The organism is Bacillus sp. N1(2025), from assembly GCF_053470005.1.
In genome coordinates this window covers 1-114870 of record NZ_JBLTJB010000006.1, presented here as the reverse complement: position 1 = coordinate 114870, position 114870 = coordinate 1, and the positions used below count along the sequence as shown (strand labels likewise).

Genomic DNA, 114870 nt, shown 5'->3' with positions numbered 1-114870 from the left:
GACAGCAAGCCTTTCCGGCATGGCTTCACGCCCTTCAAGAAGGGTATACGCAATATCAGAAAGGTGAAGCGGCTTGTTTGTTCCCGCTTGCTGCAAAAACTCGCCCTGTTGTTGACGGACCTTTTGAAGATATTCCACCAGCTGTTTTGCCGATTCCCGTAAACTCAGTGAATGCTTGGCTGAGAGTACGATAAGTTCCTCACTTTCCTCACAATCCGTATAACAGTCAGCAGCAGACTCATACTCTTCCACAAGAATATGAGCATTCGCCCCGCCCGCTCCGAAAGAACTTAATCCCGCGCGCCGCGGATATTTGCTGTCAGAATGTTTTTCATTCGCGGGTTTTATCCAGTCGGCGGTTTCCTGCTGAAGACAAAAAGGTGTCTCTTCCAGATAAAGATCCGGATGTACCCGTTCAGAGTGCAGTGTTGCGGCTATTTTTTTATACTTCATTTGTAAGATAATCTTTGTCAGGCCGGCAATACCCGCAGCCGCTTCCAGGTGGCCGATGTTAGATTTAATCGATCCGAGAGAGCAATATGAAACATCTTCGGTATAAGCTCTAAACGCCTTGGTCAGGCCTCGGACTTCAATCGGGTCACCCAGCGGCGTTCCCGTGCCGTGGGCTTCAATAAAGCTGACACTTCTGGCGCTCCAACCGGCCGCTTTAAGAGCTCCTTGGATTAAATCCGCCTGTGCGGCAGGATTAGGCACCGTATAGCCATTCGTCTTTCCGCCATGATTAATTGCCGTTCCTTTAATGACGGCGTACACAGTATCATTATCACGTATGGCATCTTTAAGCTGTTTAAGAATAACGGCCCCGACACCTTCCCCGGGTACGAAACCGTCGCCGCCTTCTCCAAAACTTCTGCATTTTCCCGATTTTGAAAGCATCCCCATCTGACATCGGTATAAATAGTCAGAAGGATGAAGATACAAATTTACTCCTCCCGCAACCGCAACCGAGCACTCACCTTTTTTTAAACTTTGGCAAGCCATGTGAATTGCCGTTAAGGATGAAGAGCAAGCCGTATCTACAGGGACACTGGGACCTGTAAAGTCAAATGTGTAAGACACTCTGTTCGCGAGAGACCATGGGAACGAATTTGGAAGTACATCGTTTTTGTCCGTCGGTATTCTTTCGCCGAGCAGCTTGTAAGAATTGGTCGTCACTCCCGCAAATACACCGACATGTTTTTCGGTCTGCTTTCTCAACCCTTCAATGGTATATCCCGAATCTTCAAATGCTTTCCACACGGTTTCGAGAAATATTCGTTCCTGAGGATCCATCGCTTCTGCTTCTCTCGGCGATATTTGGAAAAACAAAGAATCAAATGATTCAGCGTTCTTTAAAAATCCGCCCCATTTGCAATAAATTTTCCCCTCATGCGCTTTAGCGGGGTCTGGATCATAGTAGGTCTCATAATTCCAACGTTCTTTCGGAATTTCTGTGATTGCGGTTCTCTCTTTTGATAGAAGTTCCCACAATTCTTCGATATTTTCAGCCCCGGGATAACGGCCGCTGATACCGATTACCGCTATCCCGTCAAGATGTTCTTTTTCCTCCGCCACAGGTGCAGTGATGTTTTGTTCCGGCCTGGCAGGGGTAATGCTCTGAATCTGTTTTCCTTTTTCCTCCCGTGAAAATAAACGCCCCAGCCGATCCGGATATTCCTTTACAAGATGATCTGCTAAATCTCTGATTGTATGAAATTCAAATAAAAGCGTTTTCGAAATTGCTCCCAGTGACTGCTCCAGCTTTGTGTTGCATTGATGAATCATAACCGAATCCATTCCATATTCAGCCAGATGCACATCTTGATCGATCTCTTCCCGTTCTGCACCGACCTCAGAGGAGATGATATTGGTTAAAAACAAAACTGTCTGATCCAAAATATCGCCTTGAGCCAAAGGAATGGCACTGCCTGTCTCTGTTTCGTCCGTCAAAAATCTCTGCCGCATAAATTGTTCAAAGCGCTCATGATCACCGCAGACTGCAATATTATGCAGCTGCCCCGAAGTTACAATCCGCGAAAACCATTGCGTTCCGTCTTCAGCAGGAAGTTCTTCGAGCCCGGAACCATGAAAAAGAGACGTCCGCCCTTGACCTGACAGGTTCGCCCCCATTCCGATGTCTTTCCATAAAGGCCAATTGATTGTCAGCGTGCGGCCGCTGCGCAGAGAATTTTGCCGTTTCCATTCCCGATATTCTGCAAAATGATCTAAAAAGCCGTTCGCATATGCATAATCACACTGGCCTTCGTTCCCTGCAATAGAGACGACTGAAGAAAAAACGGCGAAAAAATCCAATTCCAGCGACTTCGTTGCATGATCAAGATTCAATGCACCATGAACTTTTGGAGCAATCACCTCTGAAAGTTCCTGCTTTGTTTTTTGAAAAAGCAGCGAGTCTCTGATAACTCCTGCGCAATGAATGACGCCATGAAGACCTGCATGCTGATCGGTAATACCGTCAATCATTTTTTTTACCGCTTCTTTATCGGATATATTCGCCTGTATATAATAAATCTTGGCTTTAAAGCTGTTCAGGTATTCTAAATGTTTCTGCTTATCTCCGGTTAAAGCAGATCGCCCCGATAGAATAATGGTGGATCTTTCAGTTTTCGCGCAATATTCAGCGACTTTACTGCCAATCCCCCCAAGTCCCCCTGTAATTAAATATACTTTATCTTTTTCAGGGTATTGAATGGTCTTTGTGTATGTTTCTCTCTGCTTCTCTAACATCCGTGCATATCTTACGCAGTCTCTGTAAGTGATATGAATATGCCGATCAGGTGCTGTGTTTATTTCTTTATAAAGAATGGCAGCCTTCTCTGAAAATGAAACGGTTGCAGAATCATGTTCAAAGCAAACCGTCTTACAATGCAGCTGCGGATATTCTTGTTTTACCGATTTTAAAAAACCGTTCACACCTTCAAAATACGGCAATTTTTCTTTTTGATCTGCGCTGAATGTATAAATGAACGTTACTTTGTTTATAAGGTTCTCGCTGATTAAAGCCTTAGTTAGATAAAACACGGAATAAATTCCTGAATCGAGTGTTTCTTCCAGTTCAGGCTGTTTTTCAGACCACGTATGCAAAATTGCATCGGGCGCTGCGCCTTTTTCTTTTAACAGACGAATGACACTTTGATAATCTTCGGGACGCTGCCTGTTGATCGTGAAAACACTGTCGCTTATCAGCTCTAAACGGTCACCGGGCATAATAAGATATGCGGACGTATTCTCTCTTTTTTTCATCTCTTCAAAATAGTCTTTATTCTCAGAGAACAACAAAATAGTGCAGGCTTGTCCGCTGTCCGCTTCATTCTCAAGTGCGGTTTCTTTCCATACCGGCGTATAAAGTGCCTGATTCTTCTTTGCTGAAAAAGCCGCGTCTGATTTTACCTGCTGAGGGTTTAAAGAAAATTGACAACGCTCAAACGGATAAGGCGGAAGCGGGGCTTTTCTTTTATGATAGTCACCTAGTTTCGCCCATTCAATCTCTTCTCCTGAAAGCCACAGTTGCATAAATGAATGATAAAGAGCCTCATCAGCTGCTTTGTCCGCTTCAAAAACAGCCGCTTTGTTTAGTTTTGCTGATGGAGGGAGCGATCCGAATTGAAAAACTGAAAAATCAGAAATATCCACATCCGGCTCCGTTCCCTTTTCTTCCGTGTGAAGCGGCATATGATCAGCTATCTCCTGAGACACGGCATCCATTTGATTGTATTCTGTCATCAACGGAAAACGATCCTTATCATAAAAATCTGCCGGCTGCTCATTAATACAAGCAACAGCCTGTTTAATTCCGTCTTGCTTTTTCAATAACATGCTCAGAAAAAGTTCTTTAGACAAGATTCCTTCATCAAGTAAATTTAATATTTCCAGAACATAATCATTATTAAAGAATCCATCATAATCTGTTAAATCCCATCTCTTATACAGTCTCCTCATAGAGGCAAGGATAGCCATGATCGCCGCTTCCTCATCAGCCGGCAATGCGTTTCTTTTATCCGCCGTGCGATTCACAATATAAGATAAAATCTCGATTTCCTGAGTCTTTCCCGCTTTATCCCACTCTTCTAAAAACCCTTTAAACGTATATTGGTGCTCAAGAAGCAGCCGTGTTTTCCCGTACAGGCGGTCTGCAAAATCAGCCGGGAAGCTCAGACCGTTCAGCAGCATCCTTACATATTCTTCATTTAATCGAACCGGCGGGTACGTTTTTGAAGTGTACGGATTAACAAATGGAATGGACGGCGGCTCACAGAATAATTGCGAAGGTTTTTCAGCGCCTGTGATGACAGAAATGGCCTTTTCAATTTTGATGATATCCGCTGCTGCAAGAGCAACGTAATATCCGTCTCCGGCGCCTGTTATGAGGCTTGGCTTAAAACCGGATGCCAGGATACTTTTTATGATTTCCGTATTGATAACTAAAGAATACAAACGGATTTTCTCAGGCGTCCATTTTCTTTTAAATGAACTGTGCAATGTCGGTATACCCTTCAGCACCGGCCTTACGTTCTTTTCTAAATCAGGGAACACCCGTTTCAAAACGGCAAATTGTTTATAACTTTCCCATTTGAAGTCACCGATGGCAAGCGCCCATTCAGAATCTTGTTTCCTCCGAAAACTCAATCCCTCTTTAAGCTGATTTTTAAATTCCTCCTTGCTGCCTGCCAATAAACCAGCCCTGTAATCAAACGATGTCCTCCCTGTTAAAAGGGTGCTGCTGATCACTTCATTTGATATTTTGCAAAATTCCTCAGAATCGTCAGCAAAGGTTCTCCAATGATGTATCATTTGTTTCATGCTTTCTTCACTTTTAGCGGAAAAAAGGAAGGGTACCCTTCCTTTTCTGTCAGATTCGTCTTTTGTATGTATAAATTCTTCGATGATGACGTGAGAGTTGACACCCCCAAAACCGAAGGAGCTGATTCCCGCCCTGAGCGGAGCTCCGTCTGCCGCTTTCCAATCACTTGAATCAAGCGCCGGCCTAAACGGTGTTTTTTCAAACTGTATAATTGGATTTACCGTATGTACATTCAGGCTTTTCGGCACCCTACGGTGTTTCATCATCATTAGAACTTTTATCAATCCGGCCATTCCCGCCGCTGCTTCTGTATGACCGATATTTGTTTTCACACTTCCGATCCTGCAATATTGAGTATCCTCAGTATATTGCCGATACGCTTTTGTCAATGCTTCTATTTCTATCGGATCGCCCAGAGATGTACCTGTGCCATGTGCTTCTACATAAGAAACCGTCGCAGCATCGACAGCAGCGTTGTGTAAAGCTTCCGAGATGACCCGGCTCTGCGCTTCTGCTCTGGGAGCGGTTATGGAACGGGATTTACCGCCATGATTAACAGCTGTCCCTTTTATGATCCCGTATATATGGTGACCGGCTTTTACTGCATCACCAAGGCGCTGCAGCAATACAACGCCTGCCCCTTCTCCGGGAACGTACCCGTTCGCCGCTGCGTCAAAGGTTTTACATTTGCCGTCAGGACTCAGCATTCTGGCTTTAGAAAAAGAAATATATTTTCCGGGTTGGAAATTCAAGTTTACTCCCGATGCGATTGCATACTCGCTTTCTTTTGTCCGCAATGACTTAACCGCTTCATGTAAAGCAACAAGCGATGATGCACAAGCGGCATTTACAGACATGCTTTTTCCGGTCAAACCGAATGTGTATGAAAGCCGGTTGGAAAGCATAGCTTCGAAACTTCCTAAACAGGCGTAACTGTCGATTTCCGATTCAGCATGACCTGTCTGCCGGTAGTCAGAATTCATAATACCCGCAAAAACAGAAGTGGTTTTACGCTGGAGATCCTGCAAAGAAACCCCGGAATCTTCGATGCACCGCCAAGTTTCTTCTAAAAGGATTCTTTGCTCAGGGTCCATGTTTTTCGCTTCCCGGGGAGAGATATTAAAAAACTTATGGTCGAAATGGTCAGCTTTATGAATAAAACCTCCCCACTTGCTGATTGTTTTATTCGGTATACTGATATCAGCTGAATAATAAAGATCGGGATCCCACCGTTCAATCGGCACTTCCCGGATGGAATCTTTGCCGCTATTTATGTTTTCCCAGAATTCATGATAATGATCTGCATCGGGGAATCTGCAAGCAACCCCGATTATCGCGATATCCGCACTCTGTTTATTCAAATGAACCATTGGCCTCCACCCGCCCCTTCTTTAGTGTAGAAATAACATATCCAATCTGCGCCTCAGCAGACTTTCGGTCTCATTCATCAATTTTTCACCAATGTCATCGACATGTCTGTTTCTCCATGATTCCAAATCCGTGCCCTTTACCCAATGATTAAAAGCGCCTAAAGACGGGCCGCAATGAACTTGGAAATTCACCTTTTGTTCTTCCTGCCCTTCCAAAGCAAGCAGACATCCTCTCTGCAAATACCACTTAAATAGTAACAGCATCTTATATTTTTGATTGCGCTCAGCTTTTTGGGCCAGGTTCGGCTGTTTTTCTATTATGCTTTCGTAGATTTCATCAAAAGTCTTGTTAAAATAATCATTTTCGAGCTGAATCTTTGTCTTTTCATCTATCTCATTCAAAGACTCGTATTGTTGGTAGATTTGAAATAATTTATTTGCCCTGACCGGAAACAGCGTGCCCTTTTTCAGCACCTGAACCTTTGTTCCGAACTCAAACAGAGTCTCCGAAGGCGCATAAGCAGTATCGCATATTCCTGTCTCACTCAGCATTTCTTTAACAAAACCGCTTGTTTCGGCTTCAACTGTACATTGATTAATGGATCCCGTCATAATAAAATCAGCGCCCATTAAAAAAGCAGACGCGGCAGACTCGGGAGTCCCGATTCCTCCCGCAGCCCCGATCCTTATCTTCCTTGCGTATTTGTGTGTTTCCATCATTTCATCCCGCAGGTTAACAAAAAACGGCAGCATCGCCGTCAATGAGCCCTGTTCGGTATTACTTCCGCAATCTGCTTCAATAATGATATCGTCTGCTAACGGAATACGGCTGAGCCACTCCGCCTGCTCTTCCGTCAGCATACCGTTCTGACACATTCTCTTTACGATACTTTGAGGAGGCGGACTCAGAAATGCGGCCGCAACTTCCGGCCGTGAAACTTTGGCAATGATCCGATTATGAGGTATGACGCTGCCGCTTTTGTCTATCTTCAACTGATGCGCTTTGTAATAAATTAATGGCGCGCTGACGGAAAGATACGAAGACGCTTCTATTACTCGTACGTCATGCTTGATATATAAATCTATCAATTCCTTTTCTCTATCTTGATGATCCGGCTCAAATCGCAGATTCATTCCGTAGGGCTGGCCATTTTTGAGTGTCTTCTTAATAGAAATAAGGGCCTGTTCAATTTCCCTTATCGTTAAACCCGCTGTGCCAAAGAACCCCAGCATTCCTTTCTTCCCGAGGCGGATCAGCATTTCAGCGGAAGAGATCCCTCTATGCATCGCACCTGCCAAATACGCGTATGTCAAACCGTAATCTTCTTTGAAAGATTGATCACCCAATCGGGACACCGGTGAAGCTGCACCGCTCTCTATATTTTCGGCCAAGAGGCTATGCTCTTTCCCGCTTTCCGAATTGTCCTTGTTCCCTTCAGAAAAGAAGAGACTGTCTTCCGGCGCACTGATAGTAAGCGGTTCCTCATCTCTTTGTATGGTTTGAATTAATTTAGTCAGAATGTTTCCGGGACCGATCTCTTCAAACACAGTGACGCCTTGTCCCATTAGATACCTGATGCTTTCAGTCCATTTTACCGAGTTTGTTATTTGTTCAATTAAATTCCGTTTGATATCTTCTTGTTTATAAGGTCTTGCCGTATAGTTAGAAATGACCGGGAAATTCAATTCAGAAAAATGAAACCCCTCGATAAATTCCGCAAATTCACGCTGTGCACTTTCCATGAAACGAGAATGAAAAGCCCCGCCGACCTGCAATACGATATAAGCTTTCGCCCCTTCTTTTTCAAAAAAAGAGGCTGCCCGCTTTATCTCTTCTGCAGCCCCTGCTATCACAATTTGTGAAGATGTATTGTAATTGGCGATATCTATTTGGCCGAATTCATACTTTTGAAGTATTTTTTTTATGTGGTGCTCATCCAGTCCGATCACGGCAGCCATTCCGCCCTCGGAAGCCTCACTCATTAACTCGCCTCTTTTAGCAACCAGCCGGAGACCTGTTTCAAAATTAAAAACACCGGCCGCAAAAAGCGCAGTATATTCACCCAGACTATGTCCTGCAACAGCATCAGGACGTGTATGACCTTCTTTTAAACCCTTTAAATATTGCAGTGCGCTCACTGTATAAATTGCAGGTTGTGTATACTTCGTATCAGTCAGCCTCTCTTTTTCGTCTGAAAGGCATAAATCCTTTATGGAGTATCCTAAAATATGATCTGCCTTTTTAATGAGCTCACCGAATTCATCGAATAAGTCTCTGCCCATTCCTTTAAACTGCGCTCCCTGTCCGGGAAAGACGTAAGCAAGCATTTGTTTTCCTCCTGTTCCGTATTTCTGCCGTTTCTTTTCGTTACGATTTTGATAAACGTTTTTCACTTCAATTTTAAAATTGTCGTTTACTTTCAGCACCCTTACTTAATAAGCATTACTAAGCAAAATAAAAAAACCTTTATGCCGGATAAAGGTTTAAAAGCAAAAAGCATGTACAAATATCATATTGCCGTAAATATAAATAGATAGAATTTTCTGATAATTAAAATCACATTTTCATTCTGTTTTATATATATATATATATATCAATATAATAAAAACATTCCAACGTGCCGAAACAACGATTGGTTTTATGTGAATATTTCCCTAAATAAATACTATACTATGATTTACTTGTTGTCAATGGGAAACACACGTATTTACCAATTCTTCAGCCGCCTTTTTACAGGCGGCTGAACTCGGTTGTTATCAGTTCATCAGCCCATGCCGATATGCCTTCACTATACTATTTGCGGAATAATAGTTCTTTCTCTTTGTTGTAGTCTTTAGTAAATTGATTGAACTCATCTGCTTGTTTATGCACCTTTTCGTAAACTGAGTTTACTTTGCTGATTTGCTCTTCCAGCTGCGCTAATGTGAGCTTTTTATCTTTAATCAGTTTATAAAGGTCCTTATCAAGTGAAATGGCTTTTTCGTACTTTTTGTACAAAAGGTCATAAGATGCATACCTTTTCTCCATTAAAGCGACCGCATGCCCGGCTTTTTCTTTTACTTTCTTATCCTTTATTTCTTGAGAAGTTTTTTTTGCGGATTCAAACGCTTGTTTTGAATCATCAATACTGTCTTTTTCTGCTTTCAGATGTTTTTTTCGCTGATTTGCATTGCTCAGAGCCTGATCAGACAGTGTGACAATTTTCTGGTAATCATCCATATTCAGTTTAACCGCGCTGTCGTATAGCTGATGCTCTTTTTTCTCCAATTTTTCTAATGTTTTCTGCTCTTTTTGAAACGGTTTTTCCGCTTGAACGGCTTTTTCCATCGAGTCATGAAGCGATTCAACCGGATCTTTTCCCCCGCAGCCGGCAAGCAGCATACTTGCGGCGCCGAGCGCTCCGATTCCTGCTAATAACTTTTTTTGAATCATATTCACTTAAAATCCCCCAATCTTGACAATTTCCACTATAGAAGCCCGAACGCTTTTTGACAATAGCTGAGCTGTAATTGGCATGACCGGGTAAAGACGCTTACGGTGCTTTCAAAGAATACTTGCGTAAAAAATTGAGAAAACAGGGCGGATGACCATACATCTTTTTGGCTTTTACATAGTTTATAGTAGACGCCGGCCCTGCTGACAGAGGGTCAGCGTAATTAAAAGAGGAGGTTTTTTTATGTACGGATATGGATTTGGCGGCGGATTTGGCGGCGGTTGTTGCGGCGGCGGATATGGTTATGGCGGCGGTTACGGTTACGGCTGCGGCGGCGGATACGGCCGCACATTCGCATTAATCGTCGTATTGTTTATCTTATTAATCATCGTCGGTGCCGCTTATTTAGGCTGCGGCTGCTGACCTTATACACCATGAACATCGGCCGGCCTGCTATGGCCGGCCAATTGTTTCGTTGCGCCGCGATAAAGAAATTCGCTATAATTTACATATTAAGCTTTAGGAGTGAAGTTTCTTGATTACTATGGAAAATATTGTACGCGACGGACATCCCGCGCTCAGAGAGATCGCTGAAGAGGTTCAGCTTCCCGCTTCTGACGAAGAAAAACAGCATCTTGCTGATATGATTGAGTTTGTGAAAAACAGCCAAAATCCTGAATTAGCCGAGAAATACAAGCTTCGTCCGGGCGTCGGTCTTGCCGCTCCGCAAACAGACGTAAAAAAACGGATGATCGCCGTCCATGCAGAAGATGCGAAAGGCACTTTATACAGCTATGCTCTTTTTAACCCTAAGATCGTCAGCCACTCAGTGGAAAAAAGCTACTTGACGAGCGGAGAAGGCTGCCTGTCGGTAGACGAACCCATTCCCGGCTATGTGCCGCGCTACGCCCGCATCCGCGTAAAGGCGGTGACGCTTGAAGGAGAACAGATTGACATCCGTCTCAAAGGTTTTCCGGCCATCGTGTTTCAGCACGAAATCGATCATCTGAACGGCGTGATGTTTTACGACCATATCGACAAAGAAAATCCGTTCAAAGAACCTGAAAACGCCATTGCCATTGACCGTTAAAAATAACCGGCACTTCCCAAAGTGCCGGTTTTCTCTATTTCAAAAGGCCCAGTTCTTTGACGGCCCAGCTGATTCCCTCTTCATCCACCGGCTTTGTGACGAAATCGGCGGCAGCTTTTAATTCCGGAACCGCATTTCCCATCGCCACCCCGGTGCCGACAAAACGGATCATCTCAAGGTCATTTAGTCCGTCGCCGAATGCATAAGTGTCACTTACCCCGTACGGAAGCCGCTCAAGCACTCTTTTAATGCCTTCCGCTTTTGAACCGCCTTTCGGAAGCACATCCGTTGACAATTCATGCCAGCGGACATAATCAAACTCCGGAAAAGCGGCATATGCTTTTTCTTCATGACCGCGGCAGAATAAAAGCAGCTGATAAATTTCTTTTCCTTTATAAAATGTTTCATCAACTTCGGGATAAGGCGCTTTCAGACTGCCGATTCCTTCCGAGACGTGCGGATGTCCGGGGACGGTCGTTTTCATCGTGTCTTCCGCCATAAATACGACGGGGTGCTCCCCTTCTGCCGCCTGCTTTAATAAACGCGCAACTGCATCTTCAGGAAGCGGATTTTTATAAATGACCTCACCTTCAAATACGACATACTGGCCGTTGTATGAAATAAATGATTCAATCTCAAGCTCTTCCAGAATCGGTTTTACCATAAACGGGGACCTTCCGCTGGCGATAAAAACGTGATGGCCAGCCTCTTTAAGCGCCGTCACGGCGTTTCTTGCGCTATCGGGAATATGTTTATCATGGTCATAGATCGTGCCGTCAATATCAAAAAAAATCAATTTTGGTTTCATGTCAATTTCTCCTTTTTCCCGTTTATCAGTCGTGTCTTTTTCAATATCATCATACAGAAAGTTTTTCTTCCGGAAAACCGCCTTGATGAAATTCCAGTTTTACCCACGAAAACAAATTCAGTTTTTCCGCATACTACTGCTATAAAGGGCTTCAAAGGAGGTATACGATGCTGCGCCGATTACGGAAGAAACTCAGAAGACAGTGGGGCGGAATGCTCCGGAAAAAAGTCATCGCGTAGAAGGGATCTTTCGGTTTTTGAAAGTCCCTTTTTTGCTCGAGACTTTCCTTATAATCCGTTTTCGAATATAATAGAATAAGCGAGTCTAACATACGGCATTTAAGGAGAGATTTGGATGATTTATAAGGTATTTTATCAAGAGAAGGCTGACGAAGTACCTGTTCGGGAAAAAACAGATTCACTTTACATTGAGGGCGTTTCAGAACGGGACGTCAGAACGAAACTGAAAGATCAGAAATACAACATTGAATTTGTTCAGCCTGTGGACGGTGCTTTTTTAGAATATGAGAAGCAGAGCGAAAATTTTAAAGTATTGGAGTTATGAGCGGAATGAAATTTGTAAAAAATGACCAGACTGCCGTTTTCGCCCTCGGCGGATTGGGCGAGATCGGGAAAAATACGTACGGGGTGCAGTTTCAGGATGAAATTGTACTGATTGATGCGGGAATCAAGTTCCCGGAAGATGAACTTCTCGGCATTGATTACGTAATCCCCGATTACACGTATTTAGTAAAAAATGAAGATAAAATTAAAGGTCTGTTTATCACCCACGGTCACGAAGACCATATCGGCGGTATTCCGTACCTGCTCAGACAAGTAAATATTCCCGTTTACGGCGGTAAACTCGCGATCGGCTTACTTCGGAATAAACTTGAAGAGCACGGGCTGTTAAGACAGACCAAATTAAACATCATCGGTGAAGACGACATCGTGAAGTTCCGCAAGACGTCTGTATCCTTCTTCAGAACGACACACAGCATTCCGGATTCATACGGAATCGTCGTCAAAACACCGCCGGGCAATATCGTACATACCGGGGACTTTAAGTTCGATTTCACACCGGTAGGCGAACCGGCAAACTTGACTAAGATGGCTGAAATCGGGAAAGAAGGCGTTCTGTGCCTGCTTTCTGACAGTACAAACAGTGAGGTTCCTGATTTCACCATGTCAGAACGCCGCGTAGGCGAAAGCATTCACGATATTTTCCGAAAAGTGGACGGCAGAATTATATTTGCGACATTCGCTTCGAATATACACCGTCTTCAGCAGGTGATTGAAGCAGCCGTTTTAAACGGCAGAAAAGTTGCCGTATTCGGACGCAGTATGGAATCGGCTATTGAAATCGGACAAAATCTCGGTTACATTACCTGTCCTAAAAATACGTTTATTGAGCATAACGAAATCAATCGTATGCCTGCCAATAAGGTAACGATTTTATGTACGGGAAGCCAAGGTGAACCGATGGCGGCGTTATCACGCATCGCTAACGGGACGCACCGGCAGATTTCCATTAATCCCGGAGATACGGTCGTCTTTTCTTCCTCTCCGATTCCCGGAAACACAATCAGCGTAAGCCGCACCATCAACCAGCTGTACCGTGCGGGCGCAGAAGTCATTCACGGTTCATTGAATGACATTCATACATCCGGACACGGCGGACAGGAAGAGCAGAAATTAATGCTCCGCCTGATCAAACCGAAGTTCTTTATGCCGATTCACGGTGAGTACAGAATGCAGAAAATGCACGTCAAACTCGCGACTGATTGCGGCATACCCGAAGAAAACTGCTTTATCATGGATAATGGCGAAGTGCTGGCCCTCAAAGGCGAAGAAGCCGCTGTGGCAGGCAAAATTCCGTCCGGCTCCGTTTACATTGACGGAAGCGGAATCGGTGATATCGGCAATATCGTGCTCCGCGACCGCCGCATTCTTTCAGAAGAAGGCCTTGTTATCGTTGTTGTCAGCATCAATATGGACGACTTTAAGGTTTCAGCGGGACCTGATTTAATCTCAAGAGGTTTTGTATACATGAGAGAATCCGGTGATTTGATCAATGACGCGCAGCAGCTCATTTCGAACCATCTGGAGAAAGTAATGGATCGGAAAACAACGCAGTGGTCCGAAATTAAAAACGAAATTACCGATACGCTTGCTCCGTTCCTATACGAAAAAACAAAACGCCGCCCGATGATCCTTCCGATCATTATGGAGGTCTAAAAAAACTGCACTCATTACGAGTGCAGTTTTTTTATTGCAGCGGAATATGCTGAAAGGCTTTGACATCAAACAGACCGGCTGCTGTCATTTTAATATCCGGAATCACCGGAAGCGCTAAAAACGATAATGTGAGAAACGGATTGAAATCACCGGTGAATCCGAGCAGCGGAAGCTTTTCATGAAGCACGCCCAAGCTGTCATTGACCCATTCCGCCGACTTATCAGACAAAAGCCCGGCGATCGGAAGCGGAACGGAGTGAAGCAATTCTCCGTTTTTCACGGCTGTTAATCCTCCTCCGGTGTCACGGAGCCTGTTGATTGCTTTTGCCAAATCGGCATCGTTTGTACCGACGGCGATGATATTATGGGAATCGTGAGAAATGGTTGTGGCGATGGCGCCTTCTTTTAACCCGAACCCTTGTACAATCCCGAGTCCTATCATTTTTTCGCCGCTGTGCCGCTCTGCGACGGCGATTTTTAATAAATCATTTTCTGTATCAGGACGAAACGCGTCAACAGACGGTGCAGGCACTTCTTTTTTTCTCGTCTCCAAATGATTCGGTATCATTTCGATTACATTCATTGTCTTGCCCTCTTGAATCGGTATATGAAAATCCGATTCAGTCAGCGGCGCTTTCAGCCGCACTGTATCCAACAGCGCCTGGTCCGGCGAATAGGAACCGGCAGACTGTTCATAAACCGTGCGTCCATTCTCGGCAACGGTCCGGCCGGCGACCATGGTCTTCGTGACGGCAGCCTCCCGTACATCTGAAATGAACAGCAGATCTGCGTCAAAACCCGGCGCTACCGCCCCTTTTGTTTCAAGACCGTAGCACTCAGCCGCATTTAAGCTGGCAAGCTGATACGCAAGGAATGGATCAAGTCCCGCCTTCATCGCCATTTTGACTTGGTGGTTCACACTTCCTTCTGAAAGCAGATCATCTACATGCTTATCATCCGTGCAAAAGAAAAAGCGCCGCGCGTTTTTTTCATTCACCGCCGGCAGCACATTGAGCGTATTTTTTGCCACCGATCCTTCGCGCAGCATGACATACATTCCCCGTCTGATTCTGTCCAGCGCTTCTTCTTTTGTCGTCACTTCATGATCATTTGACACCATTGCGGTTCTATATATATTGATGATATCTGAAGAGAGTCCGGCTAAATGCCCGTCGATCCGTTTTCCGTGACGCTTGGCATCAAGCAGTTTCTGAAGCATATCCTCTTCACCTTCCGCAACAGACACATAATCCATTACTTCCGCAAGTCCGAGCACCTCTTTCTCCTGATAAAAAGGCTTTAAATCCTCGGCTTTTAATACGGCTCCTGAGCGTTCAAAGCTAGCGGCGGGAACACAGGAAGGAAGCATGAAACGGATGTTCAGCGGCGCCTTTTTCGCCTGCTCTATCATAAAAGAAATGCCTTTTGCTCCGGAAACGTTCGCAATTTCGTGAGGATCAGTAACGACAGTAGTCACTCCGTGTGGGAGGACAGCTTTAGCAAATTCAATCGGAGTAACCATAGAGGACTCGATATGAACATGTCCGTCAATAAAGCCCGGAACGATCATTTGGCCTTCTGCATCAATAACTTCTTCCCCTTCATATTCGCCCAGCCCGACGATCACTCCGTCCGTAATGGCGATATCTGCAGAAATCCATTCCTGGTTAAATACATCCATGATTTTTCCGTTTTTAATGACGGTATCGGCTTTTTGTCTGCCGGCTGATGCATTCAGCCGTTCAGCCAGTGTTTCTTTGTTCAAAATGAGGCCTCCTCTTTTTCTTTATATGGTACAATATGCTATCGGATCGCTTGATCATAGTCAATAAAAATCGCAGAAAATACCGCTTACACGATAAATGTCTTACTATTCTGACATAATAAAAGACCGTCCTTTTACGGACGGCTTTTCACTTTGTATGAAGCACTCTTTTTTCAAATCGGGAAATGTCCGTAAGAGAGCCGATAACGATGAGAATATCTTCTTTTTGGATCATTTCAGTCGCCAGCGGAGATACGATCACTTCTTTTTCTCTCTTGATGGCCACGATATTAATGCCGTACTTCGCCCGGATGTCCAGGTCAAGCAGTGTGTTGCCCGCAAGCCTGCTGTTGGCCACGATCTCCACAATGCTGTGTTCGTCGGACAGCTCCAAATAATCAAGCACATTATTTGATACGATGTTGTGGGCGATGCGTTTTGCCATGTCACGTTCAGGGTGGACGATGTGGTCGGCCCCGATTTTCGCAAGCACTTTCTCATGATAATCGTTCTGCGCTTTAACCGTGATCGTGTTCACGCCGAGTTCCTTTAAGATCAGCGTCGTTAAAATGCTCGCCTGTATATTTTCGCCGATTGCCACAATGACGTGGTCAAAGTTGCGCAGCCCTAAGTTTTTCAGCACCGATTCATCGGTTGAATCGCCGATGACCGCGTGTGATGCGATTTTGGCGTATTCATTTACTTTATCTTCATCAATATCCATTGCCATGACCTCAAGGCCTTCTTCACTTAATGCTTTGCAAATACTTCCGCCGAAGCGTCCGAGACCGATAACGGCAAACTCTTTTCTCATAACAGTACTCCTTTAAACAATATCTCTAATAGGAATAGTATCACATTTTCGGCAATGAGTTCATATAGCGTTTAAGCTTTTCTGAAAAGGCGGGCGATAAATACAGGTCCGCTCCGCGTTCGATTTCTTCCTGATAGTGACCCGGAGGCGCAATTTCCTCAGCTTTATCAAGAACGAGAAACGTCAGGACGCCTCTGTATACACGGCCGCCGGCACACACTTCTATGAATGCTGGACGGTATGTGTGGTTATCAACACCTTCTCTTTTGTACAGATAGGTTGCCGCTTCAAACGGGAGCTTGTACAGCACGCCTTCAGTTCGTCCCCCGTCTTCAACAAGATCGGCTCTGGAACCGTCAGGACGCCTTAACGTGAATCTGGTCGAATACCCTTCAACAACCGCCCCTCCGACCGGCTCGGCAAAAAAGTGGTCGACCCCCGCCTGTTTAAACCGGGCATTGTCCATACAGGAGCCGTAAGCGAAATAATAAACCGGACTGTCATCCTCCCGTTTCATAAAACGGTATTCTTTCCAGTCTCCGCTTTTGATACGGCTGAATGAGGCACACTGGCCGGGCTTTACGACATATGCGAAGGCGGTTTTATTCCCGGCATCCGTCGTCACGGCAACCTCTTTCCGATCAAAATCAGCATAATACGCATCCAGCTTACGGATCATCTGATGATCTGTTTCATACAATTCCCCGTACACAAAAGCTGTTTCTGCTAAAGACGCCGCAGGCTGACCTTTATCCGTTTCGTACAGCACACCGTTTATCGCGGCCTGCTCGCACACACACGGAGCGCCTTTCAGCAGTTCATGGTTTTCTTCACGCTTCCGTAACAAACCGTATACAAAAAGAAGCAAGTTATTTTTCCTCCTTTTGGACAGCAGCCGCTTCTAACGGCAGAATCACCTGAAACGTACTGCCTTCTCCATTTTTGCTCTTAATGTTAAGTTTACCATTATGCTCCTTCAGAATTCGTAAACAAATCGGAAGACCGAGACCCGTTCCCTGATCTTTTGTTGAGAAAAACGGTTTCCCGATGTTTTCAAGCTTTTCTTTCGACATGCCGTTCCCTTCATCCTGTATGCTGATCACCGCGTATTCTTCATCCCGTTTTGTATAAATATGAATATTCCCGCCGTCAGGCATCGCTTCAATCGCATTTTTAATAATATTGATAAATACCTGTTTCAGCTGGTTTTCGTCACCGTTGACCATACAGGACTCAGTCTGCCTGAAATCCTTCTCAATCACAGTGTTCGACAGCACCGCGTTCGTGTCAAGAAGCGTCGCCACCTGCCTTAAAATATGGTTGAGATGATGAGCGGTAAACGTCACGGTCTGCGGCTTGGCGAGCAGAAGCAGCTCCCCCAGCACGAGATCAATCCTTTTAATCTCCGAAAAAATAATATCAAAATAATCCGTTCTTTCCGGATACTGGGCTTTCATCAGCTGGAGAAAGCCGCTGACTGACGTTAAAGGATTTCTTACTTCATGGGCGATTCCTGCCGCAAGCTCCCCGGCAATGGCCAGCTTTTGAGATTGCATGGCAAGGCGTTCGTTCGTCTCCAGAAGCTCGTCAACCGCTTTTTTCCGTTCACTGATATCAGACATCGTCCCCAGGCTTCCGACAAATTTCTGTCTGCGGTCATAATACAGCTTATAATGGACTTCTCCCCAAAAGATCGAGCCGTCTCTTTTAATATATTTGGCCGTAAACATTCCTGACGGGGACTGCTGCTTGATTTGGGAGATAATATAATCAATGATATGTTTTTCTTTTATAAAATAATCATTATACATCGTGCCCATACATTCGCTGATGGAGTGGCCCGTAATCGCCGTCCAGGCTTGATTCAAATATGTAATATTCCCTTGTGCATCCGTCTGAAAAACGATTTCCTGCAGATTGTCCATGATCCGGTTTTTCTCATCTGAAAGCGCCTTTGCTTTCTGCTCGCTGTCCTTCAGCTCCGCCAGCAGCTGCTTTTTATTATCCACATAATAAGCCAGCAGCCAGACGCCGATTAATGTGACGGCGGTAAAGGTGATGTCAACTGGCCAGTTAATCGGATTCCGTTCAATCATATAAAATAAATAATCCCAAAACATAATAAAAATCATTGCCAAGATTAAGGAAATGATACGCGCTTGATATTTTCCCATAGTCCCACCTGCCGCTAGCATTTCTACATATATTGTAACATTGTTGACTGCATTATTGACTAAAAAATGATAACTATTCCCAATTAATTGAGCAGGTTCGCTTACTTTTCCCGTGAGTTTTTGCACAAGTTCATAATAAAAGGACGGAATGATGCTCCGCCCTTTTTGCTGATTATGATCTATCTTTTAACGCTTCCTCGATTTCCTCAAGCAGCATTTTCGCTCCTTCAGGACTTAAAATAATTTTGCCGTTGCCGTACTCCTGATTTTCGGAGGTAATTTCCCCCGTCATTAAGCAAATGCCGTGCGGCTTGTATTTTTTTAAGACAATTTTGTCTCCGTCAACGAAAAATTCAATACTATCTTTAATAGCGATATCCAATGCTCTTCTCAATTCAATCGGCATGACAATACGCCCGAGTTCGTCTACTTTTCTTACTACACCAATTGATTTCATAGAAATCCCCTACTTCCTTTAATGTCTCTTCTTTATGTCCAAGGAAAATCCTTCATAAACGTAGACGAAAGGAACGGAGCAAAAGTTTCTCAGCATCCGGAACTGAATGTTTTTTTACAGAAGAAAATCCTTTTGAAATATGGGATACAGACTTTCCCTCCTTTTTTACAAAAACATTTCATTCCCGGCGGAAACCCCCAAAAATCGTGGTTTTTCTCAGAAACTTTAAATGTAGAATCAATTAAATCAGGATAGGGATTGGGTGAAAACATGTTTCAATCAACTGAGATCGGAATCGACTTAGGAACCGCTAATATACTTGTTTACAGTAAAAATAAAGGAATTATTTTAAACGAACCTTCCGTTGTCGCTGTAGATACAACAACGAAAGCGGTGCTTGCCATCGGAACGGATGCCAAAAGCATGATCGGAAAGACGCCGGGGAAAATCGTCGCCGTACGGCCGATGAAAGACGGTGTCATTGCTGATTATGATATGACAACTGACTTATTAAAACACATTATGAAAAAAGCCGGAAAAAAAATCGGAATGACTTTCCGCAAACCGAATGTCGTCGTCTGCACGCCTTCAGGCTCAACAGCCGTTGAACGCCGCGCCATCAGTGACGCTGTCAAAAACTGCGGAGCGAAAAACGTTCACTTGATTGAAGAACCCGTAGCCGCTGCAATCGGGGCCGACCTCCCTGTTGACGAGCCGGTCGCAAACGTCGTCGTAGATATCGGCGGCGGTACGACTGAAGTCGCCATTATCTCATTCGGGGGCGTCGTATCCTGCCATTCGATCAGAATCGGCGGCGACCAGCTTGATGAAGATATCGCCTCGTTCGTCAGAAAAAAATACAACCTGCTGATCGGGGAACGTACGGCAGAACAAGTGAAAATGGAAATCGGTTTTGCATTGATTGAACATGTGCCGGAAACGATGGAAATCCGCGGCCGTGACCTTGTAACCGGTCTGCCGAAGACAATCAGACTGCAGTCTAATGAAATTCAGCACGCGATGCGTGAGTCGCTCTTACATATTCTTGAAGCGATCAGAGCGACACTTGAAGATTGCCCGCCGGAGCTCAGCGGTGATATTGTTGACCGCGGCGTCGTGTTAACAGGCGGAGGCTCCCTTTTAAACGGGATGAAAGAATGGCTGACAGAAGAAATCGTCGTTCCCGTTCATTTGGCGGCAAATCCGCTTGAATCAGTGGCTATCGGCACGGGGCGTTCATTAGACGTCATCGACAAGCTGCAAAAAGCGATTAAATAATAAGATTGTGCTTCTTTTTTCTCCGGCCGGCTCATATTGTGAGAACTGGAGAAACATTAAGGAGGAAGCATATGCTTAGAGATGTGGGAAGACGCGTAGCAGTAGCCGTCATTTTAAGCGGAATTATTTTGGGGGGTATGAGCATTTCACTGGCCAATATGCCCCATTCTCCGGCCGGCGGCGCCGTAAAACTGAATCACCCGTAAAGACGCAGCAAAAGCTGTGTCTTTTTCGTTTGTGCTCCTTTCTTTCCTTTATGAGGCGATATTTGATATGATGAGAAAAACCGATGAGGAGGAATGAACGATGAGTTCGTTTACTGAAAAGTTACATACATATGCTCAGCTGGCGGTAGAAGTCGGCGTCAATGTCCAAAAAGGACAGCATGTCGTAATCAATGCCTCAACTGATGTCCGGGAACTTGTCAGACTGCTTGCCAAACATTCTTATGAAAAAGGCGCAAAAAACGTCACCGTAAATTGGCAGGACGATGAACTGTCCAGATTAAAATACGAGATGGCACCGTTTGAAGCGTTTGAAGAGTATCCTGAATGGGAAGCAAAAGGCAAAGAAGAGCTCGCGAAAAAAGGGGCTGCGTTTATTTCTGTCGTCTCATCCGACCCCGACCTGTTAAAAGGCACTGACGGCAAACGGATTGCAGCGTTCCAAAAAGCCGCCGGAAAAGCATTGCATACATACAGACAATATATTCAATCAGATAAGGTCAGCTGGACGGTGATCGGAGCGGCTTCAACAGGCTGGGCGAAAAAAGTGTTCCCGGATCAGCCGGAAGAAACAGCCGTTCAGCTTTTATGGGAAGAAATTTTCAAAACGACCCGAGTAAATGAAGAAAACCCTGTGGAAGCATGGAAAAAACATGATCAAAATCTTCATGAAAAAGTGGAACACCTGAACAAAAAACATTACAGCGCCCTGCATTATCAGGCTGAAGGAACAGACTTAACCATTGAACTGCCGAAAAAACATGTATGGGCAGGCGCGGGAAGCGTGAATGAGAGCGGGCACGAATTCATGGCCAACATGCCGACAGAAGAGGTTTTCACCCTCCCGCAGCGTGACGGGGTGAACGGCACGGTTTCCAGCACGAAACCGCTGAGCTACGGCGGCAACATTATTGATAACTTCACTCTTACCTTTGAAAACGGCCGCATTGTCGATGTGAAAGCTGAAAAAGGCGAGGAGATTTTAAAAGGCATCGTCGAAACCGATGAAGGCTCACACTATCTCGGAGAAGTGGCCTTAGTGCCGTACGATTCACCGATTTCACAATCAAATATTTTATTTTACAACACACTGTACGATGAAAACGCCTCTAACCACTTGGCGATCGGCAGTGCGTATGCCTTTAATATTGAGGGCGGTAAACAAATGACACGGGAAGAGCTTGTCAAAGAGGGCTTAAATGAAAGCATTACACACGTAGATTTTATGGTCGGTTCCAAAGATATGAATATCGACGGCATTACGGCGGACGGCAAAAGAGAACCGATCTTCAGAAACGGAAACTGGGCATTTTAATAAAAAAGGAGGCGATCAGGCCTCCTTTTTATTTCGCTTCATACATTTGCAAGTTGGCGCAGACGGTTTCCAAAACAGGTGTATCAATTGACAAGCCTTTCGCTTTCTCAAGCAAAAATCCGTGTAAATGATCACCTTCCGTCACCCTGCCCTTTTCCATATCTCTCAGCATCGACGATTTCATATGGTAAGACATGCTTGTCAATGTGCGATAACTCTCTTCTTCCAGACCAGGATCTTTCGGAATGCCGGCAGCCTTAAAAATGGCTCCGATTTCAGCAAAGAGGCGCTTTGCGGTGTTACGGCCGCCTTCTGTTTCTAAAATCGGTCCGACCGGCTGTTGAAACAGAGTGGTCACTCCCGCCTGCGCGGCAATAAACATATATTTTTTCCAAATGTCCTTTTCAATATCCCCGCTGATGATGACATCCGCTTTCACACCTGCAAATGCGTTTTCCAGCTCGTTCATACGTTCTGTGCGTTCCCCGTTCCATTCACCGAAAACAAAGCGGTGGGCAGCGCTCGTATGAAGAATTTCCCCTTTGTCGTTAAGGGCGCTCTCAATAAAGCAGAGGCCGCCCAGCACCTGCCGTTTTGAAAAAGCTTCAAACAGCTGGTTATAGTGCCTGTATCCGTTTAAAAAAGGAATAATGACAGACGAAGGTTTGACAAACGGTTTGACATCCCGAATAACGTCCTGCAAAGAATACGCTTTTGAAGCGATAATAACGGCGTCAAATGCTCCTTCTTCGCCCGCCATCATTAATTTCGGCTTGATTGAAACATCACCTTTTGCACTTTTGACGGTCAAACCCGTTTCTTGTAATTGTTCCGCCCGTTTCTTGCGGACGAGAAACGTAACGTCATTTCCCTTTTCTGCAAGACGCGCGCCGATATATCCGCCCACTCCTCCAGCTCCGACAATTAAAAACTTCATGATGCATTCCTCCGTATCTTTTCAAGTTATGTATTCATTTATTGTAACGGGAAGTCAGAAGATTGAAAACTTTTTTCATAAATAAAAAAGCAGAGTCTCCCCTGCTTCTTTATTACGCGTATAGCTCTTCAAGCTTTTTCTGTACATCCGCGTTTTCAAGAAATTCGTCATAAGACATTTGTTTGTCAACAATGCCTTTAGGCGTTAATTCAATGATGCGGTTGGCAATTGTCTGTACAAACTGATGGTCATGAGATGAAAACAGCATAGCGCCTTTAAAGCTGATTAAGCCGTTGTTAAGCGCCGTAATGGATTCCAAATCTAAGTGGTTGGTCGGTTCATCCAGAATTAAGATATTCGCGCCGGAAAGCATCGCTTTTGAAAGCATGCAGCGCACTTTTTCTCCTCCGGAAAGGACGTTTGATTTTTTGTTGACTTCTTCTCCTGAGAACAGCATGCGTCCTAAGAAACCGCGCAGAAAGCTTTCGCTTTGGTCATGCGGCGAGTATTGGCGGAGCCAGTCAACAAGGTTCGCATCGCTGCCGTCAAAATACTCGCTGTTGTCTTTAGGGAAGTACGCCTGAGAAGTGGTCACGCCCCATTTAAATGTGCCGCTGTCTGCTTCCATTTCCCCGGAAATGATTTTAAACAATGTCGTAACGGCAAGTTCGTTGCGGCCCGTAAAAGCGATTTTATCTTCTCTGTTCATAATAAAGCTGACGTTATCAAGCACTTTTACCCCGTCAATCGTTTTTGTTAAGCCTTCAACCCGCAGCACGTCATTTCCGATCTCGCGTTCCGGCGTGAAATTGACATAAGGATAACGGCGTGATGACGGTTTGATATCATCAAGCGTGATTTTATCAAGGAGTTTCTTTCTTGATGTCGCCTGCTTTGATTTAGAAGCGTTGGCGCTGAATCTGGCCACGAACTCCTGAAGCTGTTTAATCTGCTCTTCTTTTTTCTTGTTGGCTTCCTGAGAAAGCTTTAAAGCAAGCTGGCTGGATTCATACCAGAAATCATAGTTGCCGACGTACACTTGAATTTTATTAAAATCAAGATCGGCGATGTGCGTGCACACTTTATTTAAAAAGTGACGGTCATGGGATACGACGATGACTGTGTTCTCAAAGTTGATTAAAAACTCTTCCAGCCACTGAATCGCTTTCAGATCCAAGTGGTTGGTCGGTTCATCAAGCAGCAGAACGTCCGGCTTGCCGAAAAGCGCCTGTGCCAAAAGCACTTTCACCTTTTCTGAACCGCCTAAGTCCGCCATTTTCTTCGTATGCAGGTCTTCAGAGATGCCCAGGCCCTTTAACAAAATAGCGGCTTCACTTTCAGCTTCCCATCCGTTTAATTCCGCAAACTCTCCTTCAAGCTCAGCGGCGCGGATGCCGTCTTCATCTGAAAAATCAGGCTTCATATAAATCGCGTCTTTTTCCTGCATGACTTCGTATAAACGTTTATGTCCCATAATGACGACTTTCAGCACTTCGAAGTCTTCATATTCAAAGTGGTTCTGCTTCAGAATGGCAAGACGTTCACCCGGGCTCATATGGACATCGCCGGTCTGCGGCTCCAGCTCACCGGATAAAATTTTCAAAAATGTTGATTTTCCGGCACCGTTTGCGCCTATTAATCCGTAGCAGTTGCCCGGCGTAAATTTAATATTGACATCTTCAAATAACTTGCGATCCGCAAAACGCAAGCTCACATTATTTACAGCAATCATTTAGAATCCTCCATCGTGTCTATCATCATTAAAAGTATACCATGAATAAAGGGGAAGAGAAATGTTTCCCTGCGAATATACGGGTTTGAAAAGATGCAGGCGTCAAACCCGGAGCGCTGTGATACAATAGATATATATACATATTCATCACGGAGGAACAAGTTGAAGCTTTTAACACTCACAGAATACTGTCTTATGATTTTCTTCACCGGGGTTTTTCTGGCCGTCACAGGCTTTACGGCACGTGACATCGGCTTGTACGTCGGAATCGCCCTCATTTATACGTTTTCGCATCTCTTTTCAAAACGGATGCTTGAAAAACGCGGCAAAGAGAAGAAGCAGGTGAACCTTTTTTTCAGCGTTCTGGCCATTGTCGGATCAGTGCTGGCCACGGTATTGTTCATCGCCGTCGCCGCCTCGTTTGCCAAATAAAAAACGCCTGCTGTCCAAATCGGGCAGCGCGGCGTTTTTATTTTGTCTGACGCATATCATGAAATGGGAAGAACACAAACTTCGAGGTGCCGACGATCCGGTTTTCGGCAATTAAACCGAGTCCGTTCCGGCTGTCCATTGAGTTCAGCCGATTGTCGCCCATGACGAAGTATTTGCCTTTCGGAACCTTTACGGGGCCGAAATCTCCCGTCAGGTTGACTCCCAGTTTTTTCGCTTCTTTTTTATTGCTCGCGAGGTACGGTTCTGCGATTTTTTTGCCGTTTATATAAAGCGTGTCATTTTTCATTTCCACCGTTTCTCCCGGTTTTCCGATGAGCCGCTTTACATAATGGACTTTCGATGTATCGCCGTTAATAATGACGATGTCCCCCCGCTCGATTTCTCCGATATAATTGACGCTTTTGTTGACAAACAGCCTTTCACCGTCATGTAATGTCGGGTACATTGATGATCCTTCCACTAAGTATGGTTCGAACAGGAAATGGCGGATTAACAGCGCAAGTGCGACCGCTATAATGATGGCCTTTCCCCATTCCCAATACGTGTTGGATTTTCTTTTTACCGATTTTTCAGAAGTAGGTTTTTGTTCTTCAGTCAACGTGGTTCCTCCTAGACGATCACTGTTTCAGTTCATGTACCATCTTTACTTTATCATAACTCATCACAAAATACATAACGCTTCTATGCGTACATGATTGAAAAAAGCGCCCGTAAAGGACGCTTTTTGCTTATTTCTCTACAACCGGTTTTTTGACGATTCCCAAGATAACAGCCGTTACAATCGCTCCGATCACGATGCTCATTAAATAAAGCAGCGGATGGTTCGTAATGAATGCAACGAATATTCCTCCGTGCGGTGCAGGAAGCGTTACACGGAAAAACTCTGTCAACCCGCCAGCTACCGCAGAACCGACAACAGCTGCAGGGATGACGCGAAGCGGATCAGCCGCTGCAAACGGGATGGCGCCTTCTGTAACGAAAGCTGCTCCCATAAAGTAGCACGTAATACCGGCTTCACGGTCACGTTTAGAGAATTTGTGTTTAAAGAATGTTGTCGCCAGTGCGATTCCAAGCGGCGGAGCCATTCCGCCCGCCATGATGGCCGCATGCGGCGCATAGTTTCCGGCATCGATCATCGCGATACCGAAAGTGAAGGCCGCTTTATTGAGCGGGCCGCCCATGTCGATAGCCATCATACCGCCTAAAATAATACCCATTAAGACAAGGTTTCCAGTTCCAAGGCTTTCAAGCCAATTTGTTAAGAAATTCATGAACGCTGCTACAGGAGTGTTTATGACAAATTGCATCAGAACTCCTGTGATAAAAATACCGAGCAGCGGATAAATCAATACAGGTTTTAATCCGTCAAGAGATTGAGGGATAAAGACAAACAGCTTTTTCAGCAGGATTACGACATAACCGGCTAAGAATCCGGCAATCAGTCCGCCCAAGAATCCGGCATTCGCCTGCGTAGCCATAAATCCGCCGACCATACCCGGCGCAAATCCCGGACGGTCCGCAATACTCATTGCGATGAATCCGGCAAGAACGGCAACGATCAGTTTTAACGCATTATCGCTGCCGATAAAGTTCAGCGCTGCGGCAAACGTGTTGTATGTCGGGTCTTTCGGATCAGCTGAATGAATTCCCCAGAAGAATGAGATCGCAACGAGAATTCCGCCGCCGACGACAAATGGCAGCATGTTGCTGACACCGCTCATTAAGTGTTTATAGAAAGTGCTTCCGATACTTGTGCCTGATTTCTGTTTCGGGCCGTCTTCATTTGAAGCGGAAGATCCTCCGCCGCTGCCCTCGTAAATCGGCGCATCTTGGTTAACGGCTTTTTCAATCAGTTCCTGAGGACGTCTGATACCAGCCGTTACAGGTACTTGAAGAACATGTTTGCCTTTAAAGCGTTCCATTTCAACCTGTTTATCAGCCGCCACGATGATCGCAGGCGCGTCTTCAATTTCTTGAGCCGTCAGCTTATGTTTGATACCGCTTGAGCCGTTTGTCTCGACTTTAATGTCAACGCCGAGCTCTTTCGCTTTTTCCTTCAGTGCGTCAGCTGCCATGAACGTATGGGCGATACCTGTCGGACATGCCGTAACGGCAAGGATTTTGCCTTTTCCTGACGGCGCTGCCTGTTCTTCCTGCTCTTCTTCTTCCTCATCGTCATCTTTGTCATGCTGATTGATGATGTCAATGATCGCGTCTTCTGATTCAGCTTCAAGAAGCTGTTTGCGGATTTCCTCACGCATAAGAAGCGTTGAAAGTCTTGATAATGCCTCAAGGTGCGTATTATTCGCTCCTTCGGTTGCCGCAATCATAAAGACCAGGTGTGCCGGCTGACCGTCTAATGATTCATAATCCACACCATCTTTTGAACGGCCGAATGCGATGGCCGGGTTAATGACGCTCGCCGTCTTCGCATGAGGAATGGCAATGCCTTCGCCGATTCCCGTCGAGCTTTGGCTTTCACGATTTAAAATGGCTGCTTTGTAAGCCTCTCTGTCATTTAATCTGCCGGCTTTGTCAAGCACTGTCACCATTTCATCGATAACGTTTTCTTTCTCTTTGCTTTCTATATTGAGATGAATTGTATCTCTTGTTAACAGCTCAGTTATCTTCACTTTTCTTTCCTCCTCTATAGACGTGTGACTTTAACTTCAGGAAGAAGCTGCTGTACAAACTCTTCAGTTCCGAGTTCTTCAGAAAATGCCGTCGCGCTTCCGGAAGCAACTCCTAAACGGAACGCATCTTCCAAAGGCAGCTGTTTTGAAATTCCCGCAAGGAATCCCGCGACGACGGAATCACCCGCGCCTACCGAATTGACAAGCTTTCCTTTAGGAACATTGGCGAGGAAAACCGCCTCTTTCGTAAATAAAAGCGCACCGTCGCCAGCCATCGAAACAATCGCGTGTTCAGCGCCTTGTTCAATTAATTTTTTACCGTAAGGAACGGCAGCTTCGGCTGAATCAATGACCGTATTGAACATTTCCCCAAGCTCATGATGATTCGGCTTCATCAAAAACGGTTTCATTTCTGTCGCTTTCATCAGCGCTTCACCGGAGATGTCCACCACTACCCGGGCATTCTGCTTTCTGCATGCCTCAGCAATTTTTTCATATGTGTTATGCGGCAGGGAAGAAGGAATGCTTCCCGCTAAAACGACGATGTCTCCCTCTTCCAGAGCGGAGAACTGTTCTAAAAAGGCATTGAACACTTCGTCTGAAATCGTCGGGCCCTGTCCGTTAATTTCCGTTTCATCGCCCGTTTTCAGTTTTACATTTATACGCGTGTCTTCATCTACCTCAGAAAAAGCCGTTTCCAGACCTTCCTGCTGCAAAAATGACGTGATATAATTTCCGGTAAATCCGCCGACAAACCCCAATGCTTTTGACGGCACATGGTGTCTTTTCAGTAATCTCGAAACGTTGATGCCTTTTCCGCCGGGATACTTCGTGTCATAGCTGGAACGGTTTAAACCGCCTACGGCAAAATCTTCAACGTGAACGATATAGTCAACAGACGGATTGAGGGTTACAGTGTAAATCATGGTTTCACTACCTTTACGACAGTTTTTTCTTGGTAATTATCGAATGCAAGTTCTTCAGCTTCAGTGGTAATGATAGCGGCATCGCCCAAGGCGGCGAACGCTGCGAAAGAAATCTCGCCGAATTTAGAAGGATCGGCTAAAACATACGCATTTTTCGCCTGTCTCACAGCCTTTGTCTTCAGAAGAGCCTCATCCGGATCGGGTGTTGTAAAGCCGGCTTCAATGTGCACGCCGTTCACCCCGAGAAAGCTTTTGTCAAAACGGTACTGGCTGACCGCCGTTAATGAGGCGCCGCCGATCATCGCACCTGTTCTATGCTTCACATATCCTCCGAGAAGATAAAAAGGAATCCCTTTCCTTATTAAAGCGTCGATATGCATAACTCCGTTTGTGACAACCACAATGTCCTTTGTATGATCTATAAAATCAATCATGTGCAATGTAGTTGTTCCCGCATCGAGGTAAATACAGTCACCTTCTTCTAATAAAGATGCCGCTTCTTCAGCGATCTTCAGTTTATCTTGAAGGTTTTTGGAGGATTTTTCAAGCATATCGGGTTCTTGCCTGCTGTTGGAAAGTTTAGACGCCCCGCCGTGAACGCGCTTTAAAAACCCGCGCTCTTCAAGTGTTGATAAATCTCTTCTGATCGTTGATTCAGAAGCGTTTGTCATGCTTATCAGCTCTTGAATCTTCACCACATCTCGCTTTTCAATCTGATCCATAATCAGCTGATACCTTTCAGGAGTAAGCATATTCCGCCTCCTTTGAAAACGTATTCATTTCGGCTGCAAGATAATTGTAAACGCTTTTTTTACTTCAAGCAACTAAAATCACTCAAATTCATTCAATAACTATCAAAATCTTTCACATTTGTTCATATTAACGTATGTACATAGGGTTTGTAAACTGTAAATTCGACAAAAAGGGGGACAATTGTATGACATTTTCTTTTTATCATAAATGAAAAAAGTCTATTATATTCATTCAATCATTAAAACACAAAAAACCCCATGCAGACTGCATGGGGCGCAGGTTATTCATACCTTAATGCTTCAATCGGATCTAAGCGTGATGCTTTGTTGGCGGGCAGCATGCCGAAAATGACACCGATCAGCATACTGAACAGCACACCGATACTAACCACCTGCCAGGAAACGAGCGACGGCCAGCCTGCGATAAGGGAAACGAGTGATGCTCCCCCGTAGCCGAGACCGATTCCGATTAAGCCGCCGATTAATGTAAGCACAACAGATTCAATTAAGAATTGTGTCAGAATCTGTCCTCTCGTGGCACCGAGCGATTTGCGGATGCCGATTTCTCTTGTCCGTTCCGTCACTGATACGAGCATGATATTCATGACCCCGATCCCGCCGACAATGAGAGAAATACCGGCGATCGAACCGATGATCGTCGTCATGACGGTCGTGACCTGACCGATTCCCGCCGCGATTTCTTCCATATTCATGACTTGATAGGCCTCTTTTGTACCGTGATTGTCATTTAAGAGACGGGCCGCTTCTTTTCCTGTTGTTTTGATTTGATCAGCGGACTCCGTCTGAACGGAAACGTTGCTGTAGTCGTTAGTACCGAAAGACGTTTTCAGCATGTTGAACGGCACATACATTTCACTGAGTCCTAACGATAAAAAACCGCTCTCTTCTTTCAGTACGCCGATTACTTCAACGGGCTGTCCGCCGGCCCAGACGATTTTTCCGAGCGGAGACGTTTTCCCGAACAGCTTTTCAGCCATTTTTTTCGAGATGATTCCTGCTCTTTTCCCGGAAAGAAAATCATTGTCCGTAAATGTCCGTCCATCTTGAACGTCCAGCTTTTTTACGTCCATGTAGCCGCTGTTAATGCCGTTCAGCGTAATATCCGTGTCTTCTTCATGGTAACGGGCCGTCATGGATTTTACCGCGGAAGCGACAACCTGCTTTACGCCGTCCACTCCTTTTAATCCATTAATATCTTCTTCTGTAAAACTCGCTTCCTGTAAGGCGTTCGGATTGGCTGTTAATTCTTCATCACTCGGAAGGTAAAACAATTCAATCGTATTGCCCGGCCCGCTGATGGATTGCTTCAGCATTTGCTCTCCGCCCTGGCCGACAGCCACAACAACAATTACTGAACCGACGCCGATAATGATTCCGAGCATCGTCAGAATCGATCTCAGCTTGTGAGCTCTTACGGAACTGAGGGCCATCCGGAGATTTTCTAACAGGCTCATTCTCCCACTCTCCTCTGCTCAGCATCGCGGGAAACGATCATGCCGTCACGGACGAAAATCACTCTGTTTGTACAGTCCGCCACTTCAGGCTCATGAGTGACAAGCACCACGGTCACGCCCTCTGCATTAAGCTCTGTGAACTGCTCCATAATGGAAATGCTTGTTTTCGTATCCAGCGCGCCGGTCGGTTCATCAGCTAAAATGAGCTTCGGTTCGTTCACGATGGCTCTTGCAATCGCGACACGCTGCTTCTGGCCGCCTGACAGCTCATTCGGCATGTGACGCATCCGATCCGCCAAACCGACTTTTTCCAGCGCATGCTCAGCCCGTTCCTCACGCTCTTTTTTGCCGATACCGGCGTAGATCATGGGGAGTTCGACATTTTTTCTTGCATTCAATCGCGGCAGCAGCTGAAACTGCTGAAAAACAAATCCGATTGATTTGTTCCGGACCGCCGCAAGCTCTTTTTCAGTGCATGAAGAAACATCTTCGCCCGCAAGCCTGTAACTGCCGGACGTCGGTCTGTCCAGACAGCCGATGATATTCATGATCGTAGATTTCCCCGATCCCGACGGTCCCATAATTGACACATATTCTCCTTCTTCAATCGTCAGGTCGATTGAACGGAGAACATCAAACGTCTCCTTGCCGATCTGATAGCTTTTTTTCACCTTTGAAAGCTGAATCATCTATGCTTTCACATCCGTTCCGTCAGTCAAACCGTCAGCCGGATTCAGAATGACTTTATCATCCTTTGAAAGCCCCTCTTTTATCTCCGTAAGCTGATTTGCGGTATCGCCGACTTTAACTTTCACGCGTTTGGCCTTCCCGTCTTTTACCGTAAAGACCCAGTGCTCATCTCCGTCTTTTTTGACCGCGGAGGACGGCAGCGTATCGGCTTTCCGTTTGTCGGTTTCAATGTTCATAATTAATTTAAACCCCGGCTTGCCCTCCGGAAGGTTTCCGATCAGCTTAACCTGGAACGGATACTGCACGGCCTGTTCCGTGCTTTCCCCCGAAGCAGCGCTTGACTTTTGATCAGGAACGAGGCCGACAGCCGCCACTCTCCCTTTCCACGTTTTACCGGGAATGGCGTCTGAGGTAATCGTAACGCTTTGTCCATTTTTCACTTTCAGCGTGTCGTATTCGGACAAATTGCCGGCAACGATCAGGTGTTCCGGGTCTCCTATATGTATAACCGGTTCTTGAATATCCGATTTTTTAGAAGCCGCTTCTTGATTTACCGAGATTACCGTCCCGTCCATCTCACTCTTAACATTGAGATTCGCCACTTGATTTTCAAGAGACTGCTTTTGCAAATCAGATTGCTTTAATTCGATTTCCGCCGTTTTTTGCTGAAGCTGCAGATCAGTCCGTTCGGATTCAATTTGTTTTTTGGCTTCCGCTTCCCCCACTTGTTTTGCCAGATCTTGTTCCTTGCTGTTTAATGCTCTGAGTTTTTCTTCAACTTGTTCGATTTGCATCCGTTTTGATTGTTCTGTCAACTCATTTTGTTCTTTATCAAGATTGAGCTGCTCATTTGTATACGTGACTAACGACGACCCTTTTTTTACTTTGTCGCCTTCTTTTACTTTCACTTTATCAAGAGTTCCTTTATCCGCTTCATAAAAAACATACTGTTCTTTAGAGAATTTAAGTGTTCCCGGAACCATGACCGTAGAGGAGATTTCTCTGTTTTCCATGGTTCCGGTTTCGATTTTTTTCCCGGCGCTGCCGCCCGCGGGAGCGGCAGACTTATAAATATTGATACCGATGAATACTGCAACAATTACGGCGATGCCGATTCCGATCCAAATTTTTTTCATGTTATACACCTGCTGTCACTGAACTTAACAGTCCTCCGACTGCCGAAACCAAAAGCATAATAACAAACAGGACAATCGCGGAAGTCCAGGCCGCTTTTTTTGAAATGCCGCCTGTATAGCGAAGTCCCAAAGCGAGCAGAATATAGCTCCAGATGCTGAAAATGTCGAACGCGCTTAAAAAGACCGCGACGCCGTCTCCGGCCGGTATGACACTCGCCAAAGATGTAACGGCGTACAGTGAGCCCGCACCGGTAAAATAAGTGACAAGACCGTTAATGACTAAGCCGATATTGGTAATGAATGCCGTAAACAGGCTGAGTGAGAGCATTTTTTTGTAAGTTGTCACGCCGCCTGAAATTTTGACGCACAGCCAGTAAATGAGCGGAACGATAAACAGAGCGATAATGCCCCCGAAGATTCCTCCGAACATCGAGCCGAATTTAGCAATGGTTTTGGTCATTTCAATCTGATCATCCGACAATCCGTCAAGAGATGTGCTGTTCAGCACTTCTTCATAATTCATCCCCAGTCCGCGCAAAATACTGCCGGCCGCGATGAGAATGATGACAATCAGGAGAGGAATGCCGATGACCGGCTTTTCTTTTAATCTTTTAAACTGCACAACAGGACTTGTAATGACGCCGAAAATTGACGGCTTTTCCGTTACTGCCGTATTGCTTTTTTCCAGGTTTGGTTCCATATTGCTGATGCCTCCTATGTATTATTCTGTTTATACGTACGCTTTAGGCTGAGAGAAGTTTCAATTTTTTTGCCGTTTGCGTATTTATGCTAAATTGTAACACAAATTCTTAGCTTTACGTTCCATAAATATGTAAAAAAAAGTATTGTCAGACCGGTATGACGGGAGGCTCAAAGCCTTGTAAAGGCACTGTCTTCAGCCTATTCATCTAATCAAAACCGTCTCAATCACAAATCCCTTTAAATCCCATTTAGATATTCTCTGTAATTCAGCTCCTATATACAAAAAAGCCGGATGGCAATGATGCACATCCGGCTCTTTTTTCACCCTCCGCTTACAGGAGGGATAAAGGCAATAGTATCACCTTCTGTTACGATGCTGTTGTCTTTTACATATGTTTCATTGATTGCGATCATGGCATTGTCAATCGTCTGAAGGCCGTACCGTTCCTTTAACAGCGTTTTCACAGCAGACACCGCCGTCTCTTTTTCGTCAAGTTCAATGACCGGTGTTCCCGCCTGCTCCGCAAGCCCGGCAAACAATAGTACTTTAATCATCGCGATTCCCCTTTATCCAAATCCGGTTTTCCGTTCGGATAGGGCGTTGTTTCCAGCTGATCGCCTATCCATTCTTCTCCGTCTTCCCAGATTTCTTTTTTCCATATCGGCACAATCTGTTTTATCCGTTCAATTGCATATTCATTCGCCTCATATGCCGCCTTTCTGTGCGGTGAAGACACGGCGATTACGACCGCTGCTTCTCCGATATCAAGGACGCCGACACGGTGTGTGATTGCAGCTTCGGCTCCTTCCCATTTCGCACTGATTTCATCGCCGATTTGAGAAAGCATTTGAACAGCCATCGGTTCATACGCTTCATATTCGAGCCGTACCGTCCGCCGTCCTGCAGTCCACTCTCTGACCGTGCCGATAAACGTTGTGATGGCGCCGGCTTCACGCTTTTCAACTTTTTTTACGATATTTTCCGCAATGATAGGTTCCCTTGTAATTTGAAAACGTTCCATTTATGCAGATTCCCCTTTCAGCTGCGAAAGCACAAACATAATGGCAGCCGGATCATCCGCATGGAATACGGGCATACCTGCATCTGCCGGCATATGCTCCGTATTTCTGCTGACAACCGCGATCACGTGCTCCAAATGCTTCAGCTTTTGCCAATCTTCGCTGTCTTTGATCATAATGATTTTCGGATGCGGCGCATGTTTAAATCCCTCTATGAGAAGACCGTCAATTCCCAGACATTCATACAGACTGATCAAACCCGCCAGATCCCATTTTTTTCGCGCCGTAAGCTGCAGGACGCCGTCCCCTTCTACTGCCGTAACCGCGGCTCCGGCTTTTGAAAAACGCTCCGAGTCTTTTCCGTCAGAAAAAGGTTCCGGTTCTCCGCCATGTCCGTGATGTTTTAAACATCCAATATCGCACTCTTTCAGCGCCGCTTTCAGCACACGTTCAATAAACGTTGTTTTACCGCTGTTTTGAAAACCTACGATCTGGACGATCGGGAAAGAATTGACCACGGCCATTCACTTCCATTCTCATCACGGATGAGGAGCACGTGAACCGTCCGGCCCGCTTCATACCCCCTCGTTCCTCCCGGCAGAAGGATAAACGCGTTTGCTTCGGCTAGAGATGTGACTGAGCTTGATTTGTCGAGACCGACTGGTGACGCCATCATCTTTCCGTCCTTATGATAAACAAATGCCCTCACAAATCTCGTAAACGGATTCGGCTTCGGAAAGTCGTTTGTTAACACGGCTTCCGCCCATCCGGAATGAGGTTTTTCATTCAGAAGCCACGTCTGAATCATCGGTTTGACAAACAGGGTGAATCCGACATAACATGCGGACGGATTGCCTGAAAGGCCGAACAGCAGCATGTCATCGGCCCGGGCGACAGTTGTCACGCTCCCCGGGCGCATTGCCACTTTGTTAAAAAGAACTTCCGCTCCGAGCTTATTATAAATGTCTGGAAGAAAATCAAAATCGCCGACTGACACGCCGCCGGTCGTGATCAGAAAATCAACTTTTTTCATAGCTTCCTTCACCGCAGCATAGCTGTCATCAAAATCATCGGAAATTTTCCCTAAGTTCAGCGGTACCGCGCCCGCTTCAATGACCTGGGCATACACCATGGCAGCGTTGCTGTTGCGGATTTTCCCCGGCTCAAGCGGATCGCTGACATGAAGAAGCTCGGTTCCCGTTGCGATAATGCCGACAACCGGCTTTCTGACCACGGGAACGGAAGCATAGCCGAAGGTTGCTAAAAGAGCGGTTACGCCCGGCGTGATTTTCGTCCCTTTTTTTAATAGCGAGCTGCCCTTTTTCGCATCTTCTCCTTGATATGAAATATTATCACCCGCATGAAAAGGGCGTTTCACTGACATGTAATTCGTCCCGTTTTCAGAAAACGTTTTTGTCAGTTCAAGCATCACTACGGCATCCGCGCCTTTTGGAATCTGCGCACCCGTCATAATGCGGACCGCTTCATAAGGCCCGAGTTCTTTTTCTGACACGGCGCCGGCTCCGATATGGTCAATGACTTCAAAGGTGACGGCATTGTCACGGGAAGCCGTTTTTGAATCGCTCGCCCTGATGGCAAACCCGTCATACGGGGAACGGTTAAAGGCCGGCACATCATGATCCGCCTTAACATCCTCCGCCAAATAGCGGTGGAGACTGTCCTCAAGCGCCACCCATTCGGTATCCCCCTGTTTTTTATACCGGCTCACCCGGCGGACTGCTTCGTCCACCTGAATCGGCGTTCTTTTTTCAAGCATAGCAATATCTCCCCTTCCTACAGTCCGATCACTCTGGCCAGAACTGAATTTGCTTCTTTTATATCGTTTGTACCGTGAATCAAAGCCCGTCCGTCCTGAAAAATAACGATTCTGAAGCGCTCATACGCCATGTGCAGCAGAAATTCATTTGCTTCCACTTTACCGATCTGCTTCAGACGTTTGACAAGCTCTTCTTTATCCAGCCTCTTTAAGGCTTCCGATCTGATTTGAACGGTGTCTCTTCCGCACAGCACGCTTGCTTTCGGCCTGTTTTCAGGCTGCAGATACGGATATACGGGCTCCGCGCCGCAGGAAGGGCAATGATCCCGTTTGATCTGATCCACATTTATGCTCATATTGGTGTTATTCCACACGTCAAACGTGAAAAAGCGCCGATTTACCGCCGCATGATTTCCTGTCAGCAATTTCAGCGCCTCAGCCTGCTGATAAGCGGAAACGATATGAACCGCCGGAGGTATGATGCCTGCTGTATCACATGTCGCTCCGCCCACGGGCATTTGCTCAAACAGGCAGGATAAACACGGCGTAACCCCCGGAATAATCGTCATGCACATTCCCTGACTGCTGACACAGGCACCATAAATCCAAGGTGTTTTCGTTTTCAGCGCCAGATCATTGATGACCATTCTCGTTTCAAAATTATCTGTCGCATCCACGATGCAATCCGCTTGTTCGATCAGCGGTTCGAGCGTTTCCGCCGTACCTTCCGCCGCGTAAGCATCGATATGTATATCACTGTTTACCGCCAAAAGACGCGCCTTGGCCGCCATTGCTTTCGGCAGGCGCTGTCTCGCGTCTTCTTCTGTATACAGCTGCTGTCTTTGTAAATTGCTCCATTCCACATAATCCCGGTCAATAATCGCCATACGGCCCGCTCCGGCTCTTGCCAAACCCTCTGCCGCGGCTGTTCCGAGGGCTCCGGCTCCGACAATCAGGACACTGCTGTCAGCCAGCGCCTGCTGCCCTTTTTCCCCTATCGGCTTAAATCTTGTCTGCCGCGAATAGCGCTCTTCCATCTGTGTTGTCCCCTTGCATTTTTATTTCCATCATACCATGTTTCTTCCCGATCAGTCCTGATTTGAAGACTCGACATGCGCCAAAAGTCTGGTGTAATCGTCCCGTGTGTTGATATTAGCGAACTCCTCCGGCCCGGCGCCGATGTCTTCAGCCTGCACATAACAGACAGACAGCCGTTTCAGCGTGTCTGTCATTTTCAGTTTGTTTTGTGTCAGCTGATCAAAAAGCACATCCTGCACCCGTTTATGGTAAACCGCCAAGAGGGGATGCTCTCTGTTTTCACAAACCGGTATGACAGCGTCCAGATTTCCGGTCAGCTTCATTTCTAGTGCAGCCATCGTCTTTCTTGTCACGAGCGGCGTGTCACAGGATATGACCGTGTATGTTTCGCCTTCCGTTTGTTTCATTGCCGTATATATGCCGGCCAGCGGGCCCATTCCCCGAAACCGCGGCTCATCGGCAAAAACATGCCGCTCCCTGTTTGATAAGAACTTTTTTATATACTCAGGGCGGCTGATAATTACCGTTTCTCCGCCGCCGAAGGCTTTTTTCGCCTGTTCATAAAACATGCCGCCCTTCCACTTTGCAAAAGCTTTCGGTTCTCCGAATCTTCGGGAAGCTCCCCCCGCTAATATTACATTCACCCGTTTCATGTCATCTCTCTCCCATTCTATATAAAAGCATAGCAAACGCCTCAGCCGAAATACAATATTACGGTGCTTGTCTGTTTAATTAAGAGGAATAGCCGTTGATCCTTTCCCATATTGTAGTGTTAACATCATGAGGGAGATGGTTCTTATGAAAATATCCGGTCCGTTTTTCCACGACACTTCTCAAGAGAACCTTTACTTGAAATCCGAACTTTCCAGATGCAGAAAATTAATTTCAGAATTTGAAGCAAGCTACTTCCATCAGAAAAATAATAAGCTTCAGGAGGAAAACGCCAATATTAAAGAGCGGCTTCACAAGCTTTCTGACGAATTGGAAGCCATGGCTCAAAAACACAAACAGACAAGTGACACGGAACGTTCTTTGCATGAAATCAGAGCCGGGCTGCTCGATAAAATCGTCATTCTGCAAGAACTGCTTCAGCAGGAAACGTTTCGGCGGAAAAATGAGATGGAAGAAAAGCACCGTCTGCATCTTACAAATGTAAAATTTGAAGAAGAAAATAAAAACTTACATACCCGCATCCGCTCACTTGAGACCGCCATTCAAACTGAACGGACTTCTCACGAAGATATGAAACAGCGTTATCATGCCGCTGCAGACGAAAATACCCGGCTCCAAACACAAATGATAGAAAAAGAATACCAGCTCAAACATATTAAAATAGAAATTAATCATATGAGAGATCGAATACTAGAAACAAAAGAACGGCTTGTAGAAATAGAAAAAACGAAAGAAAAGTTATTTCAAGAAACCATTCTTTCGTATAAACGGCAGCTGGACGAAAGTGATGCTTGGATTGCCGGCCATTTTGCTGATATTGACAGCCGCACGGCGGAACCGGCGGAACAAGCTCTGGAAATCCCTTCTGTTTCCAAAGAGACTGTTCAGGCAGAAGACTTGCTTAAAGCCGTTACCGAACAAGTCATCTCCCTGCAAAAACAATTTGTACAATCAGAGTCCCGCGATCAGTCGTTTGATGAAAAACTGGATGCGTTGAAAGAACGTGCTGACGGCGAAAAGCCTTTCCAAAAATATGTCGTCAAGCTTGAAAAAAAGCCTGGAAAAGATGCGTCACTTCCGCAGAATAAGCGGGAAAACGCAAAAAAACTGCTTGAGTAACGCAAGCAGTTTTTACTGTTTTATTCAGCAGCCGTATCATTTGCCGTTTCTGCTGTTTCCTGAGAAATTTCTCCCTCAAGAATATATTGGCCGCGGTATGGTTTTTTCACTTCCGGATACATTTTAATTAAGCTTTGCATAAATGTTGTCATATTAGGAATTTCAAGGCCGCTTTCCTTTTCAATTTCCTTTTGCAGTTCGGAACTTTTGATCGCTGCATTGTGGCGTTTCAACGTTTTAATCGCTGCTTCGCGCAGTTTTGCCGCTTTTGATCCCGGTCTCGCCGTCCCTCTTCTTCTTCTTGTAGAACCGTCCGGAATGCCGGCGGGAAGAGACGTAATAGACTGCATCTGCGGCTGGGAGGATTGAGGCTGTGTCTGCGGCTTTTGATAGCTTCTCATTTCCTGTGCTGCAAGCTCTGCAAGCACCGGGAGAGAGTCACTTTTTTTCTCCGGACGAAACTCTTTTTTTGTATCGGACAGGCTGCCTGTATTGTCTAATTCTCTCAGTTTTGCATATATTTTATCACGTTCTATTTGATATTCACGAATGACTTTTACCTCTGCTTCGTTTAATTGTTCTAAACGTAAGCGCAGCGCTTCTCTTTCATTAAACATGTGTAAAACCCCCTGTCAAAAATTTAAACGCTTTTATTAAGATATTAGATTACAAAAGTAATTTTATCAACTATTATTTTATCATTTTACTATTTTATTTACTCTATGAAAAATTGCTTATTTTCTGAAAATGGTACTTTATATACAAAAATCCTTATCATATAGGGGATTCTGGACAAAGTTCCAATTTATTCAACCATTTCAAAATATAACTTGAAATTACTTGTTTAATGAAAATTAGCGTGATATCTACAATTTTCGACTATAATATGTAAAAGATAATGATACGGATAAAACAAGCGGTACAGCGTGTTTACGGCTGTTTCTCTTATTTTTTAAGCCACACATGTCATATTGGAATTTTTTATCCAATAGGCACAAAAAAACCCTGTTACCTAAACGGCAAAGGGTTTGCGGAACCGAGACAATAGTCCGACGGAGATTGTCCCGATTACTCAGAAGCCTGCTCCGTTTCTGAAAGTACTCGGCTGACGCGTTTTTCAAGCATTTTCATCCCGCTTCCTCCCGCTTGAAAATGGCGGAGCTGTCCGCTTTTATCAAAAACGTAATAAGCCGGCACATATTCATTTTCAAATGCTTCAGTCAGCGTATGATCGCTGTCGACGTAAATCGGCTGAGAGATATCATGTTCAGCCGCTGTTTTCTTGATTTTCTCAAGATCAAGATCGTCTTCGGAACGGGGCATGTGAACGGCCACCACATTCAGCTGATCTTTATATTTATCACGAAACCCGTTCACCTCAGGCATCGCTTCTTTACACATGCGGCAGCTGGCGGACCAGAAGTGAATCAGTGCCGGCTTTCCGCCGACCAGCTGTTCCTTCGAGACTTCTCTGTTAATCCATGCTTTAGCGCCTGTCAATTCAGGCATTTGCTGACGTAATTTCATCTTATTTCCCTCCTTACGAAAAAGGTTTTTTGCCGGGGCTTTCAGTCCGCCGGGCAACGTTCTCCTGTTTTCCCTCCAAAGGATATGATTTGGCTGAATCACCATGTTAAAATGAGTGTGGCGATTCCTTAGTTCATATCTTCACAAAAATGATGATATTGAAACCGGGCAATATGAACAAATCATAAATGAAATAACTGATTTCTATTAAAAGGTTTATTTTATTTTAAAAACGGGTATATCACTTTTAGCTTTTTCCGCAATAGACTTGAAAGTAAGACATCACTATGATTGATCTAAAACACTTTGATTGGGCCGGGCTTCTCACATCTGCCGGGATTTTCATCATAAAGCTGGCTCTCATTATTTTAGCGTATTTTATTTTCCGGACGGCAGGAAAAAAGCTGATCAAGCATCTGTTTCAGAAATTCGAGCAACAAAACAACCTCTCTACAGGCCGCGCTTATACTTTGCGAAGCCTCGCGCTTAATGTATATGGATACATCCTGATTTTCGTTTTTATCGTAATGATTTTGGATTTATTTCACTACAATCCGAGCGCTCTCATTGCCGGCGCCGGCGTGGTCGGTCTCGCAGTCGGCTTCGGGGCTCAGGGGCTTGTCAGTGACATCGTCACCGGATTTTTTATCCTTTTGGAAAAACAGATCGACGTCGGTGATTATATTACGGTTGCCGGCTACAGCGGCATTGTCGAGCAGGTCGGTCTCCGTACGACGCAAATCCGGAGCTTTGACGGCACGCTTCACTATCTTCCCAACCGGGGCATTACGAATGTGAGCAACCATTCCCGCGGAACGATGCAGGCGCTTGTCGATATTAAAGTGCCGCTTGAAAAAAATCTTGATGAAACCATTCAAATCCTGCAAACCGCGTGTGACAAAGCAGCCGCTGAGCTCCCGCAGATTAAGGAAGGGCCGGACGTCATCGGGGTTCAGGATTTAAGCTCGTCAGAAATGGTGCTCAGAATCATTGCCAAAACAGAAAATATGGAGCAATGGCGGGTTGAACGCGTACTGCGGAGAGAAATGAAAATCGCGCTCGACCGTTTTAAAAACGCCGCTTCCGCCGAATAGAAAAACCGAAGCGTAAGCTTCGGTTTTTTCTTTTTAATGAAATTTTTTTTCCACTTCGCTGCAGATTTCGTCGGCGGTCATTCCGGAAGCCGTAATGACGGGAGCCTGAGTTGACGTATCGGCAATTCCTTGGACATTGCTGTCAAGTCCGGTTACGACACAGCAGTCACAATTCTTCGCATCCTCAGGAGTCTTCATCATCACTACGTCATATCCTTTTTGTTTTAACGCCTGTTCTACATCCGATAAAGATTGTTCAATTCCAATTTTTTTCGTCATATTGAACACCTCCGTTATGTAGAATGCTCAATTTTTGTTAGATTATTCTTCTTTTCGGATTTAATTGGCATACTTCGAAAAATATCCGACCATGACATTTACCGCGGTTTCCATCGCATCTTCATCCGGGTTCAGCTTTGCGTGATGAAGCCCGTGGGATGAATCGGCCCCCAGCCAGAACATAAAGCCGGGATATTTTTTCAGCATGTACCCGAAATCTTCTCCGGTCATCGCTTCTTTCGCCGTTTTCACGTCAGCAAGCTGATGATCGCTGACAAATTGCATAAATTCTTCGGTCAGGCCGCTTGTATTATAAACTTGATGATAAACGGACGGATACGTGACTTTTCCTTTGCATCGGAAGCCGATTTCAATTCCTTTGACAAGCTCTTCAATCCGCTTTTTCACCATACGCATTGATTCCTCGGAAAGCGTCCGGATGGTTCCCTCCAGATGAGCATGCTCTGCGATGATATTTTGCGCCGTGCCCCCGGTAATCGTTCCGACAGTTATCACAGCGCTGTCAAGCGGATCCGTATTTCTGGATATGACCGTTTGCAGCTGCGTGACAAGCGTGCTCGCGGCAACGACCATGTCGTCTGCTGTATGCGGATATGCCGCATGCCCGCCTTTCCCCTCAAGATCGATGACGAGTTCGCTCGTATTGGCAAACAGCAATCCGCTTTTGGTGGAGATTGTGCCTACAGGAAGCTCAGGTGCTATATGGAGAGCGGTAATCAAATCCGGCGTCCATTTTTTTAGCACATCGCTTTCAAGCATCGGTTCCGCTCCGCCCGGTCCTTCTTCAGCCGGCTGGAATAAAAAGAGCAGATCATGTTTGACGGGATGATGGACAAAATGATCAATAATGCCGAGCGCGATGGTCATGTGCATATCGTGGCCGCATGCGTGCATAAAACCGGGGTGTTCAGATGCAAACGGAAGTCCCGTCTGCTCTTCAATCGACAGAGCGTCTATATCCGCTCTGTAGGCGAGCATTTTTTCCGGAGCCGTGCCGTTGACTTTGACAAAGATGCCGGTTCTCCAAGTTTCAATTTCAATTCTTTCCTCCGGATATTGGTTCAATAGATTCAGCAGGTACTGCTGGGTTTTATATTCCTGAAAGCCGATCTCCGGAATGCGGTGCAGATCTCTTCGGATGGCAATGAGCCGCTCTTTTTCCATATGTATTCCTCCTTGAGATAAGAATAAGGCGTGGATTTTATCATCCACGCCCATTCTATCAAACCATTCCTTACAGCTGGCGTAATTCCTGTTTGATTTCTGTTTTGCCTTTTGTTTTTTCATCGATATCTTTGATTTTTTTCGCAGGTGTTCCCGCTACAACGGTATATGGTTCGACATCGTTCACAACGATGGCTCCCGCAGCGACAACCGCGCCTTTACCGATTGTTACGCCTTCAAGCACAACCGCATTTGCGCCGATCACAACGTCGTCTTCCACGACAACAGGCTTAGCGCTAGGCGGCTCAATAACGCCCGCTAATACAGAACCCGCTCCGATGTGGCAGTTTTTGCCGACAGTCGCGCGCCCACCGAGAACAACGTTCATATCAATCATCGTACCTTCGCCGATGACTGAACCGATATTAATAGACGCACCCATCATGATAACGGCATTGTCGCCGATTTCGACTTGGTCGCGGATAATAGCGCCGGGCTCGATTCTCGCTTTAACATCTTTTAAATCAAGCATCGGGATCGCAGAGTTGCGGCGGTCATTCTCAATGACGTAATCCTCAATTTTGTCTTTGTTTTCTTCGATTGCGCTTTTAATTTCAGCCCACTCGCCAAAAACGACGCCGGATTGGCCGTTCAGGAATGTTTTAGCGGAATCGCCAAAGCTGATTCCTTCGAGATCGCCTTTTACATACACTTTTACAGGCGTTGATTTTGTACTATTTTGAATAAATGAAATAATTTCATTTGCATCCATCATTTTCATATGTATTGTCCTCCTCTGATTTTCTACCTCATTACTGTAACAAAGGAAGGATACAAAGACAAGAAAAAAAGGAACAAGCCTTTATTCTGCCGGCTGGCTGCACAGCGCGGCAAACTGTCTTCCGAATTCCCGGAGCTCTTCTTCCTCACTGCCCTCAGGGTTGTTTTCAATTTTGACCGACGGCAGCACCACCCGCCCGCCGCGGGCCGTGATTACTTTTTCCAATTCGTCAACCGCTCCGCAAAAAAACTCATAGGACGTATCTCCGGAACCGAACAAAGCAAATGTTTTTCCCGTAAACTCCAGGTTTTCCATATCTTCAGCAATATCGAGCATTTCATCAGGAAGATCCCCGTCTCCCCACGTATATGTGCCTAATAAAATATACTCGTAATCATTAAAAAGTTCGGCATGAATATCCATCGCTTCATATCTGTCTACGGATGCTTGTGCTTGGATCAGCCCTTTTTCAATTAAATCCGCCATCGCCTCGGTGTTTCCTGACATTGTAGCGTAAACAAGCAGTACATTCCCCATCTTCGTCTCTCCTTTATGCATAAAAACTAATGTGCGAGCCGAACCGCCTCATACGGTCTGACAAACTTACTTTCGTAAAGGCCCGCGCAAAAAAAGTTTTCTTCCCGGTTTGCCACCCGCCATCCGTGACCGCGGATCGTATCAAACCACTTTAATTCACCGGCGGCGAGATCAGCTTGATAAATACGCGAAAATCCGTTTTCGTCCTGTGACGATGTGACATAAATAATCCCGTTATCCTCAGAAACGTCGAGAAATGATTTTTCCCGTACGGCGGGCCCGGCTGTAATGGCAAACTCCTCTTGCGTCCGCACGTTTCGGACGGCAACCTCCCCCCGTTCTCCCTTTGCCGCGCCCTTTGCTGCAATGAGCCAGTCATTCTGATACATCATCATTGAAGCCGTCATGCGCTGCCTTTCGCGGCTTATACGCCGGATGCGGTCTTCCGTCAGATCATACGCCCAAATGCCGCCATGATTCATATGAATCCGGGTGCCGATATAAATCGTCTGACCGTGTAAACAAAGCGAACGGATGACAGGCGGCTCCTTTAATTGTGAAAAGGGCTTAGCCACATGCCAAGTGACGCCGAAATCATCAGATAAGTAGAGGCAATATGTGCCGTGCGCACAGACAAACCCGTCATTCCGCCCGGCAACGGCCCATACGGAGGCGCTGGTCGGAAATCGGGAGGCCGTCCAAGTCTTTCCCTGATCGGCTGATCTGAGAACGGCGCCTTTTTCTCCAGCCGCGAATATGTAGGGCCCTATGTAAGTCAGCACATGAATTCTGCTTTTCACTCGGAATAGTCTTTTCCAGCCTTCTTCCGCCGAAAAATGAAAAATACCTTCGTCTTTCACCGCGACAAAATATCCTGAGGTCACTGATGCCATGACAGCCGTCGCGCCTTTATGAAACATGGCACCGGTCTCCGTGGTGAGCGGCCCATGCAAGAAAACCGCGGACAAATTCTTTGCAGCATTCCTGATCCTCAGCCGTCTCGGGCGCCAGCTCGATTTTCAGCGTTTCCGGATATAAATTGGCTCCGGCCTGTTCAAACGCATCGCAAAACAGCGTGACCGCTTCGCAAAACTTCGGGTAGGCGTGATCGCCTGAACCGAAACAGGCCGTTTTCAGTCCGTTGAGCTGGCTGTGCAGAATATCTTCGTAAAAATCTTCCGCTTCGTAAGGAAGATCACCATCCCCCCATGTGTACGTGCCGACAAAAACATAATCATATGCTTCGAGAGAATCCGCATCTGCCTCATCCATGTCGAGACAGTCAACTGCTATCTGATGCCCGCTCAGTGTTTCTTTTATAATGCCGGCAATATCCTCTGTATTCCCCGACATGCTTGCGTATATCATTAATGCTTTCTGCATATGATCACCTCGTAATTGATAATGATTTTCATTAACATATATAACACTTTAAATGATAATGATTTTCATTGTCAATAAAAAATAAAAAAAAGACAGCATGATTGCTGTCTTTCTAAAATGGGCGTTCCTGCTTCAGCATATCTTTAATGACAGAAACAAAAGCCTGCACCTGTTTTAATTCAAATGCCGGCTCATAACCGAGCAGCCATGTGTCACGACCGATCGGATGATCTTTTGTATCAAGCAGGGGCATTTTATTTACTTTGTCTTCCTCTTCTAAAGTGACTGACGGCAGAATGGCATAACCGATCCCATGCAGCGCCATCTGCTTGCACGTTTCAATCTGATCGACGAGGATGGTCTGTTTCGGCGAGGTTTTGAATTTTTGATGCCACCAATGCTGAATTTCCTGAAAATATGTACTGTCACTTTTGAATTGGATAAACGGCCGATCGGTATGGGCAATATCATCAATACAGGAAATTTCCGTATCAACCAAATATAAATGATCGGTCATTAAATAATCTTTCCGGCCTTTCCATTCCGGATTTCCCCGGATAATGCCGATATGTACCTGATCTTCATACAGACTTTTCAGCATTTCGCTGCTCCACCCTGTAATGAGAGAGACCTTTGCATTCGGATATCGTTCCACATATGCTTTTAACACTTTCGGAAGCCAGTGCTGCCCGATAATGGAGGCGACGGCAAGCTTTAATGTGCCGTGAATCTCACCCTCAAGTTCATCAATGTTTTCTCTGATTCTTTCTTGCCGATCCGTGACGTCATTTGCAAATTGTATGATTTTTTCTCCTGCCGGCGTTACCGTAAGTCCTTTTTGAGATCTTAGAAAGATCTTTGTTCCCCAGGCTTTTTCAATGGTCTGCAATCGCTGGGACAGAGCCGGCTGTGACACGAATAACCGTTCGGCAGCCTTCCTCATGTTTAATTCCTCAGCCAAAACTACGAGCATATGAAGCTCTTGAAGCTGCATGTCGTCCTCCTTTTCAATGCCTTTCGTATTTCTTATCTACCATTCTAATAAAATAAAGGCTGCCGAGGCAAGCGCCACTCATATGTATGCGTTTTCTTTTTCCGGCATGCAAAAGAACAAATAGGCTGATCGTGCGAGCCTACTTATTCAATGATCTGATATGGCTGCTCAACTGTTTTAACACGACTCTCCTCGTGAAAATGCCTTCAAAGACGCCTTCATCATTTTCAACGCAGACAAAGCCGTTGTTAATGACCATGCTGAACCCTTTGATAATCGGATCATTGATGTGGAGACGGGGAATGTCTTTCAGCATGACTTCCTCAACCGTAATTTGATCCAGTTTCTCAAACTCGATCCGTTCAAGTCCGAAAATGCTGTTCATAATCATATTTGTCCCGATCAAACCGTGCAGACGGTACGAAGCGTCGAGGACGGGAATGGCGGTATAGCCGGTTTTGGTCAGCACTAATAGAGCATGCTCAAGGTTGTTTCCGACTTGAACGTGCGCCACTTTATCCGCCTCGATCATAAATTGTCCGACTGTTGCATCAAGAAGCTGATCTGATTGTAAGCTAATCATGTCACTTCGACCCCTTTACATTTTTCATCAAAGCATGTATTCCCTATATTGCAATAATATAAACATTATCATTTTTTGTCGAAAAGTTTCCGTCAATAAAAAAGATACTCTTTGCAATCGAGTATCAATTTATAGGCCGCTGATTAATTTTCATTCCGAAAACGGTCATAGAGCGTTACGAGTTTTTTATAAGTGGTTCCATCAACGCTTTTTGACCCCGCTTCTATATCGTTGATTTCGCTGGTCAAAAGCTCAATGGCATATTCTTGATTGATCAGGATATTCAGCAGAAGTTTCTGTTCTTCTTCCGTAAATCGTTCACCGATAAGACTCATACGTAATCAGGCCCCCTATTTTTAACTGAATACCTCCGAAAGCAAGGTGAAATTTGCTTTCAGCTCTACCGCTAGAATAAGTAAACAGAAAAAAATCGTCAACCGCATAATTCGACATTTTGCGGATTCTGTATGAAATATTATTTTGTGTAACGATTGGCATAACTGAATGCTGTGCAGGAATCGGGCTTGATTTTCGCTTCAATGCCCATCGAGGTAATGCGGCCGGTCATTTCTTGTATCAATTCTTTTGTCAGCCCTTTTTGACCGATATCCAGATGCACTTCAAATGAAAGATCCGCCCCTTCATCCGCAAAAGGCAAGAGCAAATCTGTCAGTTCCATAAGACGGCCGTCGAGGATATGCGCAGCCATCTCCTGGCTGAACGCGGTTTCCAGCGAAATTTTTTCGCGAAGGCTATGTATCGGTCTTGCAAGATCGTGATTTTTCAAACAGCCCCAAGCTCCCTTGCCTGTACGGTGCAAGTGTATAGCCGTAATAAACTTTGTGAAGTCGCGGTAAACTTGTGAATCAGTCCCTACAGACAGCACGTATGCTGAACGGGGGTCTTTATTGACAAAGCGTTTCAGCCGCTCCGTCACGTCTTGAAAGGTCATCTGTGCCTCAGAAAGATTATAAAACAGAAAAGAATCAGCCATGTACGGACACTCCTCTTTCCAGAGTCTACAACCAAACGAACAAGCACGTTCCTTTGCATAATTTAATAAAGCTCCGCTTGCGGAAGACCGGAAGCTTGGTCAGCCTGAAAAATCAAATCAAATTACTGAAGGAGCTCAAAAATTTCAATAGAAATCATGTCAATGTTATCAAACGGATATGTGTTAGGTTTTTCACCTTTTTGGAAAACCGTCAGTTCAAACGTTTGATTTTTTTCGAAATATTTAACACTGCAAATTTTTTCGCCGTTAACTTCAAAATAACGCTGCATCGGCTCGTTAGCCGCTTCCGCTGTTTCTTGCAGACTTTGCAGCCGCGTGATGATACCCATTAATTGTGACATTCTAAAAAAAGACTCCTTTCAAAAAACAACTTCAAATCAACAAGTATTTATTATAATACAAGTTCTACAGAGCATCATACCATAAAGTAGACCGGGATGGCATTTTCCCGCTGGATTTTCAAAAAGAAATAAACGGGAAAACCGTGTTTTCGAATAGTTTGAAGCTTTTTTCGGAATGTCATACACCTTTCAAAAATAATTTTTCGCTTTTTGAGCCGCCATTATCAGATGTATGTAAGGAGAAGCCCTTTTATGAGGAGACAGCATAAAAAAACTTGGCGGGGGTAGCGCCAAGTTTTTTCGGATCTTGATCTGATAGAGGGGTTGGGGAACAGAGAGTAACTTCTCTCTATAACTAAATGATAATGATTATCAGTATCATTGTCAATCGTTTTTTAAAACTTTTTCACACTTATAAAAAAAGCGGCATACAGCAGCCGCTTTAAAGTAATCCGTCCTGTTCATATAAATAAGAGTAAGGCAGATCGATAAATAAATACATATTGTCATCCATCGGGTATGAAAAGGTTCTGATCATCTCACCCGTCTCAATATCACTGTACAGGTCACTGAAAAAGCCTTTTCTTGAATTCCGCATCTTCATGATGTTTTCTAAAAAGTACGGACGCCAGCTCCAGTTTTTCTCCATGTATTCAGGCTGATAAAGCCATTCGCCGGACTGCTTGAACACATTTCCCGTCAGCTGATAGCCTTCTTCATCACACATATAAATTCTGAAGCAGCAGTCGGTCAGGTTTTCCGCCAGTTTTTTAATAAACTCATCGTCCGCCTGATGGGTTTTCTTCAGCTCGGAAACTGCCTGATTGACCCGCTTATAAAAATTCTCAGAGTGTTCATATACCGTTTCCAGCTTCTTTTTTTCTCTCGTAATAAATTGCTGAAACTCCGTTTTCAAGCGTGCTTTTAACAGGCTCCGGTCTATAAAATCGCCGCTCGGCGCCTGCAGATAATAGCCTTGAAAAAATCGGCCTCCGTTTCTCCATGCGTACTGGAGCTGGAAATCAGCTTCTATATCTTCATACAGCAGCGCGGCGCCGATTTTTCTCGCCAGCAATGAAATGCTGTACAGCACATGCTCATATGATGGTGACGGCTGAGATACCTTCAGCGCCTGCAAATCTATTTTCAGAAGGTCCGGTGAAAGGAGCGCGATTCTGTCCAGGTTGCTGCTCTCCTTACCTATATTGTCCACCGCGATTTTAATGCCGTATGTACGATAATAGGCAAGCATATGGTACAGCTGTTCAATGTCGCCTTCGAAATTGTGCTCGGTGATCTCAAGCACAATACGGTTCAATTCAATGCCCTGCTCTTCGTATTCTTTCAAAAGCTCAAGAAAGCTTTCGCCGTGGTCAAGCATCAATACATTCGCATCCTGATTGATAAAAATCAACAGATCACGGTCAGCTTCTTTAAACCGCTCCAGCGCCTGCCTGATGACTCTGTCATCGACCTCAAGCTTATATTCTTCCGGAATGCCGGAATCTAAGAAAAACGACCCGAGGCTCTCAATCTCCGCATCTGCCAAAATACGCCCAAGCACCTCATAGCCTACGACTCTTTGTTCTTCAGCGTTAAAAATCGCTTGGTAATACGGAATGACATCATCAATATTCGTCAGTATATCAAGTGGGTCCAACATGTTATCACCTGCTTCTCTATCTTTGTCTGATTATACACAATTATATCAGCACCACAAATGTTTAGATTAGGGGAAAAGGAGGCAGTATGGCAGCAGCTTAAAATAAAAGGGGGATATTTTTAAGATCACTCTTCAGACCGGTTAATTAAGGACGTTATTCATTTGTTTCACAATCACAAATAAAAGGATAAATATAAGAGCATTATAACCGGCAGCTGTCCAAAAATAATGGCTCCAATCAGTGCTGTTAAATATCCAATCATCATCATGTTTCAACTGAAAGAAAGTTCCTTTTTTATCTAAAGTGCCAAATGTAAGAGTTGTTAACCCGCCAACACTCTCGGAAACGTCAACTCCATACATTGAACCGGCATGATCAGTATGATTTATTGGCATATACGTATAATCAGATAAAATTGTTTCCGCCAGCTTGGTTGGCAGAGACACATATAATACAGCCGATGTATCGCCTCCGAGCCCACTCAAATACTCCCTGGCTTTAATACATTTCGTTTCATCAGGAAAATCTATGTGATATAGCTTTTCAAATCTGATTATTTCATCAGATGTAAGATTGGTATTTTGATAATACTCCGGAGTAAAAGCACAAATAATAAAGTACCAAATATTAAAGATGATAGCTAAACTGCTTACAAATAGTACAACGAACCATTTTAATAATTTCTTCAATTAACCGCCCCTTAATCTTTCAAAATTATATCATAATTTCGAATAGAAAATAAAACAAGCGAACGGCGGCTTTAACGTTCGCTTGTTTTGCAAAATAATCGATATATGAAAAATTAAAACGGATAAGGATTCAGCCATTGCCCCCCGTCCATTGTGATACAATCCCCGTTTATATAGGACGCTTCATCAGATAGCAAAAACGCTGCCAACGCGGCGATTTCTTCCGGTGTGCCCAGCCGGCCGAGCGGCACACTGTTCATAGTGCGGGACACCGCTTTTTCCGATTCAAACAGCTTCTCCGCACCGCCTGTCCGTTCAATCGGGCCGGGGGCTATCGCGTTTGTGCGGATGCCGTATTTGCTCCCCCATTCAACGGCCAGCGTTCTTGTCAGTGACAATACCCCCGCTTTGGCTGCAGCGGAATGAACGACACCCGCTCCCGCTCCCCATGCGTATGTAGCGGCCATATTTAAGATGACGCCCTTCTGCTCCTGCTCGATCCAATGCCTTGCCGCGGCTTGGCTGCAGAAAAATGTGCCGTTTAAAACAATCTCAATAACAGCTTTCCATCCATTGGGCGTCAGCTTCTCTGCCGGGCAAATAAAGTTGCCGGCCGCATTGTTAATCAGCGCATCGAGCCGGCCAAAGACTTTTTTCGCTTCTGTAATCATGTCTGAAGCGGCGGAATCAGAACGGACATCCATTTGAAAACAGGCGACCTGCCCCTCAAAGGTCTCAATTTCTTTTTTTGTTTCCTCAAGTGCTTCATGGTTCCTCCCTGTCACCATGACGTGCCATCCTAATTCAGCCTGTTTTTTCGCCATTGCTTTTCCCATGCCGCTTGAACCGCCTGTAATGATTACCGCTTTCTTATCCATAACAAACCCACCCCTTTTATTGAATGAATAATCATTCATAATTTTATCACAGATGTCTTTCCGCGTCATTACATGCTGAGAAGGGATTTTTCAGCCAAGCTGATGATATAATAGAACAACTCTGACAAAGGTTGGTTTTACATATGGAGAAAATGACCAGAAGAACATTTTTAAAAAGAGGATTCGGTGTTTTGGGTGCAGCTCTTGCAACGGCTTGCGGAGGCTACGGCTATGCCCGGTATATTGAACCGCGCATGATTGAAATCACCCGGCATACAATCACCAACCGCCTGATCCCCCGCGGCTTTGACAATTTTAAAATCGTTCAATTCAGCGATACGCATCTCAGTGATGTGTTTACATCCGGTGACTTGAATAAAGCAGCGGAAAAGATCAATCAGCTGAAACCCGATCTGCTCATCTTTACGGGAGATTTAATTGATAAGCCGCATTTATTTAATGATCACCAGCATGCACTCGCCGTGCTGCAAAATCTTGAAGCTCCCTTCGGCAAACTTTGTGTTTACGGAAACCATGACCACGGAGGCTACGGTACGAACACGTACAAGGCTCTGATGGAAGCTGCTGATTTTCAAGTGTTTCGAAACGGCTATCGTCAGGTGCAGCTGACAGACGGAAGCCGGATTGAACTCGCGTTTTTGGATGATGTAATGCTCGGAAAACCCGATTATGAAGGCACCCTGTCCCGCCTTTCCGAAGATGCGTTTTCCATTTTAATCGTCCACGAGCCTGATGCCGCTCTCGAGATAGGCGGATATCCCGTAAACTTCCAGCTGTCGGGACACACCCACGGCGGCCAGGTCCAGCTCCCGTTTTTCGGCCCTCTCATTACGCCTCCTTACGGAAAAACGTATACCGACGGCATGTATACGCTTCATGACACAGCCGTTTACGTCAATCGCGGGCTCGGTACGACAAGACTGCCGTATCGATTTTTAGCCAGACCGGAAATCACGCTGTTCACATTGAAAACCGAGCAAAAATAAGACTTTTATCCTGATACACAGACACCCCCTCCGTAATATGTATATGGAAAAGAGCAAAAAGGAGGGTGATGAAACTGCTGACATATCAAGTGAAACAAGGAGAAACCATCTCCAGCATTGCGCAAGACTTCAGAATAAGCGCTGCTGCTCTCCTTCAGGCAAATCCCTCAATCCAATCGGTCATATACGCGGGACAGCACATTATCATACCGAATCTTCCTGACCCATCCACCATTCCCTACTCCATCATCGTCTATATCGGAGCGAAGAAACTGGAGTTATACCGCCTTGGCAGGCTCATCCGTACGTACCCCATCGCAGTCGGAAAAATATTGACGACCACGCCGACCGGAGAATTTTACATCGTGAACCGCCAGCCTAAGCCCGGAGGCCCGTTCGGCGCTTATTGGCTCAGCCTCTCTAAAATTCATTACGGCATTCACGGAACAAATAATCCTTCCTCCATCGGCAAAGCGGTATCAAAAGGATGCATCCGGATGTATAATCAGGACGTCACTAAACTTGCCGCTGCCGTTCCTAATGGAACAAGGGTGACTATTATAAGATAGAAAGATCTTATTTGTTAATGGAACGAGCTGATGATAATATATTACAGTGGGACCTTTAGGGTAAGGAGCGTGTTTATGGATATATTTAAAAATCGCAATTTTGTCCGTCTCTTTTTCGCAGCACTCGCTTCTCAAATGGGAACGACTGTAGGTAATATGGCTTTCGCTTTTTACTTGCTGGACCATTTTTCAAATCAGCCGGCATACACGACTTTGGCTGAGCTGATGTATTCACTGCCGACAGTTTTCGTATTTCTGATTGTCGGTGTCGCAGCTGACCGGCTTGACAGGAAAAAGGTCGCAGAGAATTGTGACTGGATCAGAGCCGGACTGACGATCGTATTGTTTGCCGCATTATACACCGGGAGCATCCCTCTCGTGTTCTGTATTTTGTTCATCAGAAGCGCCGTGACCAAGTTCTTTTTCCCGGCGGAAGCCAGCCTTGTACAAGCTATTCTGCCTAAGGAGCATTACGCGAAAGCGGCGGGACTTAACCAGATCCTGTTCAGCATCTTCATGGTATTCGGCGTCGGTATAGGCGCGTTTATGTATAAAACGATCGGTATTCACGGAGCCATTATCCTTGATTTTGTCAGCTTTATTGTATCAGGCTTTCTGATCCGCGCCTGCCGCATTCCGAAAGAAGCCCGTCAGCCGAACGGCCCTTTTAAATGGGGAGATTCGTTTCTGAAAGACTCGGTCGCTGATTTTAAGGAAGGGATCGTATATATTGTTAAAAACAAATTGCTTGCTTCCCTTATTTTCGGCTTTTTTATCTTTGGTTTTGTCAACGGCGGCTTTGCCGTACTGCCGATGTTTACGATGAAATACGGACTTGCGCCTGATCATTACGAATCACATACTTCCATCTTCACCGTCGCACTCGGCTTCGGCCTGCTTGCAGGAAGTGTGATCGGAACGATGATCGCGAAAAAAGTCAAACCGCATCATTTGATGTCGATTCCTATTTTGGCAGCCGGACTGCTCATTTTTGTCCTCGGCTATACGGATAAGCTGTGGATTTATTATGCGGCGGCTTTCGTCCTCGGCATGTGCATCGGCCCTGTCAATATCGCCATCGGCGGCTGGATGCCGAAAATTGTTCATCCGAAAATAATGGGCCGGGTCAGCGGCTGGCAGGATCCTTTTATGATGTTTGCCCAATCGATTACACTCGGACTGGTTGCCCTGTTATTTCCGAAATTCGTTTCCAATATTGATTACCTTTATTACGGCATGGGAATCGTGATTTTAGCGGTATTTGTGTTCTATTTTATCGCTCTTCCGAAATACAGCGCCGAGGCAGCAGAGGTCGATGTGCAGCAATCATTAAAGGCTGATTCCGAAAAACATGCGAATCCTGTCTAATAAAGGAAAAAGATGCGCCCTTTTCATCAGAAAAAGGCGTATTTTTATAATCAATATTTGCATTTCAACGCTAAAAAAGTATAATCTATATATGAACTTGATCAATGCAAAGGAGAGAAATAATGGACGACCACGCTTATTCGAAAGAGCTGCAGCCAACCATCGAGAATCTTTCAAAAGCTGTTTATACTGTGAACCGCCATGCAAAAACCGCCCCCAACCCTAAATACCTTTATCTGCTGAAAAAACGGGCATTACAAAAGCTTGTGAAAGAAGGCAAAGGGAAAAAAATAGGGCTTCACTTTTCAAATAATCCCAGGTTTAGCCAACAGCAGTCAGACGTACTTATCTCTATCGGAGACTACTATTTTCACATGCCTCCAACAAAAGAAGACTTCCAGCATCTTCCGCATTTAGGTACGTTAAATCAATCGTACCGCAATCCTAAAGCACAAATGTCTTTGACAAAAGCGAAAAACGTATTGCAAAAATATGTGGGCTTAAAGGAAAAACCGCTTGCCGCCAACAGGCAGCAGCCTGCTTATCATAAACCCGTATTTAAAAAACTTGGTGAGAGTTATTTTTAATTCCGCCGCAAAAAAGCCGATGCGTCATGCATCGGCTTTTTTCTATTCAATCACGTACGTATCCACTTTTTTAATGAGCTCGCTGATTTCAGGCTTGCTGATCTGTTCATCCGCTCCGACTACTTCGCCCCGGTGGCGCAGGTCGTCCGTAATCAGGGACGAGAAAATCATAATCGGCACATCAGAGCTTTGCGGGTTATCCTTAAGGAGCTTCGTCAAACGATGCCCGTCCATTTTCGGCATCTCAATGTCACTGATAATCATGTCAATATGGTCTGACAGGTTTTCTCCGTTATCCGTCAGTTCCACGACGTAATCATACGCTTCTTTTCCGTTTTCAAACGTAACGATTTCACTGTACCCCGCCTCAGTCAGCTCATCCGTCAAAAGACGCATCAGAAGCGGCGAATCTTCAACGATGATCAGTTTTTTACCCGCCCGTCTTTCATCAAATCCTTCCTGATGGACATGGTAAGTCTCAACTCCGGATGCCGATTCAATATCGTAAATGATCTTTTCATAATCAGGCAGAAAGATCATCGTGTCTTCCAGTTTGATGATTCCCGTTAAATGCCGCTCCATGCCCTGGTTCAGGGAAGTCGGCTTTTCAATCGCCTCCCAGGACACCCTGTGGATTTGTGAAACGGAACCGACGTGAAAGACGATTTTCCGTTTGTTGAATTCCGTTACGATATATTTATCGTCTTTTGCTCCTTCGGCATCAACGCCGAAAAAGGAATACAGACTGATGACGGGAAGAATTTCGCCTCTCAGCTTAATCATCCCTTCTACGTCTTTATGAGACTGAGGCACAGATGTGACATCTACCGGCTGAATGATTTCCCGGACTTTCATCACATTTATGCCAAATGTATTGACGCCTACTTCAAATTTGACGATTTCTAATTCGTTTGTGCCTGAATCCAATAAAATATCGTATTGTTGTAAAGACAATTCAATCCCTCGCTATCCGCATTCAGTATTGTACTGTATATATCGGCTGGAAACGGAAAAAGTGAATGTATTCGGTCCAACTGGCCATGAACTCTTTATAAAAAAATGCTTTTTTCTGATATCCCATTGACTTTTTGACATCGAGTGGTAAAATAGTCAAGGATTTTTCAGGAAGAAGGGTGTAATAAATGGGTACAGTAGTCATATTCGACCAAGATCAAATGACGGTGTTAGAAGATATCAGCAAAACGGCTTACCTGCAAATGAAAAAAGAGGCGAAAGAGCGTCCCGACAAGCCCGCTCCATACATCTTATGGCGGGAAGACGTCAGCTTTGAATACGGGTATTAATGACATTCGCCACATATCACAATAGATAGATCATGATACAATGAAGACAATCATTTCAGCTGGTTGTCTTATTTTTTTCTGAAAGAAGGTATGTTTTCACATATCGGACATATACTCGGGATAGTTCAATAAAAAGATGACAAATGCTCAGCTAGTGGTAAAATAGGATAAACTCAATATATAGTATAAGGTGATGAATTATGGAACATTTGCTTAATCCGAATGTAAAAGAAATTGAAATTTCAGGAATTCGCAAATTCTCAAATCTTGTAGCTCAGCACGACAATGTCATTTCGCTTACGATCGGTCAGCCGGATTTCTTCACGCCGCACCATGTCAAAGCGGCTGCCAAAAAGGCAATCGACGAGAACGCCACGGCATATACTCCGAATGCGGGCGGACTTGAGCTGAGACAGGCCGTACAGCTTTATATGAAGAAAAAAGCTGATTTGAATTATGAAGCTGAAACTGAAATCATCGTCACAACCGGGGCAAGCCAAGCGATTGACGCGTCTTTGCGGACGATTTTATCTCCGGGCGATGAAGTTATTCTCCCCGGACCGATATATCCGGGCTATGAACCGATCATCCGCATGTCGGGCGCCGTTCCGGTCCATGTGGATACGACGACACACGGATTTAAGCTGACGGCGCGGCTCATTGAAGAATCGCTGACACCAAAAACAAAATGCGTCATTCTTCCTTATCCGTCAAACCCGACCGGAGTGACATTGTCTGAGGAAGAGCTGCAAAACATCGCAGCCGTCCTGAAGGGCAGAAATGTTTTTGTCCTGTCTGATGAGATTTACAGCGAATTAACCTATGACAGACCGCATTATTCGATCGCGTCTTATTTGAGAGATCAGACGATCGTCATCAACGGCCTGTCAAAATCACACAGCATGACGGGCTGGAGAATCGGTTTCATTTTCGCACCGAAAGAAATTGCCAAGCACATCTTAAAAGTTCACCAATACAGTGTGACATGCGCGTCTTCAATCTCTCAGAAAGCGGCTCTTGAAGCGGTGACAAACGGTGTTGATGATGCGCTTATTATGAGAGAACAGTATAAAAAGCGGCTTGACTATGTATATGACCGTCTTGTCTCAATGGGGCTTGACGTCGTAAAGCCGTCAGGCGCATTTTATATCTTCCCTTCCATTAAGTCATTCGGAATGTCATCGTTTGATTTTAGTATGGCTCTTTTAGAGGATGCAGGTGTGGCTCTAGTGCCCGGCAGCTCGTTTTCAAAATTGGGTGAAGGGTATGTGAGGCTGTCATTCGCATATTCACTGGATACATTGAGAGAAGGCTTGGACCGGCTGGAAGCATTTATTTTAAAAACGAGAGAATCCATGCAGACTATTTAAACAACGGCATAACGCCGTTGTTTTTTATTGTTTCGGGAATGTAATAAGAAAGGCCGTGCCTCTATCCGGTTTGCTGTCTACTTGGATAGCTCCCTGGTGGTTTTTAATAAGGTTGAATGTGACCATCAGCCCCAGGCCGGTTCCTTTTTCTTTCGTTGTCAAAAACGGTTCGCCTATTCGTTTCAGCACGTTTTCCGGTATCCCGTCACCCTCGTCTTTCACCGTCACATTAACGGAATACTCATCTTCTGTCATAAGAATGTGAACCGTTCCCCCATCCGGCATCGACTCAACGGCATTTTTAATCAGATTGATAAACACCTGTTTCAGCTGATTTTGATCACCGTTAATATACATGCTGTCATGTTCATAATCCGTTTTGATAAAAATCCCTTTAAGATTTGCCTGCGTCTCTAAAAGAGCGGTCACTTCACTTATAATTTTCTTTAAGTTTACACGCTCTTTCACGGCGTTTTGCTGAGGTTTGGCAAGCATTAAAAGCTCACTTAAAATTAATTCGATTCTGCTCAGTTCAGAAAACACAATTTCAAAGTAATGTTCGTTTTCCCCCATCGTCGGCTTCATGAGCTGTAAAAATCCTTTGATCGCCGTCAGCGGATTGCGGATTTCGTGAGCGATTCCCGCCGCCAGCTGCCCTGCGATAGACAGCTTTTCCGACTTCAGCATTAATTCCTCCGTCTGCTTCCGCTCAGAAATGTCACGCAGAATGACCTGCACGGCCGTTTCTCCGAAAAACGTCGTCGGAATGCAGACCATTTCCGTGTAGATCAGCCGGTTTTTAAAGGTAAACCACGATTGCTTAATAATTTCTGACTCGGTCTTTCGGTTGATAATATTTTGGATCCGCTGTTTCACGCCGTCATGATCACAGGGATGAAGCTGATCATAGACGTTTTTCCCGATTAAATCTTCATATGTTTCAGCCTCAAACAGCGAAATGCCCGACTCATTCATGAATACCCATTTATCATTGTGAATCACGGCGATCGTATCAATTGAATTCTGAATGAGGAGCTGATAACGCTCTCTGCTTTTTTGCAGAATCGTTTGGAATTTTTTCCGTGAAGAAATATCAATCAGAAGCAGCAATTCCGCCCGCTGATTTTTATATGTCGTCGGTGCCGCCTTTACTTCTAAATGAACGGGCGTGCCGTCGAGCCTTCTCCACGTCTGTTCGATCATTCCGACTTCCATTCCTTTTTGCATCCGCACAATTCGGTTTTTCACAATGTCGTGATACTCTTCTTCAATAAACTCATAAGAGCGCCTGCCGATTACCTCGTCTTTGCTTTCGGCTCCCAGCATGGCAAGCATCGCATTGTTGGCGTATGCGATTGTGCCGTTGATGCTGACATATAAAGGATTCGGCAGCATTTCGACAAGACGCTCGAATTCGCCGTTTCCAGCCGCATCTTCCGACTGTTGTTCTGCCTTTTGCTTCTTTTGTTCATACATATAAGGCCGGCGGGGCGTCTTCTCCTCAAGCACCTTGATTTTGAGGATGATTTCCCGATCCGTCCCCTCCATTTGCGGTGTGACAATTTCCACACCCGCTTCAAGCCATACGATGGTATGATCTTTTTTAATAAGACGAAAGGTGCAAGGCATCAAATGATGCTCATTATAGAAGTAACTTTCAACCAAAAATTGATCTTCTTCATGCAGGAACGTTTTGAGAAATGACCCGATCATCTCTTCCTGAGAATAACTGAAGTACGATTTGCAGTTTGCAGAAATATACATAATACGCCCGTTAGACGTCAAAACGGCATGAAGATCGGTTTTCGATTGAAACTGTTTGACATGCTGAGTATCCTGTTCCACAGAATCCCTCCTTTGCATTATACTCGCACTGCAGGCTGGACACGGACTGGTATAAAAAGAAATTCCACTAGATTGATTCGCTAAAAAATAAGCATTCTCCTTCTATTCTTATTGTGAACGTCAATTTTCCTGAATGAAAGAAAGGGCGCACGAGATGTTCGGCCGCCCTTTCATTTGTTATTTTTTATTGTATTTCTTTTCAAGTTCTTTGTAAGCGTCAATTGCTCCTTTGGCAATGTTTTTGCTTACATGATCTTTATCATCTCGAACAGACGGAACGACGACGCTGAATGCCACTCGTGGATGTTCTGATGGATAATAGCCGACAAAGGTCAGGTTATACGTCTCTTTCCCCCACCAGTTTTTGTTCGTGCCGTAATAGTGCGTCTGCGCGGTTCCCGTTTTACCGGAAACATCGGCGCCGGACCCCTGGAATGTTGAATAAGCCGTTCCTTGAGGTGAGCTTGTAACCAATTTCATCCCTTTATGAACTTGGTCAAAATCGCTCGGACTGTTATTTACTTTGTTCAAAATTTTAATATCTCGCTGTTCAATCGCTTTTCCAATCTTGTTTTTGCTGTCCGGTTCATGAATGCTTGTGACGATCCGCGGCTGGACGCGATACCCTCCGTTTGCGATGGCTGAAATATATTGAGCCATTTGAAGCGGCGTATATGTATCAAATTGTCCGATCGCAAAGTCAAGCAGCAATCCCCCGACCATTTGCGGATTTGACTGCATGCCCGCTGATTCCTGGGGAAGATCAATCCCGGTCTTCACACCTAGGCCGAATTGGGCGTAGTAGTTGCGCATTTTCTTAATATCGTCTAATCCGGCAGGCAGCGTGCCGTGCGGGACGTAGGTAATGCCCGCGATATTCATGGCCACATGAAACATATACACGTTTGAACTTCTTTGCAGCGCAGTCAGCTCAGTAATGGCTCCCATTTGTGTCCACGATTGTTTTTTCGTGTCGCCTTTAAATACAAGCGGCGCATCGACAAACGTTTTATAATGCGGGAGGCCGCTTTGGTAACCTGCGAGAACAGTCGCTCCTTTAACAGAAGAGCCCATCTCATATTGGGTCGTAAATGCTCCGATCGCAAAATCCTGTGTTTTATTTGTTTCGAGATCGATTCGTTTCCCCGCCATTGAGAGAATGTCCCCGTTGTTCGGGTCCATCATGACGGCAAATCCTCTGTCAACCATATAGTTGCCTGCGGCGCGGCTTCTTCTCAGCTCTTTTTCAATGACTTTTTCGACTTTCGACTGTAGTTCCATATCGAGCGAGAGCTGCAGATCGTAGCCTCTGCTGCCTTCATCGACGGGCTTTTGGCTGACGACCTCACCTTTGCTGTTTTCCACATACTCTACTTTTTCTTTATGCGCGTTTAAATAGTCTTCATACTGATATTCGATGTAGCTTTTTCCCACTCGGTCATTCAGTGAATAGCCTCTTGTGACATAGTAATCTTTCCGTTCGCCCAACAATCCCTGTTCCGGTGTCGTCACACCGCCGAACAGAGAGTACAGTGTTTTGTCGTACGGATATTTCCGCGTCCAGTCATTGATTACGTCAATGCCGGGTAGCTCTTTCAGGTGCTCGGATACGACGGAAACTTCTTCATATGTCAGGTCGCTTTTCGGTTTTTGCTTGTTGTTGTCATGTTCGTCAAGCAGTGAACCGCTGTTTCCGTTTCCGTTCAGCTTATTCGGGTCCATTGATTTGACGACTTGCGGCTGATAGGCGTTGCCGCTTGAAAAACGCGTATAAATCGCCGCGATTTCCAGCTCTTTTTTATCTTTTTTGATCGCATCAATCTCCTGCTTCGGGACGCGTTCAATCTGGCGTTTGTACACTTCTTGGGATTTCAGGCTGTTTTCTGAATCCTTCATAAGCTTTTCCGCCTTCTTCGGATGTGCGGCAAGCCAGTAATCAATGATATTTCGATCCTTCATAAATTCAGTATCAATGTGAATCAGTGCGGCGAGATTTTTTGCCGTTTTCAATTTGTCCTTTGCCGAGGTTTTTGAGGTGGATACATATACAATTTCGGGCACGGCCTGGTTATCAACCGCCACTCTGTTCCGCTTGTCATACATCTTTCCCCGCGGTGTCGGATAATAGGCGGTTTTTGCATTTGCCTTCTCCGCATCCTGGCGGTGTTTATCCCCTTCGACAATCTGGACGATGCCGAGTTTAAAAATCAGTGCCGTAAAGAGAAGAAAAACAATCAAAAAATAGAGATTCATTCTCAGCGCTCTGTAACGTTTCGTTTTTTTCTTTGGTTCGCGCGCAACTTCAGCCACTTTCTGTTACACCTCTCAAATCATTGAATATATTTACATAAACAGATTTTAATTGTAACATTTTTGTAAAAGTTGTTACAGCGAAAACGGGTAAAAAAAACTGTCAAGATCAAATTATCTTAAAATATATCTAACACTTCAAATAATTTGAAGAGATGTAACGGATTTTAAAAAATAAATACAGATCGTTTTTCCTGATATAAAGCCATTTTTCTGTGCTCAATTACAATTATGACAAACGTTTGTTGTCAAAGGAAATGGCTGCCTGCATTATGACAAAAAAGCTGTGATAAGATTTTTCATGTAGAAAAAAACAACTTCTCTGGGAGGCTATAAACTTATGAAAAAAGCATTTCTCTTATCTGCCGCCGCGGCAGTCAGTTTGATTACATTCGGAGGCATTCAGCAGGCATCTGCCAAAGAGCTGTCATGCCAGCACGTCGTTACTGTGAAAAAAGGAAACACTGTACAGCATCTGACTCTTCAAGAGGCTGTTGAAAAACTACATATGAAAACGAGCGTGAAAAAGCTGAACGTTAAAAATGAGAAAGAACTGACTCAGCTGCTGCAAAAACACGCAAAGCATTCTGATATGACAGTTAAAGACGTTCAAAAAGAAACACCGGCAAAAACGGCTCCGACAGCTGCCGAAAAACCGAAAGCCGATCAAAACCAGACGGCTGACAATGCAAAGCAGACAGATAACACAAACAACAGCAGCGAGAAAACTCCTTCTTCTGTCAGTGCGTACGAAAAGAAAGTCGTTGAATTAACAAATGCAGAGAGACAAAAGCAAGGCTTAAAACCTCTGCAGATTGATGAAAAATTAAGCAAATCAGCTCACGCAAAATCACAAGATATGAAAGACAAAAACTATTTCGATCACCAAAGTCCTACTTACGGCTCACCGTTTGATATGATGAAGTCTTTCGGAATCACTTATAAAACTGCCGGTGAAAATATCGCCAAAGGACAGCCGACTCCTGAAGCTGTCGTTAAAGCTTGGATGAACAGTGAAGGCCACAGAAAGAACATCATGAATCCTGAGTTCACTCAAATCGGTGTCGGTTACGTAGAATCAGGAAACATCTGGACACAGCAATTTATCGGAAAATAAATAATAAAAAAGATTGCCCCTGCGGGCAATCTTTTTTATTTCACCCAAAGTTTATAAATGCTTTGAGTTCCGCTGTTTTCTTCACCTTGCGCGGAAAGCTTGTCGTATAATGATTTGGCGAGCGCCAATCCGGGCATCTCTTCTCCCATGAGCTCCGCTTCTTCAAGAGCAATTCCCATGTCTTTAATAAAGTGTTTCACGTAGAATCCTGGTGCAAAATCGCCTTTCAGCATACGGGGGGCGAGATTTGACAATGACCAGCTTCCGGCAGCTCCGGTTGTAATGCTTTTCAGCACTTGTTCCGGGTTCAGACCGGATTTTTCAGCGTAAGCCATCGCTTCAGCCACTCCGACCATTCCCGCTGCAATCGCGATCTGATTGCACATTTTCGTATGCTGGCCGCTGCCAGCCGGCCCTTGATACTGAATGTTTTCCCCCATAACGGAGAAAAGCGGCAGGCATGCTTCAAACGCTTCTTTTTCTCCTCCGGCCATAATGGCAAGCGTTCCGTTCCTCGCGCCGATGTCTCCGCCGGAAACGGGTGCATCCAGGGCGTGAATGGATTTTTCTTTGGCTTTCTCCGCTATTTTCTTCGCCAGAGACGGTTTTGATGTCGTCATATCAATGACAAACGCCCCTTCTTTTGCGTGCCGGAGAATGCCGTTTTCGCCGAGATAGATTTCCTCGACATCACTCGGATAGCCGACCATGGTAATAATGATGTCTGCTTTCTCTGAAAGGTCTTTGACCGTCTCCTGCCAGACCGCTCCCTTATTCAGAATCTCTTCCGCTTTTTGTTTCGTCCGCGTGTAGACTAAAACAGGATAGCCCGCTTCTAAAATGTGCGATGCCATACTGTTTCCCATGACGCCCAACCCGATAAATCCGACCGTTTTGTTCACTGCGCTTTCCTCCCCTGATGCGATTCATATATCATTCTTTCATGTCTATATTACCATATTATAGGCTGATAGAGTCCGCGTTACAAGGTGAATTTAGAAATAGCGCTGATCAGATCTTCGCTCGCGCTCTTTAACATATCAGTCGATTGCTTTACTTTTTCAAGCGTAACGAGCTGTTCATCAGTAGAAGCATTCACTTCTTCCGCGGCTGCCGCTGATTCTTGAGAAATGGCGGAGATGCTTTGAATCGCTTCTTGAATCGCGGCTTGTTCTTCACTCATTTTTTGAATGTCATTGTAAATATGATCTATACCTTGAACGAGAGACTGCATTTCCGTCGTAATCAGATTGAGAACCTCACCCGTTTCATGAATGGCGCTGTTTTGTTGATCATTCATTCTGCTTGCCTCAATCATCGCGTGTGACGCTTCTTTTGTCTCAGATTGAATCAGCCGGACCGTTTCACTGATATGGCCGGAAGAAAGAGCTGATTGTTCAGCAAGCTTGCGGACTTCTTCCGCGACGACGGCAAAGCCCCGGCCGCTTTCTCCCGCTCTTGCGGCTTCAATGCTCGCATTCAGCGCCAAGAGGTTCGTCTGGTCTGAAATGGCGGATATTGCCGTCACGACTTCTTCTATGTTTTTCGTTTGTTCTTCCAGGTCATTCAGCATTGCCTCTACTTTTTTCGTTTCTGAATTGGCTTCGTTTGACTTCATCAGCAGCTGCCCGAGCGCGTCCAGTCCTTTGTAGCTGGCATCCTCTGAAGATTTTGAGAGTTGTTTTATGCTGCCTGCGCGATCTGCGATTCCTTTTATTTTGACTGAGAGATTTTCTGATTTTTCGTTGATCGTCTCAACCTCTGACGCTTGCTCTGTCGCTCCGGCGGCGACTTCCTCTATCGCTTTTGCGATTTGTCCGCTCGTTTCATTTGTTTCTTGTGAAATGACGGTTAGCTGGTCAGATGTATCAGACACATTTTCTGAGGAGGCCTTAACCTGTTCGACCATCTCTTTCATATTTTCAACCATTTGGTTAAAGTCTTTTGTTAACTCGCCTACTTCATCTTTTGATTTCGTCTGGGCGCGGACGGTTAAATCTCCGGCTGAGACTGAATTTGTTTTGGCGATCAGCTGCTGAATCGGCCCGGTTATCGTTTTTGCTAGTAAATAGCTGAGTCCGATCGTAATCACAAGGGCGATCAGTGACATAAAAATGCTCACCGTGTTCATTTTGTCGGCTACTCCCATCAGCTGATCTTTTTCAAACTGCGTTCCGACTTTCCACCCTGTTTCTTTTACCGTTTGGTAGACGACCATGTTCCCCTGCAGCTCTTTGATGCCTTCTTTGTCCGTAGTGATGTCTTTTAACGTCTGATCTTCCGAAATATTTTTCCCCTGTTTTTCCGGATGCGCCAGCAGAGAACCGTTTTCATCCGCCAAAAACGCAAATCCTTTATACGGAACCTTTTGCTCGTTGACCATGCTCTGAATGGAGGACAGCTTCAGATCTAAGCTCGCCACTCCGACGACGGTTCCGCTGTTTTGAATGGCTTTTGACGCCGTCACAATCATGTCTCCCGTCACTGCATCTTTATAAGGGTCAGTCCAGACAACTTTATCGGGTTTTTCGGCCGCCATCTTATACCACGTTCTATTTGTCGGATCATAGTCTTTGGCAAATTCGGCCTTTGGATATGTAAACATTTGTTTGTTTGCGGTTCCGACGTACGCAAGCGCGACATATTTGTCATTCTGTCCGATCTGTTTTAACTCATCGTTAAAAAGCCGCGCGGTTCCTTTCTTCCCATCTGATAGAAAAGACCGGGACAATTCACCGCCTGCTAATCTCATTAATACGGTCTCATCATTTTTCAGCTGAAGCTCAATGTTCTGACCGAGTGAATTGGTGACATTCTCTGTCGTACGTTTTGCTTCCTCCGTCATCATCGGCTTTAATGTCAAATATGAAGAAACCGTTAAAAAAACAACCGTTACAATAAGCATTGCCGATACAAACACAGCAATTTTGATGTGCATTTTTTTAAACATAACCATCCCCTCCTGAGAGTTATATCGGTCTTTCGGCCAAGAAAATGAATAAACCTTGAAATAAATATCAAAAATTTCCGCCATTTGGCGCAGCAAAAAAAGAGCCGTCATGCCGACAGCTCCGCCTTACGTAAAATATTCGATTTTCGCTTTCGGGAAATAGGTTTCGATATAAGACTCCAGTGTTTCCCTTAAAGCATGTTCTTCGTCTTTTTGGTATATATACTTGCCGATTCCGTAGCGTCCCCATTTGTATCTGCGCTTCTCTTCATCAAGCTCAAGCTTTGTTTTCGGATAGTTCTTCTCAATCACCCGTTTGGCCGGTTTTGTAAAACGGTGCTGGATCAGTTCAAATGTGATGTCATGCCGAACGTCTTCATCAAGCGCCGCGTCAAGTTTCTCAAACAGTTCCTTATAGCCTTCCTCCCAGCCATCGTGAATATAAATCGGCGCCACGATGAAACCGAGCGGATAGCCCGCTTTAGCGACTTTGACGGCGGCTTCTATCCGTTTGTCGAGCGGAGAAGTTCCCGGTTCAAAGTTTTTAATGACATAGTCCGCATTGATGCTGAATCTGAACCTTGTCTTTCCGTTATGTTTTGCATCAAGCAAATGATCGACGTGGTGAAATTTAGTCACGAATCTGAGCTGTCCCAATTCGCTTTGTCCGAAATGTTCAATGGCTCTTTTTAATGTATGTGTCAGATGATCGATTCCGACGATATCAGACGTACAAGAGGCTTCAAATCTTGTAAATTCCGGCGCCCGTTCTTTCATATACTCATCAGCCTGATCCAGAATCTCTTCCACATTGACATATGTCCGGATGTAAGGCTTTGACCCCATCGTCGTCTGCAGGTAGCAATAGTGGCAATGCCCCATACAGCCCGTCGCAAACGGAATGGCATATTCGGCGGACGGCTTTGAAGAATCGAATTTCAGTGTTTTCCGGACGCCGATTACCAATGTTGATTTCGCGTTCCGGTATTGCTGCAAGTGATTTTTTCCCGGAATATTCCGGACTTGATTATGCGATGTCGTTTCTCTGATCTCAAGCCCCATGTTTTCAAACTTATTTTTCAGCTCTTGTCCTAACGGGTATTCGAGCGCTCTCGGTTCTATATAAACAAGCTGGGGAACAAACGGCTTCAGCATAGACAGACACTCCCTTTACATATTCTCATGTTGTTACTTTCCGTCCAAAAGAGAGTGAATATGCGTTGTAAACATTTCCTTTGATCAATGATACCGGTCTTCTTCAAAAAGCTCGCTGTAAAGCGCTTCCGCTTCCTCATATGTCGAAAAGACCGCGTCATCTTCGGCCAGCGGATGATAGGTTTCGTATAAAAACAGAGACAGTTCTCCCTCATGATACGGGTGATGGACGATCTCCGCCTCTTTAATATGGGCAACATTGGCGGCATGCGGATTGCGGTAAATCACATAGACCGTATCCCCCGCTGCAAATGATTTTGTCATAATAATCCCTCCTGTTGAAAGTTATTGTTCCCCCCTTTTTTCCGAATATGAAAAAAACCAGACGGCTTACACCGTCTGGCTTTTGTATTACTTATTGAATGTTTCTTTAACGAATGCGACAACCTCTTCTGTCGTGCTCATAGACAAGATTGTTTCTTTGAATGATTCAGCTTCTTTTTTAGAAAGCTTGCTGATCTGCGTTCTTGCCGGAAGGATGGATGTAGCGCTCATTGAGAACTCATCTAAGCCTAAGCCGAGAAGAATCGGAATCGCAATTTCGTCTCCCGCCATTTCTCCGCACATGCCGACCCATTTGCCCTCTTTGTGAGCAGCTTCAATAACAAGGGTGACCAGACGAAGGATCGCCGGATTGTATGGCTGATACAGATAAGCTACGCGCTCGTTCATGCGGTCAGCAGCCATCGTGTATTGGATTAAGTCATTTGTTCCGATACTGAAGAAGTCAACTTCTGTGGCAAACTGATCTGCGATAACGGCTGTAGACGGAATCTCTACCATCATACCGACTTCAATATCGTCAGAAACCGCTACGCCGGCTTCAACGAGTTTTTCTTTTTCTTCGAGAAGAATCGCTTTCGCCTGTTTAAACTCGTTTACTGTCGCAATCATCGGGAACATGATTTTTAAGTTTCCGTATGTACTTGCACGAAGCAGCGCACGAAGCTGAGTTCTGAAGATTTCTTGCTCTTCAAGGCAAAGGCGGATGGCTCTGTAGCCTAAGAACGGGTTCATTTCTTTAGGGAGCTGCAGGTAAGGAAGCTCTTTGTCGCCGCCGATATCCAATGTCCGCACGACAACTGATTTTCCTTCCATACGCTCAAGAACCGTTTTATAAGCGTCAAACTGCTCGTCTTCCGTCGGAAGCTGGTCGCGTCCCATGTAAAGGAATTCCGTACGGTAAAGCCCTACAGCTTCTCCTCCGTTTTCAAGAACGCCTTTTACATCATCCGGGGTGCCGATGTTTGCGGCAAGCTCTACATGATGGCCGTCTTTAGAAACAGTCGGTTCATTGACGAGCTTCGCCCACTCAGCTTTTTGCGCCAGGTAAGCACTGTGCTTTTCTTCATATTTCTTTAACGTTTCACGGGAAGGATCGATGATCACATCACCATCGATGCCGTCTACGATTACCGTAACACCGTTTTCAATTGTCCCTGTAGCCGCTTTTGTGCCGACAACAGCCGGAATTTCAAGCGAACGGGCCATGATCGCGGAGTGTGAAGTGCGTCCGCCGATATCAGTTGTAAAACCTTTTACAAACTGGCGGTTTAATTGCGCCGTATCAGACGGTGTCAAATCTTCAGCCACGATAACAACCTCTTCTGAGATCATGCTCGGGTTCGGAATTTCCACGCCCAGCAGGTGCCCCGTCACACGTTTTGTTACGTCACGGATATCCGCCGCACGCTCTTTCATGTACTCGTTATCCATTGATTCAAACATAGTAACGAACATGGAAGCTGTTTCTTTCAGAGCGAATTCAGCATTGACTGAATCTGTGCTGATTTTCTCCTTTACCGGGTTCAACAGCTCAGGATCACTCAGAACTAAAAGGTGCGCGGAGAAAATGTCAGCTTTGTCTTGTCCCAGTTCTTTTAAAGCATGCTCTTTAATTTTTTCAAGCTCTTCTTTAGAACGTACAATCGCTTCATCAAAACGGCTTACTTCAGCCGCAGCATCAGCAATGTTTTTCTTTTCAACCGTTAAGTCCGGCTCTTCAAGCCGGTATGCTTTCGCAATCGCAATTCCGGCTGAAGCGCCTATTCCTTTTAATTCTTGCATTACTCGCCGAGTCCTTCGCTTTTCATTGTTTCTTCTAAAGCGTTAAGAGCATCGTTTTCGTCAGCGCCTGAAGCGGAAATTGTGATTTCAGCGCCTTTAGCGATACCTAGAGACATAACACCCATGATTGACTTAAGGTTTACTGTTTTGCCGTTATATTCTAAGTTTACGTCAGCATCGTATTTGCTTGCAGTCTGTACAAGAACTGTCGCAGGACGAGCGTGGATTCCGGAATCTGCTGTTACTTTAAATGTTTTTTGTGCCATGATTATCATTCTCCTTTAAATTAAAGCTATTTTACTACACAATATTATATCATACAGCCGTACTTGTCATCTGACAAGCACGGCGTATTTATATGCTTATTTTCCGATTTTCACAATATCTTTTTGTTCCCGTTTTACGGTACCTTCGGCCGAAAGGGAAATCGCTTCACCCTCGGCAAGATTTGTAAAAACAATCGGTGTCATTAATGAAGGAACATGAGGTTTAACCGCTTCAAGATCAACTTCAAGCAGTTTTTGCCCCGGTTCAACCCGGTCACCCTCAGAAACAAAAGAAGTGAATCCTTCACCTTTCAGGCTGACTGTGTCGATTCCGAAATGAATGAGGATCTCTCTTCCGCCGTCAGACTGAAGGCCGATCGCATGTTTTGTCGGGAAAACATTCAGCACTTTTCCGCGGACAGGCGATACGACGATTCCTTCTTCAGGAAGAATCGCAAAACCGTCACCCATCATTTTTCCTGAGAACACCTGGTCAGGCACATCGGTAATCGCATGGATTTCGCCGGTGATCGGAGAAGCGAACACTTCTTCACCCTGCTCGTTTCGGAGCGGATCTGCGATAACCTCTTCAACCTGCTGGCTGACTTCTTCTTGCGCGGATACTTTCGGTTCAGGGCGCGGCGTGCGTCCGGCGATAATATCCTGCATCTGTGTTTTTAAACCGTCAGAACGCGGGCCGAAAATGGCCTGAATGTTGTTTCCGACTTCAAGAACGCCTGAGGCGCCAAGCTGTTTCAGACGGGCCTTATCCACTTTCTTCTGGTCGTTGACCGTAACGCGGAGTCTCGTGATACAAGCGTCAAGGTGCTTAATGTTTTCCTGATCACCCATTGCTTGCAGGATTTCATAAGGAAGGTCGCCGGCTTCGCCTGAGGCGCCCGCACCTTCATCCGCAGCCTCTTCTTCACGGCCCGGCGTTTTCAGATTGAACTTTCTGATCGCAAACCGGAAACCGAAGTAGTAAATGACGGCTAATCCTAAGCCGACCGGAATGACAAGCCACCAAGCCGTCCGGTTAGGCAGAATTCCGAACAGGAAGTAGTCAATCAGACCGCCTGAGAAGGTCATACCGATTTTTACATGCAGCAGCTGCATGACCATAAAGGAAAGCCCCGCGAATACGCAGTGAATCGCAAACAGGATAGGAGCCACAAACAAGAATGAGAATTCAAGCGGCTCGGTAATTCCCGTTAAGAAACTTGTCAGAGCGGCAGAACCCATGATTCCGGCTACAAGTTTTTTCTTTTCAGGCTTCGCTTCATGATAGATTGCAAGCGCTGCCGCCGGAAGACCGAACATCATAAACGGATATTTCCCCGTCATAAATGTTCCCGCCGTCAGCTGCACGCCGTCTTTGATCTGAGCCATGAAAATCCGCTGATCTCCGCGGATGATGTCTCCGGCGGCATCTTTATAGCTGAAAAATTCATACCAGAACGGCGAGTAGAAAATGTGATGAAGACCGAACGGAATCAATGACCGCTCAATCATCCCGAAAATAAAGGCCGCCAAGGTTGGATTCGCTTCCACAAGACCTGTGGAGAAGGAATTCAGACCGTGCTGGATCGGAGGCCAGATCACTAACATAATAAGACCGAGAATTAATGCGGAAATTGATGTGATAATCGGGACGAACCGCTTACCCGCAAAGAATCCGAGGTACTGCGGAAGTTCAATTTTATAAAACTTGTTGAACAATAACGCGGCCAGAACCCCGACGATAATACCGCCGAACACGCCCGTCGCCAAAGTGGGTATCCCCAGCATGTTAATATAGGCCGGATGGTTTTCCGCAAAAAACTTTGCCCGTTCAATTTTGTCAGACGGAATACTGCCGTTTGCCATAAGCACGGCGCTCATGGATACGTTCATGACCAAGTATCCGATAATAGCCGCGATTCCGGCAACACCGTCTCCGTTGGCAAGACCGATCGCAACCCCTACTGCAAAAAGAAGCGGCAGGTTGTCAAATACGATTTGGCCGGCGCTTTCCATGACGTTCGCCACAAGCTGAACGTTATCATTGCTTAAGAAATGCATGACTTGAATCATATCTTTGTTCTGCATGGCATTCCCTAACGCAAGCAAGATCCCTGCAGCCGGTAAAATCGCAACCGGAAGCATAAGAGCACGGCCGATTTTCTGGAGAACGCCGAATAATGCTTTAAACATAAAAGATGTACCTCCTCTGTTAGCTAGTGTGACCTTACAGCGAAAATTCATGACAACGAATTCACTGGCGCAAGTCTTCAGTTTAACCGTTTACATTTGCCCTTTTACACAACAAAAAAGGCATGAGTAAAAAGGGTGTGCAAAATAACGGGATCGTTCTTCCCGTTTTTTTACCCTCAATCACTCATGCCTGATCGAATCAGTGACACGTTTTTAAGGTTTCAACTGAAATTATGAAATTTTATTGGTTAATCGGTACAAATGAAGCGTGAGATAAACCGCTTCCGCCTCATGAACTGGTTTTTTCAGTATTTGCTGCAAGATTTTTATCAGTTTCCAAGCAGTATTGTAGCATAGCGGGTATTCATTTTTCAATAATAACATTAACTTTTCTGGTTCTTTTGTCTGCTCTTCCCGATTAATCCTGTCTATGGTAAATCTGATATGCCGGATCAGCCGCAAATAGTGGACGCTTTCTTTATTCACTTTCATCTGGAAAGATTCCTCAATCACCTGAACGAGGCGGGACATCAGCTGTGAATGCTGATTGACCTCTGAAAGGGGCCGATTCGTCAGGGCGGAATGGATATGCAGAGCGATAAAGCCGATCTCTCCTTCCGGAAGGCAGATTCCCGTCTTTTCATTAATCATGCCGACGACTTCACGGGCAATTTGGAATTCTTCCGGATAAAGCGTTTCGGTTTCCATAAGAAACGGGTTTTTAATGTCAAAGCCCTGCTGCAGCCGCTTTACCGCAAAGGCGATATGGTCAGTCAGCGCAATATGGATATGCTCATTTAACGGTTGGCTTGTCCGCTTCTTGATATGATAAATGACGTCATTGGAGATGTCGACAAGTGTCTCGTCCACATAACCGAGGAGCTTTTTAAATTGTTTTTGTTCTTTTTCATCCTTTAAGATGAACATCTTGTCATACCCTTTATCTTCAATGACATCCGCTTGTTTTTTTCCAAAGCCGATCCCTTTTCCGATTAAGACGACCTCACTGTATCTATCATGTGTTGCGATGAGCACATTGTTATTTAATACCTTTTCAACTGTAAAGGACCCCTTCATGATCCTCAGCTCCTTTGTCATTCAATACCTCATATCGTACAAAACGAACGGAAAGCGCGTCAATTCTTTTTTTAGACGGTTGATCGTTCAATAAGGCGGTAATCAAGAACTTTCCTTGCCGGAGGCCCGCCGCTGATCCGGTTCTCAAGCATGTGAAAAGCCTGCTTTCCCATTTCTTTTGTTTGTATATCTATTGTGGAAATACCTAACATCTTGCTGATATCATGATTGTCGATGCTCAAAATCGCAAGCTCTTCCGGGATGCGCGTCCCGTTTGCCTTGGCTTCAAGGTAAAGACCTGCGGATACTTGATCATTCGCCGCAAACAGCGCAGTCGGTTTGTCATCCCAGCTCTTCCATCTATGAAAAAGGGCTTTCCCGTCAAGCAGCGTCAGCGCCTTTTCCACAACCAGCTCTTCCCTGTAAGGCTGCCCGATCTTCTTCAGCGCCTCTTTGTATGCGGCAATGCGTACTTGACTGTTTTTTCCCTTTTTTCTGGCCAGGCTGATCGCTATTTTCCGGTGTCCCTTTTCTATCAGATAATCCAGACCGTGCCGAAATGCTTCCCGATGCGGATTACTGATGGAGGAAAGCCCTGCCGCATCAGTGTACTGACAGAGGATGAGCGGTTCTTTCACGGTAAGCAGATGCTCATCAGGAATTGCTTTGGAGCAGATAATCAGGCCGTCCACTTGGCGCTCCTGTAATTGTGATAAGGCAAAACGTTCTTTTTGCTGCTCATAATCTGTCTGGTATAAAGAAAGATGCACGCCTGACGCTTCGGCAGCCTCGGCAATACCTGCAACAAGGTCTGCAAAATACGGAAGATTCACCGACGGAAGCACAACGCCGATCATATCGGAAAAACCTTTGGATAAATGCACAGCATGAATGTTGCGCGTATATCCGAGCGATTGCATCGCTTTTTTCACTCTTTCTCTTTTGTCCTTACTTACATAAGGATGATCGTTTAATACTCTTGATACCGTGGTAACGGAAACCCCGGCAGCGCCGGCAATGTCTCTGATCGTAGCCATGGCGTCCCCCCTTTCTTTTTTTCCCTTGATCTGGAATGCGTTTCATACAGTAAGCTAGAAACAGATACAGCCTATTCGTTTGAAAGGAGAAGAACAGCGATGGGGATTCTTTGCTTAATCGGTTTGTGTCTGGCCATAGTCGGCGGCAGTTACCTTGCCATGCGGCCCCTGAATGAAAAGCATGACATCAAACCATTTCAGCATTTTGATGATTTTTTCATTTAAAAGGTGATAAAAAAGGACGCTGCGTTCCAGAACCGTCCTTTTTTATCACAAAGCTTTCTATTTCAGAATCGTTAATTCTTTCGGATACTGCGTTAATGCTTCGGCGCCGTCTTTTGTGACGAACACATCGTCTTCAATGCGCACGCCGCCGACATCCGGCACGTAAATCCCCGGTTCTATCGTGTAGACCATGCCTTCTTTGAGGAGTGTGTCGTTCGCGCTGCTCATTGATGGATATTCGTGAACCGAAATCCCGAGTCCGTGGCCGAGGCGGTGCGGGAAATAGTCTCCGTATCCGGCTTTTTCAATAATGCCGCGGGCTTTTAAATCAAGATCGCCGATTCTGACGCCGGGTTTGCTTAATTGAAGCGCCGCCTGTTCAGCTTTAAGCACCGTTTCGTAAATCTCTTCCTGTTTCGGGCTGATTGATTGGTATGCGAATGTTCTCGTAATGTCTGAACAGTAGCCGTCAAGAATAACGCCCAGATCAAACAGAACGAAATCGCCTTTTTTCAACCGGTCTGCACCCGGATTTCCATGGGGCTGGCCTGATTTTTCCCCGAACAGCACCATCGTTGAAAATGACATGCCCTGCACGCCTTTTTTCTTCAGCTCAAACTCAATCTGCGCGAGTACTTCGGTTTCACTCACACCCTCTTTAAGCGCCGCGACACCGACTTCAACTCCGTAATCCGCGAGTTTTGCCGCTTCCCTGAGAATGTTGATTTCCTTCTCATCTTTTACGAGACGGAATTGGTTGAGCGTTTCTTCTGCCGAAACAAATGCCGCGCCCCCTGAAGCTTGTTTGAGCTGTTCTGAGCGGGAAAGAGAGATCGAATCCTTTTCAACCGCGATGGAATCAAGCCGCACATTTCGTTTTGTGAGCTCGGCTTTGATCAGCTCCCACGGGTCTTCGTGATCGCCGTAGCCGATAATACCATGCTCCCACCCGGCGCTGCGGGCTTGTCCGGCTTCCATTCCCGGACAAACGAAAAACGGCTCCTGTTCCTGAAACAGGAACAATCCCATTAACCGCTCATGCGGATCCGTGTAAAAATCAGTTAAATAAAATACGTTTTCCTTTGTATGTATAAACGCCGCATCATGTCCTTCTTTTTTCAGCCAAGATGAAACACGTTCTAATCTGTTCATTTTTTGCTTTTCCTCCTTACCAAAGTGACTCTTTATTCATTCTATCAGTTTTCCGGCGTTTATGCTGTGAACGAACATTAAAAAAACAGCCGCCTGTGTGCGGCTGTCATGTTTATTTTAATAATCTCAGTCCGTTCAGTATGACCAGAATCGTGCTCCCCTCATGCCCGATCACGCCAAACGGCAGTTCCATCACCTGCAGAAAGTTAGCGCAGATCAAAAGGCAGATGACCGAGAGCGAGAAAACAATATTCTGCTTAATAATCCGGTTCATTTTCCTTGAGAGTCTGCACATTTTCACAAGCTTGTGAAGATCATTTTTCATAAGGACTAAGTCAGCCGTTTCAAGAGCCACGTCCGTTCCCCCGCCCATCGCGATACCGACGTCAGCGGTTTTCAGAGCGGGCGCGTCATTAATGCCGTCCCCCACCATGGCGATTGTGCCGTACGTTTCTTTCAGCTTCTTCACTTCTTTTGCCTTTTGGTCCGGCAGACAATCGGCAACAACTGTCGTCATGCCCGCCTCTTTTGCAATGGCAGCCGCAGTTTCAGACTGATCGCCGGTGAGCATGGCTGTTTTAATGCCCAGTGATTCAAGTTCAGCCATCACGGCTTTCGCTTCAGGTCGGATTTGATCCTTTAAGGCAAAGCAGCCCGCAATCCGGTCATCTTTCTTGACAAAGACCAGTGTAAAGCCTTTATCCTTTAATTCTTTTCCCGATGTCTGCAAAAAAGCATCTGCCGCATCTTCACCTGCAAATCCCGCTTTTCCGACCATCCATTTGACGCCTTCTATTTCAGCCTGAACACCGAATCCGGACGTCTCGTCAATCGATAGATGTCCTGCGGGCGCGGCGCCCCGGCTTTCGGCAAATTCAGCTATCGCTTTTGCAAGCGGGTGGCTTGATTGCTTTTCTATCGCATACACCGCCTGCATGATCTCATCTTCACTCACATTTTCCGCAGCTTGAAATGCCGCGACTGCCGGCTGTCCCTTAGTGACCGTGCCGGTTTTGTCAAAAGCGATCATCCGTACGCTTCCCAGCTGCTCTAAAAACACACTTCCTTTAACCAATAATCCGTTGCGGGCCCCATTTGAGATAAGGGAAAGCGCAGCGGGCATAATAGAAGCGACAAGCGCGCACGGGGAGGCGACCACCATAAACACCATCGCCCGGTAAAAGGTTTCACTCCAGCTCCAGCCTAAAGCGAAATGAGGAACGAATAAAAGCAAAGCCACGGCTAACAGCACGCCTTTGACATAGACACTTTCGAACCGCTCAATAAATGCCTGAGCCGGTGACACGCTGTTTTGGGCTGATTCCACCAGCCGGATGATTTTTCTGAATAAAGACTGTTCATTTGTTTTCGTCACACGGACCGTTAAGGAGCCGTTTCCGTTTACCGTTCCTGTAAACACAGAATCTCCGGCTGTTTTTTCCGCCGGCATCGCTTCACCCGTAAGCGCCGATTCATCGAGGCTCGTCACGCCAGACTCAATGATCCCGTCTGCCGCTACGCGTTCGCCCGGCTTAATGACGATCATGTCACCGATCTTAAGTTCAGCAGCCGGCACCCGCTTTTCCCGTCCGTCCGCAAGCAGAGTCGCTTCCTCCGGTTCCAGTTTCATCAAAGAGGTTAAATCACGGCTGCTTTTATTCATCGTGTATGTTTCGAGCGCGCCGCTTAACGAAAAAATAAAAATAAGAACAGCGCCTTCCGCCCAATAACCGATCAGGGCGGAGCCGACAGCCGCAAAAATCATCAGCAGTTCCACATTTAACGCCTTCGTCTCAATGGTATCCTCAATTCCCTCTTTCGCTTTTGCAAATCCCCCGATCAGGAAGGCAAGGATATACAAAGTGACGGACAGGCCTTTTGTTTCGGTAAAAAACCAGGCCGCAAGAATAAGGACGCCGGATACGAGCGCCGCAATGAGTTCTGCATGCTGGAGCCACTTTTTTCCGGCCCGCTCTTCTTGTATGTGCTGTTGTGAATGGGTTTGTGTCATCACTTGTTCATTCATTATGAATTCTCCTCTCTAATTGAGAACGCAAATCATCTTCAATTCCCCGATAAAAGCAAAACAGCCGCCTGACAGGCAGCATTTTCACAGTGTTATCGCAGTGTTTTCTTTATTATAGCATGCCGGCGGAAGATTTCAATTATAATTGTTTTAATTTCTTTTTGATAATAATTATCATTAGTGTTTCTTCAGCTGTTCATTATATTCAAAAAAGGTGCGGGAAGAATTCCTCCCGCACCTTTTTATTTCTCTGACCATTCTTTTAATTGTGAGGCGGTCATCGGACCGACGATCTTTTTTTCGATTTCTCCTTTTTCATTCAGCAGAAATGACGTGGGAATCGTCATGACATCGTATTCCTTCATAAGCTCGCCTTTCGTGTCAAGAACAATCGGGAAAGTGAGATGGTGCTGACTGACAAAGTTTTGAACGGTATTTTTGTTTCGCTCGGCATTCATCAGATTTACCGTTACAAGGCTTACATCATCGGACTGATGCTGTTCATAATACGTTTGGAATTGCGGCAGTTCTTTTTTGCACGGCGGACACCACGATGTCCAAAAATGCAATATCGTTTTCTGCCCTTTATTCGGAATCGATATCTCGTCTCCTTCAATCGTCTTCATCAGAAACACGGCGGGAACTGCCTGTTTTTCTGATGAGGCGTTTGCTTCAGACATCCAGACGGCGGCAGCTATCAAAAGGACTGCACATACAATTAGGCGGTTTTTATGCATATGATCTTCCTTTCACGCGTTTCGGATAGCTTGCCCTTCCTTATTGAAATGTATCAGCCTTTTCAGCTTTCGATCCGGGGCGCTGTTCTTCCGCCGCCCGTCAAAAACACGGAGACACCGAGGTCTTTGCAGATCGTCGCGTAATGTAAACTTGTCAGAAGAATCATCCCGGTATTCATGCCGAGTATAATGCCGAGCATTTGCAATTCCGGCATAGAACCGAGCACATACATCATCGAAAGCCCTACAATGCTGCTCCATACGTTATGATAAAACGCCGTTTTCACGTGGCCGATACCGATCAGACAGGCCTGAAGCGGCATCACAAACAGGTGAAAAAGAAAAAACGGCCACAAAAGCTGCAAATAATACTGCGCTTCCGGAGACTGAAAAAACAAATGGGTCAGCGGGCCCGCGAACTGAAACATGACCCAGACTGCCGGAATGCCGTAGCCGAATGTAATAAAAATCGCTTGTCTCAGCCGTTTCAGCACAATATCATATTGGGACAGCGCATACGCTTCTGAAATGCTGGGAATCATGACGACCATCAGCGAATGGGCGATAAATGCGGGAAACGAACCGATTGTCATCGCTACACCGGCAAGCATGCCGTATTGATCAATCGCGGCTGTCCCAGCTGCCCCCGACGCCAGCAGCGCTCCTTTCACTAAAAAGGGTTCAATGGCGTTTGTCACCGCATGAAATATACGAAGTCCCGTTGTCGGGATGGATACGGCCAGGAGGCGTTTCCGCACGTCTTTCCCGCGAAGATGAATGTGCTGATGGCCGGAAAGCGCCCTCCGCGCCAAAATAAACTGCGTATACAAGTAAACGAATACCACGACATCGCTTGCGACCAGCACAAATAATGAAATGAGCACGGCCATATCAATTTCAAAAGAGTACCATTGAAAAAAGATAAACAGACAAAGCACTTGAATGATTTTTTTCAAGACATTCGCAACCGCGATTTTTCCCATTTGCTGCACACCCATAAAATAACCTCTGGCGATGGATGTAAAAGCGACGACTGGAATCAGCCCGATGACAATCCCTTTAATAAACGGGTGATACGTATCGAATACAGGAATGAACGGCAGCGCGATGCTTGCGGCCGCGGTTGAAAACGCGGTAAAAACGGCGGTCATTCTGAAGGCATGCCGGAGCATGCTTTCATGCAGCTTCTGATTGGATTCCGCGATGAATTTTGAAATAGAGATCGGAAGCTCCAGACTGGCGATCACGATAATTAAAAAAATGGTGGGCAGAATGCTCATGTAAAGCCCCATCCCATGCTCGCCAAGCTCCCGCGCCAGTATCATATTCACGACAAATTCCAGACATTCCGCGAAAAAGGCGGCGATGGATAAAAGAATGATCCCTTTCACAAATCGATTCATGGTGTCTCTCCTTGTCTCTCGTTCTTCCATCATCATATGAGACAAGTTCTGAAAATATTTTCGATTTCTCAAAATTGAAAAAAGCATAGCCGGGATATTTTTGATCCCGCTATGCTTACATCGCAAATACGTGTCTGCCGATCCGCTCGATAATTTTTCGCGAACGGATCCAGTGGTCAGATGCCGTTTTCGGATTGTAGAAAAACAACGCGTTCGTTTCTCTGCCCGGATGATCAAGCGCCTCATTTGCGGCGGCGACGGAATCCTTATCCGGCTTTTGATTAATGCTTCCGTTTGCTACCGGTTCAAATGCATTCCTTTGATAGATCACACCCCGAATGGTATCCGGGAAGCCGTTTTTTTCAGTGCGGTTCAGCACTACGCTGGCTACCGCAACCTTCCCTTTATAAGATTCACCTTTCGCTTCTGCGTGAACGAGACGTGCCAGAAGTTGTCTGTCAGCGCGGGAATACGTTTTTTTCGGCGGCTGATAAGCCGTCTCTTCCGGTTTTGCTTTCTTCTCTTGGTGAGATGACAGCTTTATCGGTTGGATAGAATGCTTATGATCCGTTTTTGAAAGCTTCGGAACCGAGCTTTTTTTATTTAAATCAGCAACCAGTGTGCTGGGTTCTTGCTTTGGCTTCTTCGCAAAAGTAAACAGAGCTTCTGTATGTTCAATTTTTGATGCAGGCATAAAACATAGAAAAAAGACAGCCAAGGCAGCAAATTTTGTCGTCATACGATTTCCTCCTTAAATACTTCACTACCTTAACAAGAGCTGTGCGCAAATTCACGGTTAAAGATTTTCCAGTGCTCCCAATCAGCTTTTATGATGGAAGAAGTTCGTTAACAGCCTTGTTATTGGCAGGAAAACAGCCGTCATTTTCACAACATTAACCAAATAGCAGTAAAAGTATCCATCGGAGGGATTTTACATTTTGTTTACATCTGTTACAGCCAGATGAAATGAGAAACTGAAACCCCAAAAAAGACTCCTCAAGTGCGAGGAGCCGTCAGCTTCTTGGCTGTTCTAAATACTGAAATATAACATCTCCGCCCTGCTGGGCAATACCGCGGAAATGCTTAAAATCTTCCTGCTTCGACAAAACCGCTCGAAATGCAAGAAAATGTTCTTTCTGCACCCTGAATTCTTTGATTTCACCGGTGCGCATTTGGTTGATACGTTCTGAAATTTCCTCAGGCAGCAACGAATACAGCCTCCTTTTCTCGGCTTTTCCCAAAAAACAATATACCATCTTTCCCCCGCCGGGACAATGATTGAGCGGGCTGATACCCATATCGCTTTACTTCTTAAAGAAAATACTGCAAAATATTTTCAAACAGGATTTATGATAAAGGAGAGGAAGCTCGTGAAAATTGCTAAGGTTGGAAACGTCATTGAATTTAAAAACGGATTAACCGGTATTGTTGAAAAAGTAAATGAAAACTCCGTCATCGTTGATGTAACCATCATGGATAATTATCGTGACCTTGAATTAGATTCCCTCACTGTCGTCAACCATAAGAATTATAAAATCATCAGAGACTCCTATTAAACCCCACCGAACATCCGAACCATTTACATATCCCGCACAAAAGCTGCCGCCCGGCAGCTTTTTCAAATGAATTCAGATCTCGGTCATTTCTACAAAAAAATCACCTGTCTCATCTTTATTGTAAAGATTTGTGACGGATGTATAGTAGTTGGTTATTTTACCGCGGAATTCAAGCCCGTGCTCGGGCGCCTTGATGTCAAATGTTTTTTCATACAAAAGGACGGCAATATCATGATACGTTTCAGAGGTCACCTTCAATACAAATGAAATCATGCGGCCGTTTTTACCCGTACTTTCTTTACAATCATACATTTTCAGCCTTACACCGTTTAATTCTAACGGCTCCATAACGAACACTCCTTCTTTTTACAGGACATGCTATCATGCTGACCATTCCTTTACAATTGATCCGCTCCGAATGAGAAAAAACAGCGCAGGTCTTTACAAACATACGTTCCCTATTTTATAATGAAACAGACGAGCTGCCATCCAGCACCCGTCACGTAATGAAGCGGCGAGTACACTCCCCCCGGGTTTACTCGTCTTTTTCTTTTCTCCAAATGATCTCTCTTTTCCTTATAGAAGTTCTGTGCAAATATCATGCACCTTTTTGGCTGCGCGGCACAGATGAAAAATACCCCCGCTTAAAAGGCGGGGGTTAGGTTGTAGAGTTTGTAGAGGAGAATTCTACAAACCGTTAAACAAAACCATTGAAATATTGGATTGTCCAAATTTCGGACAATCAAAAGTATTGCAATAGCTGTTATACTGTAAGGAGAGGTGAACGGGATGGAGAAACAAATATTAGAAGCTATTCAGCAGTTATCAAAGGATATTGCTGAAGTTAAACAGGATGTAAAGGAAATCAAGGATACAGTTTCCCGTATAGAGGAAAATGAACCTGAAGAAGTTATGTCGATGCTCAAATTGATCAACAAGAACATCGAACTTGATCATAGTTATAACGATAAGAAATTCTCTAGTTTAGAAAGACGTATTCATGAATTAGAAGAGAGATTGAATAACTGAGTATTTTCGCAGACGTCTGCGAATTTTGCTACATCATAAGTTAAAAAGACCCCCTCACATCTAAAGTGAAGAGGTTGTTTTAATTATTTAGTCCTTATACTCCTCAGAAAAGCACTTCTGTTCTCTGTAGCATTTGTCAGCATAGTCGCATTTTCATTAAGCCTTTGGACTAATGCTTCTTTAGCTTTACCTTCAAATGAAGAGAGTAAAGCAACATACACTTCAGCTATAACCTGTTGTGCTGAAGAAAAGTCTGATGCGTTTTTTGTGTCTTCTTTTAGGTTCTGGCAATGAGTTTTTAAACTTGAACCCACAATTTTTTTTAATTCCTCATTCTGTTGTAACCGTCTGTAAAATTCATCTGCATCCATATTAACTCCATATGGCAATTTAAATCCCCCTTACAACCGTAACCAGCTTGCTAATTCATTATCCTTATCTTTTAAATCCTCAGCCATTTTAACAATAAACTCACTAATATCCTCTAAATCTCTAATCAAATAATGAAGAGAAGCCTCAGTTTGATAATGTTCTTCTGAGTCATAAAATGCTGCCCCATCTTTCACATAAGGTGCGTGAAACAATACAGCTTTATCAACATCGCTTGGGTCTAAATCCTTGAATTCACCTAATCTCTTCCCGCAAATAGATTTTACGTCATAAACCATTTTGCTGTGATCATGAGGGAATCGTTCAATTGCTTGTTTCTTTGTTTTTAAGTCTTCGATAGCTGCCTGTAATCGTTTAGCTAATTCTTTTGCATACTTAGCATCCACTTTAATGGTTTGCCCATTCATACCTGAATAAGCTGAGAACGATTCGATATTCTGGTTATAAACACCTTTGCTGCCATCGACACTCTGGATATTACCATTCTTATCAAATGTAAAGTTCGAATCATTTAAACTATGAGTATCAGGATTTTTTGCAAATGCTTGGCCATAGAAAGAAGTAATCAAGTTGGTCAAAATACCAGGAACTCCGTAAGAAGAAATTAGTCTTTGAGCTCGATCTTGACGTGCGATGCTTGGGTCTTTCGTGTATATCGTTGTTCCGTTGTGTCTGTCGTATTCTAAAAACCAACCTGAACCCACCATGTCATCAGGATTAATGATTGCTTTATGATACAAATCAAATTCGCCATTTCTGATTTTCTTCTGTGTTTCTTCATCATGCAGCTTAACAATGGCAGGATTGTTAAAAGCTACACTGTAAACGTTGTTATTTACACCAGCGTATTCCGCATCTGCCCCTCCAAGTGAGTGACCTGTTGTCGAAATCACTGTGTTAGCGCCAGCATACTTTTTCACTTCATTGGCAACGAGCTTATCACCTTGATCAAATTGAGATGTCTTAGTGACAATTTTGTATTCTCCACTCTTAATCATCATTGCTTGTTCCATACTGCCGTTATACTTGGCAATAGCTTTAGAGTTTTCAGGTGCATCTTTTTTCATTATGTATTGGACTTTCTTTTTCGGGTCTTTACCCATGACTACGTTGCCGCCATCTGCACTTATAACATCAGCTTTAATTTGTTCCTGATTTGTTCCTTGAAAACCTATAACGACATTTTCTGGTTCTTTTGGTTTTACCCATTTGCCTTCTTTTTTCTTCGCTTGAACAAATACGTAAACATCTAGACCTGTGTCTGGGTCTTTTTTGATTTTCTCCACGTAAAAAGCCTTGTTTGATCCATTTTCGATTGGAGTCTTATTTTCATAGGCTTTTTTCATTTTCTTTTCACTGTATGTATTTTGACTGAGAAAATAATAGTCTTTATCAGTTAAATTAGGTATGTCAGTCTTTGTATTCATGTACAATACCCCTTCCCTCATGTAAAATGTAAGACAGAAAGGATGGTTTTATGAAAAAATACATAATTATCCTTATAACTCTGGTTATTATAACACTTGGAGGGATATTTATGAAGGAACAACACGACAAAAAAATGGAAGCCCAAGAAACTCAGCAAAAAGAAGAGTTGTACTCTTTGGCTAAAAAAAGAATGACTGACTTTATTAAAACAAACTATAAAGATGTTGACCGAATTGATTACACTGACGATTATGAAATTAATCCAATGGGCGGCATTGAAATCAATGGTTTCCTTAATGGAAATAAGAAAAAAGAAATCTGGGGAATCTATGATAAAGGAAATGATGAAGTAGGTTCATTTACTGTCGATGCCACTCGGAAACCTGAGTGTGAAGATAAAGTATGCGAGTATTAAAAAAACCCCTTCACATTATTGTGAGGGGTTTATTTGTTTGGGCAGTCTACATGCCAACAGGAGGATCAAACTTTGCGATTACCATCTTTTATTCTCCTTTTTCTTCTTTATGTCTACAGTAGCCACATAAATCATCTTCTTCAATGTGAACAGCTAAAAGCATTTCTTCCCAAGGAATTTGTTCATAATCCCTTCGGCACTGTGGGACATAATTGATGTCTCCAACACCATGTCTTAAAAATGTATACCACTGCTTGTCAGTTAATCCTTCAGCACCCTTATCAATAATCAAACGGGCAATCCCTAATGCCACGGGATTTTCAATCAAATTATTCGCCAAAACTTCTTCCAGATAATAAGCAAACATGTCTCTTTCTCCTAAAATACGGGCTTTCAATTCTTCTTCTTCATATTTATCCATTAATTGTTACCCCCTCTATAAGTATCCTTAATATACGGGACAACTAAAACAATAGTTTCAAATGTTTAGATCTTTTTTCCAAATAAATAAAAGAATTCCCTCGAAAATTTTCAAGGGAACTATTTATTTACTTAAACTTGTTTACCGAATTGACCAGAGATGTATCTCCGTTTCCCATCATAAATGACTTCCCAATAACCCTTAGCATTGTTTGAACCTCTTACAGAGCCTGAGCACCAAGTTCCAAAATACCGACGTTCTTAGCGTTATTACGGTCTGGTTTGTCCATAACGATTGCAGCGCTTTTTACACCGACAATTTTGATCATTTGATGCCTGATGGCTTAGAAGGTCTTACAATCTTAACTGGTTTAGCAGATGAAGCTTTGCCGAATGTATCAGTACCATACCCTTTATAGTTGAATTGAAGGTGTGGCTGATCTACAAACCCTGTCCAATCTCCACCCCATTCAAAGCCAATTGATTTGGCATAAGCAATAAATTTCTTAATATCAGATGCACCATAACTATTCCATTTAGTATCAGATTTAGAATAACCACCAATCGTAAATTATCAGATTGGCTGTTCCACCTGTTCCGCTAAGTGGTACTGATTTTACTGCACCTCCGTATAGTACGAATTCAACCGGAATTGAGCCGAAAATGATTTCCGGATCTGTTTTCACATGCCCCCTTAAAATTAAAAACGCTCCCCATTTTGCGTACATTGGTGTCCGCGTACCTGCTGTAGCCCCCTTCTTTAGCATGATGTTGGCATATGTGACAGCTCCGTTCCATTTCTTACGCTCAGCATCAGAGGTATGCCGGATTTGATTAAAACTATGTGCAGTGAACTGTTGTAACAATTCTTCCATTTTAGCTTTGAAATCGGATGTGAACTGTTGAAGTAGCTCCCCTACTTTATCCTTAAATGACTTATTCACATGAATATCCTCATCATTTAATACTGATTCCTTATAAATCGTTATTACCTCCTTATCTGATAAATGCTATTGCTACACCATATCCCTTATTAGAATCATATGGCTGCTTAATTTTCATGACTGTTAATCCTGTGTTGTCTTCCGCTTTGGATCCCTTACCATTCTTAGCTATAATCTTATCACCTGCTTGAAAAGTATCACCAATACGTAAATGCACCTGTCCAATAAGTCCAACAATATGCCACTCATCACGCTCCTGTCGTGAAGTGTAGTCTAATTCAGGATCATATCCGGATTGGGCTTAGCAAGGCTTTTCTTTTCAGTTTTTATGTTCCCATCCTTATATGTGTATTCAACTTCAGTTTCTTCATAGATCAATCCACCGAAATCATTTCTTAAGTATCTGTCATTCCAATAAAACTCAGCACTACCTAATACAACGCCCGCTGTCTCAGAATAACACCTAGCATCTCATCACCTTTTAAAGCCTTGCGAATCTTATCTCCTTCAAGGGTTACAAGGTATCCACTTTCAATCTTTTTGCCATCTGCAGATTCAAAATACTCAGCATAGTCCTTGAAGTTTGAAGCACTTTCAACACGACCAGCACCTAAAATGTTACCGTTTTGTGAGTCTATTTCCCATTTAGCATTAGTGGTAGCCCCAGGAAAATGCGAATTTACAACGTTAATCAAATTCAAACATAAAAAAGTCGAATTCCCTGTCCTTTAAGGAGAACGACTTTTTTATACGACTTCTTCAAGTAAATCCCCATTAACCTTTTTGGGACTATTTGTAATCTCTGCGCAGTGAAATTATACCTGTGCTAGCCCGCCATCTACGAACAATTCAACACCCGTCAAGTAACTGCTTTCGTCTGAAGCAAGGAAAGATACAGCGTTTGCTACTTCTTCAGGTGTCCCAACTTTTCCAGCTGGAACAGTATTTCTGCTATTTTCCATTACTTCTTCAAGTGCATCACCAAAAAGCTCATCGTAGGCAGGTGTAAGAATAGCTCCTGGACTAACCACATTTACACGGATTTCAGTACCTTTTAGGTCAAGAATCCAGTTGCGAACTAGTGCTCTTAATGCTGCTTTAGATGCTCCATATACACTAAACGCTGGGTTGCCAATTGATCCAGCAGTAGAGCCCGTTACAATAATAGAACCTACTTTGTCCGGGAATAGTGATAACGCTTTTTGAACAGTAAAGATGGTTCCTTTAACGTTAATGTCGAACGTTCTATCAACCTGCTCTTCAGTAATTTCACCTAATGGAAGGAAGTTGCCGATGCCTGCATTAGCAAAAAGAATGTCCAACTTACCTTTTTCCTGCTTTATAATGTCATATAGTTTGTCTAAGTCTTCAAGCTTAGAAATATCACCTTGAACACCGGTTACGTTCTTGCCAATTTGGTTAACAGCTTTATCAAGTTCGTTTTGTCTACGTCCCGTGATATAAACATATGCACCTTCGTTTACAAATTTTTGTGCTGCAGCAAGACCAATCCCACTTGTTCCACCCGTTACAAGCGCTATTTTACCTTCAAATTTCCCCATACTTAACACTCCTTTAGAATTAATATTATTTTATGTCTAGTACCTTTAAGTACTTGAAGAACAACTTACAAGATATAGTATCCTTCAGTAAGCACATTATCGGAAGTACCCACTTTTTTGTGATATAGTAACTAAAAAGTAATAAATGTGGAATGGAGAGCTTTAGACATGAAAAAATTTAGCTGTGGGTTTGAAGTGACAAAGGAAGTTATTGGCGGAAAATGGAAAGGCCTTGTATTATACTTTTTAATGAATGGACCAAAGAGAACGAGTGAATTAAAGCGCATTATCCCAAATATAACTCAGAAAATGCTGATTCAAACACTTAGAGAGCTTGAAGCCAGTGGACTTGTGAGCAGAAAGATGTATAATCAAGTACCGCCGAAGGTTGAATATTCATCCACTGAACTTGGAGAATCTCTTAAACCTATCTTGCAGGAGCTCTGTCAATGGGGAGGCTATTATGCGGAGCAAGAGTATGCAGAAGGTGAATATGAAATTGTACAACCAGAACAACTAAGTTAGGATTGATGTAGCTGCTGAAGTAAATGCTAAACAACTTCAATACCATCACCTAACAGATGAAGAACAGTCAGAAATAAATGAGATATTGATAATAATATTTAATGCCTATGATCTCTAGATAGGCATTTTTTCTTTCGGATAAAAAAGAAAAGACGTACAAATTGTACGCCTTAATCTGCTTCTGTACTATCAATTTTTCACTGCATAAAAGTCACAGTTCAGGTTGCACCAGGTCACACTTTTATTGAGCTTAGTGCGGGTCACACTCCGTATCACACAACGGAATAATTACCGATTATCAATCGTCTCCGGATACATATCATGATTCATCATCCGATGTTCGGCCATTTTTTCATATTTTGTTCCCGGTCTGCCGTAGTTTGTATACGGGTCAATGGAGATCCCGCCTCTTGGCGTGAATTTGCCCCATACTTCGATATAACGCGGATCCATTAATTCGATCAAGTCATTCATGATGATGTTCATGCAGTCCTCGTGGAAATCTCCGTGGTTGCGGAAGCTGAAAAGATACAGCTTCAGCGATTTGCTTTCCACCATTTTTTCATCCGGAATATAGCTGATGTAGATAGTTGCGAAGTCCGGCTGTCCCGTTTTCGGGCAAAGCGACGTAAATTCCGGGCAGTTGAATTTAACGAAATAATCACGGTTCACGTGTTTATTCGGAAATGATTCCAAAACCTCCGGCGCATATTCAAATAAATAGTTTGTTCCTTGATTCCCCAGGAGCGTAACTCCTTCTAATTCTGATTCTTTTCTTGTCATATAAATCTCCCTTTCTATTAAACTCCCCGTTTATTGCCCCAAAGCAGCGTATGCAGCTGAGGCAGGACTCTGACGAGATTCAGATCCGAATCGGCTGAAACCTTATCAACGAGTGTTTCGTATTTTCCGAGCAGATGTGCGATTAATGCCCGGTCGTCCGTCGTATGGACATTATCGTTTCCGACCTGAAGATAAAACGGGATATTCGGATACCTCTTGTGCACGGTTTTCGCGAATTGCAGATCTTCATCATTAAAAATGACGACCTTTAAGCTGACCGCGTTAAGCCTTTCTGCCGCATCAAGCGAAGACACAATGTGATCGAGCTTTGCAAAATCGGTTGTCATCCCCGAACTTGGCGGCTTCGGTGAAATCGTCAGGTCGTAAATCATTGTGAACCAATCCTGATAGACCGTTCCCTGCGTTTCTAAAGCGGCGCGCACCCCGTGCTCTTTCAGCAGCAGAATCAGCGCGTCAAGCTGCTTTAACAGCGCCGGGTTTCCTCCTGAGATGGTGACATGGGAAAAGGCGTCTCCGCCGATTTCTCTCAGCTCGCGGTAAATGTCTTCCGCCGTCATCCAGCGGATATCTTTTTTGGCTGAGCCGTCCCATGTAAAAGCGGAGTCGCACCAGCTGCAGGAGTAGTCGCAGCCCGCCGTGCGGACAAACATGGTTTTCTGGCCGATAACCATGCCCTCCCCTTGTATCGTCGGTCCGAAAATTTCTAAAACCGGAATTCCTTTAGCCATTCCTATCACCTTTTTTCGGGCGGTATACGCAATAGCTTGTCGGGGTTTCCCTGACAAAAATCTGCACGCAGACCGGCTGATTCTCCAGTGTTTCGAGGTAGGACTGCACCTTATCGTAAATCGTTTTGGCCACGACCTCGGTCGTCGGCAGTGAATATCTGTCATCATCAGAAAATTCCTCATGGTCATTCAGCAATGTATGGTCATAAGCGCCGTGCACCAATTTCTTCAGCACGCTGAAATTCACGAGAAAGCCTGAATCGTCCAGTTCATCCCCCGCAACTGTAATATTTACTGTATACGTGTGCCCGTGGACTCTGCTGCACGCTCCGGCGCTTTCGCGGGGAATAAAGTGCGCGGCTGAAATGTGCATATCCTTATTCAACTCAAACGAATAAGGATGCTGAACCTGCGGGTAAATTTGAGAAAGCAATTAGTTCCGCTCTCCTTTCATTTTCATATATTCATCATATCCTTTATTGCGGAGCAGGCATGCCGGGCATTCGCCGCATCCGTCCGCAATGATGCCGTTATAGCAAGTCAGTGTGTTATTCTTTACAAAATCAAGCGCGCCGAGCTCATCCGCAAGTTTCCACGTTTCCGCTTTGTTCAGCCACATAAGCGGCGTATGAATGACGAACGGCTTTTCCATCGCCAAGTTGACGGTGACGTTGCAGGATTTGACAAACTCGTCACGGCAGTCCGGGTAGCCGCTGAAATCAGTCTCGCAAACACCGGTGATAATGTGGCGCGCGCCGATTTGATATGCAAGAATCGATGCAAAGGATAAAAATACAAGGTTTCGTCCCGGCACAAAGGTTGTCGGCAGTTCCCCGTCCTTCGCTTCAATTTCGATATCATCTCTTGTCAGCGCATTCGGCGCGAGCTGATTTAAAAGAGACATATCAAGCAAGTGATTTTTGACACCGAGCTTTTCGGCAATCGATTTTGCCACATCGATTTCTTCTTGGTGACGCTGATTATAATGGAATGTAACGGTTTCCACTTCTTCAAAGTTTTGCAAAGCCCATAATAAACAAGTCGTGCTGTCTTGGCCTCCGCTGAACACCACAACTGCTTTTTCTTTTTTCATGTCTTTCTCTCCCTTATCTATCATTCCATAAAAAAAGCGCCTTTTTCGGAGAAGGCGCCCTAAAAAAACATAAAAAAACCGTATCCAAGGATACAGCTCGTCCTTAGTTTTTTATAGAGGGTGTAGCTAGAACCTCTCCCGCATACATACGGATTTTCTTCTTTTTTCACTTTCGCTATCATACCATAATGTTGTTTCCCGTGACAATAAAAAAACAGCCTGAACCTGTGTCAGGCTGCAAAAGCGGGATTAGGCCCCGCGTTTTTTCCCGGGAAATACCATCAGCGCAATCCCGATCAGAACAAATAAAGCAGGCCAGAAAACAGAAACCGGAATGATCGGCTGATTCGTCATCATAAAGCAAAGTGCTGTCAAGGTCAGCACCGCAACCGGGATGAGCAGCGCCTTCTCTTTCCCGCCGAACAGCCACAGCTCAAATAAACCGAATGCCGTTGCCAACAGGTAAACAGGCCATGTCACACCGGAGTAGGACCAATTGGTTGCCGTTTCAAAGACAAACAAGATCCCCGTAATCAACAAGATGCCGCCCGGTACGAGAAGTCCCGCGTTTTTGACAGGTTTCGGGCCGAAAATCGGAATGTGAAAAGCGGCGCCCAGCAAAAGAATGAGAGCGGGCCAGCCGCGTTCGCTGATGACTTCATTTGCATTGGTGAATATGCCGAAAATGCCCGCGGCGCATAGAACCGCAGCAGCAGTCAAAAGCCCCCTTTTCCTTCTGCCGAACAGCCAAGCTTCAAACAGGCCGAACGCAACGGCAAAGAGGTAGACAGGCGATGTCATACTTGCGTATGTCCAATCCGTCAGCGTTTCAAACCATAACAAGCCGCCCGTCACAAGCAAAATGCCGCCCGGAATAAGAAGGCCCGATCTTTTTTTCGGCTGCATAAAGGCAGCCGCGTGAAACAAAAGCGCGGCTGCGATGATCAAAAGCGGCCACAGCCCCGGCATCAGCATACCGGCAAAGCATAGTGCTCCCACGGCTGTCAGGATGAAAGCAGGAATCAATACACCTAACTTCCTCCCGCCGAAATACCACAGCTCAAACAGACCGAGAGCAGGCGCCCATATATAAACAGGCCACGTCACGCCTGAATACGTCCATCCTGTTGCCGTTTCAAAACAAAACAGGCAGCCCAGCACAAGAAACATACCGCCCGGAACGAGCAGTCCCGCCTGGTCAGGCGTTTTTTTCGCAAAAATAAATCCGCCGTGAAACCCTGCGGACATTATAATGAAAAGAAACGGCCACGCCGAACCTGCGGATATATGTATAACTCCCGCCTTCTGTAAAAAAAACGCAATGCCGATACAAATAAAAATAAATCCCAATAATACACGTCGAGCTTTCATCTCTTACTCCTCCCCATCATTTCCCAATTCATTATACAGAAATGTCAGGAAAAAAGAAGGGGAATTCCCAAAAAATACAGACATTTTCCTTATATCCTTATTTTTCTTTCGGGATTTTTTTGCAAATCAATGCGCCGATAAAAGCGAGGCTCACATACCCAAACACCGGGTAAACGGTGGAAATCAGCTGTCCGTAGCCGATTTGGCTGATAATGAAAGCAAACGCCAAAATGCCGCCGTAAATATATGTACTTTTTATATGAAGAAAACTGTTTAATTGTTTTTCCAATCCGTATAAATTGCCGATGACCGACGTAAACACTTCCCCGAAAATAATAAACAAATAAATGATATGAAGCGAACGCGAATACGAATAGACAACTTGAGCCATCGGAATGTCAAACTCCAGCACATCCGGCAGCACCGATAATGATAAAAAGCTCGCGGCAAGCACCAGTGTCAACAGAACGCCGCCTAAATAAGCCCCCTTTCTGATCACCTTCTCTGAAGACATTTCGTTCGCAAGCGGCACAAGGACGGCTTGGGCGAGCGATAAATTTAACGCGCCGTAAGAGACGGCGGACAAAAGCCAGTTCCACTTGTCAGGCCATACCCATTCGTCCGCGTTTCTCGTGCTTGTAAATACAAATGAATCAGCTGTCACGATAAAAGAGAAAGAAATTAAAAGCGGTACAACCAATATATTGACGCCGAACACACCTTTAACACCGCTTGTCATGACGGCAAAGCTCAGTACGATCGTCAAAAGGATCCCCGCTTGTGCAGACCATCCAAGCTGTTCATGAAACAGCGCCCCCGCTCCGGACAGCATGACAGAGGTCACTCCCAGCAATATAAACATCATAAACATGTTTACGGCACGGCCGATGGACTGGCCGAATAAATATGTGTTCAATTCCTGATAAGACGCTGCGTGAATCCGTTTGGAAATGATCATGATTTTGGCGCCTAAATATGTAAACATCAGACCGCTTACCACGATACCGAACAGACCGATCCAGCCAAACTTCAGAAAAAACTCAACGATTTCCCGTCCCGTGGCAAAACCGGCTCCTACAACCGTGCCTACGTATACAAATGCAAGCTGACTTGCAGAACCTTTTGTTTGTCCCATTTCACCCTCCGGCTAAGCGCAGATTTGTCCAGGCCTTTATATATGCTTATGAGACAAGTCACCCAAAAAGACGAGCAAATCGTCCTTCCCCGGAGAAAACAGATTCAGCTCTCTCCTCTAAGCAAAAATATTGAAAGAAAAAAAGGGCCGGCGTATACTCTTCATCAAGAAAGGTCAAAGCATTTCATTTCCTTTCTGACTATATTGGTCAAAAATAATCAAACCTCACAAATATCACTTATCATGCTGTAAACATTTATTTTTCGGGGTTTGAAACAAAACACTTGAAAGTCAAAGAAGGTCAAAGTATACTATTAATCAAAGAAGGTCAAAGTTAAGACCTTATTTTCTAATCCATTTGGTCAAAGATGATCAAACATTTTCCAAGGAGGTTTTGGCAAATGCGTTGTCAACATTGTCAGAAAAACGAGGCGACGATTCGCCTGAACATGCAAGTCAATTCCATTCAAAAACAATTCGTTTTATGTGAAACATGTTATACAGAATTAACCCGAAAACCGTCTATGAGCATGGGGCCGCAATCATTCGGATTCCCGTTTGAGCAAGGTTTCGCTCCCAATCAAAATAAACAGCAGGCCGGCCCTGAAAAAGGCCTGCTCGACGAGCTCGCTCAAAACGTCACAAACGGCGCAAAAGCAGGTCTGATTGACCCTGTGATCGGCCGCGATAATGAAGTGGCGCGCGTAATTGAAATTTTGAACCGCCGGAATAAAAACAATCCGGTGCTGATCGGTGAGCCGGGCGTCGGTAAAACGGCTATTGCAGAAGGTCTCGCGCTTAAAATCGCTGAAGGCGATGTGCCGAACAAATTGAAAAACAAAGAGCTTTACCTGCTTGACGTCGCTTCTCTCGTCGCCAATACAGGGATCAGAGGCCAGTTTGAAGAAAGAATGAAACAATTAATGAACGAATTAAAAGAACGGAAAAACGTCATCTTGTTCATTGATGAGATTCATCTTCTTGTAGGTGCCGGCTCTGCCGAGGGATCAATGGATGCCGGGAACATCCTGAAACCGGCGCTTGCCAGAGGCGAGCTGCAGGTCATCGGGGCGACAACGCTGAAAGAGTACCGCCAGATTGAAAAAGATGCGGCGCTTGAAAGACGCTTCCAGCCCGTCATGGTTCACGAGCCTACAATAGAACAAGCCATCAGCATTCTGGAAGGCATTAAAGATAAATATGAGAAATACCACGGCGTCACATTCAACAATGAAGCGATAAACGCCTGTGTTACGCTTTCATCCCGTTACATTCAGGACCGCCACCTGCCGGATAAAGCGATCGACTTATTAGATGAAGCCGGCTCTAAGGCGAACTTGGAGCTTGATACCGTAAATGAAGAAGATGCGGCTGAGAGACTCAAAGCAATTGACGCGGAGAAAACAAAAGCGCTTCATGAAGAAAATTATGAGCTTGCCGCGAAACTGCGTGATGAAGAAGCGGCGTTGGAAAAGCAGCTGGCGCATGAAACACCGGCCTCTTCACCTGAAATCGGGGCGGAGCATATTCAAGCCATCATTGAACAGAAAACAGGCATTCCGGTCGGAAAACTCCAGGCTGATGAACAAGTCAAAATGAAGGAACTTGAAGAACATCTTCATCAGCGCGTCATCGGTCAGGAAAAAGCCGTGAAAAAAGTGGCGAAAGCGGTCAGACGAAGCCGCGCCGGCTTAAAATCCAAAAACAGACCTGTCGGCTCCTTCCTCTTTGTCGGACCGACCGGAGTCGGAAAAACCGAGTTATCAAAGACACTCGCAGATGAACTGTTCGGTACAAAAGATTCCATTATCCGTCTCGATATGAGTGAATACATGGAAAAACACGCCGTATCAAAAATCATCGGTTCACCGCCGGGATATGTCGGACACGATGAAGCCGGTCAATTAACGGAAAAAGTGCGCCGCAATCCGTACAGCATCGTGCTGCTCGATGAGATTGAAAAAGCCCACCCTGATGTCCAGCATATGTTTCTGCAGATTATGGAGGACGGCCGTCTGACAGACAGCCAGGGCAGAACGGTCAGCTTCAAAGATACCGTTTTGATTATGACAAGCAACGCTGGAACCGGCGAAAAACAGGTGAAAGTCGGATTCCAATCTGAAGAGAGCGTCCTGGAAGAACAAACGCTGATTGATTCACTGAGCGCGTTCTTCAAACCGGAGTTTTTAAACCGATTTGACAGCATTATTGAATTCCAATCCCTGAAAAAAGAACATCTCGTGAAAATCGTCAGCCTGCTTCTCACAGAGCTTGAAGACACATTAAAAGAGCGCGGCATCAGCCTGAGCGTCACCGATGATGCGAAAGAAAAAATCGCTGAAATCGGCTACCACCCCGCTTTCGGAGCACGCCCGCTCAGAAGAACCATCCAAGAATTGATCGAGGACGAAATGACAGATCTCTTATTGGATGACAACGAAATAAAAGCCTTCCATGTCGTAATGGAAGAGGACGGCATCAAAGTCCGGGCACAATAAGAAAAAAGCGGTCCCCTCCTTTCGGGGAGCCGCTTTTTTGTTTCTTTCTCCATGCCGGAAGGGAGAAACTGTGAAGAATTCGGGAACAATTTCTCAATCACCCTAAAGTTCCATGCACTGCCACCGATATTAACCATAGAAAGCTAGTATAAAGGATTTGGTGAAAACTATGGATAAAACATCGATTATCGGTATCATCCTCGCCTTGATTGCTTTAAGCGTGGGCATGGTGCTGAAAGGGGTCAGCTTAAGCGCACTCGCTAACCCGGCAGCTATTCTGATTATTTTGTTCGGTACGATTTCTGCGGTGATCATCGCATTCCCCGGAAAAGAAATCAAAAAAGTGCCTGCCCTTTTTAAAGTGCTGTTTAAAGAAAACAAACAGCTGACAATTGCGCAATTAATTCCTATGTTCTCTCAATGGGCGCAAATCGCCAGACGTGAAGGTCTGCTCGCATTGGAAGCAAGCATTGAAGACGTGGATGACGCATTTTTGAAAAACGGCCTGAGCATGGCGGTTGACGGACAAAGCGCAGAATTTATCAGAGATATTATGACTGAGGAAGTTGAAGCGATGGAAGACAGACACCAGGCCGGCGCAGCCATCTTTACACAAGCCGGCACATATGCGCCGACACTCGGCGTTTTGGGTGCGGTCATCGGCCTTATCGCCGCTCTTTCCAACATGAACAATACCGAGGCGCTCGGACATGCCATCAGTGCGGCGTTTGTCGCCACCCTTCTCGGGATTTTCACAGGATATGTACTATGGCATCCCTTCGCCAACAAACTGAAACGCAAATCAAAGCAGGAAGTCAAACTGCGTGAAATCATGATCGAAGGCGTTCTGTCAGTGCTTGAAGGACAGGCTCCGAAAGTGATCGAACAAAAACTTCTCATGTATCTTCCTGCGAATGAACGCGCAAAAGTCGCTGAACAAGAAGGAGAGGCAAACAATGGCGAGAAAAAAGAAGAAGAAGCATGATGACGAGCATGTGGATGAGTCTTGGCTGATCCCGTACGCGGATTTGCTCACCCTTCTTTTGGCTCTGTTCATTGTATTGTTCGCCATGAGCTCGGTCGATGCGGCGAAATTCCAAATGCTGTCTAAATCATTTAACGCCGTGTTTACCGGAGGCACGGGTGTTCTTGAATATTCAAGCCTCACCCCTCCTGAAAACGAAAAAGACGGCGTTGATCAGTTAAAAAAAGACAAGGAAAAAGATAAAGAACAGAAAAAGAAAGAAAGAGAAGCAGCCGACCGCGAAGAACTTGAAGGCGTGCAAAAGCAAGTCAATCAATTTATAAAAAATAAAAAGCTTGAAACTCAGCTTGAAACAAAGCTGACTAAAGAAGGACTCTTAATTACGATTAAAGACAGTATCTTTTTTGATTCCGGACGGGCGGATATCCGTCAGGAAGATATTCCGCTTGCCAAGGAAATCTCGAATCTCCTTGTGCTGAATCCGCCGAGGAACATTATCATCAGCGGACATACGGACAATGTACCGATTAAAAACTCACAATATCAATCTAACTGGCATTTAAGCGTCATGCGGGCCGTCAACTTCATGGCTATTCTGACAGAAAACCCGAAACTTGACGCAAAAGTTTTCAGCGCCAAAGGTTTCGGAGAGTATAAACCGGCCGTGTCGAACAAAACCGCTGAAGGGCGCAGCAAAAACAGGCGCGTCGAGGTATTGATACAGCCTAGAAACGCCGCGACTGACCAAAATCAGTAATATAAAAAAGGAAGCCTTTCAAATGGCTTCCTTTTTTATTTCTGATGAAAATGTTTAGCGTTTAATCCCACTCTTTTCAGCATTTCCGTACACATTTCTATCTCTTCATCACTCAGCACACTGATCATTTCTTTAATTTCTTCAGCATGATCAGGGAAAATATCGTCCAAAAGACGGATTCCCTTTTCGGAAATCTGTGCGAAAGTCACTCTTCTGTCAGTCGGCGAAGCTTTTCTGATGAGAAGTTCTTTTTTCTCTAATTTGTCAACAACGTATGTAATACTTCCGCTCGCTAATAAAATTTTGTCGCCGATCTGCTGAAGCGGCTGGTTGCCTTTGTGGTACAGCAGCTCAAGCACCGCAAATTCCGTCGGGTTCAGGCCGTGCTTATGAATATGTTTATTCATATGGTCGTTAATAGATCGGTACGCACGTGACAGTACAATAAATAATTTCAATGAGTTTTCTGTTTTATCCGTCATACATTCAATCATCCTTTTACAAAAGAAACCGTTACAGAGAAACATTAATAAACAAAATGAAAAATGTCAACAAAAATGTTTCCAAAATTTCTCTTCTTTTTGTCTGACCTTAATAAAATAATTTGTTTTTCTATCATTTTGGTTATTTTTTCTTATTAAAGAAGTATAAAAATGATATAATACCTCTATTCAAGTGTAATGTTGGAGCGATGCAGAGTGAATACATTTAAAGGTGCCCGGGGAAAGATCAAGCTTTATCTCATATTGGTGATCATCCCGGCACTTATTATCAGCTTTTTCATTTATGAAAAAGAAAAGCAGAAAATAGCCGATAAACACATACAGGAAGCCAGTATGATGCTCAACCTTCACCGCAATAAGCTCAATTATTTAATCGGTGAAACAAAAGCCCGGATGACAACACTTGCGATCGCTGTCGATAAGCCTGTCAATGAAGAAAAGATCATTGACATTCTCGATCAGGCTTTTGAGGATGAACCCAGATTCAGCGGTCTGTATATGCTGAATTCCAAAGGTGATGTCATCGCAAGCACAACTGATCTGAAATCAAAGGTGAATTTGGCCGACAGACCGTATTTTACGAAGGCGAAAAAGACGAAAAAAACGGTCATCACAAATGACTACTCCAGCAGAATTACAGGCCAGCGCATCTTCACGATCTGCGTGCCGGTGTTAGACGCAAAACGGGAAGTCACGGATTATTTAGTAGCCGCCATACAAGTCGATTATTTGAGAAATATGATCAATATGCTGAGCCCTGACGTTTATGTCAAGGCAACCAATCAGAATAAAGTGATATTTGCCAGCGGACGGGCTGATCAATCAGAAGGTGTGAAACCGGTCAGCGGCTATCTGGATGATATTAATTGGAATATCAATGTTTATCCGAAACCGGTTGAGCTGAATGAGCTGACCAAAAGCGTGCTGCTGCCGATGTCCAGTATTGCCGTGCTGCTGAATATTCTGTTCATCCTCGTTCAATATTATCTGCTTAAGCGCAAGACCCAGCTGGAGCGTGCTCAAAATGAAGCGCAGAAATTGGAGCTGATCGGAACGCTTGCCGCCAGCACCGCCCATGAAATCCGCAACCCGCTTACAGGGATCAGCGGCTTCATTCAGCTTTTGCAGAAAAAATACAAATCGGAGGAAGATCAGCTGTATTTCTCAATTATTGAGCAGGAGATTAAACGGATCAATCAGATTGTCAGTGAGTTTTTAGTGCTTGGAAAACCCACTGCTGAACGGTTGGAAGTGAACTCGCTGCAGGATATTCTTGATGAGATTATGCCGATTATTTATTCTGAAGGGAATCTGTATAATGTGGAAGTGAATGTGGAGATTCTCGTCAATCGGCCGCTCAAGGTCAACTGCACGAAAGACCATATTAAACAGGTGATTTTAAATGTCGCGAAAAACGCGCTGGAATCCATGCAGGAAGGCGGCCGGCTGTCCATCTATTTAGAAGCCCGCGATCATAAAGCAGTCATTAAGGTGGCCGACAACGGAATGGGCATTTCTGAAGATATGCTTGAGCACATTTTTCTTCCGTTTGTAACGTCAAAGGAAAAAGGCACCGGCCTCGGCCTTGTCGTATGTAAACGAATCATGCTGATGTACGGCGGTTCGATTGACATTCAAAGCGAAGTCGATAAGGGCACAGAGGTCACCATTGCCCTCCCTGCCGCTTCTCGATGAAAAAAACACCCTGGATCGGGGTGTTTTTTTATTTAAAGAAGAATATGTGTAAGAGGATATACCAGAGGAACGGCATCATAGCCGGCAGATAGTACGAGGCGCTTCGTGAGCCGTGCCAGCGGAAAAATCTGCTGACTGTACGCGGTCATCTTTCGGATGCGGCGCTTGATCAGGAAGCGCATTCAGTCTTCGTTATCTGTTTTATCATCAATCATTTGTTTGCTTCATATGCAGGCATGACGTCACCGCGGGAGAACAAGCCTATTTTCTTCACAAGGCCCTGTATTCCTTGGTGATGTGTACGATCACGGTTTACCAGCTGCTGATACGCGTTCATCAGACAGTCCAGTTCCTGGCTGTGCCTGATCGTGTCATATCCTGTAAACCCTTGCCTGTTAGCCGCATCTATCATCATTTTTCTTTTTTTATCAATAGATACAAGCAATTTTTCTTGTTCAGAATAACTGCCCATTCACTTCACCCCTCACCGCTAAAAGAATAGGAAACAAGTTTGATTGGGTTATTGAGCATTATTACAGATTATACTTTATTTGTAAACATTTTTTTACTAAATAACTTATTTTTTCATTTCATATTGGAATCTTTGCATGAATACGAGAATAATACCCATTCGGGTAATGATATAAACAGAATGCGGCATATTCAGGAATTAAAAAACAGCCACAGCTGACTTTATATTACAATAAAAAACCTCTCATGCCGGTGGGTGCATGAGAGGTTCGGGCGTCTATCAGTTTTGCACACTTTCATTTTCGTAAATCGGCACCCAGCCCTCAGTCGTCACAAAGATTCGGATTGCGACGACCCGGCGGTCTTCCTGAAGCGTAAAGTAGTGGCGGATGTTCTCCGGAACTGAAATCAAATCTCCCGGATTTAAACGGACGTCGAAAAATGTGCCGTCTTTGCCTTGAATGACGAAGATGCCGTGTCCGCTGACGATAAAGCGGACTTCATCATCCGTGTGGTGATGTTCTCTTTGGAAATTTTTTAATAATTCATCAAGATTCGGCGTGGTATCTGATAAAGAAATGACATCCTGAGACTGATATCCGCGCCGGGCTGAAATGTCCTGAATCTCCGTGTCAAACGCCGCGAGAATCCGTTCTTTTTCATCTTCAGTTAGATCGTATTTTTCCGAAAGCTCAGACGGAAGTTTTTCAATGTTCCACTGCTCATAGATCACCTCTTGCTCGTCTAAGAAGCGTGCTACTTCTTCCTGATGTTCAATGATCGTATTCTTTTCGTCATGAATTCTGATGGTCGCCATTTTCTATTCCTCCTTTTATTTTACCAGCTGCGGACGAAGTGCCAGAAGCTTGAGGTGACAGCTGAATAAAAATTCATAGGCTTCCAGCACCCTTTTCGCTTCAAATGCGGTCCGCCCCCATGCCGTAATGCCGTGATTGCGGATTAACACCGCGCCTGATCCGGCGTCCGCATGGTGCGCGAAATTTTCGGCCAATGCCGGGATGTGCGCCGGATTGTCAATGATCGGAACGGTCACGGACGCGTTTTCCTCCCATAATCCGAGCGCCTTAATCATCTCCTGCCCCTGAAAAGTGATTTGTTTTTCATCCCCGTAAAGCTCTGAGATGACATTATTATTGACGGTATGGACATGCAGACAGCAGCCGGCGTCTGTCTTTTGGTATAAGTAAGTATGGAGAAGCGTTTCCGCTGAGGGTTTTAAAGAATGGCCGGTCTCAGCGGGCTTCCCGTTCTCATCGATTAAGAGAAAATCTTCGTCTGTTTCTTTTCGTTTGTCTTTTCCGCTCGCCGTAACGAGAAAAGTCAGCGGCCCGTCGGATACTTTGATGGAAAGATTCCCGCTCGTTGCCGGGAACCAGTCTCTTTCGGCCAGCTCGCGCTTTACCTCGGCAAGTTCGCGCCAGCGTTCTTCTTTTGCAGCCATGCCTGCACCTCCCCGATGTTTTCAATGCCTGTTTTCACCTCATGAAAATCTTGAAAAGGCAGATGCCGGAGGCCGAGTTCTTTGCATTCAGTCAAAAGATAATCTCTCGCAAAACACATATCGGATAACTTTGCAGCCTCGACATCCGTGACCGAATCACCGATCATAACGAGAAATTTCTGCTGATCGGATAGCTTCCGGATGACTGACGGTTTGCAGCAGCCGCATTGATTGGTACAGGCTCCGTCACAGGCGTGCGGCCAGTCTATATGAATATATTCATTGTCAAAGGATGCATGATTGCAGAAAATCCGCTCCTTTTCTACGATCCCTTCCAAAAGCGGATGCACAAAAAAGTCCATTCCTCCGCTTACGATATAAAACGGGAGGTCGTTTGAGCGGACAAACGAGACAAAATCAAAAAAGCCGTCCCGTATTTTCGCATCCTTCAGGATAAAGCCGGTCAGTTCTTCTTTTAAGCTGCTCGGCAGCAGTCCGAACATCCGTCCGACTCCTTCTTGGATTGATATGCTTTTAGACAGAACACCGTCTTTTAATTCAAGCCACTCAGGAGGCGCGAATTCTTTCATCATGCTGACAATGTTGTCGTTCATGGTGACCGTTCCGTCGAAATCACAAATAATCAGCGGTGTGCGGGTCATACGGCTTCCACCCTTCCCCATTTGTCTAATGCGAGCTGAAGATCTTTGCACGACGCGGCTTTTTCTTCAATCGGCTGCGCTTCAAGCACCGCATCAATGACGGCGCGGAACGCTTTTCCGCCACCCTCGGCTCCTTTCGGGTGGCCGTGAATGCCTCCGCCGGCATTGATGATGTGATCGATGCCGAAATCGCGCATCAATAATGGCACCATACCGGGATGAATGCCTGCTGACGGGACGGCAAACGACGGATGAAAGACATCGTCTTTTACACATTCATCATGGATTGCAAGCGCGGACTCCTTCGGAAGAGCAACGGTTCCGTAAGGTGACGGAAATAAGCTGAAATCAGCGCCGCAATAGCGGTTCAGCTTGCCGAGCAAAAGCGCATGCGACAAGCCGTAAACGGGAGATGATGTGAACGCGCCGCTGACTGCCGGATGCGCCATGATCGGAAGCGGGATTTCCCTGTCTTCAGCAAGGCTCTGCATCACATCTAAACCGTAAGCGAACACATTCAATAAAAGCGCGTCCGCCCCGAGTTCTGCCGCGCGCCTCGCTTTATCCCGCAATTCAGCGGTCCTTCCCGTAAGGTTTACGGCATACAGCGTTTTATGCCCCGTCTCCTCCCGGGTTTCCTTCAGGACTTGTTTTCCTTCGATAATGCGGGTTTCAAACGGAGCCAGTTCATTTTCAAAGAAAATTTCGTCATCTTTAATAAGATCCACGCCGCCGAGCGCCTGCTGTCTGAGCTGTTCTTTAATGTCGGCGAGATCCCGTCCGATCACGCCTTTAAATATGCTCATCAGAAGCGGTCTTTCAAATTCGCCCAGCAGTTTGCGGATGCCGTATATACCGAATTTCGGCCCGGGAAGGGAGCGTTTAAACCCTTCAGAAAATTCAAGATCAGTCAATTTTATTTTTCCGTCCAGTGACAGCTTTCCGAATACCGTCGTCAGGACGGCCGGAATATCTCTTGAAAAGTTCGCCTCGGGATAGGCGATGGTGATGACGGATTGTGTTTCGTTTTCTGAGGTTCCTTCTTTCTCCTCAACTTTTACGACCCGCCCTTTATGTTTTCTGAGCTGTTCCTGCTTCACCAGGGGCAGGTCAGTCCAGGAGCCTACCGTCAGCCCCGCCGCAATCTGTTCCGCCCGCTTTTCACTGTCCGTTGTGTCTGTCAGAAGATATGTTGCCAATACTTCGCTCATGCGTGAACGCCTCTCTTTCTTTCGCAAAACATAAAAAAACCTCTTCCGTATGAGCAGAAAGAGGCTTCGTGTTATGTCCGAATCTTATCTCTCAGCTCCTGCTGCAAGAATTAGCACCGTGCTTTATCAGTCGGTTGCCGGGCTTCATCGGGCTCGTCCCTCTGCCTGCTCTTGATAAGAATAATGATTTTATAAAGTATTTTGAATTATCGCATTGTTATCCTGATATGTCAATGCTTTTTCGGGTGAAAAGATTCAGTTTCCCGATCCGTTCCGCAGCTTCTTTAAGTCTTTCTTCACTTGTCAGAAGACCGACTCTTATATAGCCTTCCCCCCATTTTCCGAACCCGTTTCCGGCAGCGACCGCGACATCCGCTTTCTCGAGCAGCAAGTCTGAAAACGACTGTGACGTATAACCGTCAGGCACAGGGAGCCATGCAAAAAAGGAGCCCGCCGGAGCCGTCACATCCCAGCCGATATCGCGGCAGGCTTCAATCCATGCATTGCGTCTCGATTCATATCTGTCATTTTGCGCTGCGACGCATGCCTGATCCGCTAAAAGAGCGGCTGCCGCCGCCTGCTGCGCCGCGGGAAACAAACTGACAAACATATGATCCTGATAAAGGTTGATCGCTTCGATGACAGAAGCGTTTCCGACGGCAAATCCGACCCGCCAGCCCGCCATATTATAGGTTTTAGACAAGGTATAGATTTCGATTCCCGTCTCTTTTGCGCCTTCGGTCTGCAAAAAGCTCAGCGGTTTATGCCCGTCAAAACCGACGGCTCCGTACGCGAAATCATGAACGACACAAATGCCGTTTTGTTCCGCAAAACCGACCGTCTCCTCGAAAAACGCCTCTGTCGCCACAGCGCCGGTCGGATTATTCGGATAATTGAGATACAGCAGCTTCGCCTCGCTCCGCACCTTTTCAGGAATTACGCTGTAATCAGGGAGAAACCCTCTTACCTCCGTCAGCGGCATCATTTCCATTTTCGCTTTCGCAAGGGCGACGCCTGACCAGTAATCAGGATATCCGGGATCAGGCACCAGAATGGTATCTCCAGGGTTTAAAAGACATTGCGGAAGCTCAACAAGTCCCGCCTTGCCTCCGAACAGCACGGCGACTTCCGTTTCCGGATCAAGTGTGACCCCGTACTCCCTTTCATAAAATGCAGCGGCTGCTTTTTTGAAGCTGTAAGCGCCCCGGAATGATGAGTATTTATGATTTTCCGGCCTTTCGACGGCGCGCTTCATTTCTTCAACGATATGCTGAGGCGTCGGCTGATCAGGGTTTCCCTGCCCTAAATTGATGACGTCTCTGCCTTCTTTCAGCTTTTGATTCACTTTTTGCACCAATGATGCGAAAAATTGTTCCGGCAGCTGTTTGAGTACATCTGAGATTTCAAAGTTCATATTTTCACCTTCTAAAAATGTCTTGAAATGATAGTCCATCATCATATATGGTTAAATAAAAAAAGTAAAGAGAAACTTGAGGTGTTAAAAAATGAAATGGACCGTTTCCTGTTTGCAATTTGATATTTCATACGGAAATCCTTCAGAAAACTTTAAAAAAGCAGAATCTTTGATTGAGCAAGAAAGCCGCCATGCGGATGTAATCGTGCTTCCTGAGTTGTGGACGACCGGCTATGATCTCACACGGCTAGATCAGCTGGCGGATGAAAACGGCAAAGTTTCGGAACAATGGCTTAAAGAAACGGCAAAAACATACAACGTACACCTCGTTGCCGGATCTTTTGCGGTCAAAGAAGGCGAAAATGTCTATAACACCATGTACATCGCCGATAACAGCGGACAGATCGTGAAGCGGTATCAGAAAGCACATCTGTTTCAGCTGATGGATGAACACCTTTACTTGTCAGCAGGAAACAGTGACGGTTCCTTTGAGCTTGATGGTGTCAAGTGCGCCGGGCTGATCTGCTATGATATCCGTTTCCCCGAATGGATCAGAAAGCATACGTCCCAGGGCGCGAATGTCCTGTTTATCTCTGCTGAATGGCCTCTGCCCCGCCTTGATCATTGGCGAAGCCTGCTTATCGCCAGAGCAATTGAAAACCAATGTTTTGTCGCAGCCTCTAACTGCACGGGGTCCAATCCCGATAATGAATTTGCCGGCCACAGCCTGATTATTGACCCGTGGGGCCGGATTTTAGCCGAAGGAGACCGGACGGAAGGCGCAGTCCGGGCGGAAATCGATGTGTCAGAAAGCGCGGCCGTCCGCGGAACCATTCCGGTTTTCCAAGACTTGCGGCGTGATTTATATTAATTTTCAAAAAAATGTTGACAAGAATATCCGGCACCTGCTAATATTTTCATCAACTGATTAATCCGAATTGTGATACAAATCAATATATTTTTCTCTTATCGAGAGTTGGGCGAGGGATTGGCCTTTTGACCCCAACAGCAACCGACCGTAATTCCATTGTGAAATGGGGCGCGTACATTTTGCGCCGAGACGATTGTCTCATAAGGCACGGTGCTAATTCCATCAGATGTTATCTGAGAGATAAGAGGCGGACTGCACTGTTTCAGCCTCCTTCTCTTTCAGAGAAGGAGGCTTTTTTTCGGGCGTATTCTCCGTCACGATCTCTTACTGCCACTACATAATTGGAGGGTAAATCCATGTCAGCAACTAAAACAAGTCTTTATGAACAATTAACAGAAAGCTCCGCCGCCGCGTTAGCCGTCAAGCTCGGCTTATTCCAAAACAAAAGCACTCTGACATGCCGTGAAATCGGCGACGGCAATTTAAATTATGTCTTTCATGTTTACGATAAAGAAAACAAAAAAGGACTGATTATTAAACAGGCAATCCCTTACGCGAAAGTCGTCGGTGAAAGCTGGCCGCTTACGATTGATCGGGCGAGAATCGAAAGCAGCGCCCTCATCCGCCAGGGCGAACACGTGCCGCACCTCGTTCCGGCCGTTTACTATTCCGATACTGAAATGGCCGTCACGGTAATGGAAGACCTCTCCCATTTGCGGATTTCAAGAAAAGGGCTGCTGGAAGGGCAGCATTATCCGAACTTATCGGTTCATATCGGTGAATTTTTAGGGAAAACGCTGTTTTACTCATCTGATTATGCGCTTGATGTGAAAGTAAAGCAGCAGCTTGCAAAGCAGTTTACAAATCCTGAGCTTTGCAATATTACGGAAAGGCTTGTGTTTACAGAACCGTTTCTCGACCATGAGACAAACGATTTTGAAGAGGAGCTGCGCCCATACGCAGAAAAAGTTTGGAACAATTCCCGGCTGAAAGAAGGCGCTGACGAATTGAAAGCCATCTTTCTGAATTCCGCGGAAACATTGGTTCACGGCGATCTGCACACGGGAAGCATCTTTGCCGATGAACATGAAACAAAGGTGATTGATCCCGAGTTTGCTTTCTTCGGACCGATCGGGTTTGACATCGGCCAATTTATCGCCAATCTGCTGTTAAACGCCCTCAGCCGCGACGGTGACGACAGACAGCCGTTATATGATCATACTGCCGCCGTATGGGATACATTTGTGAAAACATTCAGTGAAGCATGGGAGAAAGACTGCTTGCCTTCCCGCAGACACCTGCTGGAAGACACACTGAAAAACGCGTTTGAGGAAGCGGTCGGTTTTGCGGGATGCGAACTGATCCGGCGCACGATCGGACTCGCCCATGTGGCTGACTTAGATGAAATCACTCCGTTTGACAAACGAATCGAACGGAAGAAGCTCGCGCTTGACATCGGCGCCTATTATATCGAAAACAGAAAAAAACTGAAGCATATCACCGAGGTTCTGGACCAATTTAAGCTCCGTGTAAAGGAATGATGCAGCATGACCAATGAATTTGCCATCCCCCGTTCTGTAGAATGGAAAGAAACCTACATCCGCATTTTAAATCAGCAAAAGCTTCCCGACGTCACTGAATATGTGGAACTTGAAACAAAGGAAGATGTATTCGACGCGATTGTCACGCTGAAAGTAAGGGGCGCCCCGGCCATCGGTATAACCGCGGCGTTCGGACTCGCGCTCTCCGCCAAGTCGTTTGAAGCCCGCGACCTTTCGGATTTCCGACGTCAGTTCGCGGATGTCAAAGCGTATTTAAACAGTTCGAGGCCCACTGCCGTCAACCTCGCGTGGGCGCTTGACAGACTGACGGATTCCATCAGGGATGCGATCTCAATCAATGAAGCGAAGACAACGCTCGTTCATGAAGCCATTCAAATTCAGATTGAGGATGAAGAAACATGCCGAATGATCGGCCAGAATGCGCTGCACCTTTTTAAAAAAGGCGACCAGATCATGACCATCTGCAATGCGGGCTCGATTGCCACAAGCCGATACGGTACGGCGCTTGCTCCCTTTTACTTAGCGAAACAAAAAGATCTCGGCCTTCATATCTACGCATGTGAAACAAGACCCGTTCTCCAAGGATCACGGCTGACGGCGTGGGAGCTGATGCAGGGCGGAATTGATGTCACGCTCATTACCGACAGCATGGCCGCCCATACAATGAAGGAAAAACATATTTCTGCAGTCATTGTCGGCGCTGACAGAATTGCAAAAAACGGTGATACGGCCAACAAAATCGGAACGTACGGCCTCGCTATTTTGGCAAACGCCTTTCAAATTCCGTTTTTTGTGGCCGCACCGCTTTCGACATTTGACTTGCAGATTGAAAACGGCTATCAGATTCCGATTGAAGAGAGAGATCCGGATGAAGTCAGACAGATCTCCGGCATACGCACCGCTCCCGAAGATGTGCCGGTCTTCAATCCGGCCTTTGACATCACACCGGGCAGCCTGATTTCCGGCATTATAACCGAGAAAGGAATTGTGACCGGCTCTTACACGGAAGAAATTGAACAATTATTCACTGACTGCCAGCTGAGCTGAAAAACCGCTGATGATATTGCCTCAGGCAATGTCAGCGGTTTTTTTGTCTGCACAATGTAATCACTTCATCTTTTTGGACGGCTGTAATGAGATGCATTTTAAAAAACAGCTCTGCATAACCGGCTATCTTTTGCGGACGGCTCATTTTCATCAGGCTTCGTCCTCCTTTTTCATCAGACCAACTTTTTTCACTTAATAAAATGATATGTCGGACGTGAAAAAACGGAACGTGCCATACGCTTTATTTTTCTTTATAGGATATTTGTTCGATGTTCAGCAGCACCGCTTTTACATCCGTCTTCGTGCCCGCGTATCCCGTTAAGGCGCTGTTTTTGCCGATTACCCGATGGCAAGGGATCAAAATCGGCAGCCGGTTTCGTTTATTGGCTTGTCCGATGGCGCGCACCGCTTTCGGTTTTCCGATCGCTTCAGCCATATCGCCGTAGCTTCGGGATTCCCCGTAAGGAATCATCGTCAGCGCGTTCCATACCCTTTCCTGAAAGGGTGTGCCTTTTTGTCTCAGAGGCAGAGAGAATTGCTTTCTTTCTCCTGAAAAATATGATGCCAGCTGCTGTTTCGCCTCCGACAGCAAAGCGGTTTCGCACGGCTTTACGCCGGGCGCGTCTTTCCGCCATTCCTCAAAATCTTCCCCGGTGAGAAACAGGCCGGTAATAAAGCTCTCTTCCTCTGTTATGATGACGGTTCCAAACGGCGCTCTCACACTTGTAAAACAGATCATTCCCCGCTCCTTCTTTCTTCGGTATTCTGCCGGATCGGAAGCGTCAAATGAAAAACGGTGCCCTTCCCTTCTTCACTTTCCACATGAATGCGTCCCTGATGTTCTTCGATGATTTTATAGCTGACCATGAGACCGAGGCCCGTTCCCCTGTCTTTTGTCGTGTAAAATGGTTCACCCAGACGTTTTAATTTGTCTTCGGAAATGCCTGTTCCTTCATCTTGAATAGAAATCAAAATGTGGTCTTGATCAGAAGACTGAATGGTCACGTAGATATTGCCGCCGCCCGGCATGACTTCAATGGCGTTTTTTAAAATATTGATAAACACCTGTTTTAATTGATTCGGTTCACAGTAAATCGGCGGGATGTTTCCGGTCAGGTTCAGATGGATCTGCACATTGACAAGATTGGCCTGGGCATTCAAAAGATCAGCCGTGTCTTTCATAATCTGCGTCACGTCTTTTTCTTCATATAATATCGCCTGGGGTTTCGCTAAAATTAAAAATTCAGTGATGATAGACTCGATGCGTTTTAATTCTGAGGTAATGACGTTAAAGTACAGAGAATATTCGCCTTCAATGCTTCCTTGAAGAAGCTGAATGAATCCTTTCAGCGCCGTCATCGGGTTTCTGATTTCGTGGGCGATGCCCGCCGCCAGCTCCCCTACAACATGAAGAGTGTCGGATTTCCGCAGCCTCTCTTCAAGCTCTTTGGCCTCTGTGACATCTTTAAAGATGGCCAGATTCATATTTTGAATGATATTTCTTTTGAAGGAGAATTCCAGTTTGCGGCTGTCGCTGCTGCTTAACAGGAAGGGGATTTCATTATCCATTCCTTCTAAATCAATCTTTCTGGCGGGAACACCCGCGTTTTCAATATCAAATAAAGAAAGAATATCCGGAACGGTGTACGCTCTCAGCTCCTCATCCGGCATACCGAGTATACGGCTTGCGAGAGGATTCGCGTCAATAATGCGGAATTGGTTGTCAAATAAGACCTTGCCGTCCATTGAGCCGTTGAATACTTTTCTGAATTTCAGCTCGCTTTCCCGCAATTCCTTTTCCATCCGCTTACGATCGCTGACATTTCTTAAAATGGTTAAATGCTGACCTTCAAGTATGGTTCGTTTTGATGTGAATTCCAGCTCTTTAAATTGGCCGTTTGCCATCTGAAACAGCATTTCTTCACGGATTTCCCCGTATTTTTCATATTTTTTCTTAATCTGTTTGTATTTTTTCTGCGGATCAACGATAAACGTACATAAATTCGTCTCCACCAGTTTATCCATCGGCAGTTCGAAAATGCGGCACGCCGATTCGTTTGCTTTGGCAATCTTTCCGTCATCAGACCAAATGACAATCGCGTCCATGGCGTTTTCAAAAATTTCGCGGAATCGCTCTTCGCTTTTGAAAAGTTTCAATTCCATCAACCGTTTCTCTGTTATGTCTCTCATAATGGACATGTAGAACCCGCTGATTAAGTTGGACGTAATCGTAAATTCAAACAGCTTCTCTTCGCCCGACCGAAGCTTGACGGGCAGTTCTCCTTTGGCGTTTCCTTTTCTGCGGAGGGTTTCCCAGATTTCTTTCAGATGCTTTTTGTTTTCTCCGTCGGTAAAATGGCGGAGCGACAGATGGGACAATTCATTCTGGCCGATCTCAAAGCTTTTGCAAAAAGAGAGGTTCGCATCAATAAACCCGCCGTCCTTATCAAACAGCACGATGCCGTCGACAGCCCTGTCAAACAAATCTTTAAACAGCTGCTCGTTCATGGAGAATTCGCGCTCTAATATTTTTTTAGAGGAGATGTCCCTCATCACCACAAAAAAATAATCCTCCCCAATTCCGTCTCTGGCGAGGAATTCAATGTATTTCGTCGCGCCGCTGTCAAGCTTAATCGGCACCTCTTTCCACAGATGGCCTTTTTTTAAAAACTTTTTCACGGCCTTATTCAGTTCTTCCTGAGGCACGGAATATAAAAAATCCAGGACGGAGCGGTTAATGAGGCTCTCTGCCTCAATCTGCATCATCCGGGCCGCAGCCTCGTTCGCCTGGACGATTTTCATTTCCTTACGGCATATAAAAATGGCATCAAGCGTGTTATTCATAATCACGTGATACCGGTTCAAATCACTCTTCAGGCGGTCATTTTCCTCTTTCATCCGCTTCAGCTGCTCTTTCAGCGACTCGTTTGTTTGCAAATCCAGAGTTTCAGCCATTCAGTACACTCCTTCTTCAAAAACCTATCCTTCAATATTTCTACAAAATACCTCATCTTCCTTCATTCGCCCTATACATTTCAGAAAATTTCAATGATATGACAAGTTAAAGTCTTTTTCTACGATCCTTACCTCCCCGTTACATCATCCTAACAATCCCTTTTGTCCTCCTTCAATTTTTTGTTTTTTATTTTAAAATGAACACCAACAGGAAATAATCATGCAGTGGATGATTTTTGAAGAGAAGGTGATGCTATGACAAAATCGCGAGACAGTTACTTTGACAACGCTAAGTTTATCTTGATTTTTCTGGTGGTGTTCGGCCATATCCTCCGGTCATTTATTAACGGAAATGAGTTTATGCTCCATCTCTACAAATTCATTTATACTTTTCATATGCCGGCCTTTATCCTGGTTTCCGGCTATTTCGCAAAAAACTTTAAGCGGAAAGGTTATGTGAAGAAGCTGGCTGTGAAGCTGATTATTCCGTACTTGATTTTTCAGGGCATTTACTCAGTTTTTTACTATTTGATTCAGGATGAAAGCATGGCAAGCGTCAATCCGATTGATCCGCAGTGGTCTCTCTGGTTTTTAGTCAGCTTATTCTTTTGGAATCTGCTGCTTTATCCCTTTACGAAGCTGCCGAAAATGTGGGCGCTTGGGGCGAGCTGCGGGCTTGCCGTCATGATCGGGTATCTTGATTTTATCAGCAGCACGCTGAGTCTTTCACGGACGTTTGTTTTTCTTCCGATGTTTCTCGTCGGGTTTTATTTAAAGAAACAGCATTTTGATTTGCTTCGGGCTAAAAGAGGCAGGCAGATTGCCGCGGGCGTACTGGGGATTGTTTTCCTCTTATGCTGGTGTATTGACTTTGATTACTCGTGGCTGTTCGGATCGGAGCCTTATTCTACATTCGGCACAGTGTCGCTGTTGAGCGGTCTGTCGCGCATCGGCTGGTATGTTTTGGCCTTTGCCGCCACTTTCAGCTTTTTGGCGCTCGTTCCGCAAAAGCGTTATTTCTTTACGAAATGGGGGACGAGAACGTTTTATGTGTATCTGCTGCATGGATTCATTATAAAAACGCTGCGGCAGATCGGGCTTGAAGATCACTTGTCTGATTATCAGAATTTAGTCATGCTCTTAATTTTAACGGCCGCTCTTACGTCCATTCTCTCCAGCAATGCGGTGAAAACGGCCGCACAGCCGTTTATTGAGCTGCGGATCACCGGCTGGCTTGAAGCGGTGAAAGGAACAAGAAACGGTGCTTATTCGAAATAATGCAAAATACCTCTTAAGCGTTATCGCCTAAGAGGTATTTTTTATTGTTTGCCGTCTTCTTTTTTCTTTGGCTTCGTCTGTTCAAGCGTTTCAATCCATTTTCCGGCGTTATAATCACCGAGCTCGCTTGCAAACTCTTCTTCAAGCAATTTAGGGTCCATCGGCTTTTTATGGTTTTGCATGTCTTTGCTGTGGCGGTTTTTTTTCGTCATGTTACTCGCCTCCTTGTTTGCCGTGTTTTGATTTGCGGTTTGCGCCTCTCAGTCCGGGATCACCGTCATATTGTGTTTTGTATGCATCTTTGTCCATGCTCTCAGTCGGTGTGTTGTTGTTCGTCAAAGCTTCATTCTTTGCTGCTTTGCGTTTCATTTGATTTCCTCCTTCTGTCAGCAAATCTGTTTTGAATTCATCAAGCATTTTTTTCAAGTCGCGCACTGTCACGTTTTTGGCCTCATCAATGAGTTCATAGCCGATCTGTCCGTTCGGCTCAAGCAGCACATATTTAAAATCTTGAATGTCTCCGAGGCCTTCCTGCCTGATCCTCATTGACAGCTGAGCTTCGGTAAAACGCATTTTTTTTAAGTTTTCCGGGATGATTTTTCCGTTTCTGACAACGGCGACGGTTTTTCCTGAAAATAAAAACTCAAAAAAGCTTGATTTGATTTCTAAATATTCCATCAGGATTAATACCGCAATAAAAATCGCCGCCGCGAAAATAGTTTCCCATAAATTATGTTCAATAAACGGCTGAATAATAATCGAGCCGATCGAAATCATGATGACTGTCTGGGTCACCGACAGCTGGCTGATTGATTTCCGTCCGGCAATCCGCAATAAAAAGGTACCGACCGCTATCATAACTACCGACTTCCAAAATACGGTAAACAATGACGTCACCTCTTTACAAGTAGAATCTCCAAAGAAACTGTTTCCACTCATCCATTTTACGGCAATAAAAAACACCGCTTTCTGAAAAGCGGTGTCAGCCGATAATCATTCTTTCCTTCGGATAGTGATAATTTGCTTCGATTTCTTTTCGGCCGATCAGATAAAGGAACGTCAAAATGCCGATCCGGCCGATAAACATGACAATCATGATGACGCATTTTCCGATGTCGCTTAAATGCGGAGTAATCCCAAGCGACAGGCCGGTCGTTCCGAATGCGGAACACACTTCAAAAAGCAGTCCGAGGAGCGTCTGATTTTTCTCGGTCACGGCCAGAATCAGCGTCGATCCGAACACGAGCAGAATCGCCATCATCGTAACGACCAGCGACTTCATGACATCAGCCTGGTGAAGCTCGCGTTTAAAGACCTTGACCGCTTTATTTCCCCGGGCAAAATGAAACAGGGCAAGAAGGTTAAGCGCAAACGTCGTCGTACGGATTCCGCCGCCGACCGAGCTCGGTGATGCGCCGATGAACATGAGGGCGCAGATGAAAAATAATGTCGGCGCCGACAGCTGGCTGATATCAATTGTCGCAAGCCCGCCGCTTCGCGTAGCGGTTGATTGAAAGAGACATAAAAATAAAACATCATGCCAGCTTTTCCCCTTCATGACATGGCTTGCTTCAAGCGCATAAATGCCCACGGCTCCGAACAAAACGAGCATTCCGAACGTAACGGTCGTAATTTTCGTAAACAGCGTGAATGAGTATCTGCGCTGTTTTGAAAACAAAAAGTCCTTTACTTCTACGAGCACTGGAAAACCGATCGCACCGAAAATAATCAGAAGCATCGTAATAAACTGCACGAAATAGTCATGTCTGAACGGGACGAGTGAATTTCCCGTAATATCAAAACCGCCGTTTGTCGTGGCACTGACGCTCGCAAAGAATCCGTGCAAGTACGCCTGTTCAAACGAATCATAATACGTTAAAAAATATGTTCCTAAGATGATGCCGCCTAAAAACTCGATTAATAAAATCAAAAACAGCACTTGCTTCATCAGGTTGACGATACCGGAAAACTGCGATTGATTCTGATCCACCATGATGAGCTTCCGTTCCCGCAGACCGATCCGTTTGCCCATAATGAGCCAGACGAATGTTCCGAGCGTCATGATGCCGATTCCGCCGAATTGAAGCACGAAAGCCAAAATGACAATCCCGGCCGTGCTGAATGTATCAGCCGTGTTGACGACCGTTAAACCGGTGACACTGACTGAGCTTACAGCCGTAAACAGCGCGTCTATAAACGACCAGCTGGCCCCTTGTTTGTGGGCGGCCGGCAGACTTAGCAAAATAAATGCCACCGTCACAGCGAGAAAATAATATAATGCAATCAGCTGTGCAGGCGACAAGATCTGTATGAATTTCTTCAGTTTTAATTTCATAAGATAGTTCCTTCTGCCTCTCAAATGTAGTACGTAATTATTCTAATGATATTGGGAGAATTTTTAAAGGTCTTTTTAGAAAGATTTTTCATTACCTTATGTAATTTGCCGATCTTTAAACAAAAAACCTCTGAAACGA

The 114870-nt window shown here is 45.1% G+C and carries 111 protein-coding genes, 5 pseudogenes and 3 riboswitches (1 of these 119 only partly in view); of the genes and pseudogenes, 30 read left to right on the top strand and 86 right to left on the bottom strand.

The window, feature by feature from the left end:
* From ACNFN4_RS14895 to ACNFN4_RS14885, 3 genes are all read right to left on the bottom strand, one after another.
* Window positions 1-6192, bottom strand: the 5' portion of a protein-coding gene (locus tag ACNFN4_RS14895) for an SDR family NAD(P)-dependent oxidoreductase (RefSeq protein ID WP_448200278.1). Its footprint begins 6066 nt before the window's first position; the window shows 6192 of its 12258 coding nt (coding positions 1-6192); it begins with the start codon at window positions 6190-6192; the stop codon falls past the left edge of the window.
* A 21-nt stretch (window positions 6193-6213) separates the two neighbouring features.
* Window positions 6214-8520 (bottom strand): ACP S-malonyltransferase, encoded by a 2307-nt coding sequence (fabD, locus tag ACNFN4_RS14890; protein ID WP_448200277.1) that lies wholly within the window; start codon window positions 8518-8520, stop codon window positions 6214-6216.
* 466 nt (window positions 8521-8986) lie between these two features.
* The gene (locus tag ACNFN4_RS14885) at window positions 8987-9625 is read right to left on the bottom strand and encodes a YkyA family protein (RefSeq protein WP_448200289.1); all 639 of its coding nucleotides are present in this window, start codon (window positions 9623-9625) and stop codon (window positions 8987-8989) included.
* Between the two features lie 244 nt (window positions 9626-9869).
* Between ACNFN4_RS14885 and ACNFN4_RS14880 the strand changes: the two genes are divergently transcribed.
* Both ACNFN4_RS14880 and def read left to right on the top strand, forming a co-directional pair.
* Window positions 9870-10049, top strand: a complete 180-nt coding sequence (locus tag ACNFN4_RS14880) for a YjcZ family sporulation protein (RefSeq protein ID WP_007409651.1) — start codon at window positions 9870-9872, stop codon at window positions 10047-10049.
* Window positions 10050-10161: 112 nt separating this feature from the next.
* Complete coding sequence (def, locus tag ACNFN4_RS14875; RefSeq protein ID WP_003154544.1) at window positions 10162-10716, top strand: peptide deformylase; 555 nt, start codon at window positions 10162-10164, stop codon at window positions 10714-10716.
* 34 nt (window positions 10717-10750) lie between these two features.
* On the opposite strand, the gene ACNFN4_RS14870 is transcribed toward def, so the two are convergent.
* On the bottom strand, window positions 10751-11524 hold the full coding sequence (locus ACNFN4_RS14870; protein ID WP_031378771.1) for a Cof-type HAD-IIB family hydrolase: 774 nt from the start codon (window positions 11522-11524) through the stop codon (window positions 10751-10753).
* A gap of 354 nt (window positions 11525-11878) precedes the next feature.
* Here ACNFN4_RS14870 and ACNFN4_RS14865 point away from each other — a divergent pair, with 354 nt between their 5' ends.
* Window positions 11879-12088, top strand: a complete 210-nt coding sequence (locus ACNFN4_RS14865; RefSeq protein WP_003154548.1) for a DNA-dependent RNA polymerase subunit epsilon — start codon at window positions 11879-11881, stop codon at window positions 12086-12088.
* 5 nt (window positions 12089-12093) lie between these two features.
* The gene (gene rnjA / locus ACNFN4_RS14860; RefSeq protein ID WP_003154550.1) at window positions 12094-13761 is read left to right on the top strand and encodes a ribonuclease J1; all 1668 of its coding nucleotides are present in this window, start codon (window positions 12094-12096) and stop codon (window positions 13759-13761) included.
* A 31-nt stretch (window positions 13762-13792) separates the two neighbouring features.
* On the opposite strand, the gene ade is transcribed toward rnjA, so the two are convergent.
* The 5 genes from ade to ACNFN4_RS14835 all read right to left on the bottom strand — a co-directional run bounded on the left by ade (window position 13793) and on the right by ACNFN4_RS14835 (window position 18971).
* Window positions 13793-15526, bottom strand: a complete 1734-nt coding sequence (gene ade, locus ACNFN4_RS14855) for an adenine deaminase (RefSeq protein ID WP_106067847.1) — start codon at window positions 15524-15526, stop codon at window positions 13793-13795.
* Between the two features lie 148 nt (window positions 15527-15674).
* A complete protein-coding gene (gene ktrC / locus ACNFN4_RS14850) occupies window positions 15675-16340 on the bottom strand; it encodes a Ktr system potassium transporter KtrC (protein ID WP_003154554.1) in 666 nt (221 codons plus the stop codon).
* Between the two features lie 40 nt (window positions 16341-16380).
* Window positions 16381-17208, bottom strand: coding sequence for a gamma-glutamylcyclotransferase (locus tag ACNFN4_RS14845; RefSeq protein ID WP_014417635.1), 828 nt, complete (start codon window positions 17206-17208; stop codon window positions 16381-16383).
* Window position 17209: 1 nt separating this feature from the next.
* The gene (locus ACNFN4_RS14840; protein ID WP_014417634.1) at window positions 17210-18514 is read right to left on the bottom strand and encodes an ATP-binding protein; all 1305 of its coding nucleotides are present in this window, start codon (window positions 18512-18514) and stop codon (window positions 17210-17212) included.
* A gap of 172 nt (window positions 18515-18686) precedes the next feature.
* On the bottom strand, window positions 18687-18971 hold the full coding sequence (locus ACNFN4_RS14835; RefSeq protein WP_024085249.1) for an AbrB/MazE/SpoVT family DNA-binding domain-containing protein: 285 nt from the start codon (window positions 18969-18971) through the stop codon (window positions 18687-18689).
* Window positions 18972-19241: 270 nt separating this feature from the next.
* On the opposite strand from ACNFN4_RS14835, the gene mreBH reads away from it, so the two are divergent.
* The 3 genes from mreBH to ACNFN4_RS14820 all read left to right on the top strand — a co-directional run bounded on the left by mreBH (window position 19242) and on the right by ACNFN4_RS14820 (window position 21788).
* Window positions 19242-20249 carry a cell shape-determining protein MreBH gene (gene mreBH / locus ACNFN4_RS14830; RefSeq protein ID WP_014417632.1) on the top strand — a complete coding sequence of 336 codons (1008 nt, stop codon included), beginning with the start codon at window positions 19242-19244 and terminating at the stop codon, window positions 20247-20249.
* Between the two features lie 71 nt (window positions 20250-20320).
* The gene (locus ACNFN4_RS14825) at window positions 20321-20455 is read left to right on the top strand and encodes a protein YkpC (protein WP_003154559.1); all 135 of its coding nucleotides are present in this window, start codon (window positions 20321-20323) and stop codon (window positions 20453-20455) included.
* A 100-nt stretch (window positions 20456-20555) separates the two neighbouring features.
* The gene (locus ACNFN4_RS14820; RefSeq protein WP_007409644.1) at window positions 20556-21788 is read left to right on the top strand and encodes an aminopeptidase; all 1233 of its coding nucleotides are present in this window, start codon (window positions 20556-20558) and stop codon (window positions 21786-21788) included.
* A 28-nt stretch (window positions 21789-21816) separates the two neighbouring features.
* Here the strand turns inward: ACNFN4_RS14820 and ACNFN4_RS14815 are convergent, their stop codons facing one another.
* Together ACNFN4_RS14815 and ACNFN4_RS14810 are read right to left on the bottom strand one after the other, a co-directional pair.
* Window positions 21817-22725 (bottom strand): ketopantoate reductase family protein, encoded by a 909-nt coding sequence (locus ACNFN4_RS14815; RefSeq protein WP_448200276.1) that lies wholly within the window; start codon window positions 22723-22725, stop codon window positions 21817-21819.
* A 112-nt stretch (window positions 22726-22837) separates the two neighbouring features.
* Complete coding sequence (locus tag ACNFN4_RS14810) at window positions 22838-24457, bottom strand: ABC-F family ATP-binding cassette domain-containing protein (protein WP_007409642.1); 1620 nt, start codon at window positions 24455-24457, stop codon at window positions 22838-22840.
* Between the two features lie 162 nt (window positions 24458-24619).
* Here ACNFN4_RS14810 and ACNFN4_RS14805 point away from each other — a divergent pair, with 162 nt between their 5' ends.
* On the top strand, window positions 24620-24889 hold the full coding sequence (locus ACNFN4_RS14805) for a hypothetical protein (protein ID WP_021493749.1): 270 nt from the start codon (window positions 24620-24622) through the stop codon (window positions 24887-24889).
* Window positions 24890-24926: 37 nt separating this feature from the next.
* On the opposite strand, the gene sipT is transcribed toward ACNFN4_RS14805, so the two are convergent.
* From sipT to ACNFN4_RS14735, 14 genes are all read right to left on the bottom strand, one after another.
* Window positions 24927-25508, bottom strand: coding sequence for a signal peptidase I sipT (sipT, locus tag ACNFN4_RS14800; RefSeq protein ID WP_003154568.1), 582 nt, complete (start codon window positions 25506-25508; stop codon window positions 24927-24929).
* A 130-nt stretch (window positions 25509-25638) separates the two neighbouring features.
* A complete protein-coding gene (locus ACNFN4_RS14795; RefSeq protein WP_014417629.1) occupies window positions 25639-27543 on the bottom strand; it encodes a PTS fructose transporter subunit IIABC in 1905 nt (634 codons plus the stop codon).
* A gap of 14 nt (window positions 27544-27557) precedes the next feature.
* Window positions 27558-28469: a 1-phosphofructokinase gene (pfkB, locus tag ACNFN4_RS14790; protein WP_003154572.1), complete on the bottom strand. Its 912-nt coding sequence runs from the start codon at window positions 28467-28469 to the stop codon at window positions 27558-27560.
* On the bottom strand, window positions 28466-29221 hold the full coding sequence (locus ACNFN4_RS14785; protein WP_014417627.1) for a DeoR/GlpR family DNA-binding transcription regulator: 756 nt from the start codon (window positions 29219-29221) through the stop codon (window positions 28466-28468). Before ACNFN4_RS14785 ends, pfkB begins: the two co-directional genes overlap by 4 nt.
* A gap of 281 nt (window positions 29222-29502) precedes the next feature.
* Window positions 29503-30696 carry an ABC transporter permease gene (locus tag ACNFN4_RS14780; protein WP_249684823.1) on the bottom strand — a complete coding sequence of 398 codons (1194 nt, stop codon included), beginning with the start codon at window positions 30694-30696 and terminating at the stop codon, window positions 29503-29505.
* Entirely contained in the window at window positions 30693-31385 is a 693-nt protein-coding gene (locus ACNFN4_RS14775) for an ABC transporter ATP-binding protein (protein ID WP_007409637.1), read from the bottom strand. Before ACNFN4_RS14775 ends, ACNFN4_RS14780 begins: the two co-directional genes overlap by 4 nt.
* Entirely contained in the window at window positions 31386-32522 is a 1137-nt protein-coding gene (locus tag ACNFN4_RS14770; protein WP_448200275.1) for an efflux RND transporter periplasmic adaptor subunit, read from the bottom strand. It lies immediately after the preceding gene.
* Between the two features lies 1 nt (window position 32523).
* Entirely contained in the window at window positions 32524-33222 is a 699-nt protein-coding gene (locus ACNFN4_RS14765; protein ID WP_017417688.1) for a Yip1 family protein, read from the bottom strand.
* 323 nt (window positions 33223-33545) lie between these two features.
* The gene (moaD, locus tag ACNFN4_RS14760) at window positions 33546-33779 is read right to left on the bottom strand and encodes a molybdopterin converting factor subunit 1 (RefSeq protein ID WP_228903466.1); all 234 of its coding nucleotides are present in this window, start codon (window positions 33777-33779) and stop codon (window positions 33546-33548) included.
* Complete coding sequence (locus ACNFN4_RS14755; RefSeq protein ID WP_007611116.1) at window positions 33776-34246, bottom strand: molybdenum cofactor biosynthesis protein MoaE; 471 nt, start codon at window positions 34244-34246, stop codon at window positions 33776-33778. The genes moaD and ACNFN4_RS14755 overlap by 4 nt, the downstream gene beginning before the upstream one ends.
* Window positions 34247-34768 (bottom strand): molybdopterin-guanine dinucleotide biosynthesis protein B, encoded by a 522-nt coding sequence (gene mobB, locus ACNFN4_RS14750; RefSeq protein ID WP_448200274.1) that lies wholly within the window; start codon window positions 34766-34768, stop codon window positions 34247-34249. It abuts the gene before it with no gap.
* Window positions 34729-36021, bottom strand: a complete 1293-nt coding sequence (locus ACNFN4_RS14745; protein WP_014417621.1) for a molybdopterin molybdotransferase MoeA — start codon at window positions 36019-36021, stop codon at window positions 34729-34731. The genes mobB and ACNFN4_RS14745 overlap by 40 nt, the downstream gene beginning before the upstream one ends.
* 17 nt (window positions 36022-36038) lie before the next feature.
* Window positions 36039-37058, bottom strand: a complete 1020-nt coding sequence (locus ACNFN4_RS14740; RefSeq protein ID WP_007611113.1) for a molybdopterin-synthase adenylyltransferase MoeB — start codon at window positions 37056-37058, stop codon at window positions 36039-36041.
* 51 nt (window positions 37059-37109) lie between these two features.
* Window positions 37110-37712, bottom strand: a complete 603-nt coding sequence (locus tag ACNFN4_RS14735) for a molybdenum cofactor guanylyltransferase (protein ID WP_448200273.1) — start codon at window positions 37710-37712, stop codon at window positions 37110-37112.
* A gap of 145 nt (window positions 37713-37857) precedes the next feature.
* Between ACNFN4_RS14735 and ACNFN4_RS14730 the strand changes: the two genes are divergently transcribed.
* The gene (locus tag ACNFN4_RS14730; RefSeq protein ID WP_021493753.1) at window positions 37858-38850 is read left to right on the top strand and encodes a hypothetical protein; all 993 of its coding nucleotides are present in this window, start codon (window positions 37858-37860) and stop codon (window positions 38848-38850) included.
* A 20-nt stretch (window positions 38851-38870) separates the two neighbouring features.
* On the opposite strand, the gene rok is transcribed toward ACNFN4_RS14730, so the two are convergent.
* Both rok and ACNFN4_RS14720 read right to left on the bottom strand, forming a co-directional pair.
* A complete protein-coding gene (rok, locus tag ACNFN4_RS14725; RefSeq protein ID WP_003154591.1) occupies window positions 38871-39467 on the bottom strand; it encodes a transcriptional regulator Rok in 597 nt (198 codons plus the stop codon).
* Window positions 39468-39918: 451 nt separating this feature from the next.
* On the bottom strand, window positions 39919-40377 hold the full coding sequence (locus ACNFN4_RS14720; protein ID WP_014417617.1) for a TlpA disulfide reductase family protein: 459 nt from the start codon (window positions 40375-40377) through the stop codon (window positions 39919-39921).
* A 287-nt stretch (window positions 40378-40664) separates the two neighbouring features.
* On the opposite strand from ACNFN4_RS14720, the gene ACNFN4_RS14715 reads away from it, so the two are divergent.
* Window positions 40665-41471, top strand: coding sequence for a mechanosensitive ion channel family protein (locus ACNFN4_RS14715; protein ID WP_021493755.1), 807 nt, complete (start codon window positions 40665-40667; stop codon window positions 41469-41471).
* A gap of 33 nt (window positions 41472-41504) precedes the next feature.
* On the opposite strand, the gene ACNFN4_RS14710 is transcribed toward ACNFN4_RS14715, so the two are convergent.
* From ACNFN4_RS14710 to fadH, 14 genes are all read right to left on the bottom strand, one after another.
* The gene (locus tag ACNFN4_RS14710; RefSeq protein ID WP_003154596.1) at window positions 41505-41750 is read right to left on the bottom strand and encodes a YkuS family protein; all 246 of its coding nucleotides are present in this window, start codon (window positions 41748-41750) and stop codon (window positions 41505-41507) included.
* A 60-nt stretch (window positions 41751-41810) separates the two neighbouring features.
* Window positions 41811-42935 (bottom strand): N-acetyldiaminopimelate deacetylase, encoded by a 1125-nt coding sequence (locus ACNFN4_RS14705; RefSeq protein ID WP_017417680.1) that lies wholly within the window; start codon window positions 42933-42935, stop codon window positions 41811-41813.
* Between the two features lie 70 nt (window positions 42936-43005).
* On the bottom strand, window positions 43006-43716 hold the full coding sequence (gene dapD / locus ACNFN4_RS14700) for a 2,3,4,5-tetrahydropyridine-2,6-dicarboxylate N-acetyltransferase (protein ID WP_007409623.1): 711 nt from the start codon (window positions 43714-43716) through the stop codon (window positions 43006-43008).
* An 81-nt stretch (window positions 43717-43797) separates the two neighbouring features.
* Window positions 43798-44253, bottom strand: a complete 456-nt coding sequence (locus tag ACNFN4_RS14695; protein WP_014417614.1) for a flavodoxin — start codon at window positions 44251-44253, stop codon at window positions 43798-43800.
* A gap of 26 nt (window positions 44254-44279) precedes the next feature.
* Window positions 44280-45173 carry a WD40/YVTN/BNR-like repeat-containing protein gene (locus tag ACNFN4_RS14690; protein ID WP_017417679.1) on the bottom strand — a complete coding sequence of 298 codons (894 nt, stop codon included), beginning with the start codon at window positions 45171-45173 and terminating at the stop codon, window positions 44280-44282.
* Entirely contained in the window at window positions 45163-45636 is a 474-nt protein-coding gene (locus ACNFN4_RS14685) for a flavodoxin (protein WP_012117440.1), read from the bottom strand. Before ACNFN4_RS14685 ends, ACNFN4_RS14690 begins: the two co-directional genes overlap by 11 nt.
* Before the next feature lie 112 nt (window positions 45637-45748).
* Window positions 45749-46630: a transcriptional regulator CcpC gene (gene ccpC / locus ACNFN4_RS14680; RefSeq protein ID WP_022553414.1), complete on the bottom strand. Its 882-nt coding sequence runs from the start codon at window positions 46628-46630 to the stop codon at window positions 45749-45751.
* 139 nt (window positions 46631-46769) lie between these two features.
* Window positions 46770-47213, bottom strand: coding sequence for a cyclic-di-AMP-binding protein CbpB (gene cbpB / locus ACNFN4_RS14675; protein WP_003154608.1), 444 nt, complete (start codon window positions 47211-47213; stop codon window positions 46770-46772).
* A 143-nt stretch (window positions 47214-47356) separates the two neighbouring features.
* A complete protein-coding gene (gene abbA / locus ACNFN4_RS14670; protein WP_007409618.1) occupies window positions 47357-47548 on the bottom strand; it encodes an antirepressor AbbA in 192 nt (63 codons plus the stop codon).
* A gap of 140 nt (window positions 47549-47688) precedes the next feature.
* Complete coding sequence (locus ACNFN4_RS14665) at window positions 47689-48207, bottom strand: ribonuclease H-like YkuK family protein (protein WP_020955744.1); 519 nt, start codon at window positions 48205-48207, stop codon at window positions 47689-47691.
* Window positions 48208-48329: 122 nt separating this feature from the next.
* Complete coding sequence (locus ACNFN4_RS14660) at window positions 48330-48569, bottom strand: YkuJ family protein (RefSeq protein WP_003154613.1); 240 nt, start codon at window positions 48567-48569, stop codon at window positions 48330-48332.
* A gap of 442 nt (window positions 48570-49011) precedes the next feature.
* The gene (locus ACNFN4_RS14655) at window positions 49012-50232 is read right to left on the bottom strand and encodes an EAL domain-containing protein (protein ID WP_014417611.1); all 1221 of its coding nucleotides are present in this window, start codon (window positions 50230-50232) and stop codon (window positions 49012-49014) included.
* 141 nt (window positions 50233-50373) lie between these two features.
* Window positions 50374-50922 carry a hypothetical protein gene (locus ACNFN4_RS14650; protein ID WP_021493756.1) on the bottom strand — a complete coding sequence of 183 codons (549 nt, stop codon included), beginning with the start codon at window positions 50920-50922 and terminating at the stop codon, window positions 50374-50376.
* 113 nt (window positions 50923-51035) lie between these two features.
* Entirely contained in the window at window positions 51036-51800 is a 765-nt protein-coding gene (fadH, locus tag ACNFN4_RS14645) for a 2,4-dienoyl-CoA reductase (RefSeq protein WP_003154618.1), read from the bottom strand.
* Between the two features lie 143 nt (window positions 51801-51943).
* Between fadH and ACNFN4_RS14640 the strand changes: the two genes are divergently transcribed.
* The 4 genes from ACNFN4_RS14640 (at window position 51944) to ACNFN4_RS14625 (ending at window position 55331) form a co-directional block, all read left to right on the top strand.
* A complete protein-coding gene (locus ACNFN4_RS14640; protein ID WP_448200272.1) occupies window positions 51944-52807 on the top strand; it encodes a metallophosphoesterase in 864 nt (287 codons plus the stop codon).
* Between the two features lie 74 nt (window positions 52808-52881).
* On the top strand, window positions 52882-53376 hold the full coding sequence (locus tag ACNFN4_RS14635) for a L,D-transpeptidase family protein (RefSeq protein ID WP_089072484.1): 495 nt from the start codon (window positions 52882-52884) through the stop codon (window positions 53374-53376).
* 75 nt (window positions 53377-53451) lie between these two features.
* Window positions 53452-54744, top strand: coding sequence for an MFS transporter (locus ACNFN4_RS14630; RefSeq protein WP_014417606.1), 1293 nt, complete (start codon window positions 53452-53454; stop codon window positions 54742-54744).
* 122 nt (window positions 54745-54866) lie between these two features.
* Complete coding sequence (locus tag ACNFN4_RS14625) at window positions 54867-55331, top strand: YkyB family protein (RefSeq protein WP_003154622.1); 465 nt, start codon at window positions 54867-54869, stop codon at window positions 55329-55331.
* A 42-nt stretch (window positions 55332-55373) separates the two neighbouring features.
* Here the strand turns inward: ACNFN4_RS14625 and cheV are convergent, their stop codons facing one another.
* The gene (gene cheV / locus ACNFN4_RS14620) at window positions 55374-56285 is read right to left on the bottom strand and encodes a chemotaxis protein CheV (RefSeq protein ID WP_014417604.1); all 912 of its coding nucleotides are present in this window, start codon (window positions 56283-56285) and stop codon (window positions 55374-55376) included.
* 188 nt (window positions 56286-56473) lie between these two features.
* Between cheV and ACNFN4_RS14615 the strand changes: the two genes are divergently transcribed.
* Both ACNFN4_RS14615 and ACNFN4_RS14610 read left to right on the top strand, forming a co-directional pair.
* Window positions 56474-56635, top strand: coding sequence for a hypothetical protein (locus tag ACNFN4_RS14615; RefSeq protein WP_007409608.1), 162 nt, complete (start codon window positions 56474-56476; stop codon window positions 56633-56635).
* 200 nt (window positions 56636-56835) lie between these two features.
* Window positions 56836-58049 (top strand): annotated as a pseudogene (locus tag ACNFN4_RS14610) (aminotransferase A).
* Here ACNFN4_RS14610 and ACNFN4_RS14605 read toward each other — a convergent pair.
* Both ACNFN4_RS14605 and ACNFN4_RS14600 read right to left on the bottom strand, forming a co-directional pair.
* Complete coding sequence (locus ACNFN4_RS14605) at window positions 58030-59850, bottom strand: PAS domain-containing protein (protein ID WP_160182629.1); 1821 nt, start codon at window positions 59848-59850, stop codon at window positions 58030-58032. The pseudogene ACNFN4_RS14610 and the gene ACNFN4_RS14605 sit on opposite strands and share 20 nt — an antisense overlap.
* Window positions 59851-60027: 177 nt before the next feature.
* On the bottom strand, window positions 60028-62160 hold the full coding sequence (locus tag ACNFN4_RS14600) for a peptidoglycan D,D-transpeptidase FtsI family protein (RefSeq protein ID WP_160182628.1): 2133 nt from the start codon (window positions 62158-62160) through the stop codon (window positions 60028-60030).
* 340 nt (window positions 62161-62500) lie between these two features.
* Here ACNFN4_RS14600 and ACNFN4_RS14595 point away from each other — a divergent pair, with 340 nt between their 5' ends.
* Window positions 62501-63277, top strand: coding sequence for a CAP domain-containing protein (locus ACNFN4_RS14595; protein ID WP_017417671.1), 777 nt, complete (start codon window positions 62501-62503; stop codon window positions 63275-63277).
* 35 nt (window positions 63278-63312) lie between these two features.
* Here ACNFN4_RS14595 and ACNFN4_RS14590 read toward each other — a convergent pair whose 3' ends face one another.
* From ACNFN4_RS14590 to ACNFN4_RS14550, 9 genes are all read right to left on the bottom strand, one after another.
* Window positions 63313-64179, bottom strand: coding sequence for an NAD(P)-dependent oxidoreductase (locus ACNFN4_RS14590; protein ID WP_003154640.1), 867 nt, complete (start codon window positions 64177-64179; stop codon window positions 63313-63315).
* A gap of 80 nt (window positions 64180-64259) precedes the next feature.
* Window positions 64260-66227, bottom strand: coding sequence for a methyl-accepting chemotaxis protein (locus ACNFN4_RS14585; protein WP_448200271.1), 1968 nt, complete (start codon window positions 66225-66227; stop codon window positions 64260-64262).
* Between the two features lie 126 nt (window positions 66228-66353).
* A complete protein-coding gene (gene splB, locus ACNFN4_RS14580; protein WP_003154644.1) occupies window positions 66354-67382 on the bottom strand; it encodes a spore photoproduct lyase in 1029 nt (342 codons plus the stop codon).
* Between the two features lie 84 nt (window positions 67383-67466).
* Window positions 67467-67706 carry a transcriptional regulator SplA domain-containing protein gene (locus ACNFN4_RS14575; RefSeq protein ID WP_003154646.1) on the bottom strand — a complete coding sequence of 80 codons (240 nt, stop codon included), beginning with the start codon at window positions 67704-67706 and terminating at the stop codon, window positions 67467-67469.
* A gap of 87 nt (window positions 67707-67793) precedes the next feature.
* Entirely contained in the window at window positions 67794-69509 is a 1716-nt protein-coding gene (gene ptsP / locus ACNFN4_RS14570) for a phosphoenolpyruvate--protein phosphotransferase (protein ID WP_029973671.1), read from the bottom strand.
* Window positions 69509-69775 (bottom strand): phosphocarrier protein HPr, encoded by a 267-nt coding sequence (locus ACNFN4_RS14565; protein WP_003154654.1) that lies wholly within the window; start codon window positions 69773-69775, stop codon window positions 69509-69511. Before ACNFN4_RS14565 ends, ptsP begins: the two co-directional genes overlap by 1 nt.
* 96 nt (window positions 69776-69871) lie before the next feature.
* A complete protein-coding gene (gene ptsG, locus ACNFN4_RS14560) occupies window positions 69872-71968 on the bottom strand; it encodes a glucose-specific PTS transporter subunit IIBC (protein ID WP_094295713.1) in 2097 nt (698 codons plus the stop codon).
* Window positions 71969-72199: 231 nt separating this feature from the next.
* Window positions 72200-73066, bottom strand: a complete 867-nt coding sequence (gene glcT / locus ACNFN4_RS14555) for a glucose PTS transporter transcription antiterminator GlcT (protein WP_012117426.1) — start codon at window positions 73064-73066, stop codon at window positions 72200-72202.
* 50 nt (window positions 73067-73116) lie between these two features.
* Entirely contained in the window at window positions 73117-74082 is a 966-nt protein-coding gene (locus ACNFN4_RS14550) for a LacI family DNA-binding transcriptional regulator (RefSeq protein ID WP_095059965.1), read from the bottom strand.
* 99 nt (window positions 74083-74181) lie between these two features.
* Here ACNFN4_RS14550 and ACNFN4_RS14545 point away from each other — a divergent pair, with 99 nt between their 5' ends.
* Window positions 74182-74307, top strand: coding sequence for a hypothetical protein (locus ACNFN4_RS14545; protein ID WP_014721086.1), 126 nt, complete (start codon window positions 74182-74184; stop codon window positions 74305-74307).
* A 57-nt stretch (window positions 74308-74364) separates the two neighbouring features.
* Here ACNFN4_RS14545 and ACNFN4_RS14540 read toward each other — a convergent pair whose 3' ends face one another.
* From ACNFN4_RS14540 to ACNFN4_RS14515, 6 genes are all read right to left on the bottom strand, one after another.
* The gene (locus ACNFN4_RS14540; protein ID WP_029973669.1) at window positions 74365-75459 is read right to left on the bottom strand and encodes a M24 family metallopeptidase; all 1095 of its coding nucleotides are present in this window, start codon (window positions 75457-75459) and stop codon (window positions 74365-74367) included.
* A 112-nt stretch (window positions 75460-75571) separates the two neighbouring features.
* Complete coding sequence (locus ACNFN4_RS14535) at window positions 75572-77485, bottom strand: heavy metal translocating P-type ATPase (protein WP_014417593.1); 1914 nt, start codon at window positions 77483-77485, stop codon at window positions 75572-75574.
* 242 nt (window positions 77486-77727) lie between these two features.
* Window positions 77728-78222 (bottom strand): endospore biogenesis thiol-disulfide oxidoreductase StoA, encoded by a 495-nt coding sequence (gene stoA, locus ACNFN4_RS14530; protein ID WP_448200270.1) that lies wholly within the window; start codon window positions 78220-78222, stop codon window positions 77728-77730.
* A gap of 62 nt (window positions 78223-78284) precedes the next feature.
* Window positions 78285-79625: a polysaccharide biosynthesis protein gene (locus tag ACNFN4_RS14525; protein ID WP_003154663.1), complete on the bottom strand. Its 1341-nt coding sequence runs from the start codon at window positions 79623-79625 to the stop codon at window positions 78285-78287.
* 115 nt (window positions 79626-79740) lie between these two features.
* Complete coding sequence (locus ACNFN4_RS14520) at window positions 79741-80364, bottom strand: cell wall hydrolase (protein WP_014417591.1); 624 nt, start codon at window positions 80362-80364, stop codon at window positions 79741-79743.
* A gap of 274 nt (window positions 80365-80638) precedes the next feature.
* Window positions 80639-80833: a hypothetical protein gene (locus ACNFN4_RS14515; protein ID WP_014304905.1), complete on the bottom strand. Its 195-nt coding sequence runs from the start codon at window positions 80831-80833 to the stop codon at window positions 80639-80641.
* 162 nt (window positions 80834-80995) lie between these two features.
* On the opposite strand from ACNFN4_RS14515, the gene ACNFN4_RS14510 reads away from it, so the two are divergent.
* Window positions 80996-81181 (top strand): YkvS family protein, encoded by a 186-nt coding sequence (locus ACNFN4_RS14510; protein ID WP_003154669.1) that lies wholly within the window; start codon window positions 80996-80998, stop codon window positions 81179-81181.
* A gap of 72 nt (window positions 81182-81253) precedes the next feature.
* Here the strand turns inward: ACNFN4_RS14510 and ACNFN4_RS14505 are convergent, their stop codons facing one another.
* Entirely contained in the window at window positions 81254-81529 is a 276-nt protein-coding gene (locus ACNFN4_RS14505) for a DUF3219 family protein (RefSeq protein WP_280157102.1), read from the bottom strand.
* Between the two features lie 441 nt (window positions 81530-81970).
* Between ACNFN4_RS14505 and ACNFN4_RS14500 the strand changes: the two genes are divergently transcribed.
* On the top strand, window positions 81971-82210 hold the full coding sequence (locus ACNFN4_RS14500) for a hypothetical protein (RefSeq protein WP_021493770.1): 240 nt from the start codon (window positions 81971-81973) through the stop codon (window positions 82208-82210).
* 83 nt (window positions 82211-82293) lie between these two features.
* Here the strand turns inward: ACNFN4_RS14500 and ACNFN4_RS14495 are convergent, their stop codons facing one another.
* Together ACNFN4_RS14495 and ACNFN4_RS14490 are read right to left on the bottom strand one after the other, a co-directional pair.
* A complete protein-coding gene (locus ACNFN4_RS14495; protein ID WP_016936335.1) occupies window positions 82294-82599 on the bottom strand; it encodes a hypothetical protein in 306 nt (101 codons plus the stop codon).
* Window positions 82600-82611: 12 nt separating this feature from the next.
* Window positions 82612-84027: a lipase gene (locus tag ACNFN4_RS14490; protein WP_121984215.1), complete on the bottom strand. Its 1416-nt coding sequence runs from the start codon at window positions 84025-84027 to the stop codon at window positions 82612-82614.
* 50 nt (window positions 84028-84077) lie between these two features.
* On the opposite strand from ACNFN4_RS14490, the gene ACNFN4_RS14485 reads away from it, so the two are divergent.
* Window positions 84078-84443 (top strand): DUF1433 domain-containing protein, encoded by a 366-nt coding sequence (locus ACNFN4_RS14485; RefSeq protein ID WP_021493771.1) that lies wholly within the window; start codon window positions 84078-84080, stop codon window positions 84441-84443.
* 88 nt (window positions 84444-84531) lie between these two features.
* Here ACNFN4_RS14485 and ACNFN4_RS14480 read toward each other — a convergent pair whose 3' ends face one another.
* From ACNFN4_RS14480 to ACNFN4_RS14455, 6 genes and pseudogenes are all read right to left on the bottom strand, one after another.
* Entirely contained in the window at window positions 84532-84864 is a 333-nt protein-coding gene (locus ACNFN4_RS14480; protein ID WP_021493772.1) for a hypothetical protein, read from the bottom strand.
* Between the two features lie 131 nt (window positions 84865-84995).
* Window positions 84996-85189 (bottom strand): annotated as a pseudogene (locus ACNFN4_RS14475) (N-acetylmuramoyl-L-alanine amidase family protein); the annotation flags it as partial.
* A 53-nt stretch (window positions 85190-85242) separates the two neighbouring features.
* Window positions 85243-85362, bottom strand: a pseudogene (locus tag ACNFN4_RS14470) (M15 family metallopeptidase); the annotation flags it as partial.
* A 64-nt stretch (window positions 85363-85426) separates the two neighbouring features.
* A pseudogene (locus ACNFN4_RS14465) lies at window positions 85427-85720 on the bottom strand (hypothetical protein); the annotation flags it as partial.
* Between the two features lie 139 nt (window positions 85721-85859).
* Window positions 85860-86469, bottom strand: a pseudogene (locus ACNFN4_RS14460) (peptidase G2 autoproteolytic cleavage domain-containing protein); the annotation flags it as partial.
* A gap of 153 nt (window positions 86470-86622) precedes the next feature.
* A complete protein-coding gene (locus tag ACNFN4_RS14455) occupies window positions 86623-87369 on the bottom strand; it encodes an SDR family NAD(P)-dependent oxidoreductase (protein WP_110124677.1) in 747 nt (248 codons plus the stop codon).
* A gap of 168 nt (window positions 87370-87537) precedes the next feature.
* Between ACNFN4_RS14455 and ACNFN4_RS14450 the strand changes: the two genes are divergently transcribed.
* On the top strand, window positions 87538-87894 hold the full coding sequence (locus tag ACNFN4_RS14450) for a winged helix-turn-helix transcriptional regulator (RefSeq protein ID WP_003245808.1): 357 nt from the start codon (window positions 87538-87540) through the stop codon (window positions 87892-87894).
* A gap of 288 nt (window positions 87895-88182) precedes the next feature.
* Here the strand turns inward: ACNFN4_RS14450 and queF are convergent, their stop codons facing one another.
* The 6 genes from queF to ACNFN4_RS14420 form a co-directional block, all read right to left on the bottom strand.
* Window positions 88183-88677: a preQ(1) synthase gene (gene queF, locus ACNFN4_RS14445; RefSeq protein WP_003154673.1), complete on the bottom strand. Its 495-nt coding sequence runs from the start codon at window positions 88675-88677 to the stop codon at window positions 88183-88185.
* A gap of 17 nt (window positions 88678-88694) precedes the next feature.
* On the bottom strand, window positions 88695-89426 hold the full coding sequence (gene queE / locus ACNFN4_RS14440; RefSeq protein ID WP_448200269.1) for a 7-carboxy-7-deazaguanine synthase QueE: 732 nt from the start codon (window positions 89424-89426) through the stop codon (window positions 88695-88697).
* A complete protein-coding gene (queD, locus tag ACNFN4_RS14435; protein WP_014417585.1) occupies window positions 89419-89859 on the bottom strand; it encodes a 6-carboxytetrahydropterin synthase QueD in 441 nt (146 codons plus the stop codon). The genes queE and queD overlap by 8 nt, the downstream gene beginning before the upstream one ends.
* Complete coding sequence (gene queC, locus ACNFN4_RS14430) at window positions 89860-90519, bottom strand: 7-cyano-7-deazaguanine synthase QueC (RefSeq protein WP_003154679.1); 660 nt, start codon at window positions 90517-90519, stop codon at window positions 89860-89862.
* Window positions 90520-90616: 97 nt separating this feature from the next.
* Window positions 90617-90661: riboswitch (PreQ1 riboswitch) on the bottom strand.
* A 107-nt stretch (window positions 90662-90768) separates the two neighbouring features.
* Window positions 90769-91890 (bottom strand): hypothetical protein, encoded by a 1122-nt coding sequence (locus tag ACNFN4_RS14425; RefSeq protein ID WP_280157104.1) that lies wholly within the window; start codon window positions 91888-91890, stop codon window positions 90769-90771.
* Between the two features lie 97 nt (window positions 91891-91987).
* Entirely contained in the window at window positions 91988-93025 is a 1038-nt protein-coding gene (locus tag ACNFN4_RS14420; RefSeq protein ID WP_017417655.1) for a YkvI family membrane protein, read from the bottom strand.
* 401 nt (window positions 93026-93426) lie between these two features.
* On the opposite strand from ACNFN4_RS14420, the gene clpE reads away from it, so the two are divergent.
* The 3 genes from clpE to motB all read left to right on the top strand — a co-directional run bounded on the left by clpE (window position 93427) and on the right by motB (window position 97265).
* Window positions 93427-95523: an ATP-dependent protease ATP-binding subunit ClpE gene (clpE, locus tag ACNFN4_RS14415; RefSeq protein ID WP_029974825.1), complete on the top strand. Its 2097-nt coding sequence runs from the start codon at window positions 93427-93429 to the stop codon at window positions 95521-95523.
* Between the two features lie 169 nt (window positions 95524-95692).
* Window positions 95693-96508, top strand: a complete 816-nt coding sequence (motA, locus tag ACNFN4_RS14410) for a flagellar motor stator protein MotA (RefSeq protein WP_007408461.1) — start codon at window positions 95693-95695, stop codon at window positions 96506-96508.
* On the top strand, window positions 96480-97265 hold the full coding sequence (gene motB, locus ACNFN4_RS14405; RefSeq protein WP_017417652.1) for a flagellar motor protein MotB: 786 nt from the start codon (window positions 96480-96482) through the stop codon (window positions 97263-97265). The genes motA and motB overlap by 29 nt, the downstream gene beginning before the upstream one ends.
* Before the next feature lie 35 nt (window positions 97266-97300).
* Here the strand turns inward: motB and ACNFN4_RS14400 are convergent, their stop codons facing one another.
* Entirely contained in the window at window positions 97301-97747 is a 447-nt protein-coding gene (locus tag ACNFN4_RS14400) for a MarR family winged helix-turn-helix transcriptional regulator (RefSeq protein ID WP_003154686.1), read from the bottom strand.
* Between the two features lie 198 nt (window positions 97748-97945).
* Here ACNFN4_RS14400 and ACNFN4_RS14395 point away from each other — a divergent pair, with 198 nt between their 5' ends.
* Entirely contained in the window at window positions 97946-99463 is a 1518-nt protein-coding gene (locus ACNFN4_RS14395) for an ATP-binding protein (RefSeq protein ID WP_029974827.1), read from the top strand.
* Window positions 99464-99674: 211 nt separating this feature from the next.
* On the opposite strand, the gene ACNFN4_RS14390 is transcribed toward ACNFN4_RS14395, so the two are convergent.
* The 6 genes from ACNFN4_RS14390 to ACNFN4_RS14365 form a co-directional block, all read right to left on the bottom strand.
* Window positions 99675-99935 (bottom strand): aspartyl-phosphate phosphatase Spo0E family protein, encoded by a 261-nt coding sequence (locus ACNFN4_RS14390; RefSeq protein WP_003154690.1) that lies wholly within the window; start codon window positions 99933-99935, stop codon window positions 99675-99677.
* A gap of 279 nt (window positions 99936-100214) precedes the next feature.
* Complete coding sequence (locus ACNFN4_RS14385; protein ID WP_029974828.1) at window positions 100215-100751, bottom strand: 1,2-dihydroxy-3-keto-5-methylthiopentene dioxygenase; 537 nt, start codon at window positions 100749-100751, stop codon at window positions 100215-100217.
* 15 nt (window positions 100752-100766) lie between these two features.
* Window positions 100767-101396, bottom strand: coding sequence for a methylthioribulose 1-phosphate dehydratase (locus ACNFN4_RS14380; RefSeq protein ID WP_061862129.1), 630 nt, complete (start codon window positions 101394-101396; stop codon window positions 100767-100769).
* Window positions 101354-102058, bottom strand: a complete 705-nt coding sequence (mtnX, locus tag ACNFN4_RS14375; RefSeq protein ID WP_061862128.1) for a 2-hydroxy-3-keto-5-methylthiopentenyl-1-phosphate phosphatase — start codon at window positions 102056-102058, stop codon at window positions 101354-101356. Before mtnX ends, ACNFN4_RS14380 begins: the two co-directional genes overlap by 43 nt.
* Window positions 102055-103269 (bottom strand): 2,3-diketo-5-methylthiopentyl-1-phosphate enolase, encoded by a 1215-nt coding sequence (gene mtnW, locus ACNFN4_RS14370; RefSeq protein WP_029974834.1) that lies wholly within the window; start codon window positions 103267-103269, stop codon window positions 102055-102057. The genes mtnX and mtnW overlap by 4 nt, the downstream gene beginning before the upstream one ends.
* An 81-nt stretch (window positions 103270-103350) precedes the next feature.
* Window positions 103351-103450, bottom strand: a riboswitch (SAM riboswitch).
* 36 nt (window positions 103451-103486) lie between these two features.
* Window positions 103487-104683 (bottom strand): pyridoxal phosphate-dependent aminotransferase, encoded by a 1197-nt coding sequence (locus tag ACNFN4_RS14365; protein WP_103526945.1) that lies wholly within the window; start codon window positions 104681-104683, stop codon window positions 103487-103489.
* 91 nt (window positions 104684-104774) lie between these two features.
* Here ACNFN4_RS14365 and ACNFN4_RS14360 point away from each other — a divergent pair, with 91 nt between their 5' ends.
* The 3 genes from ACNFN4_RS14360 (at window position 104775) to mtnA (ending at window position 108163) form a co-directional block, all read left to right on the top strand.
* Window positions 104775-105554, top strand: a complete 780-nt coding sequence (locus ACNFN4_RS14360; protein ID WP_003154702.1) for a carbon-nitrogen family hydrolase — start codon at window positions 104775-104777, stop codon at window positions 105552-105554.
* 92 nt (window positions 105555-105646) lie between these two features.
* Window positions 105647-105801: riboswitch (SAM riboswitch) on the top strand.
* A 109-nt stretch (window positions 105802-105910) separates the two neighbouring features.
* Complete coding sequence (gene mtnK / locus ACNFN4_RS14355; RefSeq protein WP_119026943.1) at window positions 105911-107095, top strand: S-methyl-5-thioribose kinase; 1185 nt, start codon at window positions 105911-105913, stop codon at window positions 107093-107095.
* A gap of 6 nt (window positions 107096-107101) precedes the next feature.
* Window positions 107102-108163: an S-methyl-5-thioribose-1-phosphate isomerase gene (gene mtnA, locus ACNFN4_RS14350; protein ID WP_015239731.1), complete on the top strand. Its 1062-nt coding sequence runs from the start codon at window positions 107102-107104 to the stop codon at window positions 108161-108163.
* 241 nt (window positions 108164-108404) lie between these two features.
* Here the strand turns inward: mtnA and ACNFN4_RS14345 are convergent, their stop codons facing one another.
* Together ACNFN4_RS14345 and ACNFN4_RS14340 are read right to left on the bottom strand one after the other, a co-directional pair.
* The gene (locus tag ACNFN4_RS14345; protein ID WP_007408473.1) at window positions 108405-108902 is read right to left on the bottom strand and encodes a methylated-DNA--[protein]-cysteine S-methyltransferase; all 498 of its coding nucleotides are present in this window, start codon (window positions 108900-108902) and stop codon (window positions 108405-108407) included.
* Window positions 108899-111118, bottom strand: coding sequence for a PAS domain-containing sensor histidine kinase (locus ACNFN4_RS14340; protein WP_020955724.1), 2220 nt, complete (start codon window positions 111116-111118; stop codon window positions 108899-108901). Before ACNFN4_RS14340 ends, ACNFN4_RS14345 begins: the two co-directional genes overlap by 4 nt.
* 255 nt (window positions 111119-111373) lie before the next feature.
* Between ACNFN4_RS14340 and ACNFN4_RS14335 the strand changes: the two genes are divergently transcribed.
* Window positions 111374-112396: an acyltransferase family protein gene (locus tag ACNFN4_RS14335; RefSeq protein ID WP_007408475.1), complete on the top strand. Its 1023-nt coding sequence runs from the start codon at window positions 111374-111376 to the stop codon at window positions 112394-112396.
* Between the two features lie 41 nt (window positions 112397-112437).
* Here the strand turns inward: ACNFN4_RS14335 and ACNFN4_RS14330 are convergent, their stop codons facing one another.
* The 3 genes from ACNFN4_RS14330 to ACNFN4_RS14320 all read right to left on the bottom strand — a co-directional run bounded on the left by ACNFN4_RS14330 (window position 112438) and on the right by ACNFN4_RS14320 (window position 114731).
* A complete protein-coding gene (locus tag ACNFN4_RS14330; protein WP_007610936.1) occupies window positions 112438-112608 on the bottom strand; it encodes a hypothetical protein in 171 nt (56 codons plus the stop codon).
* Window position 112609: 1 nt separating this feature from the next.
* Window positions 112610-113284: a DUF421 domain-containing protein gene (locus ACNFN4_RS14325; RefSeq protein ID WP_042635144.1), complete on the bottom strand. Its 675-nt coding sequence runs from the start codon at window positions 113282-113284 to the stop codon at window positions 112610-112612.
* 94 nt (window positions 113285-113378) lie between these two features.
* Window positions 113379-114731 (bottom strand): TrkH family potassium uptake protein, encoded by a 1353-nt coding sequence (locus ACNFN4_RS14320; protein WP_007408478.1) that lies wholly within the window; start codon window positions 114729-114731, stop codon window positions 113379-113381.
* Between the last annotated feature and the right edge of the window lie 139 nt (window positions 114732-114870).

What these genes read in the sequence shown, in the direction of transcription:
- ACNFN4_RS14385 (WP_029974828.1), bottom strand. Translation starts at nt 100,751, where the DNA reads ATGGCGACCATCAGAATTCATGACGAAAAGAATACGATCATTGAACAT.
- ACNFN4_RS14490 (WP_121984215.1), bottom strand. Translation starts at nt 84,027, where the DNA reads ATGAATACAAAGACTGACATACCTAATTTAACTGATAAAGACTATTAT.
- ACNFN4_RS14480 (WP_021493772.1), bottom strand. Translation starts at nt 84,864, where the DNA reads ATGGATAAATATGAAGAAGAAGAATTGAAAGCCCGTATTTTAGGAGAA.
- ACNFN4_RS14690 (WP_017417679.1), bottom strand. Translation starts at nt 45,173, where the DNA reads ATGTTTCATAAAGGCGCGACGGCTGTCATGGCATCAGTGACCTCAGGA.
- ACNFN4_RS14595 (WP_017417671.1), top strand. Translation starts at nt 62,501, where the DNA reads ATGAAAAAAGCATTTCTCTTATCTGCCGCCGCGGCAGTCAGTTTGATT.
- ACNFN4_RS14655 (WP_014417611.1), bottom strand. Translation starts at nt 50,232, where the DNA reads ATGTTGGACCCACTTGATATACTGACGAATATTGATGATGTCATTCCG.
- ACNFN4_RS14835 (WP_024085249.1), bottom strand. Translation starts at nt 18,971, where the DNA reads ATGAAATCAATTGGTGTAGTAAGAAAAGTAGACGAACTCGGGCGTATT.
- ACNFN4_RS14870 (WP_031378771.1), bottom strand. Translation starts at nt 11,524, where the DNA reads ATGAAACCAAAATTGATTTTTTTTGATATTGACGGCACGATCTATGAC.
- ACNFN4_RS14340 (WP_020955724.1), bottom strand. Translation starts at nt 111,118, where the DNA reads ATGGCTGAAACTCTGGATTTGCAAACAAACGAGTCGCTGAAAGAGCAG.
- queC (WP_003154679.1), bottom strand. Translation starts at nt 90,519, where the DNA reads ATGAAAAAAGAAAAAGCAGTTGTGGTGTTCAGCGGAGGCCAAGACAGC.
- ACNFN4_RS14380 (WP_061862129.1), bottom strand. Translation starts at nt 101,396, where the DNA reads ATGGCTGCAAAAGAAGAACGCTGGCGCGAACTTGCCGAGGTAAAGCGC.
- ACNFN4_RS14320 (WP_007408478.1), bottom strand. Translation starts at nt 114,731, where the DNA reads ATGAAATTAAAACTGAAGAAATTCATACAGATCTTGTCGCCTGCACAG.
- ACNFN4_RS14585 (WP_448200271.1), bottom strand. Translation starts at nt 66,227, where the DNA reads ATGTTTAAAAAAATGCACATCAAAATTGCTGTGTTTGTATCGGCAATG.
- ACNFN4_RS14815 (WP_448200276.1), bottom strand. Translation starts at nt 22,725, where the DNA reads ATGAAGTTTTTAATTGTCGGAGCTGGAGGAGTGGGCGGATATATCGGC.
- clpE (WP_029974825.1), top strand. Translation starts at nt 93,427, where the DNA reads ATGCGTTGTCAACATTGTCAGAAAAACGAGGCGACGATTCGCCTGAAC.
- ACNFN4_RS14630 (WP_014417606.1), top strand. Translation starts at nt 53,452, where the DNA reads ATGGATATATTTAAAAATCGCAATTTTGTCCGTCTCTTTTTCGCAGCA.
- ktrC (WP_003154554.1), bottom strand. Translation starts at nt 16,340, where the DNA reads ATGAGAAAAGAGTTTGCCGTTATCGGTCTCGGACGCTTCGGCGGAAGT.
- ACNFN4_RS14390 (WP_003154690.1), bottom strand. Translation starts at nt 99,935, where the DNA reads ATGGGCAGTTATTCTGAACAAGAAAAATTGCTTGTATCTATTGATAAA.
- ACNFN4_RS14770 (WP_448200275.1), bottom strand. Translation starts at nt 32,522, where the DNA reads ATGAAAAAAATTTGGATCGGAATCGGCATCGCCGTAATTGTTGCAGTA.
- dapD (WP_007409623.1), bottom strand. Translation starts at nt 43,716, where the DNA reads ATGAAAATGATGGATGCAAATGAAATTATTTCATTTATTCAAAATAGT.
- ACNFN4_RS14825 (WP_003154559.1), top strand. Translation starts at nt 20,321, where the DNA reads ATGCTTAGAGATGTGGGAAGACGCGTAGCAGTAGCCGTCATTTTAAGC.
- ACNFN4_RS14865 (WP_003154548.1), top strand. Translation starts at nt 11,879, where the DNA reads ATGATTTATAAGGTATTTTATCAAGAGAAGGCTGACGAAGTACCTGTT.
- rok (WP_003154591.1), bottom strand. Translation starts at nt 39,467, where the DNA reads ATGTTTAATGAAAGAGAAGCGCTGCGCTTACGTTTAGAACAATTAAAC.
- ACNFN4_RS14330 (WP_007610936.1), bottom strand. Translation starts at nt 112,608, where the DNA reads ATGACGAAAAAAAACCGCCACAGCAAAGACATGCAAAACCATAAAAAG.
- ACNFN4_RS14785 (WP_014417627.1), bottom strand. Translation starts at nt 29,221, where the DNA reads ATGCTTACTCCTGAAAGGTATCAGCTGATTATGGATCAGATTGAAAAG.
- mtnK (WP_119026943.1), top strand. Translation starts at nt 105,911, where the DNA reads ATGTCAGCAACTAAAACAAGTCTTTATGAACAATTAACAGAAAGCTCC.
- ACNFN4_RS14695 (WP_014417614.1), bottom strand. Translation starts at nt 44,253, where the DNA reads ATGGGGAATGTACTGCTTGTTTACGCTACAATGTCAGGAAACACCGAG.
- ACNFN4_RS14705 (WP_017417680.1), bottom strand. Translation starts at nt 42,935, where the DNA reads ATGGAAAAAGAGCGGCTCATTGCCATCCGAAGAGATCTGCACCGCATT.
- moaD (WP_228903466.1), bottom strand. Translation starts at nt 33,779, where the DNA reads ATGATTAAAGTACTATTGTTTGCCGGGCTTGCGGAGCAGGCGGGAACA.
- motA (WP_007408461.1), top strand. Translation starts at nt 95,693, where the DNA reads ATGGATAAAACATCGATTATCGGTATCATCCTCGCCTTGATTGCTTTA.
- ACNFN4_RS14525 (WP_003154663.1), bottom strand. Translation starts at nt 79,625, where the DNA reads ATGAATCGATTTGTGAAAGGGATCATTCTTTTATCCATCGCCGCCTTT.
- ACNFN4_RS14545 (WP_014721086.1), top strand. Translation starts at nt 74,182, where the DNA reads ATGGGGATTCTTTGCTTAATCGGTTTGTGTCTGGCCATAGTCGGCGGC.
- ACNFN4_RS14485 (WP_021493771.1), top strand. Translation starts at nt 84,078, where the DNA reads ATGAAAAAATACATAATTATCCTTATAACTCTGGTTATTATAACACTT.
- glcT (WP_012117426.1), bottom strand. Translation starts at nt 73,066, where the DNA reads ATGACAAAGGAGCTGAGGATCATGAAGGGGTCCTTTACAGTTGAAAAG.
- mobB (WP_448200274.1), bottom strand. Translation starts at nt 34,768, where the DNA reads ATGGCCGTGGTCAATTCTTTCCCGATCGTCCAGATCGTAGGTTTTCAA.
- ACNFN4_RS14715 (WP_021493755.1), top strand. Translation starts at nt 40,665, where the DNA reads ATGATTGATCTAAAACACTTTGATTGGGCCGGGCTTCTCACATCTGCC.
- ACNFN4_RS14640 (WP_448200272.1), top strand. Translation starts at nt 51,944, where the DNA reads ATGGAGAAAATGACCAGAAGAACATTTTTAAAAAGAGGATTCGGTGTT.
- ACNFN4_RS14565 (WP_003154654.1), bottom strand. Translation starts at nt 69,775, where the DNA reads ATGGCACAAAAAACATTTAAAGTAACAGCAGATTCCGGAATCCACGCT.
- rnjA (WP_003154550.1), top strand. Translation starts at nt 12,094, where the DNA reads ATGAAATTTGTAAAAAATGACCAGACTGCCGTTTTCGCCCTCGGCGGA.
- ACNFN4_RS14505 (WP_280157102.1), bottom strand. Translation starts at nt 81,529, where the DNA reads ATGGAGCCGTTAGAATTAAACGGTGTAAGGCTGAAAATGTATGATTGT.
- ACNFN4_RS14880 (WP_007409651.1), top strand. Translation starts at nt 9,870, where the DNA reads ATGTACGGATATGGATTTGGCGGCGGATTTGGCGGCGGTTGTTGCGGC.
- ACNFN4_RS14550 (WP_095059965.1), bottom strand. Translation starts at nt 74,082, where the DNA reads ATGGCTACGATCAGAGACATTGCCGGCGCTGCCGGGGTTTCCGTTACC.
- ACNFN4_RS14520 (WP_014417591.1), bottom strand. Translation starts at nt 80,364, where the DNA reads ATGACGACAAAATTTGCTGCCTTGGCTGTCTTTTTTCTATGTTTTATG.
- ccpC (WP_022553414.1), bottom strand. Translation starts at nt 46,630, where the DNA reads ATGCAGCTTCAAGAGCTTCATATGCTCGTAGTTTTGGCTGAGGAATTA.
- mtnA (WP_015239731.1), top strand. Translation starts at nt 107,102, where the DNA reads ATGACCAATGAATTTGCCATCCCCCGTTCTGTAGAATGGAAAGAAACC.
- stoA (WP_448200270.1), bottom strand. Translation starts at nt 78,222, where the DNA reads ATGCATAAAAACCGCCTAATTGTATGTGCAGTCCTTTTGATAGCTGCC.
- ACNFN4_RS14775 (WP_007409637.1), bottom strand. Translation starts at nt 31,385, where the DNA reads ATGATTCAGCTTTCAAAGGTGAAAAAAAGCTATCAGATCGGCAAGGAG.
- ACNFN4_RS14840 (WP_014417634.1), bottom strand. Translation starts at nt 18,514, where the DNA reads ATGGGAAAATATCAAGCGCGTATCATTTCCTTAATCTTGGCAATGATT.
- ACNFN4_RS14660 (WP_003154613.1), bottom strand. Translation starts at nt 48,569, where the DNA reads ATGTCACAATTAATGGGTATCATCACGCGGCTGCAAAGTCTGCAAGAA.
- ACNFN4_RS14450 (WP_003245808.1), top strand. Translation starts at nt 87,538, where the DNA reads ATGAAAAAATTTAGCTGTGGGTTTGAAGTGACAAAGGAAGTTATTGGC.
- mtnX (WP_061862128.1), bottom strand. Translation starts at nt 102,058, where the DNA reads ATGACCCGCACACCGCTGATTATTTGTGATTTCGACGGAACGGTCACC.
- ACNFN4_RS14615 (WP_007409608.1), top strand. Translation starts at nt 56,474, where the DNA reads ATGGGTACAGTAGTCATATTCGACCAAGATCAAATGACGGTGTTAGAA.
- mreBH (WP_014417632.1), top strand. Translation starts at nt 19,242, where the DNA reads ATGTTTCAATCAACTGAGATCGGAATCGACTTAGGAACCGCTAATATA.
- fabD (WP_448200277.1), bottom strand. Translation starts at nt 8,520, where the DNA reads ATGCTTGCTTACGTCTTTCCCGGACAGGGAGCGCAGTTTAAAGGAATG.
- fadH (WP_003154618.1), bottom strand. Translation starts at nt 51,800, where the DNA reads ATGGATAAGAAAGCGGTAATCATTACAGGCGGTTCAAGCGGCATGGGA.
- ACNFN4_RS14710 (WP_003154596.1), bottom strand. Translation starts at nt 41,750, where the DNA reads ATGACGAAAAAAATTGGAATTGAACAATCTTTATCGGATGTAGAACAG.
- abbA (WP_007409618.1), bottom strand. Translation starts at nt 47,548, where the DNA reads ATGAGTCTTATCGGTGAACGATTTACGGAAGAAGAACAGAAACTTCTG.
- ACNFN4_RS14735 (WP_448200273.1), bottom strand. Translation starts at nt 37,712, where the DNA reads ATGAAACGGGTGAATGTAATATTAGCGGGGGGAGCTTCCCGAAGATTC.
- ACNFN4_RS14685 (WP_012117440.1), bottom strand. Translation starts at nt 45,636, where the DNA reads ATGCAGAAAGCATTAATGATATACGCAAGCATGTCGGGGAATACAGAG.
- ACNFN4_RS14575 (WP_003154646.1), bottom strand. Translation starts at nt 67,706, where the DNA reads ATGACAAAATCATTTGCAGCGGGGGATACGGTCTATGTGATTTACCGC.
- pfkB (WP_003154572.1), bottom strand. Translation starts at nt 28,469, where the DNA reads ATGATTTACACTGTAACCCTCAATCCGTCTGTTGACTATATCGTTCAC.
- queE (WP_448200269.1), bottom strand. Translation starts at nt 89,426, where the DNA reads ATGGCTAAAGGAATTCCGGTTTTAGAAATTTTCGGACCGACGATACAA.
- ACNFN4_RS14455 (WP_110124677.1), bottom strand. Translation starts at nt 87,369, where the DNA reads ATGGGGAAATTTGAAGGTAAAATAGCGCTTGTAACGGGTGGAACAAGT.
- ACNFN4_RS14665 (WP_020955744.1), bottom strand. Translation starts at nt 48,207, where the DNA reads ATGGCTGATTCTTTTCTGTTTTATAATCTTTCTGAGGCACAGATGACC.
- ACNFN4_RS14365 (WP_103526945.1), bottom strand. Translation starts at nt 104,683, where the DNA reads ATGAACTTTGAAATCTCAGATGTACTCAAACAGCTGCCGGAACAATTT.
- ptsG (WP_094295713.1), bottom strand. Translation starts at nt 71,968, where the DNA reads ATGTTTAAAGCATTATTCGGCGTTCTCCAGAAAATCGGCCGTGCTCTT.
- queF (WP_003154673.1), bottom strand. Translation starts at nt 88,677, where the DNA reads ATGACAAGAAAAGAATCAGAATTAGAAGGAGTTACGCTCCTGGGGAAT.
- ACNFN4_RS14740 (WP_007611113.1), bottom strand. Translation starts at nt 37,058, where the DNA reads ATGGAAGAGCGCTATTCGCGGCAGACAAGATTTAAGCCGATAGGGGAA.
- ACNFN4_RS14885 (WP_448200289.1), bottom strand. Translation starts at nt 9,625, where the DNA reads ATGATTCAAAAAAAGTTATTAGCAGGAATCGGAGCGCTCGGCGCCGCA.
- ACNFN4_RS14820 (WP_007409644.1), top strand. Translation starts at nt 20,556, where the DNA reads ATGAGTTCGTTTACTGAAAAGTTACATACATATGCTCAGCTGGCGGTA.
- ACNFN4_RS14500 (WP_021493770.1), top strand. Translation starts at nt 81,971, where the DNA reads ATGGAGAAACAAATATTAGAAGCTATTCAGCAGTTATCAAAGGATATT.
- ACNFN4_RS14535 (WP_014417593.1), bottom strand. Translation starts at nt 77,485, where the DNA reads ATGAATGAACAAGTGATGACACAAACCCATTCACAACAGCACATACAA.
- ACNFN4_RS14540 (WP_029973669.1), bottom strand. Translation starts at nt 75,459, where the DNA reads ATGAACAGATTAGAACGTGTTTCATCTTGGCTGAAAAAAGAAGGACAT.
- ACNFN4_RS14400 (WP_003154686.1), bottom strand. Translation starts at nt 97,747, where the DNA reads ATGACGGATAAAACAGAAAACTCATTGAAATTATTTATTGTACTGTCA.
- ACNFN4_RS14745 (WP_014417621.1), bottom strand. Translation starts at nt 36,021, where the DNA reads ATGCTTGAAAAAAGAACGCCGATTCAGGTGGACGAAGCAGTCCGCCGG.
- ACNFN4_RS14425 (WP_280157104.1), bottom strand. Translation starts at nt 91,890, where the DNA reads ATGAAAGCTCGACGTGTATTATTGGGATTTATTTTTATTTGTATCGGC.
- ACNFN4_RS14335 (WP_007408475.1), top strand. Translation starts at nt 111,374, where the DNA reads ATGACAAAATCGCGAGACAGTTACTTTGACAACGCTAAGTTTATCTTG.
- ACNFN4_RS14720 (WP_014417617.1), bottom strand. Translation starts at nt 40,377, where the DNA reads ATGAAATTACGTCAGCAAATGCCTGAATTGACAGGCGCTAAAGCATGG.
- cbpB (WP_003154608.1), bottom strand. Translation starts at nt 47,213, where the DNA reads ATGATTAGCTTACAATCAGATCAGCTTCTTGATGCAACAGTCGGACAA.
- ACNFN4_RS14765 (WP_017417688.1), bottom strand. Translation starts at nt 33,222, where the DNA reads ATGGAACCAAACCTGGAAAAAAGCAATACGGCAGTAACGGAAAAGCCG.
- ACNFN4_RS14810 (WP_007409642.1), bottom strand. Translation starts at nt 24,457, where the DNA reads ATGATTGCTGTAAATAATGTGAGCTTGCGTTTTGCGGATCGCAAGTTA.
- motB (WP_017417652.1), top strand. Translation starts at nt 96,480, where the DNA reads ATGGCGAGAAAAAAGAAGAAGAAGCATGATGACGAGCATGTGGATGAG.
- ACNFN4_RS14360 (WP_003154702.1), top strand. Translation starts at nt 104,775, where the DNA reads ATGAAATGGACCGTTTCCTGTTTGCAATTTGATATTTCATACGGAAAT.
- ACNFN4_RS14345 (WP_007408473.1), bottom strand. Translation starts at nt 108,902, where the DNA reads ATGATCTGTTTTACAAGTGTGAGAGCGCCGTTTGGAACCGTCATCATA.
- ACNFN4_RS14755 (WP_007611116.1), bottom strand. Translation starts at nt 34,246, where the DNA reads ATGGAACGTTTTCAAATTACAAGGGAACCTATCATTGCGGAAAATATC.
- ACNFN4_RS14625 (WP_003154622.1), top strand. Translation starts at nt 54,867, where the DNA reads ATGGACGACCACGCTTATTCGAAAGAGCTGCAGCCAACCATCGAGAAT.
- ACNFN4_RS14395 (WP_029974827.1), top strand. Translation starts at nt 97,946, where the DNA reads ATGTTGGAGCGATGCAGAGTGAATACATTTAAAGGTGCCCGGGGAAAG.
- splB (WP_003154644.1), bottom strand. Translation starts at nt 67,382, where the DNA reads ATGCTGAAGCCGTTTGTTCCCCAGCTTGTTTATATAGAACCGAGAGCG.
- mtnW (WP_029974834.1), bottom strand. Translation starts at nt 103,269, where the DNA reads ATGAGCGAAGTATTGGCAACATATCTTCTGACAGACACAACGGACAGT.
- ACNFN4_RS14420 (WP_017417655.1), bottom strand. Translation starts at nt 93,025, where the DNA reads ATGGGACAAACAAAAGGTTCTGCAAGTCAGCTTGCATTTGTATACGTA.
- ptsP (WP_029973671.1), bottom strand. Translation starts at nt 69,509, where the DNA reads ATGCAAGAATTAAAAGGAATAGGCGCTTCAGCCGGAATTGCGATTGCG.
- ACNFN4_RS14780 (WP_249684823.1), bottom strand. Translation starts at nt 30,696, where the DNA reads ATGAGCCTGTTAGAAAATCTCCGGATGGCCCTCAGTTCCGTAAGAGCT.
- ACNFN4_RS14730 (WP_021493753.1), top strand. Translation starts at nt 37,858, where the DNA reads ATGAAAATATCCGGTCCGTTTTTCCACGACACTTCTCAAGAGAACCTT.